The following is a 115,343-nucleotide window of genomic DNA, read 5'->3' as shown; positions in this document are numbered from 1 at the left end:
TCCGGAGCCCTTCGCTGACGGCCGAGCGTCGGAACTCCTCCTGCTTGAGCACCAGCTGCACCCATGGCAACGCCCGATAGGTCGCCTGACCGTACCACCCCTTGTCATCCAGCGCCCCTCCGTCGCGGTGCTGCCCGATGTACTCGCCTTTGAGCGCGGCTCCCTCGTATTCCACCCCGGCATCGACCCCATAGCGGGTGCTGTCCGACCCGTACCGCGCCAGGTTGGCGCCGATCGTCACATAGGCCACCGGCCGCGCGGCCGCTCGCCCGACCCAGAGCAGGGTCGAATCGGCATTGGCGGTGACGTTCTGCCCCTCACCGTTGAACACGCCGAGCAGGCGGCCTGGGGAGTCGCATGGTGGCACTTTCGATGGAGGTTAGGGACGAAATCGGCAGGTTAGGGACGAAAGCGGGTTGAATTTCACGGAGACGCAAGTATCATAAGGATTACTATGGGACTTTTAAATGCCGATCAGGCCGCTTCGTACCTCCACCTCAACGTCAAGCGCATCCAGGCCCTCGCCCGGGCCGGCAAGCTGCCGGGCCGCCGGGTGGGACGGAAATGGCTGTTCGATGAGCGGGATCTCGACTCCGCCCTCGGGACCGAGCCCCGGTCCGAGGCGGGCGGGCTCGATCTGAGCGCCAGAAATCAACTGCGCGGCCGGGTGGCGGGACTCAACATCGAAGGCCTGATGGCCGAGGTCCGGATCCAGATGGCGGACCAGGAGCTGGTTGCCGTGATCACCCGAAGCTCCGCCGAGCGACTGCGGCTCAAGGTCGGCGAGGTAGTGTTCGCCGTCATCAAGTCCACCGAAGTGATGATCGCGAAGGGCAGCACATCATGAGCGCTCTACTCCGGGCCGCGCTGGCCGCCTTGGGCCTGGCGATCCCCATCACGGGCCCCGCGACGGGTGCGCCCGCCGCACTCACGGTGTATGCCGCCGCCTCGCTCACCGAGCCGTTCCGTGAGCTGGGCCGGTCTCTGGAGCAGCGCCACCCCGGCATTACCGTGCAGTTCAACTTTGCCGGGTCGCAGCAACTCGCCGCCCAGCTGGAGCAGGGCGCCCCGGCGGATCTGTTCGCCTCCGCCGACCAGCGCTGGATGGACTACGTCAAGGACAAGGGGCTGACCGAGGGCGAGACTTCGGTCTTCACGCGCAACCGGCTGGTCGTGATCGTGCCGCGCACCAATCCGGCCCGGATCGGGAGCCTGCAGGACCTGGCCCGGCGCGGGACCAAGCTGGTGCTGGCCGCCGAAGCGGTGCCGGCCGGCAGGTACAGCCGGGAGGCGCTCCAGAAGCTGGCCGCCGCGCCGGGCTTCCCGCCGGGATACGATCGCGGGGTACTCGCCAACGTGGTGTCACAGGAAGAGAACGTGAAGAGCGTGGTGGCCAAGGTGCAGCTCGGCGAGGCCGATGGGGGGATGGTCTACCGTTCGGACGTGACCCGGGCGGTCTCCCGCTACGTGCGGGTGTTCGAGATCCCCGACGTCTACAACGTCATTGCGAGCTATCCGATCGCCCTGCTCAAGTCGGCCCGGAACCCCGACGCGGCGCGGCAGTTCCTGGAGCTGGTCGCGAGCGACGAAGGACAACGCGTTTTCCAGCACGACGGTTTCCTGCCCGCCGCCGCCGCCGCACCGGCCGCGGCCCAGCCCTGACCCGAAACCTGGTGCTGCGCGTCGCCGGCGTGGCACTGGGCGGCGGGCTGATCCTGCTGCTCGGCCTCCCGATTCTCAGCCTGGTGCTGCGGGTTCCCCCGGGTACCCTGCTCGCCAGGCTGGGGGAGCCGCTCATCCTCCAGGCGCTCCGGCTCAGCCTGCTCACCAGTCTCGCCTCGACCGTCATGGTCGTCCTCCTCGGTCTTCCGGTCGCCTTCCTGCTGGCCACCTCCGAGTTTCGCGGCAAACGCGTGCTCGAGGCGTTCATCGATCTGCCGATGGTGCTTCCGCCAACCGTGGCCGGCGTAGCCCTGCTCACCGCATTCGGCCGGGCCGGCCTGGCCGGGCGAGCGCTCGGCGCGGTGGGGATCAGCCTGCCCTTCACCACGCTCGGGGTGGTGGTGGCGCAGTCGTTCGTGGCGGCGCCGTTCTTTGTCGCCGCGGCGCGCGCGGGATTCGCCGAGGTGGACCGGAAATACCTCGACGCCGCCGCCACGCTCCGCGCCCCGCCGGGCTACGCCTTCCTGTCGGTCATGGCCCCACTCGCCGCCCCTGCCCTGCTGGCGGGCGCGGCCATGAGCTGGGCCCGGGCGCTGGGCGAGTTCGGCGCGACCATCACCTTTGCCGGGAACATGCCCGGTATCACCCAGACCATGCCGCTGGCGGTCTACCTCGCGTTGCAAACCGACCTGGAGGCGGCCATCGCACTGTCGGTCCTCCTGCTGGTGGTGTCCCTCGCCGTGCTGCTGTCCATCCGGCTCAGCCCCTGGCGGCTGGCTGCGCTGGCCGCTCGTGCTCGACGCCCGACTGGTTAAGCGGCGCCACCCGTTCCTCCTGGACCTCGCCTTCCAGGCGCCGGCCGGGAGCACGACCGTTCTGGTCGGCGAGAGTGGCGCGGGGAAAACCACCGCGCTCCGCCTCCTGGCCGGTCTCGACCGGCTGGACCAGGGCTTCGTGACGCTGGGCGATCAGCGCTATGACGACCCGGCCGCGGGCCTGCACCTGCCGGCGTGGCGCCGGGACCTCGGCTACGTGGCACAGGACTACGCCCTGTTCCCCCACCTCACGGTCTACCAGAACGTCGCCTTTGGACTCCGGGCATCGGGCGTGGACCGACGGCGCATCCGGCCCATGGTGGAGGAGGCGCTCGGTCTGGTCAGGATCCCGGAGCTCATCGGCCGGCCATCGGGACAGCTGTCCGGGGGACAGCAGCAGCGGGTCACGCTGGCCCGCGCGCTGGTGCTCAGTCCCCGCCTGCTGCTGCTGGACGAGCCGCTGTCCTCCCTGGACCTGCAGACCCGCCGGGTGGTCCGCGGGGAGCTGCGGGCCCTGTTGCAGCGCCTGAGCTGCGCGACGGTCTACGTCACCCACAGTCCGGTGGAAGCCCTGCTGTTCGGGGATCGCATCGTGGTGCTGGAGGGGGGACGGGTAGCGCAGGCGGGGTCGCGCGAGGAGCTGCTCCGCTATCCGCGCTCGCCCTTCGTGGCTGAGCTGGTGGGCACCAATCTGTTCGTGGGCCGGCTGGGGGATTCGATCCCGGGGTCCAGGGTGGCCATCCGGACGGCGGAGGGGATGGTTACGATCGAGGAGTCAACCGGACCGGGGAGCGTCTATCTCACGGTGAGCCCCCGCGAGATCACCCTGTTCGGGGCCACTCCCGGGGGCAGCGCGCAGAACGTGTTCTCCGGCGCGGTGCGCGAGATCATCCCTGAGCCACCCGGGGGTGAGCGGGTGCGGGTGGTGCTGGACACCCGGCCGGCGCTGGTGGCCGAGGTGACGCCGGAAGCGGTCGCGGCGCTCGGGCTCCACGAGGGAATGCAGGTCCACGCGGCATTCAAGGCGACCGGGGTGCGGGTCTACAGCTAGCCTGAAGACCCGAGTCGCTCCGGGTGGGTATACACGGTGTGCCGGCCACCGCGGGCGAATCCTACCAGGGTGAGACCGGCCTGCTGCGCGATGCGAACCGCGAGACCGGTGGGGCCGGACACCGCCGCCATCAGGGGGGCGCCGAGCACCGTCGTCTTCTGGACCATCTCGAAGCTGGCCCGGCTGGTGACGACCACGAAGCCACTCTTGGGGTCGATGCCCCGCTTGAGCAGGGCGCCGATCAGCTTGTCGAGTGCGTTGTGCCGACCAACGTCCTCCCGGACCACCTGGATCGCGCCATCCAAGCCGGCCCAACCCGCGGCGTGTACCGCCCCGGCGGCCGCATTGAGGGTCTGCCACGAGACCAGGGATTCGAGCGCCACGGAGATGGCGCTGGGCGGGATCGAGGCGGCGTCCCCCACCGGATGGAGCTGCTTGAGCACGGCCGCGACGCTGTCGGCGCCGCAGATCCCGCACCCGGTGCGCCCGGTGAGCCGCCGGGTTCGGCCGGCGATGATCTCTTCGGATCTGGGCGTGACGGTCGCCTGGATCTCGTGGCCCTGACTGTAGCGAACGCACTCGACCTTCAGGAGATCGTCCGGCGTGGCGATGAGCTCCTCGGTGATGCTGAAGCCGAGCGCGAAATCCTCCAGGTCCTGGGGGGTGGCCATCATCACGACATGCGGGATGCCGTTGTACACGATGGCCACCGGAGTCTCTTCGGCGATGACTTCGAGCTGCTCGGAGGAGCGGCCATCCTGCCAGCGCCGGGCGTGAAGCTCGAGGAGTGGCCCGCTATACCCGAGGCGCATGAGGCCGAGCGGGTCCTCCATCTGCGATAAGTCAGCGTTCATCGGCACACCGGCTCCTCGGGGGCGCACTGGTGCGGATCGGCCCCACCCTGAATAATACCCCAAAACCCCTTGGAGGAAGAACTTACGCGCCTTCGACAGGGAGATCAAAGCGGGTGGCCAGGCCTTCCCTTGTCTCCTTTCACGCTCAAATTACGATCTCCTTAACACAATCCGGTTCCCGAACACGATTTTTGACGTGATCGGTCCCAAACAAGCTGATCGCCCTTCTCGTCAGGAGTGTATCCATGCGCGCACGTATCCCAGTCACACTTGGCCTCGTCACCATGCTTCTCGCCTGCGAGGATCATTCGGGCACGCTCGCACCCGAAGGGGTGTCGGCGGTCGATGCGCCGGCCACCTTCAGCGCCTCGACCGCGAGCCAGATCGCGCAACTGCGCCGGCTGCTGGCACCTTTCCATGACTTCCAGACCGCTTCGGACGCGGGCTGGTCCACCCAGATCACTCCCTGCCTCAAGTCGGGTGACCTGCCGAGCACGCCGGGGACCGGGGCGATGGGATTCCACTACGGGAACCTGGCGTTCATTCAGGACGGGGGCGTCGTCGACCTGCTCCAGCCCGAGCTGCTGCTGTACGAGCCGGAGAAGAACGGCAAGCTGCGCTTGGTGGGCGTGGAGTACATCGTGCCGTTCGCCGATCACCCGGCCACCGACGCCCCGCCGACGCTGCTGGGGCAGGAGTTCGCACAGGTGCCGGAGTTCGGGGTCTGGGGCCTCCACATCTATGCGGGGCGGCACAACCCGAGCGGGACCTTCGCGCCGTGGAATCCCAAGGTGAGCTGCGCCAACGCCGGCGCCCAGGCGGCCGCAGGGCATCATCACGGAGGGTGAGATCGGGGGCGTTTGTCTCGCTGAGCGAAGCGAAGCGGTCAGGCGTTGGGTTTTGGCCCCTTCGCGTCGCTCAGGGAGACAAACGCGCTACGCGGCTGGGCGAACCGGCTGGCTGGCGGCGGGCGTGGCGCGGACCGCGGACTCGAGCTGGGCCCTGCGCATCAGCCAGGCACCCGCCAGGCACACGACCCCACCGACCACCGACAGCCCGGCGACGCGCTCTCCCCGCACAAGCACACCGAGCAGCAACGCCACCGGCGGAATGAGGAAGGCCGTGGCCGAGGCCTTGGTCGCGCCCACGCGACCGGCCGCCATCACGGTCAGCACGTAGGCGACGGCGGTGCCGAGCGCGCCCAGCGCGAGCATTGAGAAGAGCGGCCCGGCCGACCACCGCGCCTGGAGCAGCTCCGGCAGGCCGAGGGGCGCGGTCAGCACCAGTGCCACCGCCTGCGCCCGCCAGATCACCGGCAGCGCACCGTTCCGCTGCTGGACCGGCCGGGCGATGTTGAGCGCGAACCCGTAGGACACGAGCGCCGCCAGGATGAGCAGGACGCCGAGCGCGGTGCTCCTGCCCTCGCCGAGCGCCGGCAGCCCCATCAGCAGCGCCCCGGCCAGGCCGACCGCGAGCCCCAGGGCGATGCCCTGCGACGGCCACCGGCGCGCCATGCCCGCGGCGACGGTCGCGATGAACAGCGGCACCGCGCCGTTCAACATGCCCGTGAGTGCCGAGGAGACATGCCGCTCGGCGTAGGGAAACATGCTCAACGGGAATGCCATCCACAGCACGCCGACGAGCGCAGTGCCGAGCCAGTCCTCGCGGCGTATCGCGCGACGTGAGCCCGGGAAGAGGGCGAGGGTGAGGAAGCCCACCAGGATGCGGGTGAAGGTGACGCCATTGGGGCCCATGGCTTCCAGGCCCTCGGCGATGAAGAGGAATGACGCGCCCCAGATGGCGCCGGGGACGATCAGGAGGATCCAGTCCATCAAGGACTCCGTTCTTGGCACTCCAAGCAACATCAGTACAGGCCGAGGACGCCGATGGCCACGCGGCACTCGCGCTGGAGCCGCGGCAGCGAGAGCCAGAGCCGCTCGAGCTGTGCTCGAATCGTCGTCACCGCCCGAAGCTCCTCGTGTACTTGACCAACAAGCCGGATCGCGCGGTGCCCGGAATGCGGGTGTCGGGCCACCAACGATTGCGGTCGAGGTTCTGGTCGTGGTTGTAAACCAGCCATAGGTCGTGCCCCTCTCTCACGGAGTAGCGTAGCCGCAGGTTGGCGGTCGCGAGGTCGGCCGTGCCGTTGGCCTGGAACACGGCGCTGAACGAGAGCCTTGGGCTTGCCGACGCGAGCACGCGGAGGCGTGCCAGCGGCGACCAGACCCGCTCGTCACGCACAGGGAAGTCCAGACGATCGAGCTCCAGATCGGCGGAAAGCCGCAGGTGTGCCGACGCGCGCCACTCAGGGGAGAGGATCAGTGAGTAGAGCGTGCCGTCGTAATACTCCCCAGCGCGCACGGTCCCGCCGACCACCGCGCGCGGTCCGGTCGACGCCTTGAGCTTGAGCTCGGCGTACCCGGCCACGTATCGCCCCGCGGGTACCGAGGCGTCCGGCACCGGCGTGAACGGCACCACCAAGTCGTCCTCCTGGCGCGTGACCGTGAGGGTCCAGAGCGTGCCGCTCGGCCGCTCGTATTCCAGGACGGCGGACGCGGTCGATCCGTCGAACGCGCCCGCCGCGTTGCGATAGGCGAACGCCGACGCCACGCTCGCGCGCACCTGGTGTCCTGCCGGGGATACCACCCACCCATAGCCGAGCTCCGCAAGGGGCTGGATCGCATCGCCTCGCTCGACGTAGCCCAACGCCGGCGTGTACCGGGCGCCGGTGGTGGCGACGCCGGCGCGATACCACATCCCCCGGTTGCGGCGGCGCTCCGCGAGCAGTCGGAGCGCCCCGCGGGGCAGCACGCCGTCGTCGAGACCTGGACCTGCGTCTCCCGCGAGCGCCGTCAGCGCGAAGCCGACGTAGTCGTCGCCGCCCAGGTAGAGCTCGCCGTCGGCGCCGAGGGCCACCTGGCCCGAGTCCGGCGTCACCCGCGAGGTGAGCATGAGGCCGGCCCAGGAGCGCTGGTTCCAGAGTGGGTGCCGCGCGCGCAGCACGCCCAGATTCTCCCGCGCTCCCGCGGGTGTGCGGCCGGTGTGCGCGTCGAAGAAGCCGAGGTCCCAGCCGCCGACCCGCCCCACCAGCCGCGCGCCGCCGAGCAGGCGGACGGGCTCGCCGTAGGCCGTGAGGCCGACGCGGCGGCTGTTGAACAGGAGATCCGTCTCGCCGGTCTTCACCTCGAAGGTGCCGGCGCGCTCCACGAAGAAGGCCCGCCGCTCGGGATAGAACAGCGGGAACCGGGTGAGATTCACCCGCTGGTCGTCCACCTCGGCCTCGGCGAAGTCGGTGTTGACGGTGAGGTCGAGGGTGAGGTTGGGGGAGAGCGCGGTCTTGAGGTCGCCGCCCGCCTCGAACCGCTCATCGCGGTGCCAGGGCGAGAGCACCGGATCGGGCACGCGACTCCCCTCGGAGCCGGCTATGACGTACGGCATCACCCGGAGGCTTCGGGCGATGCTGATGTTCTCGATGCTGACCCGCTGCCAGCGCGACGGCTTCCACAGCGCGTTGGCCGCCGAGGGCTTGATGGCCGGGAAGGTGACCCGCTCGTTGGAGTGCGCCGTGAGGCGGTTGAGGCTCAACCCCAGCTCGGCGCGGCCGTTCCGGGTGGTGAACCGGAGTGTGGTGAACGGGATCCGATACTCGGCGTGCCAGCCGTCCGGCCCGCGCCGCACCGCCAGGTCCCAGACGCCGTTCCAGGCCGGGCTCAGCGAGCCGTCTTCCCGCGCGTCGTTGCTGATGCTCCAGTCGTTCCGCTGCCCGCCCGGCGTGGTGCTGAAGCTGAGCGCGGTCTGCCGGTCGCCGAAGGTGTCGAGCAGGACGTTGACGAAGTCGCCCGGCGAGTCGTCGTCGCGGATCATGGAGCTGGCGCGCACGCCGCCCGGGTGCGCCTCCCAGGCGTCCACCATCACGTAGATGGCATCGGAGTCGTAGCCGACCCGGGCATCGGTGCGCTCGGTGGGCGCGGCGCCGTAGGTCGGGAGGTACACCGACATAGGCACCGGGGCGACGGCCCGCCAAGCGGGGTCGTCGCTCCGGCCGTCTACCCGGATCTCACCCTGGAGCCGGGGGAGCGGCCAGACGGCGTCGGGGCGTTGCGCGGCGGCCGGGGCCGGGGTCGCGAGCAACAGGAGGATGACGGTTGTCACGCCGAGCGGAGCGAAGCGGCCATGACGCAGGTCGGGCCCCTTCCCCCTCGCTGCGCTCGGGGTCAGGGAGACGGACGCGCTTGACATGCACCGAAATTAGGAGCAGACTGGTCAGGACAGAAGATCCAGTTAAGGAGCAAGAAACTTGACCAGTCGGCCGCTCGACCTGCTCGTAGCTGTCAACCGCGAGAGCCCCCGGACCTTCGGCCGCCAGATCGAGGACCAGCTCCGCCAGGCGATCCGGGACGCGACCCTCCGCCCCGGCGTCCGGCTACCTTCCACCCGCGACCTGGCCCGCGAGCTCGGCATCTCGCGGCCTATCGTGGTCGACGCGTACTCACAGCTTGCCGGCGAGGGCTACCTGGAGCTCCGCCCGGGCGCCCGGCCGCGCGTCACCGGCTGCGCGGGACCCTGCCAGCCGCCCACCACTCAGCGTCCCGAACCGGTCGCCGAGCCGCGCTACGACTTCCGGCCCGGCTCGCCCGACCTGTCCACCTTCCCCCGCTCCGCCTGGCTCCGCTCCGTCCGCGAAGCGCTCGCCGGGATGCGGAACGCCGATTTCGGGTACACCGATCCGCACGGCAGCGAGGTGCTGCGGCTGGCGCTCCGCGACTACCTGGGCCGAGTGCGGGGCGTGGTGACCGACGCGGGCCGAGTGTTCGTCACCAGTGGCTGGTGCCAGGGTCGAACACTCCTGTGTCACGCACTGGTGGCGACCGGCGCGAAGCGGGTCGCGGTGGAGGATCCCTCCCACGAGGAGGTTCGGGTGTCCTGCGCCAGCGCCGGGCTCGAGCTGGTGCCGGTACCGGTGGACGGCGAAGGGCTCCGGGTGGACGCGCTGGACCAGACGGATGTCGACGCAGTGCTGGTGACGCCGGCGCACCAGTACCCCACCGGCGCGGTGATGTCCGGCGCTCGGCGCGGGGCGCTGCTCGACTGGCTTCGCCGGCGCCAAGCCGTCGCCATCGAGGACGATTACGACGCCGAGTTCCGGTACGACCGGGCCCCGGTGGGGGCGCTGCAGGGAATGGATCCGGAGCGCATCGTGTACGCGGGCACCGCGAGCAAAACGCTCGCGCCGGCGATGCGGCTGGGCTGGCTGGTGGTGCCGCCCCGATTGCTGGGGCCGATGCAGTGGCAGCAGCGGCAAGTGGACTTCGGGGTGTCGCGGATCGAGCAGCACGCCTTCGCCGACTTTCTCACTCGGGGCGAGCTGGACCGGCACTTGAGGCGGATGCGGGCGCGGTACCGGGCCCGGCGGGATGTGTTGGTGGAGGCGCTGACCGAAGCGCTCCCCGAGGTGCGGGTGCATGGGATCCGGGCGGGACTCCACGTCACGGTCCAGCTGCAGCCTGGCGATCAGGGGCGGGTGATCCGAGCCGAGGCCGGGCGGCGCGGAGTCGCGCTGACGGCGCTCAGCGACTACTACCTCGACGGGGCCGAAGATTCGTCCTTGCTGCTGCTGGGGTACGGGCGGATCTCCGAGGCGTTGATCCGTGCGGGTGTTGGGGAGCTGGCCGCTGCAGTGCGGGGTGCGCGGGCGGGCGCCGGCGGCGAGGGACCCGCCGGCGTTGGTTGACGCTGCTCAGAATAGGTGCTTGCTGCCAGTGCCCATTATCGCACACCTTAGTCGGCTTAATGGCTGACCTAATAGACACAGGCGAAAGGCCCATCTCGGGCGTTACACGGAGGCCCTGCCCTGGTACAGAGCTTTCTCCTGCTGGACTGGTCAGTAGATGATCGTTCCGCTCATCTCGAAGCCTCCGCTCACCGTCACCACCGAAACCGCACCCTCGAACCGGCCCGTGCCCCCGATCACCACCTGGGCGCCACTGAGATGAACGACGGACGGGCAAGCTCTCCCTAGCCTCTCCGCCCAGGAGCGCTCCAGGGTGCGCGGGCAAACCCCGCTCTCGCCTCCGCCACGAACCCCAGCAGCTTGGTCCGGTCCTTCCGCCCGCTCGCGTCTTCGACGCCGGTGTGCACGTCCACGCCGGCCGGGCGCACCGCCGCGATCGCCTCCCGCACGTTGGCCGGCGTGAGTCCGCCGGCGAGGATCACCGGCCGCGGGGACAGCTCCACCAGCCGGCGGCTCACCGCCCAGTCGTGCGTACGCCCGGTGGCGCCCGACGCGCCGGTCTCGGGCGCGTAGGTGTCGGTGAGGAATCCGTCCACCAGCGGCGCGAGCTCCAGGGCGAGTCGCTCGAGCACCGTGACGGGATGGCGCCCGACCACCAGGCTCTTGACGATCGTGAGTTCCGAGTCCAGCTCGCGCAGGCGCGCCAGCTCCGGCGCCGGGACGTCGCCGTGTAGCTGCACCACCCTCGCGCCCATGCTACGGCAGAAGTCGGCGATCGCCTCCGCCCGGTCGAGGTAAGTGATGAGGACCCCACGCGCGGGCGGCCGGATCGAGCAGATGATCGCTGCGGCCTCCGCCTCGGTGAGGTCCTCCCGGTTCACCGGCAGCCGGAGCGGAAAGCCGAGATAGTGGATGCCGCACTCCTGGAGCAGGGCGGCCTCGGCGCGGTCGCGGACGCCGGCGACTTGAATCACCGGGATCTCGAGGGGAACGCTCAGGCGGTGGCCTCTTCGGATGTGCGAGATTGGTGGCTTCGAGTACGCTTCCGCGGCGGAGGGCACAGGCTCGCGGTCAGTCCTCGGTCTCGAATCCTTGGAGCCCAGGCGCGGTGGTGAGGAACGAGACGGTGCCTGGGGTATGGCCGCTCGCTGCGCTCAGCGGGACTCCCGGGCGCGGTCCAGCAGGCTCCGGATGCTGCGGCTGAGGTCCTCAGGCGTGAACGGCTTCTGCAGAAACGGCGCGTCGGGGCTGAGCAGGCCCCGGCGCACGACGTCGTCGCCCGGGTATCCCGACATGTACAGGACCTGCATCGTGGGCTGCAGGCGGACAACCTGCTCGACCATCGCCTTGGCACCCAGCCCCGGCATCACCACGTCGGAGAGGATCAGATCCACCGGCGGGGAGGCCTGCTCGACGATCGCCAGCGCTTCCCTGGCCGACTCCGCATCCAGCACGCGATAGCCGAGTGCCTGCAGACTCCGCCGGGCGAAGTGGCGGACCATGGGCTCGTCTTCCACCACCAGAATGGTCTCGTGCCCGCCTCGCGCCGGGTGAGGGTCCCGAGCCGGCGGCGCGCGCTCGCCCGGGCTCTTGAGCGGGAAGTAGACCTCGACCGTGGTGCCCCGCCCCAACTCGCTGTCCAGCCAGATGTAGCCCCCGGATTGCTTGATGATGCCGTACACCATCGCGAGGCCGAGCCCGGTACCCTCGCCCACCGGTTTGGTGGTATAAAACGGCTCGAATGCACGGCTTTGGGTGCTCGGGTCCATGCCGGCCCCGGTGTCGGTGACCAGGACGACCGCATACCTGCCCGGCGGCATCGTCGCCTCCGGGTGCGCGGCGGCGGAGCTCTGGTCCAGCAGCCTCTCGCGGGTCTCGATGGTGACCTGCCCCTCGGCACCCATCGCGTCCCGTGCGTTGGCCACCAGGTTGATCAGGACCTGCTCCAGCTGGCTGGGGTCGGCCAGGACGTGCAGCGGCTCCGGCGAGAGCCGGAGCTCGAGCCGCTTGTCGGCGCCGACGAGCTGCCGGAGCAGCGGCGCGAGCTGCTCGACCAGCTGCTCCAGCGAGATCACTGACGGCCGGAGCACCTGCTGCCGGCTGAACGCGAGGAGCTGCTTCGTCATCCCCGCGGCCCGGCTGGCGGCCCGGACCATCTGCTCGACGTCGTTCCGCCGGGGATGCTCCGGCGCGAGCTTCTGCAGGACGTACCGGCCGAACCCGATCACCACGGTCATCATGTTGTTCACTTCGTGGGCGACGCCACCGGTCAGCTTGCCCACCGCCTGCAACCGCTGGACCTGCGCCAGTTGCTGCTGCATCCGCTTGTGCGCGCTGATCTCGCGCCAGGCCATGATGCCGCCGGTGATGGTCCCCGCCTGGTCGCGGATCGGGCCCGCGTCGCACAGGAGCGGCACGCGAGAGTTGTCGGGACGGCAGAGGAGCCATTCCTCCCCCCGCACCACCCCTCCCCGGATGGCGCGTACCAGCGGAAGCTCCTCGGCCGGAGCCGGGTGGGCCGCGTCGGGGCGGCACATGGGCACCAGGGACGCCTGCTGCTCAGCGGAGAGGCCGTGGACCTCGTGCCAGGGCCGCCCCAGCAAGTCCAGGCCGAAGCGGCTCACCAGCCGGATCCGGGCATCCGGGGCGTCGGCGATGGTAATGCCCTCGGGGATGTATTCCAGCAACGCCTGCAGCACGTCCCGCCCTTCGTCCGCCGCCTGCCTGGCCACGCGCTCCGCATCCTGCAAGCGGGCATTCTCGAGCAGAAGCTGCGCCTGCCGCACCTCCTCGGCCATCCGCGCGTTCTCCAGCGGCGCCGCCATCTGATCGGCCAGCGCCGTCAGGATGACCTCGGCCGGTGCGGACGACTCCACCCGCGGGTCGAGCACAGTGGCGATGAGCCCCGTCACCCGGCCGCGAACGACGAGGGGCACCGCCAGCACGGTCTCCGGGGAGGGCTCGCCCAGCACCGGGGCCAGTTGCGCGATCAGCGTCTCGTTGAGTGGCCCCGGTAGCGACGCCGGCTCGGCGCGCTCCAGCCCGTACCATGCCCGGAGACGAAGCCCCCCAGCGTCATCGGTGAGCAGGAGCACGGATCGGTCGGCGCCGAGCAGGACGGCGGCCTGCTCGGCCGCGAGCTGCATGATCGGCTCCAGCGAGACCGCGTTACTCACCGCGTGGCTGATCTGGGTCAGGGCCCGGAGGAGGTCGGCGGGCTCGCCCTGCAGCAGGGGCAGTGAAGGCTGGGCCATGCTCAAGCGATCCGAATTCCGTCCGGGGTGATGTCCATCTCCCGGATCGTCAGGTCGTGGGCGGTGCCGCGCGCCTTGAGCACGCACACCGTCCGGTGCAGGCGGTCCGTGGCCTCGACGTCCAACAGCACGATGCAGTCGGTGAGGGCACTGAAGTGGAACTGCTCCGTCAGGCTACCGGCGCGGCCGCGCACGCCCATGCCGGTCTCCATGGTGAGGAGCGACGTCACTTCGCTCCGCGCGAGGTGCTGGGTGAACGCGTAGATGTAGTCGTGCACCCGTTGTGAATCGCCCGAGGCGCCGAGAAGGTCAGCGATCCCGTCCACCACCACGCGGCGTATGCCCGCCTCCTGGATCTGCACGAACGCGTGCCCGATCAGGCTGTCGATCTGGAGCTCGACCGGAGAGGCGTACATCGCGTGCCACAGCCCCGCGGCGCTCGCGGCGAAGCCGCCGAGCGATTGGATGAGCCGCGCCAGTTGGGTCGGGTTCTCCTGGAAGTTCAGGTAGAGAATGGGCTCGCCCCGGCGGACGCCCTCGAGGCAGAACTGGATGGCGGTCGTGGTCTTCCCCGCGCCAGTCGGCCCCGCCACCAGCATGCAGCTTCCCCGCCAGGGGCCTCCGCCGAGCATCGTATCCAGGCCCGCGATCCCGGTCGAGATCCGCTCGGCGGAGAGGCTGTAGCTTCGGTGAAATTCCGGTGACACCAGGCGGGGAAAGAACTCCAGCCCACCCCTGCTGATCCGGAATCCGTGGAGGCCCTCACTGTAGGAGGCGCCACGAAGCTTGGAGACCCGCACATAGCGCTCATCGCTGCTGCTCCGCTTGCGCCGGGCGAACTCGACGATCCCGTCCGCCACGGCGAACTCCGGGTAGCGGACGACCTCCTCCTCGGTGTACTCGCCCAGGAGAAACGTGGTGGTATCGTAGGCGGTCAGGAGCCCGGAGACGTCGGACAGGGACCGCCTGAGCTCGCCGGGCGAGGTCGAGAGATCGTGGACCACCTTGAACGAGTCGACGATGATGATGCTGGGGGAGAGCTGCTTGATCGCGTCGCGCAGGCGCGAGACCATCGCGCTGACACCATGCTCCGCCAGGGCCTCGCCCAGGTCCTCGTAGCGGACCGCCGTGCCGATCTTGCGCTCGTCGTAGAAGCCGAGCTGCTGCAGGTAGGTCACCACTTTGGGCAGCGGCTCCGACAGCGTCGTGAGGTACAGGACCGGCCGCTCCGGGTCCGCATTGTGCATCGCGAGCTGCTGGGCGAACAGGGTCTTGCCCGTGCCGGGCGCGCCCATGATGATGTTCACCGAATTGGCGATGAACCCGCCGCCCAGAATCGAGTCCGCCCCCGCGTTGCCGGTGCTCACCCGGCGCATGCCGTCGCCGGTCATGCCGATCCCGAAGCTGCCGCGGGCTTCGAGCGGCCGAGGAGGTCCTTGGTCACCTGCACCAGCCGGTGCTCGGCGAGCGGCTTCCTGAGAAAGGCCTCCGCGCCTGCCTCGCGGGCTCGGGCTTCGGCCGCCAGGAGGCTGAAGATGACGACGGGGATATTCCTGGTCTCAGGGGTGGTCTTGAGCCGCTGGCAGAGCGCGAGCCCGTCCAGCCCAGGGACCAGGATTTCGGTGATGACGATGGCCGGTTTGAGCGATCGGGCGAGCTCCAGGGCCTGTGCGCCGTCCTCGGCGAAATGAACGACGAACCCCGCCTGATCGAGGAAGTAGGTCTCCAGCTCGCGAATATGGGGGTCCCGCTCGACGCACAGGATGAGCACGCGCGGACTGGGAACGATGTTGGAACAGCCGGAGGGCGCGGAATCGGGGTCTCGGCTCACTCCCGAATGTATCGCCAGACTATCGGCGGGCAAGGCCGAAAGGCGTTCCTCGCCCGACCCTGGCTGCCTCGCCGGGTGCGAGCCGGGCGCGCAGCCGCGCCAGGGCAGACTCCGCCTCCTGTCGCATTGGCAGGACCGCAGGATCACAGTCGCGCCAGAGCTCGATGAACCTGGTGTAGTGGTCGATGGCCGTCTGACGTTCGCCCCGGATCTCCGCGATCTGGGCAGTTCGGAAGTGGGCGGGGCCGGTGGAGACGAAGTCATAGATAAACGTACGGTACCAGGTGAGCGCCTCGTCGTAGCGTTTGAGCTGGTACAGCAGCTCGGCGCGAGCCCAACGCTCGTGCATGCGGATAGTGACCGGCGAGTCTCCGGACTCATCGCTGGCAGAATGCCTGGTCCAGAAGCTGGCCTGTTCCAACGTGGCCAGGGCCTCCGGTACGCGGCCCCCCGCTCGGGCTATTTCGGAGCACCAGCGGCGCCAGATCATGGGTGAACACCCCCTCGGGCGCCGAGCTGTCCACCTGCTCGAGCATTCTGGCATAGCGCCGGGCCAGCCCCTCGTCCCCGACCCGCGCGCTCAGCAGTCCGAGCAGGTAGAGCCTCAGGTATGGGTGAACCGAACGATGCAGGTCGGCGAGTCCATCCCCACCGGCAGGCACCTTGCCCACAGGCCATCGTGCCAGGGAGTCGCGGAGCGCCAGCAGCTCGCGCCGAGGGGTGTCGAGATACGGTATCAAGGCATAGTAGACGCGGTGCTCGAATGCCGAGAGGGCATCCAGGGCCATCGCGCGTTCGAGCTCCGCTTTCGCTGCACGCTCCCGCCCGTTGGTCAGCTCGATCTTGGCCAGGATCACGTGTGCCAGCGCCCGGAACCCCGGCGAGCGGGACGGTGCGGCGATCAGGCTCCAGAGACGCCGCCCCACCGCCAGGTTCATCGTCGTATGCGTCACCAGGCCGGCACCCCGCTGCGCTCGGGGATCCGGGCGGCTCCTCAGGTCGGCCACGAACCGCTCCAGCCCGGCGCTGTCTCCCAACACAATGGCGCGCTGCCCGCGAAGATCGCCGGCGAACTCGGAGGCTGGCTCGAGCCGGAGAAGGCGCTCGGTCAAGGAGTCGAGGTCGACGCGTCTTCCCTCGCGTGCCGCGATGAACGCGAGCATGAAGAGCGCTCCGGCGCTCTGCGGGTCGAGCCGGAGTGTGCGCTCGTCTGGCTCCCGCGCGTCGATCCACGCGAGTCCGAGTAGTTGGCCCTTAGTGAAGATGATGCATCCGAGGATGTCCCAGGCCTCGATATCATCTGGGTGATCGGCCAGGATATGGCGGTAGAGCTGCTCCGCCAGCTTGTGCTGCCCACGAACGAACGCGAGCTTCGCTTCGATCAGCCTGCGCTGGTGCTCCCCCAACCGACCGCTGTGGCGCAGTGCCCGAGCCAGGAGATCGCGAGCCTGCGCCGAGGTCGGCGCGAGCATGGCCAGGCGATACCAGGCCAGGGCGAAGCTGCTGTCCAGCTCGGCGGCCCACTGAAAGGCTTCGCTCGCGGGCCCCCTCCGATTAGCTCTGAACTCGCGCTCCCCTTCGATGAAGGCCTCCAGGGCGGGTAGCGACGAGGTGATCTGGTCGGCGCCGAGCTGCTGTCGCAGAAAGTGCAGGGCCTTCCGCAAGGAGGTGCGGGCGTGCTCCTGATCGACCTCCGGCCAGAAGAGGGCGAGGAGGGAATCGCGCCGGGGCTTCCTCGTACGGAGACACTGCCGAGGAGTCGGAGCTCGATTGCGCCGCCGTCAGGCATGCGGCCAGCTCGCCACCAGAACGTGGGTGCGGAGCCCGATGCGGGCGATCGGATCCAACGTAACCCGCCGTTTCCGGAGCGGCAACGGAGATGATTCGCCCAAATCACACTCAGATCACGCCCATGGAACACCTGTGCCGTAGGCTGGCGGGAGGTCGCGGCAGAGAGGCCGCGCTCATTCGCGTACAGGCCCAGGAAGAGGAGGAACAGGTGAAAGCCTTCGGTGCGTTGGCGACGTGTCTATCGCTGGGATGCGCCCTTGCCCCCGGACACGTCGAGCCGGTCTCCACACCGGTGTGGGTTCGCAGCCACAATCGAAGCCCGGTCGACGTGTACCTGATGTGCGGTGACCGGGATGCCCGTTGGCTGGGCACCGTCGGAGTGACGGGGTCCGACGCCTTCGAGATTCCGGCGGGGCAATCGCCTTGCGTCCAGGGCCTCAATTTCTTTCTGGTCGTCCAGAACTTCGGCCGCGGCTACTGGGTGGGACCGTTCCGGCCGCTGCCCAGCCAGGCCATCAATCTGGTGATCGAGAAGTATGCCGGGCTATCCACTGCCCAGGTGTTGGAGCAGTGAGCGCATCCGAGGTTGCAGAGGCTGCGTTCAGCTCTCGGTGAACACGTACTCGTGCTGCGAGTCGCGGGTGATCAGGGTGCGCCTCGCGCCGGCCCCAACGACGAACTCGAACCCTTCGAGCCCAGGCGCGGTGGTGAGGAACGAGACCGTGCCGTCCGGGTTCCTGCGTGACGCCACCTCGCTCTGCCACTCGCCGAAGTCGAAGACGGTCTTCCCCCCGTCGCGGGTCACCACGATATCGCCCAGCGCCTCGTTGTGGTACCGGCCGGCGAGCTTGCCGGCGTCGGCCGCCTCCGCGGGGATGGTGAGCAGCTTCCGCTCGGCGGCGAGCTGCTCGTAGAACGTCTTGGCTCGCGCGGCGACCAGCTTGTCCGCCTCGGGCCGCCCGTCGAACAGGACCTCGAGCAGCTTGCGGCGGAACTGGTCCCGCACGATCCAGCCGGGATCGCCGTTGGTCAGCACTACCGCGCCGACGCCGTGCCCCGGCAGCCACATCATGTCGCTGTGGAAGCCGACCATGTCGCCGCCGTGGTGGACAACCTCGACCTCGTACTGCCGGTCCACCATCAGGCCCATGCCGTAGCTCGCGTCCTTCCCCAGCGGGACCTGTGGGGCGCGGCGGGCCAGCAGCGCATCGCGCGAGACGTAGCGCTTGCCGCCGGGCAGGGTGCCCGTGGCCAACTCCATGCCGACGTAGGCCAGCATATCGTGCACGTTGCTCCACGCGGCTCCGGCCGGACGGAGCGGGATGATGGCGTAGTTGACCTCCATCCCCGCCTCGGACTGGCGGCCGTCCACGTCAGGTGAATGGGGCATCGCGTGGTCGCCATGGAGCGCGGCGGCGTAATCGAACGTGGTGGCCCGCATCCCCAGCGGACCGAACACGCGGGTTCGCATGGCGCTGTCGTAGGCCGCGCCGAGCTCGAGATCGGGATAGAGCACGTGTCCCCCGATGAAGCCGGCCGCGCCGGCCAGGGGGTTCGAGTACTGGAACATCTCCCCGAAGCGGCTGGTCGGCTGCATGCCGGCGAGGGTGCCGAGCGCGCGTTCGGGGGTGAGGCCCTGGAACTGGAACAGCCACTCGAAGTCCTGCCGGGGGAGCCCGGTGCAGGCGCAGATCAGGTGCTTGACCCGGACCTGGCTGGTGGTGGCGGAATCGCCCAGGCGGAACGACGGCAGCAGAGTCGTGACCGGCGTGTCCCACGTCAGCTTCCGCTCGTCCACCAGCTTGGCCAGCATGAGCGTGGTCATCGCCTTGGTGTTGGACGCGATCATGAAGCGGGTGTTGCCGTCCACCTTCGCCGTCCCACCCAGCTCCCGCACGCCGTAGCCACCGGCGAAGATCACCTTCCCGTCCTCGATCAAGCCGAGTCCGACGCCGGGCACACCGGTCTCCTTCATCGCGGTCTCGATGAACCTGCCCAGCTCGGCCACTCGTGCCTGGGTCAGCCGCTGGGCCTTCTTTCCGGCGAACGACTCGCGGGTGTATCCCTTAGGCAGCAGATCGCCCATGATCAGGGAGACCTGGGCGAGACGCTTCTCGCCGACGTCCTGGCCCATATCGTAGATCGCGACCGACCAGACGCCGCCGGCGCGCTGGGCATTGACCCCCACGTCACGCTTCTCGTTGGGTGACGTCTGGTAGGTGTAGGCGCGGCGATCGGTCCATCCGTCCTTGTCGGCCATCCCGTTGACCACCTTGAGCGGCCATGCAGCATCCGGCTTGTAGGCGCGCCAGGCCAGGGCGACCGCCGAGTCGGCGCTCGGCGCGTGCACGTCCACCAGCGCGATCGCCGAGCCGTCTTCGGGCGTCTGGAGCACGGTGGCGCTCCCACGCACGACCACGGTCCAACCTGTGGGGGCGACGAAGGTGTTGCCCTCGGTGGTGGTCCTGGGAGTGTCGCGGGACATGCGCTCCGGGTTGGACGGTGCGCCGGCCGGCGAGCTCTGCGCGGCCGCGGTGGCTGCGAGCTGAAACAGCGCGGCCGCGATAGCAAAAGTTCGGATCATAACGACCTCAGGGGTGTGTTTACGGATCACTTGGGCGCCCGCGTCCTCAAGTCCTGCAGCCAATGCTCCGCAAACACCAGCTCGCCCTGCTGGGACGCGTCCCCTTCTCGCACCATGAGGAACCGGCGATCGTCCGGCGTGACGGCGTAGGAGGGATACGAGCCGAAGCGTACGAACGGCGCCATCGAGAAGAGCACGTGCTGCTCACCGACCGAGAAGGGAGCCGCCGGCCGGATCTCCGCCGCCACCAGCTCGCTCTTCCCGTTGATGTAGAACAGCTCGCGCCCGCTGTTGGCCCAGACCGGCTCGGCCCCGCCGGCGGTGGACACCTGCCACTTGGCTGTCGACGTCTCGGGGAACGGGCGGACGTAGATCTCCATCGTTCCCGATTCGTTCGAGGCGTACGCCAGCCAGTGTCCGTCAGGCGAGAGCGCCGGGTAGAACTCCACGGCGGGCGTCGCGACCAGGGGGGCCATGGTCGTGTCCCCGTTCTTGACTCCCAGGAGGTCACCTCCGGCCGACGTCGCCGAGGTTCGGAGAACCAGCCAGCGGCCATCCCGCGAGGGCACGACCTGGCCGATCTCGAGCTTGGTCCGAACCAGCGGACGCGCGGCTCCCGTCCCGTCCGCCCGGTGAGCGTAGGGCGCCCCGACGCCCGAGCCCGCGCGATCGCTGATGTAGAACACCTCGCGACCATCCGGCGACCAGACCGGACGCACTGCAGAGGTGTCGCCGAAAGTAATCCGGGAGAATGGACCGGTCGGGAGCTGCTTGACCCACACGTCCGTCCTGCCGCTCCGCACCAGCCCCACCGCCACAGTTTTTCCGTCGGGCGACAGTGCGATGCCGTCGATGATGCCCTGCGGGTCCCACGCCGCATCCACCGGGCTGGACACCCCGTCGCGGGTCACCCAGTAGCCGCGCCGCGAGACCAGGGCACCGCCGGTTGTGTAGACCAGGGTCCCGGTGGCCGAGAGGGCCAGGTCCACGTTGAAGCCGCCCACCCTCACGCCGATGCCTTCGATCAGCGCCACGGGAGAACCGGTCATGACCAGCTTCTTTGGGTCGAATGGAATGGCGATGAGCTTACCGTCGGAGGTGACCACCAGGAGGTGCCCGGTCGGGGCATAGCGGGCAAAGACGCCGTGGGTGAGCACGTGCGCCGGGCCGTGCGGCAGCGCCATGGCCATGATGTCCCAGTCGGCCGGACCCTGCCCCGCGTGCCGCATCCGGAAGAGCATGCCCTTCGCGTCTGGGAGGATGCAGGGCCACTCCGTCCCCACTTCGTTCCGCGCCGCGCTGAAGGTGAACACCGGCTCGATGGCTCCGCCGGTGGGCCGCATTCGGGCGAGGCCCGAGTCCACCTCGAAGTACACGTACCCGTCGCTGCCCCAGTCGCCGGCCGTGGTGTTGGCCTTGTCGGTCAACGTCACCGTGGGCGCGCCCTCCAGCGAGGCGATCCTCACCACGGTGCCGCCCTTGATGAACCCGAGCCGCCGGCCATCGGGAGAGAAGAAGGGACTCGACCCGCCCTCGGTGCCCGAGATCGGGGTGGCGCTGAGCTGGTCGATCCGCCGGAGCCAGAGCCGGCTCCCTCCCTCGCCCGGTCCGGAATACACCATCTGGCGGCCGTCCGGCGAGAGGGCGATTCGGCCTCCGCCCGAGTTGGCGGCCGGTTGGAGCGCCTCCGTCGTTCGCAGGGCGAGGCTGAACTGGCTCAGCGGCTCGGCCCGTGCGGGGCGGAGCCAGCCCCAGAGGGCCGCGACCGAAGCGGCGGCAGTAGCGGCGATCAATGCCAGGGTGGCGCGGTTCCATCGCCGGCGCTTGCCCGCGGCCGGGCCGGCCGGTCCGGCGGCTGCCTCGAGCGAGACGGTGGAAGTGTAGGTCCTGTCCTTCAGGGCCTCGGCGAATTCCGCGGCGGTGTTGAACCGGTCGGCCGGCAGCTTCTCCAGCGCGGTCAGCACCGCGGCCTCGACGTGGCGTGGGATGGTGTGGCGCTGAGTGGTGAGCGGCCGAGGATTCTCGGTCAGGACCCGGGCCACCACCGCCTGGGCCGTGTTGCCGGTAAACGGGGGCTCCCCGGTAAGCATCTCGTAGAGGATGGCGCCGAGCGCGTAGACGTCGGAGCGAGCGGTGATCTCCCGCTCGCCCATCGCCTGCTCCGGGCTCATGTAGTGCGGGGTACCCAGGCTCATGCCGGTCTCGGTCATCCGCGCCCCGCTGGCCTTGCTGGCCGCGAGCGCGATGCCGAAGTCGGCCACCAGCGCCTGGCCGTCGTGGATCAGGATGTTCTCCGGCTTGATGTCCCGATGCACCACCCCTTGCCGGTGCGCGTAGTCGAGCGCCGAGGCCACCTCGCCGGCGATCCGCACGGCATCGGCGACGGGGAGCTGCTTCTCCCGGGTGAGCCGGTCGCGCAGGGTCTCGCCCTGGATGAACGGCATCACATAGAAGAGGTAGGAGTCCGCCTCGCCCGAGTCGAACAAGGGCAGGATGTGGGGGTGCTGGAGATTGGCCGTGAGCTTGATCTCGGCCAGAAAGCGCTCGGCCCCGATCACGGCGGCGAGCTCGGGCCGGAGCACTTTGAGCGCCACGCGCCGGTCGTGGCGGACGTCCTCCGCCAGGTACACGGTGGCCATGCCGCCAGCGCCAATCTCACGCTCCAGGCGGTAGCGGTCCGTCAGGGCGGATTGGAGCCGGCCGAGCAGTTCGGGCATCAGGTGTCTTGGTTTGGGGTGCTTCAAGATGGGGCGGAGGGGACGGGACGGCTAGGTGGCGGGTGCCGGTTCCCGGTCAATCCTCGTCCTTCCCGCCGTGTCCGTGCCCGCCGCGTCCATCGCCGTCGCCTCCCCCGCCTCCCGCCGCGGTCGCACTCGCGGTGAAGGTGACGATGTCCACCCCCGACACCACGGCATTCGCCGTGTTCGCTCCGGGCGATAGACCAACCGTCAAGTGGGTAGAGGCCAGACCTGCCGAGTCGGTTTCGGCGGTGGCCGGCGAGACACTCCCTCCACCGTCGCCGATGACCCAGCTGACGGCGCCGCCGGGAACGGCGTTGCCCTGCTCATCTACCAGTCGCACCACCAGTGGGACCGGGACTTGGTCGCCCACGCGGGCGGACTGCGAGTCGCCTGAGACGGGAAGGAGATCCGCCGGAGGAGCCACCTTTCCTGGCAGGGTCAAATCGCCGGACCCGCACGCCCCTGCGGCGAGCAGAGCACCGGGGAGGACCAGGTGGCGGACAAGCTGGGAGCGGTACCTCATAGCGGCCCCGGGTGTGGGTGGTAATCAGAGATTAAGGAAGGATTTCGGGGCCCGATAGGGTGTGCATCACGCGAGGCGGCGGGCGCAAAGTCTTGCACCTGCTGCATCGACTCGTGGCGGCGGGGCACTCGAATCGCTTGTCCGAAGCGGTGTCACGGGGCCTGGCCGAAAGGCGCTGACCCTGGAGGCCTTGAAGCGCCTCGACCGTCCCGTGCTCCCAGCCGGGGTCAGCGCTGCTGCCGCCGTGGTGGCCGAGTCGGCGCTCGTGACGCTCGTCGTCCGAGAGCAGGCCACCGCCGCGATGTGGGGCACCCGAGTGGCATGTGCCTCGGCACTGGCTCGGCTCGAGCGTGAAGGTCACCTCGTGCCGCGGCAGGTCGCTGCGGCTGGAAAGGTCCTGACAGAATTCCGGGAGACGTGGCGCGATGTGCTGCCATCCGACAGCGTCCGAGAGGGTGCGGACCATGCGCTCCGCACCCACCCGCTCCGTGCTGCGGACGCCGCGCCGGGAGGGGTTCGCGAGCCCCGAGTGAGGCTACTCCGCCCGCAAGGTGATCGACGGATCCAGCCGCGCTGCCCGCCACGCCGGCATCCAGCACGCCACGCCCGAGACGCCGGCCAGCAACCCGATCACACCGACGTAGGTGACCGGATCGAGCGGTGAGACCCCGAAGAGCAGGGCCACGATCGCGCGGCTCGCGGCCGCCGCCCCCAGCAGCCCCAGCAGAATCCCGAGCGAGCTGAGCGTCATCCCCTGGCGAACCACCAGCCCCAGGATATCGCCCGGTGACGCACCCAGCGCCGAGCGCACGCCGATCTCACGGGTCCGCTCGGTCACGCTGCCCGACAGGATGCCGTAGATCCCGACCGCCGCCAGCAGCAACGCCGTCATCCCGAACGCCTCGAACAGGGTCAGGGCGAACCGCCGCTCGGCCGCCGATTGCGCAACGAGCTGGCGCATCGTGGCGACCCGCACGATCGGCTGGTCCTTGTCCACCGACCAGATGGCGCTCCAGACGGCCGGCGCCAACGACGACGGATCACCTTGGGTACGGACCACGAGGGACATCAGGCGGTCGACCCAGTGCCACTGGGCCGGCGTGACGTACACCGCGTTCGACTGGCTCGTGCCCAGAGCGGCCTGCCTCACGTCTCCCACGACGCCGACGATGGTGTACCAGTCCCCTTCCGGAGAGCCGGAACGAAGCCGCTGGCCGATCGGATCCTGGCCGGGGAACGCGTCCTTGGCGAACGACTCGTTAATGAGAACCGCGCGCGGGCTGCCGGCGCGATCGCGGTCATCCAGCAGGCGACCCGCCCGGAGCGGAATGCCCATCGTCCGGAAGTAGTTCGGAGTTACCGCGTAGCGAAGCGCCGCGCCGTCCCTGGCGGGATCATCGTCGCGCTCGAAGTGGACACCGTAGATGTCCAGGTCACCACTCAGCGGCAACTGGCTGGTGAATGCCGCGGCGGTAACCCCGGGGAGGCCGCGCACGGCCTCGAGGCTCTGCTCGAGGAACTGGTAGCGGACGCTGTCGGCGTCGTATCGGTGGCCGGACACCTGCACCTGCATGGTGAGCAGCCCGGACTGGTCGAACCCCACCGCCACGGCGAAGAGCCGCTGCAGGCTCCGGAACAGCAACCCCGCACTCACCAGCAGCACGAGCGCCAGCGCCACCTCGGCCACCACCAGCGTCCCGCGGGTCCGCCGGTACTCGCCCGCCGAGCGTCGGGAGCTCTGCTGAGCCCCGGCGCTCAAGCCGCCGCGAGATGCCTGCAACGCGGGCACCATTCCAACCGCGAGCCCCACGAGGGCGCTCAGGCCAAAAGCGAACCCGAAGACGACAGGGTCCACGCGAATGGCCCCGAGCCTCGGCAGGCCGGGCGGGCTGAGCGCTACCAGCGCCCGGACGCCGAGGTCCGCCACGATCAGTCCCAGCCCGCCGCCGACCACGGCGAGCAGCAGGCTCTCGGTGAGCAACTGTCGCACGAGCCGCCCGCGACCGGCGCCGAGGGCGGCGCGCATGGCGAACTCGCCGCGCCGCTGCGCGCCGCGCGCCAGCAGCAGATTGGTCACGTTCACGCAGGCGATCGCGAGCAGCAGCACGACCGCACCGAGGACGGCGAGCAAGGCCGGCCTGACCGCGTGGGTGACATCGTCGCGCAGCGAGCTCAAGAGGAGTCCGCCCTTGAGGTCGGCCCATGGGACCCGCGGCAGCTCCGGGATCGGGGACCGCGCGACGGCGGCGAGCTCCCGCGCGGCTTGATCGACGCTCACGCCCGGCCGGAGCCGGCCCACCATCCGGAGATGATGACCCCACTCCCGGCTGTCGGGCGAGAACGATTCGCCGTATTGCAGCGGAGACCAGAGCTGGGCCGAGGGAACCAGCACGTTCTCGAATTGCTGCGGCATCACGCCGATGACGGTGTACGGATTGTCATCGAGGGTGACGATGCGGCCCACGATGGAGGCGTCGCCGCCGAAGCGGCGCTGCCAGAGCGCGTGGCCGAGGATCACGACATTGGGTCCCTTGGGCCGGTCCTCGGCAGCGTCGAAGTCACGCCCGAACAGCGGCGACACGCCGAGCGTCCGAAGGTAGCCGGCGCTCACCCGCTGGCCCTCCAGGCGCTCGGGCTGGTCGGGGCCGGTGACGGTGGGCTGCCAGGCTTTCATGACGGCCAGCCCCTCGAAGGAGCGGCTCCGCTGGACCAGCTCGTGATAGGTCCCGAAGGTGACGTCGATGGGCGAGCGGTCGGTGGCGATGTCGGAGATCATGACCAGGCGGCGGGCATCCGGATACGGCAGCGGTTCGAACAGGATGGGATTCACCGCGCTGAAGATCGCCGTGGTTGCCCCGATGCCGAGCGCCAGGGTCAGTACGCTGACGGCTGTGAAGCCCGGATTGACGCGGAGCCGGCGCGCGGCGTACCTGAGGTCGGCGAGCACGGCGCCAACCACGCTCTCCCACCCGCCATCGCGCACCTGCTCCTGGGCCGAACCCACATCGCCCAGCTCCAGACGCACGGTCCGCCGGGCCTCCTCGGGCGAGAGCCCGCTTGCCACCAGCGCGGCGGTAGCCTCCTCGAAGTAGTGCCGCAGCTCGTCGTCCAGCTCCCGGTCGGCGGCACGGCGGTTCAGGAGGACGCGGAAGCCGCGGGTGACCTGGCGCCAGAGGGACATGGGCCTAGCCCTCCGCGCTCAGCAGCCGGGCCACCGCGGTGGCCCGGCGGGTCCAGTCCGCCGTCTCGGCCTCGAGCTGCTTCCTCCCTGCGCGGGTCAGCCGGTAGAACTTGGCGTTCCGCGAGTTCTCGGTCTGGCGCCATTCCGAGTCGAGCCAGCCGGCCCGCTCCAGCCGCTGGAGCGCGGTGAGGAGGGAGCCCGGATTCACCTTGAAGACGCCGCGGGAGATCTGCTCGATGCGCCGGGTGATGCCGTACCCGTGCATGGGCTCGAGGCTCAGGGTCTTGAGGATGAGCAGGTCGAGGGTGCCCTGGATGACGTCGGTAGTCGGCTGGTCCACGAGCGAGGCTCCGGCAAAGGTCGTGAGCCAACGTAGCGCTTGTTCATCTTGATTGTCAAGAGTTGAGGGGCAGGAGGAAGGTGGGCAGCGGTGAGGCAGGGTGGGGCAGAGTGAGGCAAGGGCAAGGTGGGGCAAGGTTCTGAGTGGCGCTCTCACCCTGCCTCACCCTGCCCCACCCTGCCTCACCCTCCCTCACCCTTCCCTCAGCGCCACCGTTGGATCCACCCGCGTGGCCCGGCGCGCGGGCAGATAGGTTGCAAGCAAAGCGACCAGCAGGAGTACCGCGGAGAGCGTGAGGTAGGTGACCGGCTCGGTGCCGCTCACACCGTAGAGCTGGCTCCGGAGCGCACGAGTCCCGATCAGCGCGAGCGTCACTCCTCCGGCCAGTCCTACCAGCGCGAGCCGCATCCCCTCGCCCAACACCAGCCACCGCACCGCGCCGGGCGCGGCGCCGAGGGCGAGGCGGATGCCCATCTCGCGGGTGCGTTGCGCCACACCGTAGGCCGTGACGCCGTAGATGCCGATCAGGGCCAGCGTGAGCGCCACCGCACCGAAGAGTCCCAGGAGCAGCATGGTGAACCGGCGCTCGCCGATGGATTCGGCCACGACCTGCTCCAGGGTGCGCACGTTGGCAACGGCGAGGTCGCGATCGAGTGCCGCGATCTGGCGCCGTGCCGGGCCGGCGAGGGCCAGCGGGTCGCCCGAGGTGCGCAGCACCAGGGTCATCGACCGGCGCACCATTTTGAGAGCGCCTGGGAGCTGGTCATAGGCGAGCGTGTATTCCGCCCGGGGCGCCGTGGCGAGCCCCCAGCTCCGGGTATCGTGCGCGACCCCGATGATCGTCATCCAGGCCAAGGAGTCGCCGATCACCCGGAAGCGGCGCCCGACCGGATCGGTGCCGGGCCAGAGCGTTCGGGCCATGGTCTGGTTGATGACGGCGACCGGAGGCGAACGCTCCTCGTCCGACGGGGCGAACCCGCGGCCCCGCACCATCGGGATCCTGAGCGTCCGGTAGTATCCCGGCGTCGCCATGTTGATGTTGGGCGACGGCGCCGGATCACCCGGCCGGATGGGACGTCCCTCGACCTCGATGTCCCAGTTCCCCACCGCGCCGGTGAGGGGGAGGTGAGAGACCGCGCCCACATCGACTACGCCGGGCAATCCCGCGAGGCGCTCCTGCAGGGCGGAGTAGAACCCGACGACGCTCGCGGTGTCCGCGTAGCGGGTCTCCGGCAGCGCGAGATCCAGCACGAGCACATGATCGGGTCGGAAGCCGACTTCAACCTGCCGCAGGCGCCAGAAGCTCTGCAGCAGCAGGCTCGCACCCACCACCAGCACCACTGCGAGCGCAACCTCGACCGCGACAAACGCTCGTCGAAGACCCCCGCGCGCCCGGGTACCGCCGCGGTCACCGCCCTCCTGCAGCACCGACCCCATCCCAGATCCGGTGGCCTGGAGGGCGGGAGCGAGGCCGAAGACCAGACCGGTGGCCATCGCAAGGAGCAATGTCGCCGCGCAGACGACTCGGTCGATGGCGATGTCCTGGTGTCGCGGGAGGGATTCGGGACTCATCGCCAGGAGCGCGGGCACGCCGAGAGTGGCGAGCAGCAGGCCGACCGCTCCGCCGGAGAGCGCCAGCACGAGGCCTTCGGCCAGGAGTTGGCGGACCAGGCGCCCGCGGCCGGCACCCAGCGCGCTCCGCACCGCCAGCTCCCGCCGCCGCGACTCCGCTCGAACCAGGAGCAGGCTGGCGACATTGGCGCAGGCCACGAGCAACAGCATCGTGACCGCGGCCAGGAGAATGAGAAGCGCCGGCCGCACCGATCCCACGACGGTATCCGTGGTCGACTCCACTCCGAGGGCGAAGTCCACGTTGCGGGAGTACGCGTCCGGATTGTCGCGGGTGAGCCGGAGCGCCAGGGTCCGGAGCTGGGTGCGGGCATCGGTGAGAGTGGCGCCGTCCCGGAGACGCCCGACCGCCTCGAGATAATGGGCGGTTCGCGGCTGTGGCGCCGCGCGGTCGATGGCCGCGGGCAGGAACAGCTCCGCTTGCTCGAAGGCGAACCCGCGCGGCATGACGCCCAGAATCGTATGGGAGACGCCGTCGAGCATGAGCGGCCGGCCAACCACCCCGGGATCGCCGCCGAAGCGACGGCGCCACAACGCGTCGCTCAGCACGACCACCGCCGGCGCGCCGGGACGGTCTTCGTCCGGCGCGATGAACCGGCCCAGAGCCGGAGGTGTGCCCAGGACCCGGGTGAAATTGTGAGTCACCAGGAGCGAAGGCGTCCGCTCCGGCTCCCCGGCCCCGGTGATGGTGCGCTTCGTCTGCCGGTAGCCCGCCACGGCCGCGAGCGCAGGCACGCGCTCCAGGTCGATCAGCTCCGGCTCCGAGAGACTCGAGTGCAGAAGATCGAGGCCGGGGAAGACGTCGTAGATGGTGACCAGGCGATCCGGCTGGGCAAACGGCAACGGCCGGAGCAACACACCGTTCACCACGGTAAAGATCGCGGTGTTGGCGCCGATGCCGAGGGCCAGGGTAAGGAGGATGGCGAGCGTGAGGCCGGGCGTGCGGACCAGCGTGCGTACAGCGTAGCGGAGGTCATGCCCCAGCTCCGAGTACCACTCGCGCCGGCGAAGGTGGAGCCCGCGGCGCCCCGCGATCCGCCGGCACTCCGCTTCGGTACTCGCGAGGTCTCCGAAGCGCCGCTCCGCCTCTACCCGCGCTTGGGCGGGGCTCATGCCGGCCGCGACATACTCCTCGGTTCGCATGTCGAGGTGGAACTCGAGCTCGTCGTCCACCTCTTCCGCGTCGCGGCGCCAGAACCGCGCGTACCGCCGCCACTCCCTCATGCCGGGTGCTCGGCGGCGCGCAGCACCTTGGCGATTGCTTCGGCGTAGCGGGTCCAGCTCGAGGTCTCCGCCCGCAAGTGCTGCCGGCCCTTGGGAGTCAACCGGTAGAACTTGGCGCGGCGATTGTTTTCCGACACGCCCCACTCGGCACTCACCAGCTCCCGCTCCTCCAGCCGGTGGAGCGCCGGATAGAGCGAGCCTTCCTCGACCTGGAGCGCGTCGTCGGTGACCTGCTGGATCCAGGCGGCCACGCCGTAGCCGTGCCTGGATCCCCAGGTCAGGGCCTTGAGGATGAGGATGTCGAGGGTGCCTTGCAGCAGGTCGGCGGGTCGAGGTGGCACGAGGGCTCTCCCTAGAAGGTCTAGGGGAAAGATATGGTGCTCCCCTAGAACGTCAAGGGGAGGGTAAACCCCGCGTGAGATCTTGTCCGCAGCTCTGGTCAATCGCGTCAGTCCGGAAACGCATCAGCCAGATCCCCCACCCTGCCCCACCTTGCCTCACCTTGCCTCACCTTGCCTCACCCTGCCTCACCCTGCCTCACCTTGCCCCACCCTGCCCCCCTCGTATGTTCCCCACATCCTCACTCGGTTACGGTCCCCACTGTCCAGCCCCCACGCCGGGCTCCAGGCCGCGCTCGGCGATCGCTACGTCCTGGAACGCGAGATCGGCGCCGGAGGCATGGCGCGGATCTTCGTGGCCAACGACGTCAAGCACCGCCGCCGGGTGGCGATCAAGATGTTGCGCCCCGAGAGCGCGGCATGGATGGGGGAGGAACGGTTCCACCGCGAGATCGACATCGCCGCGCGGCTACAGCATCCCAACATCCTGCCGATCTACGACTCGGGCGGCGCCGACTCCCTCCTCTATTACGTCATGCCGTTCGTCACCGGCGAGACCCTGCGCGAGCGGTTGGCGCGGGTGGGACGGTTGCCGGTGGACGAGGCGACCCGGCTCGCCTCGGAAGTGGCCGACGCGCTCCACTATGCCCATGACCAGAACGTGGTGCATCGGGACATCAAGCCGGCCAATATCCTGCTCTCCGGCGGCCACGCGATGGTGGCGGACTTCGGGATCGCCCGGGCGATCTCCGAGGCCGACGACATCAAGCTGACCCAGACCGGCGGGAACGTCGGCACTCCCGCCTACATGAGCCCCGAGCAGAGCTTCGGCGGGCCGGCCATCGACGGGCGCACCGACCAGTACAGCCTGGCCTGCGTGCTCTTCGAGATGCTCACCGGCGAGATCCCGTTCGCCGGACCGACGGCCCTGGCCGTGCTCAGCCGCAAGTCCACCGAGCCGGCCCGGAGTGTCGCCACGCTCAGGAGCGAGGTCCCCCGCTCGGTCGACTACGCGCTCCTGCGTGCGCTCGACCGCGATCCGGACCGGCGATTCCCAACCTTGGCCGAGTTCACAGCCGCGCTGCGGGGCACCTCGGACACCACCGTAGTAAGCCGCGTGCCCGGTGCCCCGCCGCCGTCCGGCTGGTCGATCGCCGTGCTGCCCTTCGCCAACAGCAGCCCCGGCTCGGAGAACGAATATCTCAGCGACGGCATCACCGACGACCTGATTCACGCCCTGGCGAAGCTGGGCGGGCTCCGAGTCCTCGCCCGCACGTCGACCTTCGCCTTCAAGTCCCGGCACGAAGACGTGCGGACCATCGGCCGGGAGTTGCAGGTCAACGCCGTGCTGGAGGGCAGCGTCCGACGGAGCGGGGACCGGCTGCGGGTCACCACCCAACTGGTGGACGTGGCGAACGGGTTCGAGCTCTGGTCCGAGCGGTACGATCGCCGGTTCAGCGACATCTTCGACGTGCAGGACGACATCTCGCGCTCGATCGTCGAGGCGCTCCGGATCGGCGTGCTCCGTAAGGAAGCCCGGCTGGTCGAGGCGCCCACCACCAGCGTCACGGCCTACGAATCGTACCTCAAGGGCCGCTTCCACTGGAACCAGCGGACCGAATCCGGCCTGCTCAAGAGCCTGGAGCTCCTCGGCGCGGCGGCCGCGGCTGACCCGAGCTTCCTCCAGGCGTTTGCGGGGCTGGCGGACGCCCACCTCACGCTGGGCATTTACGGCGTGCTGTCTCCCGAGGAAACCATGCCCCAGGCGATGGAGGCGGCGGAGCGGGTGCTCGCTGAGGACAGCCGGTCGGCCGAGGCTCTCGCGGCACGGGCGTCGGCGCTGGCGCTGTACCGCCACGACTGGGCGGGGTCCGAGCGGGATTTCCTGGCGGCCACGGAGAGCAGCCCGCAGTATCCGACGGCCCACCAGTGGTACGCCATGCACTGCCTGGTGCCGCTCCGCCGGTTCGCCGAAGGGCGGAGCCAGCTGCGCCTCGCCCGCGAGCTGGACCCGCTCTCTCCGGCGGTCGCGGCAAGCCTCGGGATTCTGGCGTACTACGAGGGAGGGGAGGAGGAAGCCGCCGCCATCTTCTCCGCCGTGCTGGGGAGAGATCCGAGCTTCGGGCTGGCCACCTATTTCCTGGGACAAGTGGAGACCGTGATGCGCCGCTATCCGGAGGCGATCGACAACTTGAACCGGGCGAAGGTGCTCACCGGAGAGAGTCCCGAGGTGGAGTCGGCACTGGGTGTGGCGCATGCCTGTGCGGGAGACGCGAGCGCGGCGGGCAGGTCGCTGGCGCTGCTGACGGAGCGGGCCCGGACGCGCTACGTCTCCCCGGTGCTCATGGCGCAGGTGCACACGGCGGTCGGTGACCCGGAACGTGCACTCGACCTCCTGGAGGAAGGCCACCGGATCCACGCCACCGAGATGGCGCTGGTGGACGTCAAGCCGGTGTTCGAGGCGCTCCGGCCGCATCCCCGGTTCGCCGGCCTGGTGCAACGAATCCGAGGTGAGCCGTGAGTCCCCCGTGGATCATGTTCCAGGGCTGGCGCAACCTCCTCTTCTACAGCTGGCCGGTGGCGCCGGCCACGCTGGCGCGGCTGCTGCCGCCGGGGCTCCCGGTGGACCAGTTCGAAGGCAGCGGATGGGTAAGCCTGGTGCCGTTCCTGATGAAGGACCTGCACCTTCGATGCCTCCCATCGATCCCCGGGACCGGCACCTTTCCCGAGGTGAATCTCCGCACCTATGTCCGACTGCGTGGTGAGCCCGGCGTCTTCTTCTTCAGCATCGACGCCGCATCCTGGCTCGGCGCGGTGGTCGCCCACGCGGTGTTCCACCTGCCGTACTTCCGCGCCCGGATTCAGATGACGGAGGAGGGGGGTGGCTTTCGGATCGCGAGCCAGCGAACGCTGCGGGCGGGGTCACCCCCAGCCGACCTGGTCGCCTCGTGGCGTCCGCGGGGGGCGTTGCAGGCTCCGTCGGTCGGCTCGCTGGAGCACTTCCTTCTCGAGCGATACGCCTCGTTCGCCCCGGGCCCGCGCGGCTACTTCTACCGCGGCCCCATGCTGCACTCCGACTGGCAGGTGCAGGACGCCGATGCCGAGCTCGATGGGAGCACGCTGATCACCGCGGCCGGCCTCGACGCCCCGCGCAACGCGGTCTGCCACTATTCGCCGGGCACCGATACCCGGGTCTGCCTGATCCAGCGCGTCCCCGTGGCAGGGTGAACCGAGCGATGTCACTCTGCGGCCGCCTCCCCTGGTTGGTATCCCAGACCGAGGCGGAGATGCTCTTTCTGAGCTGGCCGGTGGCACCAGCGTCGCTCGCCGGCCGAATCCCGGCCCCGCTCTCGTTGGACACCTTCGAGGGGCAGGCATGGATCACCCTGATCCCGTTCCGGATGGAGCGGTTGCGCCCGCGCGGCCTGCCGCCGGTTCCGCCGTTCTCGCGCTTCGACGAGGTGGACTGCCTCACGTACGTCGTGTACGGCGAGGAGCCAGGGATCTGGTTCTTTCGAATCGATGCCGGCACGCTGATGGGATCCGTGGTCGGGCGGAAGCTTTTCGGTCTGCCCTATCACGATTCCGCGGTGTCCCTCCATCGCGAGGGAGAGGATCGGGTCTTCCGAAGTGAAGGAAGAGTCGATGACGGCGATGAGCGGCCCGAGCTGCGACTGCGCTATCGTCCGCGCGGGCCGGCGTATGAGGCGGCGCCGGGAACACTGGCCCGATTCATCGTCGAGCGCTTCGTGATGTTCTCCAGCAGCGGGAGCGGAGCGCTCCTGAGGGGCAGTGAGGCCCGGGCCCCGCGCTTGATTCAGGAGTGCGACGTTACCGTGAGCCGCAACACGCTGCCGCAGGCGGCGGGGATCCCCGGGCCAACCGGGGAGCCAACGGCCTGGTACTGCGCCCGGTCCGAGATCCGGACCTGGATTCCGGAGAGGGTGAGGCAGGGTGGGGCAAGGTGAGGCAAGGTGGGGCAAGGTTGTGGGTCACCAGTGGAGGCCGATGATGTCGTTGCGGCTGGGATAGCCGGAGAGGGCATTGCCGGCCAGCAGCCCTGACATGGTGGCCGCCTCGATACAACCCATATTGAGTCCGCAATCGGTCCAGTCGCCGGCGAGGTAGAGATTGGTGAACTCGCCGTCGTCGTGAGCGGGCAGGCGATACTTGTCGCTGCCGGGGACCGAGAGCACGTAGCGCTCCGACGGCTCGACGTTGGCGCGGAAGTACTGCGCGCCGAGGCGCTCGGGACCGACGGCACCGGTGCCGCGCTGATCGACCAGCCACTCCCACCGGAAAGTGCCCGGCGCCGGGTTCGCCTCAGGAAAGAGTGCGCCGACCTTCTGGAGGAGAAAGTCTCGCACGATCCCTTCCACCTTTGCGTCCTCCGCGGCCTGATCGGGGTAGGCCGCCTGTGGTCCGCACGGCGTTTCGGGCAGGGGCGAATCATCCGCCATCATGCCGCAGTAGTACGCGGCATTCAGTGGATATTGTTCCCGCCCTGGGCGGCCGCCGGACTGCCAGCCTTCGCAGGGGATGAGGTGCGACATGTCGGCCCAGGTATCGAAGGGGCCGGTGTCGTAGCCGGAGACCACCGGCTGCTGCATCGAGGTCCAGCCGAGCTCGTAGGCCGTCCGGCGGTACCAGACCTGACTGGCGAGGGTGCGTGTGGTCTTGACGTGGGTGATCATGTCGCGCCACTTGGCGCTCTTCTTCACCAGATCGCAGGCGATGTAGGGAAGGGCGCCGATCGAGATGGCGAGGACGACCTGATCGAAGTCGCGGCCGCGTTCCAGGGTCAGGGGCCGATCGCCCGCCCAGTTGGCGCCGTAGGACTCGAGATTCACGCCCGACTCGCGGAGCGCGTCTCCGTCCACCAGCTGGCGGTAGAGCGGCCGGTCGGGCCAGCAGGGCAACCCCTTCACATCGACGAACGGCTGGTAGCCACCCAGCTCCTGCACCCGGGGCACCAGCTCGGCCTGCCGGGTGAGATCGATCCGATCGATCGTTGCGGCATCGGCGCTGGCCTGCACCCGGTCCACGCGATGGAAGAAGGCGAAGCGCACGCCGCGCCGGCGCAGAATCTCGTAGACCGGGCCGAAGACCGTGTCGCCCATACCGGCCTGCATCTTCCAGATGCCGGAGCCGCGATAGGTGAGCGCCTGGCGGAGACAGCACTTGAGGGCCTCCCCGGCCTCCATCTTCGCATGGGGCGGCCAGTCGGCGCCGGGCGGCTTGGTGTTGTCGCCGTTCTCGTAGGCGAACATCCCGTCGTACAGTCCCACCATGAACGCCGAGTTGAGCATCAACCCGCCATCGTCGAGCGCGTGGCGCGCCATCCAGTCCCGAAAATCTTGCCCGTTGAGCGGCTTGAAGCCGTACAGCAGCACCCGGTTCGCGACCATCCCGGCGAAGGTGGCAAACATGAAATGCAGCACGATCCAGCGCTCGCGCTGCATGGGATCGGTGGCGATCGCCTTCTGGTTCCGCTTCCAGTACCGGCGGAGCAGCATACGGTTGGCGGCCACGAACGCCACGTTCAACAGGTGGAACGGGGTCTCGAGGAACCAGAGGTGCCGGAGCACCCCGGCGAGCCACAGGACGAAGCGTCCCTCGCGCACGCCTTCACGCCGCTGGGCTTTCTGGCGCGGTTTCGAGGGAAAGGCGACCCACTGATCGCCGGTCGGCGACGGCGCCTGTCCCTGGGTCCGCCCGAGGAAGTTGGCGTAGTACATCTTCACGCCCGTCGCGACGTAACTCCAGAGCGGGAGCAGCCCGCCGTGGCCGGGCACGGCGTCGTTGACGGGGAAGGTCCCGATCCACTGGCGCCACTGGTGCCCCACGTGCATCTCGACGCCGGAGACGCTGTGGGGATGAAACGCATCCAGCCAGCTCGCCAGCGGCGCGTCGGGTGACCGACCCAGCTCCGCGTACGCCTTGCGCATGATCCGAAAGGCGTTGTCGTAGCAGCCAAACCAGATGTGAAGCCCGTGCTCCTGGATGCGGTGGTGGTACTCCGGATCGAGGTTCCGGCCGCTGGCACCCTTCCCTCCCAGGCGCCAGCCCATCTGGTAGACGGTCACCTCGTAATCCGCGCGGCGAGGGTTCTCCGGATCGGTGAGCGCCAGCGCCGCGGTCAGTCCGGACATCCCCCCGCCCAGGATGGCCACCCGGGTCTTCGGACGCGACGTCGAATCGGTCATGGAGTCCTCGCCAGTGAGTCGAGGCGGCGGAGGCGCCCCGCGGCGCCCATGGAGGTGTACAGGTCGTGCGCACGGGCGGCGTGGCGGTCCCGCTCGGCGGAGGCCGGATGGAATCGCGCGAGGGCGAGGGCGGCCTCGGCCTCGTCCCAGCGCTGGCCATCGGAAGCGGCGAGCGCGAGAGAGCGGCGCCACTTGCGGAGGGCCGGGCGATCCTGCCCGCGCGCCATGGCAAAGGCGCCCGCGAGGCGCTCCGCGGGGGGAGTGTAGAGCGACGCCATGTAGCGCGCGGTCCGGATGAGGGGGCGGTGCATCAGCGCACCGAGGTGAAGGAGCCGCTCCCGACTGGCAACGTCTCCCGCGGAGCGGGCATTCAGCAGGAGTGCCGCGGCTTCTCCCCCGGCGACGTATCCCTCGGCAGCGATCCCGCTCATCCCCACCTCGGCCGCCAGCACGGCGATCTCCTCCAGCAGCGGAAGCACGTCCTGCTCGGCGCCCTGGAGCGCCCGAGCCCACGCCAGCACGCCGCCCGCGTAGATCCGCTCGGCGGGATAGCGCTCGCGACTGCGGATCGCCCGGCTCTCGGTGGCGGCCTGCTCGGCCTCGCTCAGGCGTCCGAGCCGGAGGAGGACCAAAGCGAGCTGCGCCAGTCCGAGCACGCAGGAATGGGCGGAGTCGCGGCGGCGGCCGGACGCCACAACGCCTTCCATCAGCGCGAGGGCTCCGAGCAAGTCGCCACTGGCCAGCGCACGAGTCGCGTTGGAATAGCAGACCTCCTCCCAGCCGCGCGCGTCTCCCAGCTCGACGTGCAGCGCGGCGGAGCGCTCGAACGGCTCGGTGGCCTCAGCGAGCCGGCGGGTCATCATGTAGATCATGCCTCTCACTTTTTCCAGGTTGGCGATGGCGTGGAGGTTCCCCGCCGCGGTGGCCGCCGCGCGGGCCCGCTCGTAGTACCCAGCGGCGATCCGATGAAGACCGAAGGCGTTGTCGAAGGTGGCGCCGACGTTGGTGTAGGCGGTGGCGAGCTGGCCGGCGACTTCGGCACCTTCGCCGGCCCGCTCCGCCAGATTGAGCGCCTCGAAATTCGCGGTGACCGCGCCGAGCAGGTTGCCGATCGGGAAATACGCCCGGATCAGGATACCGAGCGCACCGGCCATCTCGGTCCGCTCGGCCGCTTGCCGCGCAGACGGAACCGGGGTCGAACGGGGGAGAAGACGATGGACGGCCTGCCGCAACACCCCGCCGCAGAGCAGGCCCACCAGCCGGGGGCGGGTCCGGGGCCACGGACGGCCCAGCGCGGCGAGCGCATCCTCCAGTCGCGACGATGCTTCGGCCGTATCACCGAGGGAGTACGCGGCCGTACCGAGTCCGCGGAGCGCGCGGGCGCGGCGAAGCGCGCGGGTGGGCGCGGGCTCGGCCGGCAGCCGGTCGAGTCGGGAAAGAACCTTGGTGAAGAACGCGGCGGCCTCACGGTTGGCGAAGCTTCGGAGGGCCTGTTCTCCGGCCAGCTCCCCATAGCGAACCGCCTCCGCCGGTGCCTCGGCGGACTCCCAGTGATGCGCCAGCACCGGATAGAGCGGAGCCAGATCGCTGCCCTGCCCCTCGTACCACTCGGCGACGGCGCGATGGAGCTCCTGGCGATGAGCGAAGAGCAGCGTGCCGTACACCGCGTCGTGGGTGATGGCGTGCTTGAAGGTGTAGCTCGGCTCCGGCTCGGAGACGGGCCGGGCGATCTCGAGCCGCGCCAGCTCCTCCAGCGCGGCCGGAATGGCGGATCGCTCACCCGCCACGGGATACACCGCCTCCAACAGGCGGACCGGAAAGACCCGGCCGATGACACTGGCCACCTTCGCGGCCCGCTGCGACACGGGCGTGAGCCGGTCGAGGCGGCTGGTCACCAGCCCCTCGAGGGTATCGGGCAGGAGTGCCGCGGGATCTCCGGCGCTCTCGTCCAGCACGCAGCGGCGCTCCTCGACCCGGATCACCCCAGCCTCGAGCAGCGCATGCACCAGCTCCTCGAGATAGAGCGGATTCCCCTCGGCCCGCTGGTCGATCAGCGCCGCGATCCGCGGCGGCAGCGCGTCGACGCCGAGCCGGCTGCAGGCAAGGCTCACGGCCGATGCCGCGGGCAGTGGCTCCAGGAGGAGACTCACGGTCCCAGGATCGCCGCGAAGCTCCTCGACCGCCGGTGGAAGCGGCGCGCCGGCAGCGAGCTCGTCGAGCGGACGGGAGACCACCGCGATGAGGAGCGGCGCCGCCCGGTGGCGCAGCGTGGCGAGCAGGGCCCAGGAGGTGGAATCGAGCCAGTGCGCATCCTCGAGCAGCAGGAGTGTCGGGCCGCCGGCGAGGCTCTCCACCAGCCCGGCGAGCAGCTCGAGGGTGTTCGCGGCCCGAACCTCCGCCTCCATCTGCGTAGTGACGGGAGTCTCCTCGATATCGAGCGGGAGAACCGCCTTGAGCAGGGGAGCCTGGCGCTCGAACGCCGGGCCGAGGGCACGGAGCCGCTGGAGCACGGCGTCGCGCACGCTCGGATCTCCTGCCCTCCCTCGCTCCACGCCAAGCAGGGCGGCGAAGACCGGCTGCCAGGCGTGATAGGCGCGCTGGCGCTCCACCGGATCGCCCACACCGCGCAGCACTCGAACTCCGATTTGCTGTGCTCTCGCCATCAGCTCCGCCGAGAGCCGGCTCTTTCCGATGCCGGCGGCTCCCTGGAGCACCAGCGCGCCCCGATCGCCCCGGGCAGTGGCGAGGAGGAGCGGCTCCAAGAGGGCGAGCTCGGTCTCGCGGCCCACGAGCGGTGCGGCTACTGGTCCGCCGACATCCATCGTCATGCTCCGGCCGATGAGCGTGGCCGCCAGAACGGGCTCGGGTCTGCCCTTGACCTGCAGCGGGCTCAGGGCGGAGAAACGGTGACGCCCGGCGGCGCGGGCGGCGCGCTGGTCTACCAACGTCTCGCCCGTCGGCGCGTGGGACATGAGCCGCGCGGCAAGGTTGACCGGCTCGCCCATTACGCCATAGCAGCGGCGCTCGGCGCTGCCGCAGGCACCGGTCCACACCGGTCCCTGGCTGATGCCGATGCGAGTCCGCGGCACGAAACCGAGCGTGTCGGGAGGGGCCTGGAGCACGACCGCCGCCGCGGCGGCGCGATCGGCGGCGTCTTCATGGGCCACTGGCGCTCCGAAGGCGGCGTAGAGGTTGGTGCCCTTGTCGCCGATGGTGAGCTGAATGACGGCGCCGCCCAGCCCGGCGATGGTGGCCTGGGCCCATCGCACCCAGGCATCGAGACGCGCGGGAGCCTCACGATCTGTTTCCCAATCGATGCCGTCCAGACTCGCGAACAGCGGCACGACCTGACGCAGCTCCCCCAGAAATCTGCCGCCCGCGGCCATTCGCTCGGCCACGGCGGGGAGGACCCAGCGCCGCGTCACGTCCTCGCTGAGCTGCGCCGGAAACGCGGGCCAGGGTGAGGGAGGGGCACAGGCCGCGACGGCCAGCACCGGGTGAGCCCGGCCGTGGCTCCCACCGAGCGGACGCGGGATCCCGGCCACCAGGTTTGCCTCGAGCAACTCATGGCTCGCGTCGTCCACCAGGATCTCGCCCGCCGCCGCCGCTTGCTCGGCCGCCGCCATCCGATCGAGTGTGGCTCCCGCCATGGCGTCGAGGAGGCAGTAGTCGGGGTCTCCAACCGCCAGCCGGCGGGCGGCACCCGCCGCAACCGCCACCTTGATCCCCAGCGCCACCTTGCCCTCGCCCGGTGCGGGCGCAAACGCTCTCATGGCCGTCTGCATCCGCTCCGCGGCTGTCACCGCGCGGAGCGCGGCGGAAGGATAGCCGGGCAGCCCGGCCGGCATCGCGTCGAACCAGCAGGTGATTGAATCCCCGGCAAAGCCCACCACCGCGCCCGCCTGCTGGTGAATGATGGCAATCAGCGGATCGTAGAGGCGATTGAGCCGGGAGAGCAGCTCCTCGGCACCACGCTTCCCTCCCTGCTCCGCGGCCAGGGCGCCGGAGAGCGCGGTAAATCCGGATACGTCCGCGAAGAGGGCCGCGCCGGCCGCATGCTCGGGCAGTTCCCGGCCGGCTGCGAGGGCGTGACAGCGGTCTATCGGAAGGAAGGGCCGCAGCAGATCCATCCGGCTAACCTCTCCGTCGGAGCCCTCGGGTCCAGCCCGCCAGCCGGCGGAGCAACGGCCTGGCCGACGCGAGAGACGGATACACCGGCTCGCCCCGGAGCACCCAGCGCTCGAGAAAGGACGCCGTGTTCCATCGGGCGGCCTCGCGATAGAGGCGTGCGAGTTGGGGATGGATCAGGACCTGATCCAGGCAGATCGTCGTCGCCTCTTCCAGCGTGTGACCCCGATGCATCACCTCACGGATCTCCGGACGCGTCAGGGGGTACTTGTCGGGATAGAAGTCGGGCAGGTGCACCATCGCGTCCACCGAGGGGAAGCGAGGATTGCACATGAAGCGCCCGAGCGCGCCAAAGGCTGCCCCCTCGGCCAGCGCCTGAGCGAAGAGCAGCCGATAGAGCACCATGTTTACGAAGATCTGTTCCGAGCGAGGCTCCGACCCTGCCGCCGTGAGGTGCCTCTCGTAGCCGGCCGCGATGCTCGAGTTGTGGGCTCGGTACCAGGTTCGCTCGCCTGGCGCCAGCATGTACGACATCCAGGAACCGACCGGTGCGTCGGCGGTGGCGGGGTCGAGGCCGGCCTCGCGGCCCAGCGCGGCGAGCTCACCATCATAAAGGAAAGAAAGGTTTACCTCGCGCCACCAGAGACTGCCGGCTGGTCCGCGGGATCCGTCCACGGGATTGAGGACGCCGCGGCCGATCTCCCAGCGCAGAAAGTCGAGCTCGGAGCGGCCGTAGCCGAACTCGGAGTCGGGATCGCTCGAGTCGAGTGCACCCCGCGCCATGAGCTCCTGGCCGAAGCCGAAGCGGCGGTAGAAGGCCATACGGAGCTCGAGCCGGCGGTCGGGATCGTCTGCGACCGCGTCAGTAACTCGTCGCGCCCGGGCCGCCAGTTCGCTCCAGCTCAGAAGGAGATCTCAATGCGCGAGCTCACCAGCCTTCCGATCTCGGGCGTGCCGACGAACTCGGCATGCCGATGGTCCAGCACATTCAACGCGTCGAGCGAAAGCCAGGTGTCCCTGGCCCACGGGAGCCGCAGGCCGGCGCCGAGGTCGAAGACGGCGTAGGACGACACCCGGCCCACGTAGGCGGGCGAGCTCACCGAGAATGGCGAGGCGGCGCGACCACGCAGATAGGCCCAGTGGCCCCCCGGATCGTCCCGCCAGTCGATGGCCAGGCTGCCGTGATGGCGCGGGATCTGGAACAGCAGGTACCCCGCACTGCCGCCGAGGTCGGTCGAGTCCTTGCTGGAATAGGAGTAGCCCCCGGTCACGGTCACCTGTGAGGTGGCGTGCCAGCCGAGGCTTACGTCCGCACCCCAGTAATCGTAGCGCCCACCCTGGGTCGCGGGCTGGAAGATCAGCAGGTCAGCCCCGGGGACCTCGCGCGGCTCGATCGTCCCCACGGGTATCGTGGCGACCGCCGCGGCCGCGGCCTGAGCCTCCGCGGGCGAGACGTACTGGGAGAGGTACTGGGTCAAGCTGACCGGGTCGAAGAACACGTTGGGCGTGTTGACGCTCGAGGTGGTGGCGAAGACGTGGCTCGCGCGGACGTAGTAGAGGTCGACGGTGGTGAAGAAGCGATCGGTCAGGTACCCCTTGTAGCCACCCTCGAGCGAGCTCTCCACCGTTCTCTGCACCGGGGCGACATCCAGGATCTGCGCCGGGGTCACTTGCGTGAACGTCTGGAGCGCCGGATTCAGCAGCGCGAGCTGGCTGCCCACCTGCGCGCCGGTCGGTGCGGGGATACCGGAGAGGTCGAGCCCGCGTGCCTGCAGCAGGGCCACCATCACCGGCCAGGTCAGCGTCGCATCGGCGGGAGCGCTCACCACCTGGCCCCCGGCGAACGCGGCCGGGATACGCATGCACAGCCCGCCGCAGGATCGATCGAAGGTGAAGCCCTGCCCTGCCGATCCCTCCAGCCGAAGCGAGAACGGCAGCGGCCCGAGCGGGCCCAGGCTCACGTCGGGAAAGAGGGCGCGAGCCGAGGGCTGCGCAAACGAGCGGCTCCAGCTGGCACGAAGCGCGTGGTTGGGCGCCGGCTTGAACACCAGTGCGGCCCGCGGCGACAGGAAATAGGCATCGGCGAGCCGGTTGTGATGATCGAGGCGGAGCGCCCCACTCAACTCCAGGCGCGGGCCGGCCGCCGCGCTCAGGTGCACGTAGGCGCCGGTCTCGCGGAGATCGTCGTCGTTCTCGAATCGGCCGTTGAGGGTTCCCCCGGTGCGAGGGACGCCCAGGCGGAAGTCGCCTCCAGTCAGGAGCCGAAATGGTCCCCGTTCGGCGCGATACTGAAGCTGCGCGGCGAACCGGCGGGAGTTCTCCTCAAGCCGGGTGCCGCTCCGGAGATTGTAGACCTCGCCCGCGTCGCTCAGATCGAGCGTGACATTGGCAAAGAGGTGCGGGTGCTCCAGCCGGGTCTGCACGAAGGTGGAGCGCCAGCCGTTGGACTGCGCGGCGCCGGCTTCCGCTCCGGTCTCGATTCCCACCCCGCGGCTCACCCCGACGCTGCTGACCAGAATGGCGTTACGCGCCACGACCCAGTCGGCCCGGGCCTCCGAGTGGAACACGTCGGCGGTCGGGCGGCGTCGCCCGATGAGGAGCGTATCGGCCAAGGCCCCCGCGGCCAGCGCCTGCGATCTCAAGCTCTGCTCGACCGGGTCGTTGAAGTGCCACTCGTCGGCCCGCGCGTACCGCGCCGACAGCTTGACGCCGAGCCGGGTGCCGACACGCCGGGAGATCCGGGCAGAGCCGTCGGCGTAGGCCCGCTGCCCGCCGGTGAAGCTGAGCTTCGTCTCCGGCTCCCCCAGGGGCGACCGGCTGATGAAATGGACGACGCCGCGCCGGCTGTTGGGGCCATAGATCACCGCGCCGGGTCCGCGCACCACCTCGATCCGATCCAGGTCCTCCGTGGTCGTCGGAATCAGGCCGGGATTGTTGTATTCCAGCACCGGCAGCGCGGCGTAGCGGTAGTCGGACAGCATCAGCAGGTCCGACGACGTCACGTTGCGGGGGCCGCGGGCGCTGAAGGTCTGGCTGAAGAATCCCTTGGTGGCGTAGTCGATGCCGGGGACGTCGCGCAGGTGATCGGCGAGGGTGGTGGCGACGGTGGTCCGCAGCCTCTCTCGGGGCACCACGGTGACTGCGCTGGGGCTGCGGAGTGCCGTCTCGAGGGCGAGATTGGCGGTCACTACCAGGGGCTCGAGCTGGAGGGGCAGCTCGGGAAGCCGGACGTCGAGCGCCAGGTCCGTCTCCCCTACGTCGATCGAGCCGCTCGCACGGGCGGCGTATCCGATCCGGGCGACCCGGACCTCGTAGCTGCCCGGCGCGATGCGGGTCAAGCGAAACCGTCCGCGGCCGTCACTCTCCGCGGCACCCACGGTCTGCCCGTCGCGCCGGAGGATGACCCGGGCTCCCTCCAGCCGCGCGCCGGTAGCGGAGTCCGTGACCAGCCCGGTGACCTTCACCGCTTGCCCCGCCGCCACCTGGGCGAGCAGGACCAGCGGGAGCACGCCGACACCAGCGCGAAGCCCGATTGCACCGACAGGGCGGCCGCAGGGGGCCATTCCGGCCTCGTCGTCAGGAGTGCGAATCTAGGTTGTGATCGGGAGAACGAGCAGTAGGATACGGAAGGGGGCAAGGTGGGGCAAGGTGGGGCAGGGTGAGGTAGGGTTGGCCCCCGCCCTGCCTCACCCTGCGACCTTTCCTACACCCACCTGTCGTTCTGCGCCGTCCGCTCGCCGCCCGCATGGCCGGTGTTGAGGATTCCGCGCGGCTCGATCAGCAGCAGCTTCACCTCCGCCGCGGCGAACGGCTTGTGCTCGGTGCCCTTGGGGACAACGAACAGCTCGCCGGGACGGAGGAGGACGGCGCCGTCGCGGAAATCGATGCGGAGCTCGCCCTCGAGCACGAGGAAGGCCTCGTCGGTCTCCGGGTGATCGTGCCAGACGAAATCGCCCTCGATGCGGACGACCTTGAGCTGGTAGTCATTGAGCTCCGCGACAACGCGCGGGCTCCACTGGTCGGGAATCAGGCCGATCTTCTGGATGAGATTGATGGCCTGATAGGAGGTGGTGGCGGGGACCATGGTGTACTCCCTGGGCGAGGGCATCGACGCTTTGGTGCGCGGTAGGATCGGAATGTGACTCGGAGATCGGAAGGTCGCCAGCGGAGCGCAGGGACCGGCTCGGGCGGGTCGCCCCGAGCCTAGTGAAAGCTCGCGCCACCTTCCCGGACCAACGGGCGCAGGCGGACCCCGACGTTCCCCCGGCCGCGGACCCCAACCCACGCGGGTCCGCGGCTCCCTACGCTCAGTCGGCCGCCCCCATCGTCGCGATACGCGCCTCGAGTCCCTTGGGATTCACCGCGTACGCATCCCCATACTCGGCCGCGAACGGATCGGGATAGATCTCCTCCAGCCCCTGCTCCAGCCCGTCCAAGATCGAATGCGCGACCGCCGACGGCGATACCTTCGGGAAGGTGAGCTCGGCTGCCATGTCCGTGTCCACCGGCCCGGGGTACACCCCCGCCACGTAGGTTCGCTGTCCGCGCAGGAGCTGCCGGGTGCTCTGGGTGAGCGAATGGAGCGCGGCCTTGGACGAGCTGTAGGTGAGCACCAGCGGCATGCCCACCAACCCGGCCACCGAGCTCACGTTGACCAGCGTACCGCCGCCCTGCCGCGCCAGCACCGGGGCGAACGCCTGGGAGACCTGCAGCACGCCGACCACGTTGGTCTCGTACTCCCGCCGGGCCGCGTCGAGCCACACAGGATCCTCGAAGCCGCCTGCCATATGGCCCAGGATCGCGGCATTGTTCACCAGCAGATCGATGTCGCCGGCCTGCGCGACCGCCTGCCGCACCTCCTCGGAGCTGGTGATGTCGAGCCGAAGCGGTACGACCCGTCCTGCGTTCTCCGCTACGAGATCGGCCACCGCCTCCGGCTTCCGAGCGGCCGCATAGACCTTCCGCGCGCCCCGCTCCAGCAGCGCCTCGACGATAGCCCGCCCGATTCCCCGATTCGCCCCGGTCACCAGGGCCACCCGTCCCTCGATCCGCAATCCGTCCGACATGTGGAGTCTCCTTAATTTGTGACTGATCGGTCAAAAACAAGACACCAAAACACTACTCCAGGCCCGCCAGCAGGACCTCTACGGCGGCGTGCAGATCTGCCGCAGGTGCGCCGGTTTTCGCAAGGATATTGAGCCCGTAATTCTGAATGACCAGGAGGGTCGCGGTGGCCTCGACGTCGAGGCTCCTGGACACCTCCCCGCGGGACTTGGCCTGTGCCAGCGCGCGACGGAGCAGCCGCTCCAGCCCGGCCCGCGCGTGATTGCAGCGCAGCAGGGCATCGGGATCCTCCGCGCCCCGCTCCAGAATGGTACTGGCCACCAGGCAGGCCCGTCTGGGCCCGGGGGCAGTCATGGCCTCGACTGATGTCCGGAAGAAGGCGCGAATCGCTTCCAGGCCGGCATCCGGGGCGTCGAGCTGGCCCAGCATCAGCTCGGAGATATTCTGCCGGTAGCGCTCCAGCGCCTTGAGGAAGAGCGCCTGCTTGTCACCGAAGCTGTTGTAGATGCTCTGCCGGCCGAGGCCGAGGTGGGCCTCGAGATCGGCCAGGGAGGTGCCTTCGTAGCCGCGCTCCTGGAAGAGCTGCACGGCTTGGTCGAGGACGGCGTCCTCGTCGAAGGACTTGGGGCGTGGCATGGGATCTATCTTAGTCTAAATTGACCGACCAGTCAAGTACCACTACCTGATCGCCTGCACCGCGCCGCGGGTGAGCCCGCCGCCCACCGAGGGGGCCACCACCTCACCTACCTCGGCTTCTTTCCTCAGCACGGTGCCGGTGAACGGAGCGCGGATGTAGGTGTTCTCCAGCGTGGCCTGGGCATAGCGGAGCGCGGCCTCGGCAGCCTCGACGTCCTGCGCCGAGATCAGCTCGGGATGCTCGCCGTGAATCCGCGCCAGCCGGTGGGCCTCGCGGGCCGACTGGTCCCGCTCGGTGGCGGCCTCGGAGAGCTGCGCGCGGGCGCTGGTGACGTTGGCTCGGGCCTCGGCAGCGGCGGCGGCGTAGTCGTCGTTCTCCAGTCTGGCGATCACCTCGCCGCGGCGCACGTTGGAGCCGCCGTCCACCGTGAGCGAGGCGATGCGGCCGGGGATCTTGGCCGAGACGGCGGCGCGGGTGCGGGCCACCACGTAGCCGTTGGCTGTGACCGAGGTTGTGCCACCGCCACCGGTCCCGCCGCCGCCACTCGCCATCGGCGCAGCGATGATGGTCTCGACCGTGACGGCGGAGCGGCTTCGAGCCCAGAGCACGGCAGCGGCGACCAGAACAACCGCGGCGCCGACGAACCACAGCGTACGGCCGAAGGCGCGCCGGATCTCGGGTGGAGGGTCGCGGTCGATGCGGAGCTTGGAGAGGTCGTGGTTGGGGGCGGTCGAATATACGCCGAACCCGGGGGAGTGTCGACCGGCGGTGCAACCTGGAAGATCAATCCCCTGTGAGAGTCCGGGCGTACACGTAGCCGAGCACCCGCCCCTCGAGGGCCACGCGCCACCAACCGCCCCGAAGCGAGTCGGCCAGGACGGTGTCACCCGGGAGCAGGATGGAGACCACGTCGGCCTTGACGCTGCGGCGAGCGTGAACCTTGGTCCAGGTTCGAGCGAGTCGTGGGACGGCCGCGACGCTGGGGGAGGAATCAGGTGCGGCCGGCGGCGCCGTGTCCACGTCGTTCTCGAGCGCGCTGGGCGCTTCCGGCCGCACTGCGGCGGTGGTTCGAGACTCCGACTCCCCTATCCCTCCCCGCCGGAGCACGGTGGCCAGCCCGCTCGCGCCCAGCAGGACGACGGCAACCACCACCAGCACCCTCAACGGCCTGGGGTCGCGAGATTCCGGTCGCTGAACCGGCTGGTTGGAAAGCTCATGCCCGCACTGGGGACAGCGGGTCGCGATGCTGAGCGCGTGCTTGCCGCACGCGGGACACTCACGGTAGGGCCTTGCCATCACTCCAATCCGGTCTACCTATGCTGGTTTATGCGGGCAGTCCAAGCGGCCGCACCAGCTCCTGGAACCGCGGGTGGGATGCGAGCCACCTGACATAGGGATCGATGCCGAACCACGACCGCGTCCCAGCCCGGCCCTCGATCATCCGCTCGATCTGGCGCAAGGAGCCGGCCTCGTCCCTCAGCCCGTAGTATACCAACGCGACGTGATAGGGAGGGACATAGTATTGGCGCGCCTTGTCCTCGAGCTCCCGCAAGATGCATTATCCTCCCGGATGATCGTGCACCTGCTGGACGGCACCTACGAGCTGTTCCGCCAGTTCTACGGCCAGCGCCGCTTCAATAAAGGGAAGGACAAGCCGTTCGGCGCCGTCGTCGGAGTGCTGCACTCGGTCCTGGAGATGATCGAGACGGGTGCCACCCATCTCGGGGTCGCCACCGACCATGTGATCGAGTCTTTCCGCAACGATCTCTGGGCCGAGTACAAGACTGGTGAAGGGATCGATCCCGCGCTCCTCGCCCAGTTCCACCCACTGGAAAAGGCCCTGGCGGCCATGGGCGTCGTGGTCTGGCCCATGGTCGAGCTGGAGGCGGACGATGGGCTGGCCTCGGCCGCGCACCTCGCCGCGGAAGAGGTGCGGGTCGAGAAGGTCTGCATCTGGGCCAACGACAAGGACCTGGCGCAGTGTGTCCGAGGCGACCGGGTGGTGCAGGTGGATCGTCGGGCGAAGGAGATCCGGGACGCCGAAGGCGTGCGCAAGAAGTTCGGCGTGGAGCCCGCGCTCATCCCCGACCTGCTCGCACTGGTGGGGGATGCTCAGGATGGATATCCGGGCATCTCAGGCATCGGCCGCACCACGGCGGCCCGGCTGCTCAATCGATACGGGCCGATCGAAGGGTTTCCGAGCACGGTGCTGGGGGAGGAGCGGGAACGGGCGCTGCTGTTCAAGACCCTCGCGACGCTGAGGACGGATGCGCCGGTGTTCCGGGACGTCGACGAGCTCGAGTGGCGGGGGGCGACGAGCGGGTTTGCGGGGTGGGCCGAGGGAATCGGGGAGGCGCGACTGGTGGAGCGAGCCGTAAAGGCTCGGGGGTGAGGAAGGCTGGGTTCGCGGCTCCGGCGTGTCGGGGTCCGCGGCCGGGGAACGTCGAACCACCCGGACCGCGTCAGCTGGCCTGTCGCCCAGCCTGTGATACAGACGGACTGCTGAACCGGAACCGCTGCTCGACGAGTTGGCGGACCCGCTTGCCGGCCCGCTTGGCCGCACGGAAGCGCATCTCGGCCAACGCGGTACGCACCGACTCGCTGAAGCGGGGATTGTTACTGATCACGATGCGGATCGTGCTGGTGTCGACCCGCCCGGTGGTATCGACCACGTACTTGGCCTGCACCAGCCCCTCCACCCTGGCTGCGGCCAGCTCGGGCGGGTAGACCGGCGCAGCGCTCCCCTCGTACCGCTCGACCATCTCGTCCACCTGCAGCGCGGTGAACGCGATCTGCTGCAGAGAAGGCGCTGGACCGAAAGGCAGCTCACCCAGGGCGCCGCTCCGCTTGCCGGGCCGGTTGGGGGCCTTGCCGGGCACCCGAGGCCGTGCGCCGTCGCCTGGGCTGGCGAGCTGGGGTCCGTCCGCGAAGCTGCCCCCGATCTTCCCCACCCGGGCAATCTCGGCCTGGCGTGGGTGGGTCTCGACCCGGTCGGGCGGGAGGAGAAAGAACGCCTTGGCTTCGCGCTCGTCGCTGGGGAGCTGCCTCCCGCCGACGCTCATGGAGACGACGAGCCACACCACCCCGGCGTGTGCCAGGATGCTGAGAAAGGAGTATTCGGGGGAGCCCAGGAGGCTCCGGTCGGATTCGAGGAGGGTGAGGTGCATGCTCGGGGCCAGTCAACGGGACACGCCGCGATCCTATTATATGACGACGGCCGCCCTCCACAAGACACCGATTGAGTCCGGCAAAGGGTGGCCGGACAGTGCGAGAGTCCCCAGATTAGGCGAGTCCGTCCACGTCAGACCCGGAGCACGCATGCCTGCCCTGAACGCAGCCGCCGCCGCGACCCTCGCGTCCCGTAAGCCCCGCGAGGACGAGATCGACGCCCACGGCGTGACCCATCCCGGCAAGATCCGGAAAGACAACCAGGACCACTTCATCCTCTGCTCGCTCCGCAAGCAGCTCGTACTTCGGCTCTCCAGTATCCCCGAGGCCGACGGCCTCCTGTCGGAGAGTGAGCGGCTCGCGTCGCTCGCGATGGTCGCCGATGGGGTGGGCGGCGCCGCCCGGGGTGAGACGGCCAGCCGGCTGGCGCTCCAGGCAGTCACCCGATACGTCTCCCATGCCACCCGTTGTTACTTCGGCGCCGTGGAGGACAACGATCAGGCCCTCTATCACGCGCTCGAGGAAGCCGCCCGCCAATGCCACGCGGATCTGGTGCGCCTGGGCGAAGAGGACATGGACTTCCGCGGGATGGCCACGACACTCACCCTGTACCTCGGCGTCTGGCCCCGTGCCTACCTGCTCCAAGTGGGCGACAGCCGCTGCTACCTGCTCCGGAACGGCGAGCTGACCCAGATCACCCGCGACCAGACCATGGCGCAGGAGATGGTCGACCTCGGCGTCATGAAGGCGGAGGAGGCGGCCGGGACCCGGCTGGCCCACACGCTCACCAGCTCGATCGGCGGGCGCGAGACCCATCCCACGATCACCCGCTTCGAGATGAATTGGGGCCACATCCTGCTGCTCTGCAGCGACGGGCTCACCCGGCATGTGAGCGACGAGCGGATCCGGGACGTGCTTCGCTCGATGACCTCGGCACGACAGGCGTGCGAGACGCTGCTGCAGGAGGCGCTCGACGGCGGCGGCAGTGACAACATCACGGTGGTGGTGGGCCGCGCGGTGCGGAAGGAGGTGTGAAGGGCAGCCCTGGACCCAGCCAGAGAGAACGCGGGGCTTCCTACGCCCTGGCGACTTTGATGACGGTGTCCCAGGTACGGGTCGTCAGCTCCTTGCCGAGCGTCTTCTCGATGAGCCCCATGAAGACGGGGCCCCTCGGGGTTGGCAGGTACGCGCTGAAGACTTCCCTGCCCTGCTGAGCGAGAATGCGCGCCCCGTGCAGCTCGACCGGCAGGGCGAGCTCCGAGGTGGGCTCGTCTCGCAGGAAGGTGACGATGCGCTTGGCGGCGGGGCTGAGGCCGAAGGACCGGTAGGGATCGGAGGCGAGCAGCTCGCGGAGGATCTCGACCGGTCGCACGATGGTGAGAAATGCCTGGCCGAGGCGCCGGCTCATGGCCGCCTCCGCCTTGCGCTGGAGGGACCGCTCCGAAGCGCCGCGCGCGTTGAACACGACATTGCCGCTGGAGAGGACCGTCTTTACCTCGGTGAATCCGGCGGACTCGAACGCCTGCTTCAGCTCCGGCATCTTGGCGTTCATCGGACTCACGCCCCGGAGAAACGCGGCGTACCTCGTCATACTCAGAGCTGCCCCCGACCCACGCCGGCCACCCACCCTTCGACCCGCTCCCACAGCGGCCGGCGCCGCCATTCCTCCAGCGTGATCCGCTTCGAGCGCTGCCGATCCTCGCGGAATACCCGCACCTGCTCCTCCGCGAACCCGGGATCCAGCACGTTGAGGTTCGCTTCCTGATTCAGCCGGAACGAGCGCTCGTCGAAGTTGGTCGAGCCCACGGAGACCCAGAGATCATCCACCACCATGACCTTGGTGTGATACATGGTGGGCTGGTATTCGTAGATCCGCACCCCGGACCGGAGCAGCGGTCCCCACAGCTCGCGCGAGGCCCGCCGGACCACTTGGGCGTCCAGAATCGGTCCCGGCACGATGATCTCGACCTCCACGCCTCGCCGGCGGGCCTCGACCAGCATGGCGACGGTGACCCGATCGGGAACGAAATAGGCGTTCGCGATGAGGATGCTCCTGGCCGCGGCCGCGATGGCGAGGAGGTACATGAGCCGGACGCTCTCGCTCCCACCCGAAGGAGAGCTTCGGAAAGCCTGTGCCCACTCCGGGCCCACCGGGTCCAGGTCGGGGAAGTAGCCCGGGCCGTCCAGCAGCGTGCCCCTGGTGGCGAACCAATCGTCCATGAAGACCGACTGGAGCTGGGCCACCACCGGGCCCTCCGCCTGGAAGTGGGAGTCCCGCCAGTGATCCCGATCCTGGGCGTGGCCCAGCCACTTGTCCGCGATGCCTACCCCGCCGGTGAATCCTACCCGGCCGTCCACGACCAGGATCTTCCGGTGGTCCCGGTGATTGAGCCGGTCGAGGTTGTACCAGCGGAGCGGCCGATACTCGACCACCTCCACCCCGGCCTTGCGCATTTGCTCGATGGAGTTGCGGTCCTTCTTGTCCGAGCCCACCCAGTCGAGCAGCAGGTGCACCCGGACGCCGGCGCGCGCCCGCTCCGCCAGTGCCTGGGAGAACTGCTGCTCCACCTGGGAGGACCAGTAGATGTAGTTCTCGAAGGTGATCGTCCGTCGGGCGGAGCGGATCGCCTGGAGCATCGCGGGGAAGACCTGATCGCCGTTGAGCAGGGTGGTGACTCGATTCCCCGGCAGGAATCCGGGACCCAGCAGGCTCCCCATGGTCCGGACGAACTGGGAATCGGCCGTGGCGTATCGGTGGGGCAGCGGGTTCTCGACCTTCCGTTCGGAGCTGGCGAGGTTCACGTAGAGCAGAATCACCGCGAGGAGGAGGCCCACCAGCACGGCCACGGCAGCCCGCGCCGTCCGGAGCTGCCGCCATCCATCCGACCAGGGCCGCGACCGCTTCGTTGCCGAGCGCTTCGGACTCATGGCGGGCAACTCCGGGCGAGTGTTTGCGCTACCGCATTGATTTACCACCCATCCGTCGGGCCGGCCAGCCCAAGCGCGTCCCGACTGCGCCGGCGCCAGTACGTCATTGCGCCTCGTTCACCGCCCGGCTCAGCGGCGATGTAGGCGCACCTCCGGCGAAGAGACCTTCAGCCAGGTACCCGGACGGGTCGATGCCCCGGCGGTGTTCGGACTGGCTCTTGGCCCGCTCAGCGCGCGGGGCGCGGTCTTCTTCCGCGTGATGAGCGGCGTCCGGCCAGCGCCGGGCAGATATGCCATCTCCTGCCAAGGAGATGCCTCCGACGTCATCCGCGCCTCCGTGATGCTCGGTCCGTCCGAACGGCCGTTCGGGGAATTCCAGGCGCAGTCGGGAACCCTGAGGATCATCTCGGTCACGGACGCATGGGTGGTCGGCACCTTTTCCCTGGAGACCACCGGCCTGCAGCGGAGCCGGGAGGTCTCCTGCTGTCGGTCTCCGGTTCCTTCACTGCCAGAAGCGTCTGAACGTCGCCTTCGGCCTGCTCTAGCCTCAAACAGGGGGGATGAGATATTTACCTGGGCGTGACGGCCTGGAAGCCGCAGGAGGAGGAGCACATGACCCCGGAGCAGCAGGCGATCGTGCGGGAGAGCTGGCGACGCTTCGAGCCCACGGTGCAATCGGATGCGTCGTTTTACGAGCGTCTCTTCGCGCTCGATCCCGCGGTCCGGCATCTCTTTGCCAGTGTCGATCTCGAGAGGTTGCAACGGAAGCTCATGGCGATGCTCGCGGAGATCGTGCGGGTGCTCGACCAGCCCGACGTGCTGGTCAGCGAGGTAGCGGCGCTGGGGAGCCGCCATCTGCACTATGGCGTCAGGGATGCGGACTACCAGTCGGTCGGGGCGGCGCTGCTCTGGACCCTGGAGCAGAATCTGGGCGAGGAGTTCACGCCCGAGGTGCGCGCCGCGTGGACCGAGGCCTACCTGCTCGTGTCGACGGTCATGCGCCGAGCCGCGGCGCGGGCGGCGAGCTCCAGTTAGGTCCGGGGGGGCTTAATCCACGACGACGGCCCACACCGGGTGATGGTCGCTCGCGCCGTGCACCTGCCGCACCACGCCAGCGCTGGCTGGCCGGGCGGGCGAGAGGCCACGGGCGAAGATGTGATCCCAGGAGAAAAACGAGATGCTCGGGCCCACTCGCGCCGTGAGCCAGTGGTATCCCTGCCGTACCAGCAGCGGGCCGACGCCGTAGCTATTGAAGTCGCCCGCGATCACCACCGGGCCGGCGAAGCCGGCTGCGTCGGACAGGACCGCACGTACCTGGTCGGCCCGTCCCTTGTCCGAGAGTCGGATGGGGGTCTCCAGATGCACCGCATACGCGAGCACAGGCCGGCCGGCCACCCTCAGAATGGCGGCGGTGGCGGTCCGCCGCTGGTGGCGGACCCGCCCCTCGTGCGGCAGCAGCAGCTTCCAGCTCCGCTCGATCGGCCAGCGGGAGAGGACGGCCGGACCGAAGTACTTGTGGTCGATCGGGTGGATGGAGCCGGGATAGTAGACGTAGTTGAGCTGGAGCGCCCGCGCGATCCGCTCGACGCCGGCGTCGTCCATCTCCTCCAGGGCGATGACGTCGGCGGCGTGGAGGCTGTCGCTCCGGAGGACCTCGATGGCGCGGTCGATCCGGCGGGCCAGCTTGACATTGAAGGTGACGATGCGGAGCCGTGGGAGGGCGCCGGCGTCGGCGATGGGCGCCGCATACTCGCCCGCGAATCGTGGGGTGTTGGGATTGAGCAGATTGATGGTCGGCGCGCAGCCGAGCCACAGCACTGCCGCCAGCAGCCCGAGAACCGAGGTGCGGGGGGTACGTCTATCGATACATCTGACGCGAGAGCCCACGCTCCGAAATCTAAACCGGCGGCGCTGCTGTGGTGCCCCGGTGAGAGCAGTGGCTCAGCGGCGCCGAATCGCCGGGATGATCACTTCGGGGACGAGCTCATCGCGAAACTTTCGCCAGACGCCGTAGTTGTTGTAGTTCCCGGCCGTGAAGACGACCGCGAGGTCGAGCTCGGGGACGACGATCAGGAGCTGGCCGCCGTTACCGTTCGCCTCGTACTCACGATACTGGCGGGTACCTACCTGCAGGTGGAACAGGTGCCAGCCGAATCCGTCATCGTTGTCCGGGCTCGCCCTCACCTGTCGCGTCGTGGACTGGCGCACCCACTGGTCCGGCACGATCCGTTGCCCCCGCCAGAGTCCATGATCGAGAAACAGTTGTCCGAACTTGAGAAAGTCGCGGGGACGCATCTGGACTCCCCCACCCGAGTATGCCTCACCAGTGGGTGTCAGGTTGACATGGTAATCCATGATGTCGAGAGGCCGGGCGATCCACCGCTCGAACAGCTCCGGCAGCCAGAGTCCGCTGGCCACGGCCACCGTTCCGCCCACCAGGTTCATTCCGCCGGAGCAATAGGCGTAGGCGGCCCCGGGATCGTGCGCCATGCCAAGATCCAGAGTGTACTTGATCCAATCGGGCTGCTCCGTCTGCGTCTGCATCGTGCCTTCGTTGCCCGGTGAGCCCGGGTCCGAATCGTCGCAGGCGAGCCCTGAGGTGTGAGTGAGCAGGTGACCGAGGGTAATCTGCTGCTTTCGTGGATCCGGCCTGGAGAATCGATCGTACCGGTGAAAGAGCCGATACACCCGGCTCTCGGGTCCGAGGGACACTCCGTGCTGCATCGCCGCCCCGAGCATGATCGAGGTGAACGTCTTCGAAGCCGATCGCAGGTCGTGGGTGCGCGTGCGGTCGTAGCCGAAGAAGTATTCCTCGAGCACCAGCTTTCCCTGCCGGGCGATCAAGACGGAATGGATCAGCGGGGCCGCTCGCGCGAGCGGGTCGGTGCTGATGACCTGCGAGACGAAACGCGTGAGCACGCTCTCGTCGAATCCGGCCGTGCCGGCGCGGCCGACGGTCCATCCGTCCCCCTGATCGAGGGGTACGCGATACTGGTACCCGGACGGCGCTGGAGTTCGAGGGAACAGGCCGACGGAGTTCTCGCGCGACCGCGGGGTCAGCGTGAGCACGGCACCAAGGGGCGGCCACGACAGGGTCAGGCGCGGCCCGGCCGAGTCATAGGTGGCGACAATGGCGCTGGTGCCAGACGCAGAGTCGCTGAAGCGGACGAGGTCGCCGGTACGAACCACCTGAAACTCCGGGGCTCCGCCTCGCGAGTTTCGCTCAGGATTCCGGAAGGTCGCGACGGTGCGACCGCTCGAGTCGGATCGCACGGAGAGGTAGAGGGCATAGCGATCCTCGGCGGGAACGATGCGACCCTGCCAGGAGCCCATTCCGCTACGGTGCAAAGCCACGGGCGTCGCGTACGGCACACCTGCCACCAGCCCGGCAGGTTGGACCCAGAACCCCTCGACTCGATCCGGGCGGGTGTGCCGCGCGCCACGGAAGTCGCCGAGTCCGTCCGGCAGCCGCACCAGGACCGAATCGCTGGTGACCTGGGCAGGCACCTCGAAGCCCGCGATCATGGCGGTCCACCCTGCTCCATCGCGAGCCACGGTGAGCAGTCCGCTCGCCTGTGGGCCGAAGCTGACCTCGGAAGCCCAGAGACCGATCAGGGCTTGAGCGCCTGCCGATGTCGGGCCATCGGGCGCTTGCGCGGCCGCCTGATGGGGCGGGGCGCATCCGCCGATTACGGCGAGTGCAAGGGCTGGGAGTCTGCGGGAAGCGCGCATGCATCAGAACCGTTGACCGGGGGGACATGCGGGCACACCCATCTGGCGTGCCCTTCCGGTGTCGGAGCCCTGCGTCAACGTTGCCCCGAGCACCGAGCCAGGGACGATCGCGGCATGACCACTGACCACAGTCTCGACCTTCCAACCCTGGCCCAGCACGTACCGCGCGAGCGCGCGCTCCGCCTCGTAGGAGCCACCCGGTCCGCCGGGTTCGGGAAAGATCCCGAACAGATCGGCGGTGAAGAGCAGGTGCTGGCGGGGAAGCCAGGCGATCACCATCTCGTCGGCGTGAGCTCCGCCGACCTCGTGCAGGTCGACCGGCGCGGCACTGTCGGCGATCGAGTGCGTCCCGGTGAAGGTCTCGATGCGAGACGCGGCGTCCGATGCCGCCCCTGGGCCCGGCGAGTCCAACGGATGGGAGGCCGTAGCGACCCGCTCGATGAACCTCCGGTTCCCGGGCGTCGTGATGAACCTGGTCTTGCCCCCCAGATACGCGCGCAGCCCGCCGAAGTGGTCCGAGTGATAGTGGGTGAAGGCTATGAGCGCGATGGGCTTGGCCGGGAACCGACGGTGCACCGAGTCGATCACCGCCTGCTGGACGGTGGCTGACCACGGTGCGTCGACCAGGAGAAGCCGGTCGGTGAGCTCCACGAGCAGCTGGGCATATGCGAACGGCGGATTGTAGCCGAAGTTGGGACCAGCCGTCTGCCCGAAGCGGACAGCAAAGACGTGCGGTGCGACGGAATCGATGCTGATATGCAATGCCCCACCGATCGGCACCGCGTGGGCCGAGTCGCTTGGGGGCTGGAAGGCCTCCGGAGGAGGTGCCGCGGTCCGCGCGACTCCGGCGAAGACCACATCGGTGAGCACGCCCTGCTGCCACGAGGTTCTGACGCGCGCCGCAAGTCGGACCGGGCCGACGCGCTGATAGTCGAGGAACTCGACCCGCAGCGTCCCTAACCCCACCGCCCAATTGTCGTATAGTGCTTCGGCGCTGACGACCAGATGGGTTCGCGGATCGATCTCGAGCGTAGTCACCGTCGCACGATCGACAAACAGCACGGCGTTCGGGCTCCGGCTCCCCGCTGGATGAACGATCCTGATGGACGTGGCATTCCGGCGCGCGCGGTCCAGCAGCACGAGCGGAGCGTAGGGGGAGTTGTCTTCGACGCGCCGCAGGCTGGCCGCAAGTCCGCTGGGAGCGACCGTGAATGGGACGCCGCCGCGACGATCGAGGGAGTACGCGGCGCTGTCGGTCACCACCTCGTGAAGCGCGAGTGGGATGCCACCGCGGAACTCGGTGGACCACTCCTGAGCATAGCGCCGCCCCGCCAGATCATAGATTCGGCGGCCGGCCGCGCGTATGGTGTCGTACGGAGCGTCTGGGCGGGCGCTCTGACCGAGTTCCACGGCCCTGGCGCAGAAGGTGGCCGTGAGGGTCCCAAGGGCTGCGAGCGCCGCCGAGTCACCGGTGGCCCGAATTGCCGCGTCGACCAGCCGTCGGCCGGCCACATAATCTTGCTCCGACGCCCCGGCGCGCGTGGGCGACTGCGCCTCCGCCGGAGAGGCGGCGGCGAGCAGCGCTGGGAGAAGGAGGCGCACGGATCGCATCTCAATGTGCCACGGGACTGGCGACCGGAGAGCTGAGCTCATGCCCTAGCTCGAGAACGGCCTCCACCAGCATCCGGAAGTCCTCGCGCCGGCTCCGGTGATTGGTATTCGCGACCCGCAGGCCAAACCGAGGTCCGGCCGGTCCCGTGATGGTGGTGCCCGACGGCACCGCGATGCCCCGAACCTGCAGCTCCACCAGAATCGCCTCGTTCACGACCCGCCGCCGCTCTTCGTCGAGGTCGCCGGCGTATCGGAAGCACACGACGTTCAGCGGGACCGGTGCGAGCAGCTCGAGCTCGTCGCTCGCCTCGATCAGCCCGGCGAGGTAGCTGGCCTGATCCACGTTCTGCTGGATGACACGTCCCCACGCGCGAGCGCCCTGCGCCTGGAGTGTCATCCAGACCTTCAGTGCGCGAAAGCTGCGCGAGAGCTGGGTTCCCAGGTCGGCAAAGTGGGTAGGGTCGATCGAGATCCCTCCGGCCGTCGGCCGCAGATAGTCGGGCGTCAGGGCGAAGGTCGCTCTATGCACTGCCGCGTCCCTGACCAGGATGCAGCCGGCCTCGTACTGTACGTAGCCCCACTTGTGCAGATCGAACGCGAGCGAGTCGGCCTCCTGCATTCCGGCGACGATGGGCTGTAGCGCCGGCGCCAGGGCAGCGAGTGCCCCGAACGCGCCATCCACGTGGAACCAGAGATCCTCCTGGCGGCAGAACGCCGCCAGGGACCTGAGATCGTCCGTGGCCCCCGTGTTCACGGTTCCCGCATTCCCGATCACGCAGATCGGGCGCTGGCCATCGCGCCGATCCCGGTCCACCATTTCCCGCAACGTGCCGAGCTCGATGCGGAACTCGGCATCAACCGGGACCAGGCGAATGGCCGCTCTGCCGAGGCCGAGAAGCTCGCACGATTTGGTGAGCCAGCTGTGTGTCTCGGTCGAGGCATAGATCAGCAATCGTGGCCTCTCGAGGGCACCCAGTCCGGAGGCCCGCACGTCGAAGCCCGCCTTCGCGTTCCGTGCGACCGTCAGGCCGATCAGGTTGGCCGCTGTCGCACCGGACACCAGCAACCCACTCGCGGCGGGAGGGTAGCCCAGCAGCTCGATGAGCCAGCGCACCACTTGGCGCTCGACGTGAGTGGCGGCTTGATCGTATCCTCCCACGTGGGCGTTCATCGCAGCGGTGAGCAGCTCCGCCAGCATGCCCACCGGCGTACCCGTACCCATGACCCAGCCCCAGAAGCGTGGATGAATGTTTCCGGTGGGATATGGGAGCACGTCCCGGGTGAACTGGTCGTACACGGCCTCCAGCGGCACGGGGTCCAGCGGGAGCGGACCTGTGAGGCGGCCCGCCACCTCGCCCGGCACCGGCTGCCAAGCGGGGCGCTCGCGAACGGTCCGGAGATAGTTCATCATGTCATCGAGCATGCGACTCCCCAGCCGCTGGAGCCCCTCCCACTCCTCCTCGGTGACAGGATCCAAGGACTCTTCCACTGGGTGCCTCCGTCCTGCCGGCAGACATGTTCCTACGGCTGGTGAAGGAGGATATGTTGTCGGGGTGGAGTCTGTCTTGAACGAGGTGGCGCATGAATGGAACGCACGAAACTCGCCGGGTGCCAGAGCCGCTCGCGCTACCCGAGGTGCGCCCGGTGCCGGCGAACCCAGGCGACCTCGTGCGTGCCCTCCGCGCGGGTGATCTGGTCTTCAGCGAATCGCGTCATCGCGCGCCCATCGCGGTCCACATCCATGAACAGGCGACGCTGACCATCCTTCTCGAGGGGACCTTCGAGGAGAGTTATCCCGGCCGGATCCCGCAGCAACGCTGCCTGGCATCGAGCGTGCTGTTCCGCCCACCGGGCGAGCCGCACGCAGATCGCTTCGGCCGGGAAGGAGCGCTGAATCTCGTCGTCGAGATCACCCCTGCCCGCCTCGAGACGCTGATCGGCCGTACGGACATGTTCGCGCGGATTACGGAGCGGCGTGACGCGACGGTTCAGCTGATCGCGCGCAAGATGCATCACGAGCTTGGCCTGGCCGACAGCGCGACGCCGCTGGCGCTCGAGGGGCTCACCTTCGAGCTGCTCGCCCACGTCGGGCGCGCGACCGGAGGGCCCGGCCGTCTGAGCCCGACCGCGGCACCGTGGCTTGGACGAGCGCGAGAGCTTTTGCAGGAACGTTTCAGGTGTCGCGACCTCCGGATTGTGGACCTGGCAGGCGAGCTCGATGTGCATCCCGTCTACCTTTCCCGTGCGTTTCGTGCCTGGCTCGGGAGTACGCCGGGAGAATACCTGAGGCAGCTTCGGCTCGCCTGGTCAGTCACCGCCCTGACGGAGGGTGGACGATCCATCGCCGAGATCGCGGTGGAAGCGGGTTTCGCTGATCAGAGTCATTTCACCAGAGCGTTCCGGCGTGCCTTCGGGGAGACGCCTGGAGGGTTCCGACGAAGCGTGGGCATGCCGGGGGAGCCTCGGAATGTCCGCGCGCGTCGGTGCCGTGAAGCGGCACAGTAACACAGACTGACTCGGACAGCTCGGGCCCAGGAAGGCAGCTCATGCTTTATCTGTTCGCGTCAGCGATCGGTTTCGTCGCCGGCCTCCGGTCGATGACCGCACCGGCGGCCATTGCCTGGGCCGCGCACCTCGACTGGCTGCACCTTGACGACACCCCGCTGGCTTTCCTAAGCTCCGCGCCAGCGGCGTACCTGCTCACCGTTCTGATGCTCGGCGAGCTGGTGGCGGACCAGCTGCCGAAGACCCCGAGCCGCACTCGGCCGGGGCCGTTCGTCGCACGGATCGTGACGGGCGGGCTCTCGGGCGCCGCGCTCGTGGCCGGCACCGGCGGCTCTCTCGCCCTTGGCGCCGTGCTCGGCGCGCTCGGCGCGGTGGCCGGGACGCTCGGCGGTTACAGGGCCCGGACCCGCCTCGTCCCGGCGCTCGGCGTGCCGGACTACGTGGTGGCCCTGGGAGAGGACGTCGTGGCGGTCGGGGGCGCGTTCCTGACCCTTCTCGCCGCAAGCTCCTGACTCGGCCTCGCCGCGCCGAGCTGCACCAGGCTGATCTGCATGATGGATGGGTTCAAGAGCGCCACGCTCGAGACGGGTGAGACCAGCATCTTCGTGCGCTCGTCCGGTTCCGGTCCGCCGCTCCTTCTGCTCCACGGCTTTCCCGAGACCCACCTCATGTGGCGCGGCGTCGCGCCGCTGCTCGCTCGCGACTTCACCGTCGTCTGCGCCGATCTGCGCGGCTACGGGAGCAGCGGCTGCCCGGCTTCCGCCCCCGACCATGGGCCCTACGCCAAGCGCGCGATGGCGCGAGACCTGGTGGCCGTCATGGAGCGGCTGGGGTTCTCCCGCTTCTCCGTAGCGGGACACGACCGGGGCGGCCGAGTGGCCTATCGGATGGCGCTGGACCATCCCTCCCGGGTGGACCGGCTCGCCGTGCTCGACGTCCTGCCGACCGAGACCGTCTGGGAGCGCGCCGACGCGCGCTTGGCGCTCGGCTTCTGGCCCTGGTCGCTCCTGGCTCAGCCCGAACCACTCCCCGAGCGGATCCTGACGGCAGCCGCCGAGGCCATCGTGGACGATGCACTCGGGGGATGGGGCTCGCCGCCGGCGGTGTTCCCTCCGGTGGTCCGTGCCGCCTACGTCGAGGCCCTCCGAGATCCCGGCCACGCCCACGCCATCTGCGAGGAATACCGAGCTGCCGCGACCATCGACCGCGAGCATGACCGGGCGGATCGTGCGGCTGGCCGCCGGATCGGCTGCCCGCTGCTTGTCCTGTGGAGCGGCCCTGGACCGCTGGGAACCTGGTACGTGGAGGAGTCCGGGCCACTCGCCGTCTGGCGGGCGTGGAGCGACGATGTGCGGGGACAGCCGTTCGACGCGGGGCACTTCTTTCCCGAAGAAGCGCCCCAACAGACGGCCGAGGCGCTGGGACGATTCTTCACTGCGAAATAGCCCGTTTCAGCCTGGGACTCCACCCCCCCTCTTGCCGCCACGCGCACCTTCGCCATATATGTGATAGCGCGACGTTTCGCGGCTCGAATCGTCTGACGGCTTTGGCATGCACCCCACCCTTCTCGAATCCGATCGCAGCTTCTTCCAAAGCGCGGAGTGTGCGCTGGTGAGCATCCTGGCGCACCTCGGAGTCGTCTGGCTAGCCCTGGGCGCCACTCAGGGAGGCAGGCAGATCCCCACCGACGAGCGCGAGGCCAGGGTGTTCTTCCTCCTGCCGCCCGACCGGATGGACATCCGCGCGCGGCAGACTGACATCCTCGAGTTGGGGAAGCTCGGTGGGGATCTCGACAACGGGAAGAATCTCGCGGTCCCGACCGTAGGACGGCTCATGCGGCCCCCGACCCACGGCGCCCGGAAGGGACCCGATGGGAGCGGCGCCCGGGGCCAGCTCCCGTTCGGTCCGATGGCACCGTTCATCCCCGATTCCGCCTTCAGCGTGCTCGAGGTGGATCAGGCGGTGGAGCGGTATCCGTCGAGCGCGGCACCGGTCTATCCGCCGGACCTGCTCGCCATCGGCGCCGAAGGGCTGGTCGACGCCATCTACGTGGTCGACACGACCGGCCAGGTGGATACCACCACAATCCAGGTGGTACGCAGTGACGATCCCCGCTTCACCGCGTCGGTGCTGACGGCGCTGGGGCAGATGCGCTTCCGGCCGGCGAGTCGCGGCCCCGCGAAGGTCCGCCAACTGGTGCAGCAGCAGTTCCGCTTCCGCGTCATTCCACCATCGCAGACGGCCAAGCGGCTCAGCTGAGCGGCTCCCTCAGTCGATTCCCACCCTGCCCTGCACCGACGCGATCAGCTTCGCGGGGTCATACCCTATGCCGTCCTTGAAGACGGTCGTGGGATTCCGGATCACCGTGGGATCCGCGGTGAGGTCTCCCTTGAGCACCACCAGGTCGGCCAGCTTCCCCTTCTCCACCGTGCCCAGCTTCTGCTGCACACCGAGGATCCGGGCGCCGTTCGCGCTCATGATCCGCACCACCTGCACCGGCGTAAACCCCGCCTCGATCAGCAGCTCGTAGTTCCGCTGGTCGCCATATCCGGCCAGTGCGCCGCCGATCCCGGTCGGGTCGACTCCCGCGGCGAGCACGCCACCGGCCTCGACGAAGCGCTTCTCGAATGCCATCGAAGCCTTGAGCCCCTCCACCGGAATGATGCCCTTGCCGGTGGAGTCGATCTCGTTCCGCATCTTGAGGTAGTCGTCCCGCACCGCCGGGGCCATGGCATTCAGCACCCGCGGCTCCTTGGTGGGGCGGTTGGGGACGAACGGCTCCATCACCGCCAGGGTCGACGTCATCGGCACGCCGGCCTTCACCATCGTGCGGATCACCGAGTCGGCCGTGGCCCCGCCTGCGTCGGCCTTGCTGTTGTCCTCGAACATGTTCACCGGGCAGATGTCAGGCTCTTTGGCGGACTCGAAATCCGAGGCGGTCAACATGCCGTGCTCCAGGTTGTCGATGCCGAGCGCGACGGCCTCGCGGAAGGAGACGGAGCAGAGATGGCCGGTGACCTTGATCCCTCGCTTGTGCGCCTCCTTGATGGCCGCGCCCAGTGCGGCCCGGTTGATGTCGGTATACGCCTTGATCCAGGTGGCGCCCTCGGAGGCCCAGTAGGCCACGAAGCGGCGCGCCTCCTCCGGCGACTTCACCACCGCCATGCTCCCGCCACCCTCCGGCCCCGTGATGTAGGGTGCCGTCAGGTGGATGCGGGGACCCGGCGTCAGTCCGCGGGTGATCGCGTCCTTGAGGTTGATCTCGGCGTAGGGGGCGCGTCCACCGGTGGTGCGGATGGTGGTGACTCCCGAGGCCAGGTACAGCCGAGGGCCGGTGTACGACATCTGCACCGCTCGCCCGCCGGCAGCGGTGTAGAACAGATGGTCGTGCATGCCGACCAGGCCGGGGATAGCGGTGTGGCCGTTGAGATCCATGGTCACGGCGCCGTCCGGTACCCGCACCGATGCCGCCGGGCCAACTTCGGCGAATTGGCCGTTGCGGATGATGACCGTCTGGTCCGGCTTGGGAGCCGCGCCGGTGCCGTCGATCAGCAGCACGTGGGTGAGCGCGATGATGCTGCTGTCGACCGCGACATACTTGCGGACGTTTTCCGAGAGCGAGTCGGGCCGCTGGGCGGGGAGGGCACGGGGCAGAACGGCGAGCAGGACGGCGAGGACCGGAAGTGGACGCATTGGCATGTCCTTGGTGTGGTGTCGCGAGCTGCCGTTCGAGCCGGCATCCGGCACAACCTGCGCCGGTGGGTGCATCCGGTCAAGTTCGGAATCCCGCTACTCCACCGTAAACCCCGCCATCATTCCCGCCGAGAGATGCTCCGCGATGTGACAGTGCAGCATCCATCGGCCCGGATTCGCCGGATCCAGCAGGATCTCCACCGTGGCCCCCGCCGGAACCATCACGGTGTCCTTCCAGACCAGGTTCTCGTTCGGCACGCCGTTCACGGCCAGCACCAGAAACCGCTGACCATGCAGGTGGATGGGGTGCTGCATCGCGTGGAAGCTCTCCCGCCGGTTGACCAGCCGGATCCTGACCGGCTCGCCCCGGCGGAAGCGCCAGTCGATATCCATGTTCTCCCGGCCAGTGGCGGGGTCGCGGAGGATCCAGCGCACCTGCCGGCCGGTCGATGCCCAGTTCATCATCGGCATCGTCCCGCTCCACTCCACCGGGGCGAAATAGATGGAGTCGAGCTGCATCAGTCGCCGGGTGACGGATGGCAGGTCGTGGGTCTCGAGGGTGAGGATCAGGATCTTCTCGGGAGCGCCCGCCGCCGCGCGCCGATAGCGCTCCATCTCCGAGGCCCTGACGGTATCGCGTCGCAAAGCGGCAAAGCTGCGCTCCAGATCGCGGCCGACCCGGCCAGGTGAGACCTGCACCACGCCGAGGGTGTCGGCCTCGCGGAAGAAGCGGCCGTAGAGATGGTCGAGCCCCCGTACCCGGTTCACCAGCGCCACTCTTCCAGTGCGCTCGAACCGCACCTGGACCACGTAGCGCTCCGCCGGCCCGATCACCACGCTCTCGACCCACGCTTCGCGCTCGTAGGGGCCGGCGTCCGATGCCACCACCTTCATCCGGGCGCCGGGGAAGGAGATGTTGAATGCCCGTGTGCTCGCCGCGTTGGTGAAGAAGAATCGGACCACTTCGCCGCGCTTCACCGCGAGGTGATAGTGCGGCTCCCCGTTCACCAGCAGCGTGTTGCCGAACCTTCCCATCAGGGCGTGGGTGGGCGACTCCGCGCCGAGCGGCACCAGCCCGTCGTCGCCGATCAGCAGGTCGTCGAGCATCAGCACGGCTTCGCGATTGGCCGGCCCGTATTCTCCGTCCCCGGGTGACCGCACCCGCAGGTTGCCGTAGAGGCCGAGCTCCTGCTGGACATCCTCCCGAACGTGCGGGTGATACCAGTACATCCCCGCGTCGGGAAAGCGGAGCCGGTAGCTGAACTGGCCGCCGGGAGGAACCGCCGGCTGGGTCATGCCGGGCACACCGTCGTTCCGGCTGTCCAGGCGGATGCCGTGCCAGTGCACCGTCGTCGGTTGCGGGAGATGGTTGGTGAACGCCACGGTGATCTCGGATCCGCGGCGCACCTCGATCAACGGGCCCGGCTGCTGTCCGTTGAAGGCATACATCGTGGTGCTTCGTCCCAGGAGAGTCCGGCGTACCAGCGCAGCCTCGAGCCGGAGGGTGTCGCCAGGTTCGAGGTGGACGACCTCACTCGGGCGCGCGAGGGGCGCTTCCGCCTCCGGAAGGTACGCCCTCGCATCCGGGCGGAGCGTCATCTCGGCGGGAAGCATCGTGAGACCGGGAGGCATCGGGATCGAGCTCCAGCGGACCCCGCCGGAATCGCCCGGCATCTCGTGATGGCCGTGGTGATCGGCGCCCGGCTGGACCGGCGCAGAGCCGATGGAGAAGGTCAGCAGGTCGGGCGGGAAGAGACGGGTGCTGGGTGATTGCCCCCGGAGCACCATTGGGCCGCTCGGCTGCTTCACCCGGGTACTCGATTCGGCGGTGACGAGGACGACGAACTTCTCCAGCTCCACCGGGGGAAGGACGCTGCTGCCGTTCCGCACCGCTCCGAGCTTGATGGCCGGGTACATGGTGGGTGGCGAGACCCAGGCGACATAGGTCCGGTAGCTGCCGAGCGACGCGGGTGCCGGGAGTCCGGCCAGGTAGATGATCGGGCGGTAGCGGAGCTGGCCGGTGGAGCTCACCGCTATCGTGAAGGGGCCCGGCAGATAGCCGAGCTCGACCCGGCCGGAGACACCGTCCATCCCGGGCACCGGCACCAGCTCCATGCAGTAGAGATCGCGACTCGGCCCCAATGAATCGGGAGTGTCGCAGGGGCGGTGCTGGGCGGCAGCCCGCGCCGGTACGAGACCAATCGCGAAAGCCAGCAGAGCGCGGTAGCAGAGGGGAGGCATCACGAGAGAATCTAATCCCGGCTTGAGCCTCGCCCCCGGGCCGGCGCGTCAGTAAACGAACGGGATCAGCGCCGCCGTGTCCTGCCGATACCGCTCGTACTCCGGGAACGTCTCCCGCATCCGGTCTTCCTCCGCCCGGCTCTTCCGCGCGAAGGCGAGCAGCGCGAACGCGAAGGCCAGGATGGCCCTCAATTCCCCGATAGTCACCACCATGCCCAGAAAGGCCAGCAGGAGGCCGGTGTAGATCGGGTGGCGCAGGTACCGGTACGGACCGCTGCGGACCAGCGCATGGTCCTCCTTCACCACCACCTGCGCGCTCCAGTTGCGGCCGAGGTGCCGGCGGGCCCAGACCGAGAACCCTAAGCCGGCCGCCAGCATGATCGTGCCCAGAATGGGGAAGACGGGACCCGCGGGGAGAAATCGCCTGGTGAGCACCCCGGGCACCCAGCGTGGTGCGGCCAGGAGAAAGGCGGCGAGCATGAGCGGAACGCGATGCTGCAGCTGCGAGTGCAGCGGCTCCCGCACGCGGGTTGGCTTCACATTCCGGGCACTGTACCACCAGTACACGAGCCAGGCGATCCAGAGCGTCGGGATGATGATGCCGATGATGAGCTCGAGCGTCATGCCGGAAATCTGCACGGTCGAGCCGCCGCCGGTAGGCTTACCGCTCAGGAAAAAGCCGTTCCAGCGCTGCCTGCGCCCGCTGCTTGAACTGCCGCACCGGTGCTTCGTCTCCCGAGTAGGTCGAGATCCACGCCCACACGCCGGTGCTCCCGGAGGCCTCCCTCCAGGTGAGCAGCCGGAACCAGCCGCCCTCCAGCTCGCGGACCGTGCCCGCCAGGGTCTGGCCCGGCAGATGGAGCTCGACGGTGCCGCTGAACCGCTGCCCGCCGGGCGCCACCACCTCGTATGGCTCGCCCTCCCTCGGCTCGGCCGGCATCACCGGGAATCCGCCGGGGCCGAGCAGCCTGACCCACGCGGCCTCCCGGGGCGTCGATGTGGTGAGCCATGCGCGCCCCGCGTGGCGGCCCTTCCCCCGGTGATGCGCCAGGTAATGCCGGAGGCCCCGGAGCTCGGCCTGCCAGCCTTCGGTGATTCCTTCCAGCTCGTTCTCCCACGCGGACCCGTGGCCGAACCCCGAGTGCACCAGCCTGAGCCGGGTGTTCCCCTGATGCGTCTCCAAGGTGAACTCCATCGCGATTCGCGCCGGCTCGGCCTCGCCTGGCGGCAGCGGGCGGCCCTGCGAGTCGTACGGCCGCGCATCCTCCTGTACCAGGCGCAAGAGCCGCCCCGGCTCCCAGGCGTCGATCCGCGTCTCCCACTCCCAACCTTCTCCCCATGACCACATCATGGAGCCGCCCTCGCCCGGCGTGACACGAGCCTCGAGCGGGAACCATCGCACCAGCTCCTCCGCCTCGGTCAGCGCCCGCCACACGTCCTCTCGCGACGCATCGATGTCGAGCGACATCTCGAACGCGCGCCGCTGCTCCGCTTCAGTCGCGGTCTTCTCCATGGTCGTCTCCTTCATGGTCGATCTTTGGGCGTCGGATGAACGGTCGCGAGCAGCCGGAATTCCCGGCCCCCGGTGGCCCGATCGTCGTGGTACTTGGCCGCGAGGCGGGCCAGCGTGTCCGCCAACTCCTCGGCAAAGGCGGCCCGGGAGGCCGCGCTGGCGAAGCGCACATCCGTTTCGAGGGTGAGGGTGGCGATCCGCCTACCTTCTTTCCGCGCGCGTGCGTCGAGCGAGGCGACATCCCGGATGGTCCGCCCGGCGGCGGACATGAGGTACGCCGCGCTGAGACGATCGCTCGCCGTTTCCGCGGTGGGTCCGAGGGCCCCGAGGGCCTCCGGGCTGATCATGAACGACCGCGCGGTGGCGCGGACCACTCGCTCGATGCAGTTCCCCTTGCGGCGCTCCTCGACCAGCTCGACCACGCCGGCGGCCTCGAGGGCCCGGAGGTGGTAGTTGATCTTCTGGCGGGGGAGCCGCAGCCGGCGGGCGAGTCCGGCGGCCGAATCGGGCTGGCTCAGTGCGCCGAGCAGCCGCTGCCGGATGGGGTCGAGCACCACGGCGGCGGAGTCGGCTCGGTGGATGACATGGAGGGAGGGCGTCGGCATCATGGAGCGAACATGTCACGGACAACAATTCTTGTCAAGACTGTATTATGTGTCCGCTCACGTGCCCCGCTTCACCAGCGCCTGGAACTCCGGATGCCCACGGATGGCATCCCACGTCGGGTCAGCCCGGAGCCAGGGAACCGAGATCCAGGAGGGCACCGCGAGCAGCACTCGGAGCTGCTTCACTGCCGGCTCGGCCTCGCCCAGGATGGCGTACACCACCGCCAGGTTGTGCAGCATGTCCACCCCATACCAGCTGTCCTTCGAGGGTGGCCGAAGCTCCACGGCCTGCAGGCCCTCCCGAACGGCTTCTCCCCGGCGCCCTCCGCCCGCGTAGGCGAGGGCGAGCGCCGCGTGAAGCGAGGGATCGTCCGGTCGAACCCGGCTCCTGCCCTCCAGGACCGCCGCCGCGGAATCGAAGTAGATCCGCCCGGTCGCGAGATCGCCCCGGTACCGGTGCGCCCTGGCCTTGACGAGATAGTAGCCCCCGGAATCGGTGCCGAAGCGGTCGATGGAGAGACGCTCGACGGCCGCCTGGGCCGTGCTGTCCAGGCTCCGCCAGAGCATTGCGCCGGCGTCGGACTGCGGAGCCCAGTAGACCACTGCGTCCATTCCGACCCGACGGATCCCCTCCTTCAAGACCCCGGCGGCCGCGTCGAGATTTCCGTCCCGCGCGAGGACCAGAATGGCCTTGTAGAAATAGACCGGCGAGTCCGGCTCCAGCTCGAGGGCTCGGTCGATGTAGCGCCCCGCCTGCCGATACTCCCGCCGGCGCAGGTACACCTCGAACAGGTCGAGGTTCTTGACCAGTGATCTCGGGTCGAGGTCGACGGCACGCCGCAGGTCCGCGATCGCCTGGTCCCACTGGCCCAGGCGCCGCTCGACCAGTCCTCGCGCCCAGGCGAGGTCGCCGTTCCCAGGGTCGCCCGCCTGGGCGATCCGGAATTCCCGGAGCGCCTGCTGATAATCGAGCTCGCCCCAGTAGTGGATCTGTCCCAGCGCGAGGTGCGCCTCCGGCAAACGGGGCGCGAGCCCGAGCGCGGAATCGACGGCGCTCCGAGCCTTGGCCAGACGCTCAGGGGTCCGGTCCGCGAGGAGCTGGAATTGCCAGATGTGGGTCCGGGCCAGCCGGGCGAAGGCCAGCGCGAAGCGGGGATCCAGCTCGGTGGCCCTGGTGTACATCTGCTCGGCCGTGCGAAGCCCTTCGGGATCGGCGGCACGGGTGAAATAATCGTTTCCCCGAAGGTACAGGTCGTAGGCCTGGAGATTCGCGGTGGGTCGCGAGGCGATGGCCTGGCGGTCCGGCTCACGCAGTGCCAGGTCCAGGGCGGTCGCGACCTGCTCCGCGATCCTGGACTGCACGTCGAAGACCTCCTCGAGCGTCTCGTCGTAGCGCCCGGCCCAGAGGTGCCGGTCGTCCGATACCCGGATGAGCTGCGGGGTGACCCGCACCCGGCTGGTCCCTCCGGGGGACTTCTCCCATCGCACACTGCCCTCGAGGACGTACTCGGCGCCGAGCTCCCGCCCGATCTTTTTCACCGGCTTTGGACTGGCCCGATACTGCTCGGCGCTGGTCCGGGAGATGACGCCGAGGCTGGGGAGCATGGCCAGCCGGCTGGTGATCTCCTCGGTGATGCCATCGGTGAAGTAGCGGTCTTCCGCCGCGCCCAGGTTCTGGAATGGCAGCACGACGATGGACGGTGTCTCGTCTGGTTTCTCACCCCGGTTCGCCAGGCCGAGGGCGAGCATGAGGGCCGCCCCGGTGACTGCCCCGGCTGTCAGGAGTGCGGCCCGGTGGCGTGACCGGCCAGCGGCTGGCCGAGTGGTCGACAGAGCGCTTTCCAGCGCGGCGCTGAACTCCGCCGCCGTGGCGAAGCGATCCCGTGGCTCCTTGGCCAGCGCCCGGGCCAGTACCTGAGCTACCGATTCCGGCACTTCCGGTCGGCGGGACCGGAGCGGCGGCAGCGGCGCCATCACCTGCTGGGCCATGACCGCCTGTGCCGTAGCACCGGTGAACGGTGGCTGGCCTCCAAGCATCTCGTAGAGCACGCATCCCAGGCTATAGATGTCGCTTCTGCCGTCCTGGGCATCCTCGCCCCCCGCCTGTTCCGGGCTCATGTAGGCCGGCGTCCCGATGGCCCGCCCGGACTCGGTGAGCCGATCTCCCCCGGCGACTTCCACCGCCGTGGCGATGCCGAAGTCGGCGACGACCGCCTGATCGTCCTCGAACAAGATGTTCTCCGGCTTGATGTCGCGGTGGATCACCCCCTGGCGATGGGCATGATCCAGGGCCATCGCGACCTCGCGGGTAATCCGTATGGCCACCTGGAGGGGAAGCGGTCCCTCGCGCAGCCGCCGGCGCAGGGACTCGCCCTGGAGGTAAGGCATGACGTAGTACAACAGGCCGTCGGCCTCACCGGAATCGAAGAGCGGCAGGATATGTGGATGGGAGAGCCGGGCGACGAAGCGGATCTCCCGGAGGAACCGCTCCGCTCCGACCGAGACGGCGAGCTCCGGATGCACGACCTTGAGCGCCACGTGACGGTCGTGCCGGAGGTCGTGCGCGAGGTACACCGTGGCGGTGCCGCCCCGACCCAACAGGGACAGCTCACCGTCCGGCCCCCGTTCGAGCCGGTATCGATCGGCGAGAGCCGCAGCGAGACGTTCTTGGACGGACGCCATTCGAGGGTATGTGGTCGAGTCTACGGAAGGATATCGAGAACAGGATGGAAAGGCGACCAGCCTAGCGTTTCGATTTGGCTGCTTCCTTTCCCAGGCGCTCGAGCAGCTCGCCCAGCCGGCGGAACTCCTCGCCGTAGCGAGCCCAGTCGATCTCCCGCTGTGCCTCCACTGCCGCCTCGTACCGGCGCCGGGCCTCGGCCACCAGTGACTGGAGCCCGGAATCGGCCGGCTCGGCGCCCGGCGTCACGACTGGTCCCGGCTGCGCCGGTGGCGGCCCCGATCCGCCGAAGAGCTCGGCCAGCGCGCCGTCCAGCGTCTCCTGCATCACCACCCGATTCTGGTAGGCGACGACCACCCGCTTGAGCTCGGGGATCCGCCCGCCTTCCGCCTGAAGGTAGAGTGGCTGGACGTAGAGCAGTGACGCTTCGATCGGGATCACCAGCAGGTCTCCCCGGATCACCTTGGAGCCGCGCTGGTCCCAGAGCGAGATCTGGCGGGAGATCTCGGTGTCCTGGTTGATCCGGTTCTCGATCTGCTGCGGGCCGTACACCAGGCTCTGCCGGGAGAGCCGGTACACCCGGAGCCGCCCGTAGGCGGCGCCGTCGTTCCTCGCGACCATCCAGGCGGCCAGGTTGTCCTTCCCCCGCGGCGTGAACGGCACCATGTAGATGAACTCGGCCTCCTTCTCGTCGGGCAGGCGCATGATGATGTGCCGCATGAACGGCACCGACTCCTGCGCCTCGGCGACGACCGGGATCTGCCACTGGTCCTCCCGGTGATAGAAGTCCTCCGGCTGGTCCATGTGGTAGGTGGTATAGAGGCTGGTCTGGATCCGGTAGATCTCGTCGGGGTAGCGGAGGTGCGCCCGAAGGTCGGCGGGCATGCTGGCGAGCGGCGAGAAGATGCCGGGAAAGATGCGCGCCCAGGTCCGGATCAACGGGTCGGTCGGGGCGCTGACATACGCGGTGAGCGACCCATTGTACGCGTCGATCACGAGCTTGACGCTGTTCCGCATGTAGGTCGTGCCATCGCGCAGCGGCTGCGCGTAGGGATAGCCGTCGGTGACGGTATAGGCGTCCATGATCCACTTGAGGGTGCCGTCGGCCGCGATCACCAGATAGGGATCCCGATCGAACCGAAGGAACGGCAGCGCCTTCCGGGCGCGCTCCATGATGGTTCGGTAGTAGAGCACCCGGCTGTCGCTGGTGATGTCGCCTGAGAAGAGGATCTTGGAGGAGCCGAATCGGGCGGCGAGGAGCAGCCGGCGGACGAGGTTGCCGATGCGGACGCCGCCGGTCCCGCGATACACCGCGTAGACGTTTGCTTCGCCAGACGGGTGATCGAACTCGCGCTGCCGCGTGTTCACGAAGACGAAGTCGTTGGCGAGCTCGCCGTAATAGATCTGGGGGCGGCTGACCTTGAGCGACACGGTGGAGACCGGGGGCAGGTCTTTCACGAACAGCACCGGCAGGCCCTCGCTGGTCACCTGGTTGACCGGACCGAGGGTAAGTCCCATCCCATGAGTGAACGTGAGATGCTCGTTGATGAACGTCCGGGTCGGCAGCGAGGCGGGATTGAGCTCCCGGGGCGAGAGCAACACCTGGCGGTACTTCCCGTCGATCCAGTAGCGGTCGTCGTCCACCGAGATGAAATCGTAATAGGTGCGGATCTCCTGAAGCTGGCCGAAGGTCAGCAGCAGCGGTTCCCGGTCCCAGAGCCGCACATTCTGGATGGTGGGGGCGTTGGCCCGGATGTCGGCCGGCGTGAGGCTGGCTTCGCCGTTCAGCTCGCGGGCATCCACGCTGTCGAGACCCCACGCCCGCCGGGTGGCGACGATGTGATGCCCGAGGTACGGCGTCTCGCGGGTGAGCTCGGTCGGAGCCACCACGAGCTTCTGTATCACCTGGGGAATGAGTCCCCGACCGACAATGCCCACCAGGAGATAGCCACCGATGGCCAGCAGTGCGTAGCGGGGCAGCTGCCGCCGCATGCCTCCGATCAGCACGGCCGCGGCCGCGAGAAGCGCCACGACGGCGGAGAGCCGGAGCGCCGGCAGGCTCGCGTGCAGATCGGTGTAGCTGGCGCCGACCAGCGGGCCGGTGGTCGAATAGAGCAGGCCGGGGATCGTCACCAGCCAGAGGCGGAGCGCCGTCAGGAGGAACAGAACCGCCAGGACGATCGCCAGATGCAGCCCCGCCGTGGGCTCGATCCGGAGCCACCCCGGGCCGGGCACCACGTCGCCGCGCAGCCAATAGAGGGGAGCGAGCAGGAGCAGACAGATGACGGCGAGCGTGGTCAACCAGCCGAGGACGATGGCCAGGGCGGGCAGCGTGAACACGTAGAAGCCGATGTCGCGGGAGAAGATCGGATCGGCGGTCCCGAAGCTGGTGCCATAGATCAGCCCGAGTGCGGCCTCCCAGGCGGAGGTGAGCGTCAGCCCAGCCAGGAGGCCCAGGGCGAGCGAGACCGGAAGGCTCAGGCGGCCAAGCGCCGCGGTGATGTCCAGCCGGGGGACCGATTGTCCGAACTTGAGCACGATCGGATCGGGCACCAGGCCACGCTGCGCGGCGCGCAGGTTCAGGTAGAGCACGCCCGCCGTCAGCCCGCCACCGGCCAGGAAGAGCAGCCATTTGGTGCTCAGCTGCCGGGTGAAGACGATCTGGTATCCGATCTCGCGGAACCACCACCAGTCGGTGAGCAGGAGGTTGAGAGCAGGGAACAGGAAGAATCCCGCGACCAGCGCGGCGAACAGCGTCGGCAGCAGGCGGAAGCGTAATCGAGGGCGCGGAGGCGGAAAGCGGCGGCTCATCGTGCGCGAAAGTGTACGTCCGACGCCGGCAGAGGGGAATAGGCGGTGGTCCACCCGCGTCGACACAGTGTGACGCGTCTCACCCGCCGACCGGCGCGAGCCTGCGAACTTCCTGGCTCACACCCGCGGGAGCGGTTCGATGCGAGCGGACCACGTCACACGACAAGTCGAGATCCGGCCCGGCGAGCGCTACGCCTGGCAAGGCCCCGCGCTGCTCATCACCGACCACCGGGGAGAGTGCGGCGGAGGTGAGGAGCCGGTGCTGTCCGGATTCTACTTTCGCGAGACACGGTACCTGAGCCGCCTCCGTCTCGAGCTGAACGGAGAGGCGCCCTGGTTATGCGCGGTGGGGGCCGGGAGGCAGAACGAGCTGGCATTCACCTATGCATACCCTGAGCTCGCCGGCGGCAGCGGCGGCGGGAGCGGGACCGCGGGGGACGAGCTTCCCCGTGACGCCCGGGGCCTGCCCCGGCGGGCGATCGACCTGATCACGCTCTACCGGGTGGGCTTCTACGCTCTGGAGGTGGAGCTCACGATCACCAATCGCTGGGCCGAGCGCGCGGCGCTGGAGCTCGCGTGGTGTCTCGACGCCGACTACGCGGACCTGCTCGAGGCGGACGCGGGAGCTCGGCAGCAGCAAGCGGGCGTCGAGCGCCTGGCCGAAGCAGAGCGGCTCCGGTTTCGCTACCAGCAGCCCGGTCTGCCGCTGGAGACGAGCGCCGAAGCCGATGGGGCGAGCTGGCGGGCCGAGAGCGATCGGCTGGTGACCTCGTTGGTTCTCCAGCGCGGCGAGGGCAGGACCGTACGCCTCCGGGTGACCGCTCTGGGAGATGAAGACCTGCCGGATGTGGCGGGGCTCGCCGCGCGAGAGCGGGTGATGACCGAATGGCGCTCCCGGGTGACGCGGGTGCACACCAACGGCCGGCTCCCCTTCGGCGACATGGTACAGCGGGCGATGGACGACCTGGGCTCCTTCGCACTGCTGGAGGGAACCACGGAGGGCTGGCTCGCACCCGCGGCCGGTGCTCCACTGTATCCGGCGCTGTTCGGACGGGATTCTCTCACCTCCACCTGGCAGGCGACCGTGCTGGACCGCGGCGAGCTGCTCGCGGCGACCCTGGTCCGTCTGGCCGAGCTCCAGGGCACCGCGGTGGTGCCCGAGCGCGACGAGGAGCCGGGCCGGATCATTCACTCGGTGCGCCGGGGGCCGCTGGCCAGGCTGGGGATGAACTCGTTCGCCCGATACTACGCGGACTTCGCCAGTCCGTTCATGTTCGTCATCTCGCTGGCGCAGCTCTATGCCTGGACCGGGGACGTGCGACCGGTCCGTCGTCACTGGGACGCCGCTCGGCGGATCCTCGACTGGGCGCGGGAGTACGGCGATCGTGACGGCGACGGCTATCTCGAGTACCAGACGCACGCGAAGGACGGGCCCAAGAACCAGGGATGGAAGGACAGCGGCAACGGAATCGTCTACGAGGATGGACGCCAGGTACCGGCGCCGATCGCGACCTGCGAGATCCAGGGGTACTGGTTCGCGGCTCAACAGCTCACCGCGGTACTGGCCGCGGCGCTCGGGCAGGTGGGCGAGGCGAAGGCCCACTGGGCGTCGGCCCAGTCCCTCAAGGAGCGATTCAACCGCGACTGGTGGATGCCGGACGAACGGTTCTTCGCGCTCGCGCTCGACCCCGAGAAGCGTCCCGCACGAAGCATCACCTCCAACGTGGGTCACTGCCTGGCCGCGGGGATCATCGCCGACGAGCACGTTCCCCCCGTCGTGGGCAGGCTCTTCGCCCCGGATATGTTCAGCGGCTGGGGCATCCGCACGCTCTCGAGCGAGCATCCCTCCTACAACCCGATCAGCTACCATCTGGGCAGCATCTGGACGGTCGAGAACGGGACGATGGCGTTCGGGCTCAGACGGTACGGACTGGACGCGAGAACGCTGGACCTGTTCGAGGCGATGGTGGACCTGGCCATGCTGTACGAGGGCTATCGCGTGCCGGAGTGCGTGGGCGGCTACGCGCGATCCGAGTTCCCCCATCCCGGGGCCTACCCCAGGGCCAACGCTCCCCAGGCGTGGAATCAGAGCGCGCTCCCGCTGCTGCTGCAGACGATCCTCGGTCTCCAGCCGGTGGCGCCCCTGCATCTGCTGGCGATCGACCCGATGCTCCCGGACTGGCTGCCCGAGGTGACCCTCGAAGGTCTCCGCTTAGGCGAGACCCGTGCGACGTTGCGCTTTTGGCGGCGGGAAGATGGCTATACCGATGCCGAAGTGGTCCGCAAACGAGGGCCGCTGCGCCTGGTCCGCCAACCGCCACCCGAATCGCTGTCGGCGGGCCTCGGGGATCGATTCCGGGCCCTGGTCGACAGCGTGCTCCCCTGAGGAAAAAGGGCTGGCGGAGAGCCAGCCCTCGGAGTACTCGACATCGCGGCCTGCGCTCTTGTATGGGGCCGCCCTGTATGTGGGCTCCGCCGCTATCGCCCGAGCCACTCCTGCGGCAGGCGCTCGCCCGACGGGTCGAGAAGCTTGGGCCAGGCGACCGCCGTACCGCGAGGGCACAACGGACACTCGGCCTGTGCTTAATGGCGCTCGGAAGGCACCCCGAGGCGGAAAAACTCCTGGTCGAGAGCTACCGGACCCTCGCTGCCGCCACCAACTGGTATCACCGGACCCTGAGGGAACACACGCTCCACGACCTCGTGGCCTTGTATCGAGGCTGGGGCAAGCAGGCGGAGGCGGCGAACTATCAGGCGAGGCTCACGGGCGAAATCGAGCGCGCGGCTTCCGCCAGCAGGACGCCGTAGTCCTGAAGCACCGCCGCGGTTGACGGTCGAGAGACCCCGGGCTATGCTATCCGGGCCTTCCCCCCGCCTGCGCTCGCGTTCCGCTTGATCGACCATGAGGTGCCAATGACGCCCGCCCGCCGGCGAGTCGCGATTCGGGCGCTCGCCGCCGCTCTCGCCACCGCACTCCTCGTTCCGCTGACGTTCGCCGCCGGCCAACAGCCGGCGCCGCTGCACTATCCCCCGACCCGCACCGTCGACACCGTCGCCGACTTCCACGGCACCCGCATCGCCGATCCGTACCGATGGCTGGAGTCGATCGACAGCGCCGACGTTGCCGCCTGGATCAAAGCGCAGAACGCGGTGACCATGCCGTACCTGGCCGCCCTGCCGGGCCGCGATGCGCTGAAGCAGCGGCTCACCGCGCTCTTCAACTTTCCCCGGACCGGCGTGCCGTTCTGGCAAGGCGGCCGCTGGTTCTACACCAGGAACTCGGGACTCCAGCGGCAGAACGTGTGGTACTCCCGTTCGACGCTCCAAGGGGCGGCGCGGGTGGTGATCGATCCCAATGAGCTGTCGCCCGATGGCTCGGTGCAGCTCTCCGCGTTCGCCCCGTCGCCCAAAGGCCGGTTCGTGACCTACGGTCTGAGCGAAGGCGGTGCCGACTGGATGACCTTCCACGTGCGCGATCTCGCGACCGGGAAGAACACGGCCGACACCATTCGCTGGGCGAGGTTCACCGACGTGTCCTGGACCCAGGACGACCAGGGCTTCTTCTATTCCCGATATCCCGCCCCGCCACCCGGTGAGGAGCTGAAGGCCAAACTCGAGCATCAGACCCTCTATTACCATCGGCTCGGGAGCTCGCAGTCGCGGGATCTCAGGATCTACGAGCGTCCCGACCAGCCGACCTGGTTCGTGGGCGGCGGAACGGACGAGACCGGCCGATTCCTTATCGTTTACACGTCCAAGGGCACAGACAAGAACGAGCTCTACCTCGCCGACCTCGGCAATCCGGCCAGGCCGAACCTCCGCGCGGCGATCCGGCCGGTGGTCACCGGGCAGGACGCCAACTACCTGCCCCTTGGCGTCGTGCGCGGGCGGCTGTACCTCCAGACGGACAAGGACACACCCAACCGCAGGATTGTCTCGCTCCCGGCAGCCCCCCTCGACCCGAAGAGCTGGACCACGGTGCTGGCCGCCGGCGAGATGCCGATCGAGAGCGCCTCGCTCGTGGCAGGGAAACTGGCGGTGCTCTCCCTGCGGGACGTGGCCGCGGTCGTCCGGCTCTACTCCCTCCAGGGGTCGCTCGAGCGAGACGTACCGATGCCGGGACTCGGCAGTGCGAGCGGGCTGGTCGGGCGCTTCGATCGTCCCGAGCTCTTCTACAGCTATACCGCGCCGCTCGCGCCGAGCACGGCGTTTCTCTACAACGCGAAGACCGGTACGAGCCGCCCGTTCGAGCCACCCCCGCTCACCTTCGACCCCGGCCGATTCGAGACCGAGCGCGTCTTCTATACCAGCAACGATGGCACCCGGGTCCCGATGTTCGTCACCCACCGGCGCGACCTGGTGAAGAACGGCGAGAATCCGACGATGCTCTCTGCCTACGGCGGCTTCTCGATCAGCATTACTCCCTCCTTCAGCCCGGCAGTGATCGCGTGGGTGGAGCAGGGCGGTGTCTACGCGGTGCCGAACATCCGGGGCGGCGGCGAGTACGGGGAGCGCTGGCACCAAGCGGGAATGTTCCAGCGGAAGCAGAACGTGTTCGATGACTTCATCGCGGCGGCGGAGTATCTGGTCCGTGAGAAGTACACCTCGCCCGAGAGGCTGGCCATCAACGGTGGGTCGAACGGCGGGCTGCTGGTGGGTGCGGCAATGACTCAGCGCCCCGAGCTGTTCGCGGCGGCGGTGCCGCAGGTGGGTGTCATGGATATGCTGCGGTTCAACCAATTCACCGGCGGGAATGCGTGGACCGCCGAGTACGGCACCCCGAACGACTCGGCCAGCTTCGAGTATCTGCGCAGATACTCTCCACTGCACAACATCAAACCAGGCATCTGTTATCCCGCGACCCTGGTCACCACGGCCGATCACGACGACCGGGTGGTGCCCAGCCATTCCTACAAGTTCACGGCTACGCTCCAGGCCGCGCAGACAGCGGCGGCGGGCTGCGCGAATCCCGTGCTCCTCCGGGTCGAGGCGCAGGGCAGCCACGGTTACCGGCCGCTGGACCGCCGGATCGACGAGTGGGCGGACATCTGGACGTTCGTGGCCCAGCATACCGGGATGGGGCCGACGCCGGTGAAGACGGTGACGCCGTAAACGACGAAACGGCCGGCTCGCCCGAGGCGAGCCGGCCGTCAACCGCGACATCGCGGTTCCGAGTTACGTCAGCTTGACGACATTCTCCGCGGCGGGGCCCTTCTGACCCTGCACGACGTCGAACTCGACCCGCTCGCCCTCGGCCAGGCTCTTGAAGCCCTGAGCCTGGATCGCGGAATGGTGGACGAAGCAGTCCTTCTGACCGCCCTCGGGCGTGATGAAGCCGAAGCCCTTGGCGTCGTTGAACCACTTGACCGTTCCGGTAGTGCGTGCCATGTCCTACTCCTTGTTCCTTATGTAATCGGAGTGGGGACAGGCCGCACGACCGACTACGGTTCACGTGGATTCCGCCTCCACGCGGGGCTTGGCTGCCGCGGCGCAGCATTGCGCCTGGAACGACAACCACTTTTGACATGAAAAAGGGCCGGCGGTGACGCCAGCCCCTGCCTGATCACGTCCGATATCGGCGGCGCACTCGCGCCGATGAGACAATGTAAGTCGATGCGAGCCAAAGAGCAAGGGACGACTCAGCGGGTCGGGGACCGCACGTCTCGCATCGCCGCCAGCAGACGTCGACGTTGCCCCGGCGACAGCATGTCCTCCGCGATCACCAGCCGCGTGAGCCGGGCCGCAAACGAATAGCCCCGCGCCTCGAGCCGGCGCCCCGTCGACCAGGACCTCGACTGCGCCGAGCGTGCGGCAGGTAATCATGCCAGACGTATCGCCGGTGAAGCCCGAGTAACCGATTGACAGGCGCGCGTCACCCGTGATGGCATCGAGCGTGACGCCTGGTTGAGGATGTAGGCACATGCTCCTCGCTCCAGCCCGCGCTCGCCTGGGCGCTGAGGGAGTCCGCCGCCAAGGCCGCCGGCGACCCGCTCCGCTGCTTCCCTCACGGCCTCAGGATCGAGCCGGGCCGCCGCGGACCTCGGGAGAACTCGACCCAGGCTTGGGAACCCCCGACTATCGCATCACGTCAGGGCCCGGGACGCCAGCCGATCCTCCCGGCTCGCCCGGATCACCCGCTGGATTGCCCAGATGCCCGGGATCATCGGCAGGACCGCCGTATAGAGTCCCGGGAAGTAGTACACCCCGGTGGTGTGCAGGTAGTAGTTGCGCATGCCCGCCACGAATCCGCCGTTCGACACTACCTGGGAAATCGTGCCCGGCAACTCGGGCTGTATCGCCGGCCGGAGTATCGGAAAGATGAAGTGGGTAAACTCCGCCACCCCGGGGCCGATGAAGATGAACCACGCGAGAAAGCCAGCCAGGGGCACGCGATAGAAGAGGCCCAGCGCCGTCAGCGCATAGAGCGCCGGCCCGATGAAGGCGAACACCATCAGGAATGACCGCTCCGTCCAGCTGATATCGAAAAGCCGGCTCATGGCCGGCCCGAAGCCGGTCAGGTACTCCTCCGCCATATGGACCTCCAGCGCCGCCACCGTCAGCAGGAAGAGCGGGAGGATGACCGCGGGGTCGAGTGGCTTTCTCAGGTACGTCCGGCTCCACATCACCAGGGCAATCACGCTCGATCCGCCGACGATCACGACCGGGGGCAGACCGATGTTCACGTACCCCGCGAGCATCGTGGTGACGGCGAAGACGATGGCTGCAATGATGGAGAGGATGCGTGTCGCTTGGGCGCTGCCTCCCTTCACAAGAGAACGCCCAGGGGGTTTCAGGCCCCCCCTGGGCGTTCCCATCCCAACTACGACGGCTGCAGCTACCGGTTCTTCGACACGTTCCGAGAACGGCCGGTCTCGGCCTTCACCTGATCGCCGATCCGCCGGGCCTGCGCCAGATTCTGCTGCAGCGCCGGGAGCTCGTCCGCCACCAGGCTTCGGACCTGATTTGAATTGGCAGACCTGCCCTCATTCTGGAAGTACGGCACCATCGATTCGAGATGCTCGATCACGGTCGTCATATAGGTCCGATCGAACTCGGCGCCCGACCGCTTCTGCACCCGATCCAACTTCTCCTGATGCTGAGATCCCATACCCCGCTGGAGCGACATGCCGTTTCTCGAGGCCACGCCGGCCCAGCGATCCTGCCACTTGCTGAAGTCGTCCACCATGTGGTCCGCGAACCGCTTCACCGCGGAGTTGCTGGCCTTCTGCTGCGCCGCCCGGCCAAGGCGGATCTCCAGGGTGTTATCCGCACCCATCTCCTCTACGAATTTCCGGTCCGCCTTGAGCTCATCCGCGCGGCCGGTGACTCGTTGCGGATGCACCTGAGCATTCTGACTGGTGACCCGCGTATTCTGAGGATTCTGCGGTGCGACCGCGACGTTGGTGCTCGCGCCCACCTGGGCTCCGACCTGCTGGGCCATGCTCAGGTGTTGTTGAATCGTCGCCAGGTCGCTGGACGCAAGCTGCCGCACATCGGCGGAACGCGCTGACAGCCCCTGACTCTGGAAGGCCTGGGCATCCTGCTGGTGGTCCTGAATCATGGAGTTCATGTAGTTCCGATCGAAGTCCGCGCCGGACAGTCGCTCCAGCCGACTGGCCTGTTGCTCCTGGGCCGGGTCCAGCGCCACCTTGACGGGCAGCCGGTTCCTGCTGATAAGCGCGCTCCACTGATTGCCCATGGTGGTGTGATCTCTGAACATCTGCTGGCCAAATTGCTTGACGGCGGGACTCGAGGCTCGTTGCATCGCCGCCCGGCCTAGCCGCACCTCCAGGAGATTGCCCGCGATGGCTTCACGCACGAAGGCGGTGTCCGCCAACGAATCGAGCGTCACCTGCGCTGGTGCGGTGGTCGGCGCGCCCTTCCCAAAGATGATCCGGGCGGATGTGTCCCGGGCTGGCGTCGTCTGCGAATGCAGCGTGCTCGCAGGCGCGGCCGCGAAGGCCAGAGTGAGTCCCGCGGCGGTGGTGATGAGTCTTGCTACGGACATGGCTTTCCTCTCCTGCGCTCAGGCGCGAAGCTCCAGTAAGTGGCGCCCGGACGGGCGCCCTCAACCAGACGATAGCCCCCGGCGCCGGACCGAGATGTGACCCCACGCACGGGGACAGTTTGACCACCTGGGCCACTTCGGCCCCCGCCTGATAGCCATCCCTCAGTACCCACGTAACTTATTGCAATAGAACTCATTGCGCCGTCAGCAGGCGCTGGCTCGGGGGCACCGCCGTGCACCTCGGAGACGTTGACGGATGCATGCCGTGGGGAGACGTTGTGTAGACACCCCGGCCAACCGGGCATAGCCGCCCCTCGAGGGCGGATCTCCAGTGGGAAGGGTCCTATGAGAAAAGGATTCACGCCGGTCCTGCTCGCAGCGGGGCTCCTGGCCGCCCGCCCGGCCGGGGCACAAACCGGCATCGCCGTCGGAGACAAAGCACCCGTGGTCACGGTGCAGGACCTCGATGGGAACCGAGTTGATTTGGGGCGGTGGATCGGAAAGAAGCCGGTCTTCCTGGAGTTCTGGGCGACCTGGTGCACCAACTGCGCGGAGCTGCTCCCTACGGTGAAAGCGGCGGCCGCGCGCTATGGCGCCAAGGTCGAATTCCTGGGGATGAACGTCACCACCAACCAGACCCTCGCACGGGTGCGCCGGTACCGCGACACCGAGAAACCCCCGTACCGGCCGCTCTGGGACGAGGGCAAGACCAGCCTCAAGGCCTACCAGGTGCCCGGGACCTCGTACGTCGTGATCATCGACGCCAAGGGCAAGGTCATTTACACCGGTTTCGGCGGCAAGCAGGATTTCGCGGACGCGCTGAAGCGTGTCGCGGGGTGAGCTGATGCCGAACCTCGAACTACCCCGCGCAGGGAGGCCGCCATGGAGCTCGAGCGTGCAGTAGGCCTCCGCCCCGACGGGTCGGTCTGGCTCCCGGACCGCCACGCTGCCGTCAGCTCCATCCTGCTCAAGCTCGCGGCCATGGGCGTCCAGATCCCGGCGGATACCGGTGACGAGAACGTGCTCCAGCTTGCGGGCGATCTCTTCGCCCGCTATCGGGAGCAGACCCGGCTGCTCTCCGAGCACCTGTGCCCGGCCGACCGGCGGATCCAGGACTACATCGACGCGCTGTTGGCGGCCGCCGGTTTTGCCGAGCCGGTACGGCTGCCCGCCGAGACCCTCATCCTCGATCATTACGGACTCGCCCGAGAGCTGTCCTTGCCGATCGACGGGAACGCGTGGCACAACGAGCTGGTCTCGAGTTACCGGCTGGACAACGGCGTGCTGCACAATCCGGTCAACGATCGCCGCACCACCCAGGGCGTGTTCCACGTGGCCGAGGGTGGACTTCCCATTCCCGCGGACAAGACCCGGGTGCCGCTCGGCGCATTCGTTCGCCTGCTGCAGGAGGCCCTGCGGCCTCCGGCCCAGTTGACTCGCCTCCCCTTCACCATCAACTGGTCCGATCCGGTCGAGACCGTGGTCTCGCTCCTGCTGCGGCCGCTGGTGTGTCCGGCGGTCCCCAGGGTGGCCCCGGAAAAGCGGATGGAGGTGCGCTTCTTCGCGCCCGGCGGGCTGGTCTCGAACCTGGATTTCGTGGAGAGCATCTTCGGCAACGCCGGCGATCCGTACCTGCCGGCCAACGACGCCGCGCTCGACGTGGACGGCTGGACCGGCCACAGCGGCTGCGTGATCCTGGCGCCCCACCTCACCCGGCTTCGGAAGACGGACCTGGGCCTGCCGCACGTGAGCCGCGCCACCGAGGCCGAGCGCGCGGCGGGCATGTGCTGGGCCGACGAGGGCGAGCTCTACAACGAGGGCAGGCCATTCAAGGTCACCTCGCGCGGAACCCAGGGCGTGATGGTCACCATCCTCGCCGACAACTATTTCGGGTACTGCAAGAAGGAGATCAAGACCCAGATCGGCTACAGCGCCAACCTCTTCGGCCTGGCGGAGGAGGAGCACGCGGGCGGGGTGCTGGCCTTTCCGACCTTCAACCTGGGCGACCGGTTCGTCCCGGATCTCGTGAGGATCGTGAGCGCCAGTCACCGCTTCGCCGAAGTGCGCGGGCTCCTGGGGCAGCGCGCCAGGTTCCACGACTCGGGGTACGCGACCGACGTGCAGTATCCCGAGATCCACTACATGCCGGAAGACATGGTGATCGACGTCCCCCGCCAGGACATCACCTGGATGAGCCAGGGGAAGGAGCAGCACCTCAAGCTTCTGCCCGGGCGGATTTACATCCACCCGAGCGGCTACAAGGTCCGCATGGCCAAGCATCGCGCGGCGCCGAGCTGGCGGCTGATCGGAACCGTGCCGGAGGGCGCATTCTGCCACAAGCCGTGCACCGTATCGGGTGGGGGCAAGTCGGAGATCAGCAAGAGCCTGGTCGACGCGGTGCTGCCGGGCTCCTTCTACGTACGAAGTTTCGACGACGACATGGCGCAGGTCCAGGCGATCTTCGAGCGGGACTACGAGGAGGTACGCCTGTCCGAGCTTCGCGCGGCGGACGGGCGCGGAGCTTCACGGCCGATCCTCTCCCCCGACCGCTCGCTCGGCTCGGTGGTCAAGCTGCTCACCCCCAATCCGGCCGAGTTCACGCCGGAGTACAACGCGTGGCTCGAGAGCATTCCCAATCATGTGCGCGCGCTGGTCTTCGTCATCAAGCGCTTTCACCGGCCCGAGTGGGGGGATGATTGGCAGCGTTACTTCAGCGTCGACATCATCAACGGCGCGCCGGGGCACGAGCTCAAGTACGAGGGCCGGCGACTGGTGGCCAACTATCTCCGGATCGGCCGCGAGGAGCACGGGGCCTGGCGCACCTACAAGCTGCGGCAGGACTTCGTCGCGGCCGACAAGGTGCAGATGGAGGACGATATCACCGCCGCGGTGGTGGTCCCGGCACGCCGCCTGATCGGGCTCCCGGGCGAGTACGACGGCCATCCCAGCCTCAAGCTGGCGGAGAACTGCGAGGTGCGGCTGTTCCAGCGCCCGGACGACGCCATCCATCCCGGCCTGGACCGGCAGACCGAGGAGGACATGGCGGGGCCGGGCCTCTTCTGCTCGAACTTCCAGCCGCTCACCCGAGCGGACGCGCAGCGGATCGTAGAGGACGTGGCGGTGCATGACGCCTTCACCCCACCGATGCGCGAGCATGTCGCCGCGAACGCGGCGCTCGCCGACGACGGTTTCTCCATCTGCTCGGCCCAGCCCCGGCTGATCGGCGGCAAGCCCACCAAGAATCCGCGCTACCTGCAGCTCAGGCCCGACCTCGCCCGTCCGCGCGATCGCTACGTGGCGGAAATGGGCGCGCGGCTCAATCGGCGGCTCCCGCTCCACGCGCCCGTGCTGTTCCCGGTGATCAGCGTACTGTCCGGGCGGCGGAACAATCGGCCGGAAGACGGCGTCCGTCCGCTTTGCGTGTACGGACCCATCCACTACCAGGAATTGCCGGAGCTGTTCATGGACTACGTGTGCTCGCTGACAGGAACGTCGCCGAGCACCACGGGGGCGGGGTCGGAGGGGGCCCTCACCAAGGGCCCATTCAACGCGCTCGCAGCCACCGCCGATCTCAACAACGCGCTGGTCGCGATGCTGCTCACCGGCTACGCCGGCTTCAGCTCGGCGGCGGGATTCATCGGGCCGCGCTACCGGGTGGACCACGACATCAGCCTGCTCATTCCCGAGATCTGGTGCCGGCTGTTCCCCCACGAGCGTGACCCGAAGCGGCTGATCGAGGCCGGACACCTGGAGAAGCTCGAGGACTACGAATCCGCTGGCCGGAAGGTGCTCGCCAGCCGCCTCGGCTACCGCATCACGGCCAAGTTCGTGCACACCTACTTCGGGCGGGTGTTCGACAATCCCAGCACGGTATTCACCGAGGAGATCCTGCAGCCCGAGCTGCAGGACCGGGCGGTCTTCACCGACGGGATCGACAACATCGTGGAGGCCCAGCAGCGGGTGGCCGCGGCGTATTTCAAGGATGGTACGATCGAGGACGCCTGCCCTCCGCTCAGAGCGTTGCTCCACATCATGGCCCACGGGCACTACCAAGGGAAAGACGCGGGACATCCCGATATCCGGAGGCTGTTCACCCGCGAAGCGCTGCTCGCCAGCGACTGGTACCACGAGCGTCTGGCCATCAAGCAGCAGCGGGATGTGGCGCTCTGGGAGCGTCACGCGCGGAGCTTGACCCAATTCCTGGCGCGCGCGGGCCATCGCGACGAGGCGGTGCGCCTCGGCATCGCCAAGCGTCTCGAGCACGCGCGCGCGGAGCTCGAGCGGATGAGCGCTCCCGAGTATGTGACCTCGCTGGTCGGCACCATCGGTGCCGATCCGCTCCACCGGCCGGCGCACGGCCGGTGGAGTGGGGATCAGGACTCGCCAGCGGAATCGCGCGAGCTCCAGGGCAAGGCCTTGGTCTCGTCCAGGGAGTGACGGCTACGGCGTGTACAGGTGGGAGCCTGCGCCGTCCACCCCGACCAGGTAGTTGCGTCCATCCAGTGCCACCCGGCCGAGCGCCAGAGGCAGCCCTGCCGAAGGATAGGGAGCTCTGGCCTTCCAGGTGTTCGTGCCGGGATCGTAAGCGTAGGTATGGCTATCGCTTGCCGTGATCACGTAGAGCTTCTGGCCGAGGATCGTCCCGATGGCCCGCCCGGCGGTGGGGACCGGGGCGAGAGGACTCCAACTGTCGGTCGCAGGGTCGAAGACGTCGAGCGCTGCGGTGCCAAGGCCGCCTGCGACATAGAACTTCCCGTTGATGACCCCGCCCGCTCCGAAGGGATGATAGTGGGGGCATGACCGCAGGGCGCCCCACTTGTTGTTCACCGGATCGTAGCGGAACAACTGGCGGATCGCCGAGTGGTCACAGTAGCCCGGGAAGGGCCAGCCCGTACCATCACAGAAGCCAGGAAGCACGTACATCTTGCCGTCGATGACCCCGGTGACGCCCTCGGAGGTGGCCTTCGGCATGTCGGCTTTCCGGGTCAGGCGGTCGTTGGTGTAGTCGTAGGCCCACGTGGTGGGCACGCTCGGTGTGTCCCCGGTGCCGTCGTGTGAGCGGCCACCGGAGAAATACAGCTTGCTCCCGATCTTGGCGACGCCGTTCAAGTCGTACATGTAAACCTCCGACGTCTTCGTCGACCAGCTGTTCGTCGCCGCGTTGTAGGCCTGGATGGGAAACCCGCTGCCCCCTTCGTCATTGACACCGCCGAAGGTGTAGAGGATCGATTGCCCGGCCGAGTTGGGAGCCACTCCACCGACAAACCCATAAAGGGACTCTCCGGGACGGGCAGCCTTGTCGGTCCAGCTGTTCGACGCGGTCGATGCCGTGGCGGCGGAGATCTGATCGTCCGTCGATCCGGGCTGGGTCGGCGTCGTGTCCTCACCGCAGGAGAGGACGGCGAACAGGCTGAGTAGGAGCGGGAGAATGAGCGGCGGGCGGGGTGACATGCGTCCTCCTCGTACGAGGGATCACGGAAGGATGACCGTCTCGACGCCTCTACTCGCGGGATCGCGATCCCCTTCACTGGTCCGGCTAACAGCTTGCAGAGGAGAAAGTACGGGCGACGGTCAAGGGAAGCTCAAGAGACAGTCACGCACCGACTTGCGACGTGGACTGAAGATCTACCCGCCATCTTGGCTAGATCGAGGCGCGAAGCGCCACACGAGGTGAGCTGGCCGGCAATCCGGCGGGCGGAGAGTGGGTGGCTGCGGAACAATTGAGGCTCGGGCGGTCGCCCCGGCTCAGCGGGTGAACCAGTACGACACCTTCACCAGGAACGTATCGCGTGCCCGCCGGCCGAACAGGTCGCCGAGGTCGCCGCGGAAGGACTCGGCGCCCTCGACCGGCGAATCCGCCTGCCGTCCCTGGCTCCAGACCAGGAACAGCGTCGACCCCGGGCGATACTCCCAGCGGAACACCACGTTGGAGCGGAACTGCTGGAAGTTGAACCCGCTGTCATCCTCGGCGACGGCGGGGTCAGTATAGGGCCGGTAGCGCCCCGAGTACTCGCTCGCCCGCGCGTCCGCCACTTCACGGATGTCGGTGTAGGTGCCCTTGGAGACGAACGGCGAAGCGTAGACCTGGAGCGAGGTGGTGGGCGTGAAGGTGTAGCCCAGCCGCCAGGTGAAGCTCAGGGTCCTCTGCTGCAGATGCGCGAAGGTGTAGTGCTGCCCGCCGGCCGGGTCGGTGAACGTGTCGAAGTACTGCAGGTCGTTCCGGTTGTGGTTGTACTCCGCGCTGAGCGAGGTGGTAAAGCGAGTGGACACCTTGAGATCGAGCGTCGGCGAGAGGTCGATCGTCTCGGAGCGGCCCTGATCGCCCCTGGTGTAGTTGGCCGACACGGAGGGCACCAGCGGCCGGCGGTCATCGCCCTGGATGGTGATCCAGGGCGAGAGATACGGGTCCTGCCGGACCGCCGGACCACCCCGCGCGCAACGGTCGCAATAGGTAGCACCGAGCTGGCCGATGGTGCCCCCCACGTGCAGCCACCAACGGTTGGTGAACTGGACATGGACATTGGTGTTGAACGCCCGCTCGGTCGGCAGTCCCTCGGCGGTCCAGTGCTCCCAGTTGTTGAAATTCCAGCGGAGCTGCTGAAAAATCCGGTTGGGATGATTGAACGCCAGGTTCGCCCAGCTGGTCCACTCCTGCTGGTCGGCCTGGCGGAGGAACCCGAGGTCGTTGACCTCGAACCCCGGCGTCCGCCGCTGGTAGGCCGTCTCGAAGTGCAGCCGCTTGCCGCCCACCTTGGCGAAACGGATCTCCTGATTGATGCCGCTCAACGAGGTCCGGGTCGAATCGAAGGTCAGCGGGCCGTCCGGACGCTGGTACAGATGGACCGGGTCCTGCTGGGTGCGAGCGATCGCCGCCGCATCGCCCGCGACCCGGCTCAGGTCCAGCGAGCCGGAGATCTCGAACCGGCCGTGGAACCGCCACCGCCCATCGATTCCTCCGGCGTACGCGCTCCGATGGAGATAGGGCGCACTGGTGGCATCGAGCGACCGGTTCACTCCCGTTACGATGAACCCGAGGCTGGCATCGCCGCCGTGGAAGTCCTGATTGGCGCGGATCACGCCGTAATTGGTCGCGGGCTCGAGCGTGGTGCCTCCCGGCCCCGCCACATGATCGGTCACCGCGTCGAGGGCCCCCAGTGAGAAACCGTTCGGCAGGCGTCCGGTGACCTTACCGGCCCCCAGGATCTTGGTCGAGGTGGCGGACGCCTCGTCTCCATAGGTGTCGGCCAACTGCGGCGAGCGCCCGATCCGGCGGGAATAGAACAACCCTTCCCCGGTATTGCAGTCGACCACCACGACGCAATTGACGGTGAAGGTGAAGAGGCCCTTTCCCTCCACGAAGAACGGCCGTCGCTCGCTGAAGAAGGTCTCGAAGGCGCTGAGGTTGAGCTCCGACGGATCGGCCTCGACCTGGCCGAAATCGGGATTGACGGTGGCGTTGAGCAGCAGATTCGAGGCGAGCCGGTATTTCAGATCGCCGCCGAGAGAGACCTCCTGATTCTGCTCCGGGTCGGCCGCGCCGGCGTCCGGCTGGCTCTTGGTGATGACGTACGGCGTGATCTCCGCGTGTCCCGGGCTGCCCAGTCCGTCCAGCCCGGTCAGCTCGCCGAACTGGGAGGTGAGGCCCGAGCGCGAGGTGCGATAGAGTGGCCAGGTGACGGTCGCGGTATGGCGCTGGATGACCCGCCAGAGGAGCAGGCCGAACGTGCCGCTTCCCTTGGACGAGTAGTGCAGCTGGGAGAGCGGGATCCGATACTCCGCGGTCCAGCCAAGCGAATCGATCCGGGTCGCGGCGTCCCATACCGCGTCCCAGGCGACGTCCTCGTCGCCATCGTTATAGATCGCGTAGTCCGCCTTGACCCCGGCGGGGTTCACCGAGAACTCGTACCCGGTCCGCCGGTCGTGGTAGGGGTCGAGCATCACGCTGATGTAATCGGAGGCGGGCAGGTCATCCCGGCGGGCGAGCAGGCTGACGATGCTGTCAGGGTGGGGATCGAATGCGCGGACGAACACGTAAAGGTTGTGCTCGTCGTACGCCACCCGCGCCTCCGTCCGCAGTCGCGGTGCCACGCCTTCGCTGGGCTTGGCCTCGAGGAACTGGTCGACGGGCGGGGCGGTCCGCCACACGACGTCGTCATCCCGGCCGTCGAGCACGGGGGCCACCGCCGTGCGCGTGGCCCGGACGACGGTGGTTGCCGGGCGCGGCCGTGGGATCGTCATCACCTGCGCCTGAAGACCCAACAGAACGCCGAGCAGTGCAGTCATGTGAGACACCCGCGGGAAGGTTCACGGGTTGGACACGGGTTGTGCCGAAAAGGTTGGACGAAATCGCCCCGCCAGATTCGCTCAGGGGAACGGGCGGGGCCGAGGCTCGGGCCAGGGCCACGGATCGGACTCCCCGTGTCCCGCAATGCCCCGGATCGCCGCCTCACGCACCTCGGGATCCTTCGACTGCAGGAGCTCGGTCAACTGCTCGGAGCGTTCGCCCGAATGGATCAGCGCCCGGACCTCGGCTTTCCGCGCATCGGCATCCTGCTCCCGTGACAACGAGGCCCGGAGCGCGGGGACGGCTGCGCCATCCGCGATCTCGGAGAGCGCCCACGCTGCCTTGACCCGCAGCTCGGCATCGGCGTCGCTCAGGGCGCCGATCAGCGCCTTCGGCGCGGTGTGGACGTCGAGCTGACCCAGGGCCCACGCCGCGGTTCTCCGCACTTCCGCGTTCCGCTCCTTCGTGAGGAGTTGACCCAGGCCTTCGGCCGCCGACGCATCGCCCAGCTCGCCGAGGGCCCAAACCGCCGTCTCCCGTACGGCGGCGTCGCTGTCCGCCTGTGCCGCCCGCAGCAGGACCGGTGTGGCGGATCGCGCCTCGATGCTGGCCAAGGCCCAGGCGCTCATCTCGCGTACGCCGGCATCCCGATCGCCCCGCAGCGCCAGGGCGAGCCCGTCGGCGCCCGATTTGGCCTCGAGCTGACCCAGCGCCCAGGCCGCGGTGCGCCGGACGGAGGCCACCGCGTCGTCGTGGAGGAGGCGCACCAGCGCCGGGACCGCGCTCGTGGAATCGAGCTGGCCTAACGCCTCCGCCGCCGCTTCTCGCACCACGGGCGCGCCGTCACCCAGGGCGGCGGTCGCCGGACGCACGGCGCGCCCATCGCCGATCCGCCCAAGCGCCCAGAGCGCATCCGCCCTCGCGCCGGTAGATGGGTCATGGGCGGCTCGCACCAGCGGCTCAACCGCGCCCTTCGGCTGCAGCAATCCCAGCCCCAGCGCGGCGAGGGTACGCATTACCGAATCGGCCGACCCGAGCCGCTGCAGCAGACCGGGCGCCGCCAGATCGCTCGCCTGATTGGCGAGCAGCCGCACCGCGAGCTCGCGGACGCAGGGGTCATCAGTCGAGAGACTCTCCAGCAGGAACCGCACGTCCTCCGGCGTGCCCTGCGTCTCGCGGGTACCGCGGGAGTCTGGTGTCTTCGGGCGGGCGAGCGGCGTCGCCGGCGCGTCGCGCTCGCCCCAGCGGTTGTTGCCGACCGCGGTTGCGGCAAGCGCGCACAGGGCGCGCGGCGCGCCCAGGGCGCCCGCGAGCAGCTCGCGAATCTCTGGTGAACTCTTCCGCAGGCTGGGCGCGGGTGCACCCGTCGATCCGCCGAGTGACATCGCGGTCGCGGCGAGGACGAGGCTGGTCATCCGTATCATGGTCTGCTCCACAGAGGAGGATGATCGATGTGATGTTGAAATTTCAGCACTCATGGGCCGAAGCAACGGGCGAAGCGCGACACCCTGCGTCACGCCGCGCCCGTTCGCGTCAGCCGCGCCCGATCACGGAAACGGCCGAGGCTCCGGGCGGGGCCAGGGCCAGGGACCGGAGGCGTCTCCGCCGGCCAGCGCGGCCACGGCCATCCCTCGCACTTCGGCGTCCGGGGATGATACGAGTCGCTGGAAGGCCTCCACCGAGCCCTCCCCCACGGCACCGAGCGCCCGGATGAGGCCGTGCTGCACCTCGGGGTCCTGCTCGCGCCGAAGCGCGGAATCGATGGCGCCGGCCGTCCGGGGATCCCCGATCGTGTAGAGCGCCCAGGCCACCGATTCGCGCACGTTGCGATCTCGGTCCGACAGCGCGCTCGACAGCGCGGCCGGCGCCCGGCTCGGCTCGCAGGAGCCGATCGACCAGGCCGCGACCTCCCGTAGCGTGGGATCGGGGCTCCTGAGGACGCCCGTCAAGGTCTCCACGGCGTTTTCGTCGCCGATCGAGCCCAGTGCCCACACTGCCGTCGCGCGAACCTTCGGGTCCCGGTCCAGCCGGACGGCCTTGGCCAGGGCCGCCAGCACGACGGTCGAGCCCGGTCGTGCATCGGCCAGGGCCCACACCGCCATCTCACGCACCTCCGCGTCGGCATCGGTCCCGGCCGCGGAGGCGAGGGCCTCGATCGCGACATCGACCTCGACGTACCGCTGGAGTCCCCACGCGGCCACCCGCCGAACCGGGGCGCTCGTATCGGTGCGGAGTGTCCTGGCGAGCAGCGCCGCCCTGTCGTCGCCGGGCTCCTCGCGGGCGGTGACGGCTGGCGAGGCTCGGGTCGGGATCGCGATTGCCGCGGGTTGGGGGGCAGCGTCCGGCGGTGGCTGGACCGGTTGAACCGGCGCGCTGCGTGGCGCTTCAGCATGCGAGGGGAGCGAGTGAGACGCGGTGCGTGGCACCGGCGTCGCTGCACCGACGAAAGAGGCGAGGATGGCGAGCGCACCGACGATCACGGCGGTCTGCCTCCGATTCGGCCCCTTGCGACGGAGCGCGGGGTCGAGAATAGCCAGCATGCGTCCCTCGAACTCCTTTCGGTGCGCCATCGCAAGGGCGAGCGACGGCGTGTAGTGATCGCGCACGCCCGTCACCAGGTCCAGCAGATGCTCGGCGTAGTCGCTGGGCCGGGCACCGAGGACCAGCGCCAGGTCGTCGCAGGCCCGCTCGCTCTCGGTGCGGAGCCGCCGGGCGGCCGTCCACACCAGCGGGTGAAACCAATAGAGGGCGCAGGCGATCCGGCCGATCGTGTGACCGGCCAGGTCGCGCCGACGGACGTGCCCCAGCTCGTGCACCAGCACGGCGCTCCGCCGCTCGGCGCTCCACTGCTCGCATTCGGCGGGAAGCACGACGGCGGGAGCAATAAGGCCGCTCGCAAAGGGCATCTTCACATCCTCGCTGCGGACCAGCCGCGGAATGACGGGCACGCCCAGGCGATCGGCGACCTGGTACAACGGCGTCTGCCAGTCCGGGTGCTCCAGCGGCTCGGCCCGGCGGAGGATGCGCCGCACAGCGTACGCGCCGTGGGCGAGCCTCAGGATCAGCGCGAGAGCGCCCAGCACCCAGCCGAGCAACAGTACGGTCCCGAGCCCGAACGACGGCCCGATCGCGGCGCGAGACCGCGATGCGGACGAGGCGGCGGGGCCCGCGGCTTCAGGAGCAGCGCTGCTCTGCTGCCGCAGCGAACGGGTGATTTCGGGGCCGACAAGCGCTCCTGCCATGCTCGATGCAATTGTCGGTGATACGGACTGGGGAAGCATCCGGACCGGGAGGGGGGCCCACATGGCGAGTGCGGGGAGGACAAGGAGCGCGCCAAGCACCACGACCCAGACCAGATGCCGGGCGCCCGCCGAGGCGCGCGACATTGCGAGCGAGGCGCCGATCGCGGCCAGAAGCAGACAGGTGACCTTCAGAAGCACCAGCAGAATCGACAGGCCCAATGGTGCTGCCGTGACCCAGGAGAGCAGGTCTGGAATGGATGTCGACATCATGACCTCCCGCTCTCGTTCCGCCGCGCGCGGCGGATCTTCTCCCGGAGCCGGCCGATCTCGGCCTCGTCCAGGTCGGCGTCGGAAAGCCGCAGCAGCGCCGTGACCGCCTGCTCGGTCGAGCCGGCAAAATAGGTGCGCACGACGTGCGCGAGGACGTCATCCCGGGCCTTGTCGGTCGGACGGGCCGTCAGGTAGACGTACCGGGGCCCGTCCTCCCTGTGGGAGATCAGCTTCTTCTCCCCCAGGATCCGCAGGATGGAGCGGACCGCGGAATAGCTGGGCGGGTCGGGAAGGCTCTGCATGATCTCGGTGACGGTGGACTCGCCCCGCCGATGCAGGATCTCCATCACCTGCCGCTCGCGGCGGCTGAGGTCTTCGACAGGGGGGCGCTGGGGCATGGCGGTGGCCTTGGACCTGAGAGTATGAACGGTGACGCTGTGCTGATATTTCAGCAGAGGCCAGGAAAAGTCAAGGGCTCCGCCTGACTTGGCTACCTTGAGGAGCTGCCACGCAGCGCAACTGGGATCCAGGCGGCCACCGACCAGCTCATCCAAAGAATGCATGACACTCCTGCAGATGCTTCGACGATTCTCTAACCCGGCCGCGATCGCGCTGACGGTGATTGCGCCTGCGCTCAGCGCGAACCTTCCCCGGCCGGGCCACCGAGCGTGCGCCGAGCCATACCGCGTCTCCCGGCAGGAGATCCTGGAGGCGATGCGGACCCACGGGGCCTACAGTCTCACCAGCACCACCACGTCGATGCGGTTCGGAGCCGAGGCGCTCCTCGCGCTCGTCCGGCGGCGGCAGCGGGAGTCGCCGGGGAGCACCCAATTGATCGTCAAGCAGGACGATTGGTTCAGCGCTCACCTCGAGACGGCGGGGGTGACCTATGGGGATATGTCGGAGTCGGCCAGGGCGGGATTCGAGCACCATCAGGATGCGCTGATCGACTACGGCCCCCAGGTGGTGGCACAGGTGCTGGAAGGCCCTGCCCCGCTCCTCGCGCTGGACGTGACCATCTTCTGGCCCGACTCGGCGGGCGCGCCTTCCCATTTCAGCTATAAGGACACCCTGTCCGTGCCCAAAATGGATGTGTACGACAGCCGGGTCATCCGATTCAAGCTGCTGGAGTACGAGGACATGCTCGTGTTCGATCAGGTGAAGGGCATTTCCGTGCGGCCGGTCGGCTTCCTTTCGGCGGTGTTCGCGGTCTTGGGCAAGCCGGACCTCAAGCAGACCCGCCTCGCGGTCTCCAGCGATCAATGGCAGGTGGTGCGGGGGCAGGTCAAGGTGTTCCCGGGAATCTCGAAGACGGGGACGGCCACGATCGAGCCGAATGGACGGGGGCACGAAAACATCCCCCGCGAGCGGCCCGATCTGCGGGCGCTGGCCGACGGATTGAGTCGGCCCATGGGGATCCGGTATGGGGAGCCGTCCTGCCAGTCCCGCCAGCTGCGATGAGCGGCCTCACGTCGGCGACGTGCCTCGATGCTCAGGGGGCCGCCCCGTTCTCCCGCAGCGCATACTGCCGTCCCAGGAGAAGATCGTACTGAAGGAGCCGGTAGTCCTCCAGCAGGGTCCGCTCTTCCCGGGGCAGGGACTCCCAGTCCCAGACCTCTCCATCGGTTCCCCGCATGTAGCGCCCCAGCACGGGGATCCTGCGGCGGACCCGATCGCCCACCCCGAGGAAGCCTGGCGGGGGTATGCGCATCGTCTGGAGGAGATAGGCGGGAAGCGCGTTGACGCTCAGCTCGGTTTCCTCGCGCGGGAGCTGGAAATTTGCCCACACGACGAGGGGCCCCCGGCGGGTTCTGCGGGCCTGTTCGGCCTCGGACCGCCCGGCCAACTGCGCGAACAGGGGGCGAAGCGCGTTACCCGAAAGCGGGGCCATGTGATCGCCGAGGATCGCGATGATGGTGGAGTCCCGCTGGCCGCGGAAGTACTCGACCAGAGTCCCGATCGCCCGGTCCGCCTCCCGAATCGCGTTGATGTACTCCTTCACCTCGCCCATCGGGTCGTCCGACTTCGCCCCGAGCACGCCCAGATCGGAGCTGCGGTACGTCCCGGAGTTGTAGGGAGAGTGGGTCGAGGAGGGGAAGGCGAACACGAAAAATGGACGAGGGCCACGACTGGCTTGAATGACGGATTGGACCACCGCGTTGTCGGAGGGCCAGCCTGGCCGGGCCGCGCGCTCCACCCCCGGCATGTCGTTGAGCCACACGACATGATGAAAGCCCAGCAGGTCGTACACCCGCTCCCGATTGTAGTAGTACTTGGCGTCGGCCTGGATCGCGGTGGTCGCGTAGCCCAGATCGGCGAGGGCGCGCGGAAGCGACGGCATCGGATGCCGAATGTGCTGCTTGAACGGGAGGCTTCCGATCGGCAGGAAGCTCATCGTCATCCCCGTGAGGAGCTCGAACTCGGTATTGGCCGAGCCGCCGAAGCGCTCGGGGACGATCCCGTGTCCGTAGATGTGGGTCTTGCCGAGGGCCCGGACATTGGGAATGGGATCGCTGGTGTAGTGCAGGCCGAGATCATCCGGGTCCATGAAGGATTCGACCAGATAGAGAATCAGGTTCACGTGCCCAGGGGGGCGCTGCACCGAAGATCCGGTGCCCCAGGTCCGGCCCATCGCCGTGGCAACCGATTCGGGTGAGTAACCCACCGGGCTCGGCACCAGCAGCGCTGGGATCTCGGAGACGAACGACAACAACAACCCGTTCGCTCGCGCTTTCTCGCGGTGGAGATCGCCGGGGGCTCCGACCAGCAGGAGCAGGCGGCCGGCCAGCGGCTGAGTGGGCGCCAGGTAGAAGACCAGCGGAAGTGTGATGAGGGCGACCAGCGACGCGACGCCGAGCAGCAGGCGACGCGGCAGCGACAATCGCCATGGCTCGGTTCGGTGCGCTGCCACGAGTGCCACGACCCAGAGTCCGGCAGCGACAACGATCATGAGGAGGACCGTCGTGCCGAAGAATCGGCGGAAGAGCGGCACGAACTCGGCCACCCTGAGCACGTCGAGCGGCTGCACCGCCGAATGCATGTACTCGATCTTGGCGATCGTCGCGAGGTCCAGCAGGAGGAACGACGGCGCCACCAGCAGGAGTGCGATGGCCACTCTCCGGGTGACCGCGAACACCAGCACCAGCGCGCTGAACAGCAGCAGGGTATTGGTGACCCAGGCATCCACCATCACGACCTCGCGCCTCAGGCGGGCGTCGACTCCTCCCCATTCGAATGTCAGATCCGCGGCGGCCGTGAGGACACCCGCGGAGACGAGGAGCACGAGGAGCGCGAGCAGCGAGGCTGCCCTGGGGCTGCCGCGGGCGGCGCGGTAAATGGCCCTGGTCTCCCGAGGCATCAGGGCCGCGCATGCGAGGGCGGCGCACGCTGGAGGCACCAGCCACTCCAGGTAGAAGAACCTCTGCCACACCCCGCGACCGATGAACGCACCGAGCAGCAGCCTCGAGAGGTGAGTCGCCAGGAGGGCGAGCAGCAGACAGGCACCAACCCTCGGAAGCACGCGGCGCAGAGCGCCCCCCTGATCGGGAGCCACTGCGCCATAGGCCAGCGCCAGCCCCGCACAGAGCCCCGCCCAGAACAACCCCTGGACCAGCGGACCGTAGATGGGGACCGACCGACCCGGAAGCGTTCCCGTCCACGACGCCAGGACCGCGGCGGCCGCGATGACCGTGAGTATCGGCACACTCGGCGTCAGCTCGCGGCACGAGGTCCGGTCAGCCATCCGGGGACCCTCATCGAGTTCATGGTGGCTCCTTAGTGCGCTCTGGCGTGCCAGGCTTCAGCGATATCCGCGGCTGTACTCCTTGACCAGAATCACCTTCACCCGCGGCTCCCGCGTGAGATACGCCAGCGCCGCCCGGGCGCGCAGGCTCCCGCGCGGCTCCAGATACCAGAGCAGGACGTCGCTGTCGGGGAAGTACGCCTCGATGAAAGGAAGCGAGCGATAGCTCGAGGACAGGGCGTTCACGTCGCTGGCGGCCAGGTTGGCCCTCACACCCTCGTAGTACTTCCTCAATGCGTCCGGTGCCATCGTGTGCGGATCGAGATCGGGGAAGAGGTAGTACGAGGTATAGAACCCGTTCGCGGTGAAGCAGGCGAGCGCTCTCGGATTGGTCGACTCCACGACGGTGTGGCTCACGACGCCGCGTCTCCGAGCGATGGCGAGCAGCACTCCGCACGCGGCCGCTGCGTTGCCGTCGGTCAGATTCTTGAAGTCGAGCCAGAAGTAGTGATCGGTGATATCGGGAACGGCCGCCAACAGGCTGTCGAGGGACAAACCCACCGATGGAACCGGAGGGTGCCCCACATCGAAATACCCGGCCGCGGAGTCGAACATCACGTCGATTTCCAGGCCGCCGTATTTCCTGGCCATCCGCGCGGCGCGCTGGACGCTGTTGACTCGGTGGAGCCACAGCTTCACGGGAAAGGGGGGCTCGCGCCGACGGGTTGCGGCATGCACCGGGGGAAGGCTCGGCAGCCGCTCGGACAGCCCGGCGAACTCGCGGTACGCCACGGCCAGCTGGTAGGCATTCCAGCCGAGCACACCGATCAACCCGGCGAGCAGCAACCCAGCCGCGACGCGTCCGGGCCTGCGCGGGAGCTCCTGTTCAGCCGGCATGCCCCCGCGCCGCCTCTCCCAGCAATCCGACCGCATCGCGCAGCTGCCGGTCCGACAGATATGGCGCCGGGCCGAGCCGTAGGACATCCCCTCGGGCATCGGTCCACACGCCTCGCGCCCGGAGCTCACGCACCAGAGCGGCCGCCACCGGGCTTCGGAGAGCGAGGAAACCACCGATCTCGCCGAGCGGGCACTCGCGGTCGCGGCGCACGATCGCGGGATCGAGATCGAGGGCGTCGAAGGTGGAGGCGAGCAGCCCGACCTGGTGCTGACTCACCGCCCTGAGGAGCTGAGGCGTGAGCCCGCGCTCCCGGAAAAACTCGAAGACGGAAACGGCGCGATAATGACTGGTCGGATCGTAGGTCGCGCCGGCGAATCGGTCGCCGCCCTGCCCATAGGCCACTCGCTCCACGCGCTGCCGGTCCGTCAGCACGGTGAACTCGCTGAACCACCCGGTCACTACGGGGCGAAGCTCGCAGTCCGCCGGGATCCTCAGAAAGCAGTTGCCCTCCCCGAGCTGACAGTACTTGTATCCGCCGCCAACGATGAACGCGTCGCCGAGTCCCTCGTCCGTGACCGAGAACGGCACGACGTCGAGCGCATGATACGCGTCCACCAGCAGACTGCTGCCGTGCCGCCGGCAGCTCGCGGCCACGTCGGCGAGCCCGTGGGCCATGCGCCCGGTATCGAAGAAGACGGCAGAGACCAGCACCAGGGCCGTCCGATCATCTACCGCGCCGCTCAGCCGGGCAGCCAGTGATTGGTGGGGGGCCTGGGGGATGCGGACAACGGTGAGACCTGCCTCCTCCAGGCGATCCAGCTGACGGCGGATGCTGTGGAACTCACCGTCGGTGGTCACCAGCCGGGGTCGCGTGCCCAGCGGCAAAGCGGAGAGCAGACGGACCACCAGCTCGTGGGTGTTCGCTCCCAGCGCTATCCCTCCGCCCGCGTCTCCCAGGAGCCGGGCGAATCCCTCGCGCACCCGCTCGGCTCGAGCCAGCGCGTGTTCCCACTTCTCGTCGACGTAGCGCGCCGCGTCTTCCCAGGCCTTCACCTGGCCTTCCAAGGCGCAGTCCGGCCAGGCCTGGTGGGAGTGCCCGGTGAGCAGCAGTCGCTGTGCGACCCCGAAGCGGGAATAGTGTGGCGCGAGAGCGTTGGGAGAGGCGAAGAGGGAGGCGGGGTCCATGGCCCTGGCGAGGCTCAGAGCTCGGTCCTGATGGCCCACAGATCCGGAAACAGTGGCTGATTGAGTGTGGCCAGCAGGTAGTCCGCGCCCGCGCTTCCCCCGGTGCCACGGCGGGTGCCGATGGTCCGCTGCACCATCTTCACGTGCCGGTAGCGCCACTCCATGATGCCTTCATCGAGATCCACCAGCCGTTCGCACAGCTCTGCCTCCGCCGATTGGCTGCGGTACACGGCAATCAACGCATCGCGGAGACCGGGGGAGGGCTCCACTCGCCGGGTCACGTCCCGCTCCAGGTCGCTCCGGGGCACCGGGACGCCGCCGGCAGCCAGATGGCGCAGGAAGCCATCCCAGAGCGAGGGTGAGTGCAGCCGTCGCTCCAACCGCCGGCGGACCTCGCTCCCCGCCGGGTGGCGCTCCACCGCCTTCTGATCCTTCCATCCCAGCGCGAACTCCAGCTCGCGGAACTGGAACGATTGGAACCCGCTCCCCGACTCCAGCCGGTCACGGAACGACAGGAACTCGAGTGGCGTCATCGTTTCCAGGATGTCGAGCTGCGCCACCATCACCTTGAGGATGGTCAGAATGCGCTTGAGTGTGCCCCGGGCCCTGGCGCCGTCGTTGCGGGAGAGCAGATCCTGGAGGTGATCCAGCTCGTGGAGGATCTCCTTGAACCAGAGCTCGTACACCTGATGGATCACGATGAAGAGCATCTCGTCGTGCTCCGGGCCCTCCGACAGAGGACACTGGAGCGCGAGCAGCTCATTGACCTTCAGGTATTCGGCGTACGAGGGCATCCGGTGGTCTCTTCGCAAGGGGAGGCAACACAAGAGTAGCAACAGCCGCGGCGACGCGCACGCAACGCCGAGCCGGATCTACCGCAGTCGGGGAGTGTACCGGTTCAAGGTTGCGTACTCCGGCGGCCAGGGAAGCGTGTACCCCAGGTCGGCGGCCGCGTGCCGGGTCCAGTACGGGTCCCACAGGTGCGCTCGCGCCAGCACCACCAGATCCGCCCGGCCGGCGGCCAGGATGGTGTTGACGTCCGCGGGGGATGAGATGTTCCCCACCGTCATCGTCGGCACCCGCGCCTCATGCCGGACCCGGTCGCTGAACGGGGTCTGGAACTGCCGACCGTAGACCGGCTTCGCTTCGGGGACGGTCTGGCCCGCGGAGACGTCCACGATGTCGGCCCCCGCGGCAACCACCATCCGCGCTACCTCCACCGCATCGTGCGCCTCCGTGCCGCCGGGCGCCCAGTCGACGGCCGAGATCCTGACGGACAGCGGCTTGGCCTGAGGCCACTCGGCGCGGACCCGGGTCACGATCTCCAGCGGGTAGCGCATTCGGTTGGTGAGGGATCCGCCATACTCGTCGGTTCGCCGGTTGGTGAGAGGCGAGATGAACGAAGCCAGCAGGTACCCATGCGCGAGGTGGAGCTCCAGGAGGTCGAACCCGGCAGCGTCGGCCATGCCGGTGGCCCGGACGAAGTCGGCGGCGACCTGGTCCATGTCGGCCCGGGTCATCTCCCGGGGGATCTGGTTGTGGGAACGGTAGGGGATGGGAGACGGCGCGATCAGCGGCCAGTTCCCGTCGGGCAGCGGCTCATCCTCGCCCTCCCACAGCCGGCAGGTCGATCCCTTCCTCCCCGCGTGCGAGAGCTGCAGGCCGAGCTTGGCCTCGCTCCCTTGATGCACGAACTCCACGATCCGCCGCCATGCGGCAACATGACCCGGGAGATACATCCCGGCGCAGCCGGGGGAGATCCGGCCTTCCCGGCTCACGTCGGTCATCTCCGTCATCACCAGCCCGGCGCCGCCGATGGCCCGGCTGCCCAGGTGGACCAGGTGCCAGTCGTTCGGAAGCCCGTCCTCCGCCCGGTACTGGCACATCGAGGAGACCACGATCCGGTTGGGCAGCACCAGCTCGCGAAGCCGGTAGGGGGTGAACAAGGGTGGAGGACACGGCTCGAGCGTCACCGGACGCCCGCTCTGCCTGGCAGCCTGCTCGGCGAACCAGCGGTCGACCTGGCTCACCAGGGCGGGATCGCGAACCTTCAGGTTCTCATGGGTGATGCGGAGGCTGCGGGTGAGCAGATTGAAGGCGAACTGCAGCGGCTCGGTATCGTGGTAACGTTCCACCGATTCGAACCACTCGAGGCTCGCCTGGGCCGCGCGCTGGAGGCTTTCCACCTGCGGCCGCCGGCTCGCCTCGTAGCTGGCGAGCGCGCCGGGAATCGATCGCTCGGCTCGGAGCGCCGCCGCCAGCGCGATGGCGTCTTCCATCGCGAGCTTGGTGCCGGAGCCGACCGAGAAGTGCGCCGTGTGGGCGGCGTCGCCCAGCAGCACCACGTTCCCCGAGTGCCAGCGCGCGTTCCGGACCGTGGGAAACCGGCGCCAGATGGAGCGGTTGGCCACCAGCGGATGGCCCTGCAGCTCGTCCTGGAAGAGCCGCTCCAGGTACGCGACGGTGCCCCGCTCGTCGTTCGCGTCGAGTCCACTCGCCTGCCAGGTGTCTTCCCTGGCCTCCACGATGAAGGTCGAGCGTCCGGGAGCATACTGATAGGCATGGGTGCGCCAGAGCCCGGCCGGCGAAGGCTTGAAGTAGAAGGTGAACGCGGGAAACGCTCGGGCGCTGCCGAGCCAGACGAAGCGGTTGTAGCGCCAGTCGAGCTGAGGTTGGAATGTGTCAGACAGCTGGTCGCGGATCAGGCTGGCCACGCCGTCCGCCGCGACGATCAGATCGGCGGCGGGAAGGCCGCAGTCGGTGAGATCTCGAATCTCGCGCTGCCACTGAACCTCGACGCCCAGCGATTGCGCCCGCCGGGCCAGCAGGTCCAGCAGGGTCTTCCGTTCCACGCCCGAGAAGCGATGCCCGGTGGAGCGCATGACCGTGCCGCGGTAGTGGATCTCGATCTCCTCCCAGCGCGCGGCAGCGGCGGCCATTGCGTCGTTGGTGTCGGGATCGGCCTCGCCGACGTTCTCCAGCGTCTCGTCCGAGAACACCACCCCGAAGCCGAACGTGTCCTCCACCCGGTTCCGCTCATAGACCGTCACCTGGTGGCTGGGGTCGTCGCGCTTGAGCAGGATGGCGAGATAGAGGCCGGCGGGCCCCGCCCCTACGATGGCGACTCTCACCTGGCGGCCGGCTCCCACGGCGGGGCCACCAACCGGCGGCGGCCGATGGCGGGGCGCGGCGGATCGTCGCCGTCGAGTTCGAGGTGATCCCAGAGCTTGCAGGTCACGGGCTTGTGCACCTGGTCGAGGCCCTCACAGTAGTTGGTGAAGACACAGCGCCGCACTTCGCCGCCCAGGCCGAGCCTGAGCTTCCGGAACCAGTCGGGATCCGCCAGGCTCTGTCGTGCCGAGGCGATGATGTCGGCGGCGCCGTCCCGCAGCAGCTCCTCCGCCTGCTCGAACGTCGAGATGCCACCCGACAAGACGACCGGCGTCCGGCACCCCGCGGCGAGTACCGCGTCCCGCACCGCGCGGGTGGCCTCCCGGTTCCGGCCGAACGGTCCCCGTTCATCCGATCGGACGGTCGGCATGCACTCGTACCCGCTGGGTCCGGTGTAGGGATACCGGGCCCAGCCCACCCGCGGCTGCTTGGCGTCCTCGAACTTGCCCCCTCGAGAGAGCGAGAGGTAGTCCATTCCCGCCCGCGCGAACTGGGCGCCGAACCAGGCGGCATCCTCGGACGTGTAACCGCCCGGGATACATTCCTCGGCCAGGAACCGGCACCCGACCACGAATCGCTGGCTTACGTTCTGCCGCACCGCGTGGAAGACCTCGAGCGGCAACTTCACCCGCTCCGCGCGCGACCCGCCGTAGCCATCGTCGCGCTGGTTGAGGGTGGAGAGAAACGACGCCATGGTGTAGGCGTGGGCGCAGTGCAGCTCCACCCCGTCGAACCCCGCCTCCTCCGCGCGGGCCGCCGCTCGAGCGAACAGCCCCGGCAAGACGCGCGGCAGCTCCCGGATGTGGGGCAGCCCGGTATCCGTAACTCGTTCCCGCTCGCCGAATCGCAGGCTCTCCAGCTCGCGCTCAGTGAGGAACCGGGGCCACTCCGCCTCCGGCATTCGCGCCAGGGTCTCCCGGATGGCGTCGTCGCTGCCCGGCACTAGAGTGCGGTGCCGCTCAGTGAGGACCAGGAACTCCCGGAAGTATCGCTCCGGCTCGGGGCGGCGGCGGATCCGGAGGAAGTCGATGATCTGGATGAACAGCCGAGTCCGGCCACCGCTCGCCTGCCGGACGGTGCGCACCAGCTCCCCCAGGCCGGGAATGAACCGGTCGTCTCCGATCCGGAGGAGCGGTCCGCTGGGAATGTCGCGGATCCCGGTGGCCTCGACCACCAGAGCCCCGGGCTGCCCTCGCGCGAACCGCTCGTACCACGCGAGCACCTCGGGTGTCACCACTCCGTCAGCGGTCGCCCGCCACGGCACCATGGCGGGAACCCAGGTGCGCTCCCGCAGCTCGAGCCGGCCGCACTCGAGTGGGCTGAACCAGAGCGATCGCGCCGCGTCCGCCAGCGTGGGTGGATGCGTCTCCGGGATCGGATACTTGACGAAGGGATCGGGATGCCACATGGCTCAAGGCTAAAGCTAACGGCCGCCGTCAGCCGGGCCAGCAGCTACCGGGGAGCCACGTCAGCCTTCCTTCAGGAGCTCCCCTGCGATGATCAATTGCTGAATCTCCGTCGTGCCCTCGTAGATCCGGAGCGCCCGCACGGCGCGGTACAGTCGCTCCACTGGATGATCGGCCAGCACGCCGCGTCCTCCGATGAGCTGCACCGCGTCGTCAACAGCCCGCTGGGCCATCTCGGTCGCGAAGGATTTGGCCATGGCGGCCTCGCGGGTGATTCGCTCCTGTCCCTGGTCCTTCTCATAGGCCGCCTGATAGGTGAGGAGCCGCGCGGCCGTGAGATCGGTGGCCATCCGGGCGAGCTTCTGCTGGACCAGCTGGAATTGGGCCAGGGCGGTGCCGAATTGCTTCCGCTGCTTCACGTGAGCGAGTGATTCGGCGAGCGCGCGAGCCGCCATGCCGCAGGCCGCGGCCGCCACGGTCGGCCGCAACCGGTCCAGTGCCGCGAGGCCGAGCCCGTACCCGCGTCCCTCGTCGCCGAGCAGCGCATCGGCAGGAACCCGGCAGTCCTCGAAGGCGATCTGACCCAACGGATGCGGCGCGCTCAGCACCTGAGGGCGGAACCGGAGTCCGAACGTGTTGGCCGGCACCAGGAAGCAGCTGATCCCTTTGGCACCCTTAGGCCGGTCGGTGGAGGCGAACACGATGTAGAGATCGGCGATGCCGGCGTTGGAGATCAGAGTCTTGGCTCCGGTGATGACGTATCCTGATCCCTCGTGCCGCGCGTTGCTGGCAATGGCGGCCACGTCCGACCCCGCCTCGGCCTCGGTCATCGCGAAGGCGGTCATGACCTTGCCCTCGGCAATCGGTCCAAGCCATCGGTCCTTCTGCGCCTGCGTTCCGCCCAACAGAATCGGCGTGGTGCCAAGCCCCTGCAGCGCAAACACCGCGTCGGCGAGCGGGGACACTTCGGCGAGTGCTTCTCGCATGAGGCAGCAGCCACGGAGGTCGAGATCGAGAATCGGCTTGAGCCACCCGCCCACGCCGAGTATGCCAAGCAGCTCGCGCGCCTCCTTCCGAGCCGCGGCATCGTCGGCCGGCTCCGGGCGCGGAGCGATCTCAGCCGTCGCGAAGCTCCTGGCTTGGTCCGCGAAGACCGGATGATGCGGCTCGAGAAAGGTCCGGATCAGCTTCGCGTCGGGCATGACCTACTCGAACCTCGGTTCGCGCTTGGCGCGGAACGCCTCGTAGGCTTCACGGAAGTTCGGGTTCTGCATGCACTCGGCTTGGGCCTTCGCCTCCCATTCGAGGGCGGAGACCAGGGTCATCGCGGCCTCCTCATTGAGCGCCTGCTTGGTGACGCCGAGCGCCACCGACGGTCCCCGCGCCAGCCGGCTGGCGACCTCGGTGGCTTCGGCCATCAGCCGCTCCGCGGGGACCACCCGGTTGTAGAGCCCGATCTGGACTGCGCGCTCGGCGCTGAGAAAGTCACCCAGCATGAGGATCTCGCTCGCGTGCGCCATGCCGACGATGCGAGGAAGCAGCCAGGCAGCGCCCATGTCGGCGCCCGTGAGGCCCACCCGGGAGAAGAGAAAGGCGATCTTGGCGCTCTCCGCCGCGATCCGGATGTCGCTGGCCGCCGCGATCACCGCTCCTGCGCCGGCCACGGTTCCGTTGAGCGCCGCCACCACCGGGCGGCGACACTGGCGGATGGAGAGGATGAGATCGCCCGTGAGCCGGGTGAAGTCGAGCAATCCGGCGGCATCCCTGGTGAACAGCGCGCCGATGATGTCCTCGACATCTCCGCCGGTGCAGAAGGCTCGCCCGGTGCCGGTGATGATGATGGCGCGAATGCCGGGCTCAGCGTCGAGTGCGCGGAAGGTGTCCCTGAGCTCGGTGTAGACCTCGAAGGTGAGTGCATTGAGTCGCTCGGGCCGGTTGAGCGTGATCGTGGCGACGGCGGTCGCCGGGTCGACGGTGTAGAGAAATGACCTGGGATGCAGGGGCGTCACAGATTTCCCTTGTGCTGCCCGCCATCGACCGAGAGATTGGCCCCAAGCACCGCGGTTGCTTCGATCTCCACCACCGCCTGCGGATCCACCAGCGACGTCACCTCCACCAGCGCCATCGCCGGGTAGTGTGTCCCCATCCGGCGTCGGTACACTTCGCCCAGGGACTTGAGGCTCGCGCGGTACTGGGCCATGTCGGTGACATAGATGGTGAATCGCCCGATGTCACCCGGCTCGCCGCCGGCATGGCGGAGGACGGCGAGCAGGTTGTCCAACGCCCGATCGAACTGAGAGACGAAGTCGGTGGCCGGCACTCGCCCCGAGCTGTCCCGCGCGGTCTGGCCCGCGATGAAGAGCATCCTTCCCCCCGCGTGCGCCAGCATCCCGTTGTTCCAGCCGCGGGGCGCACCGAGCTCCTCGGGGTTGATGATCGCGAAGCGGCCGGCCATCTGATCTCTCCCGTCCAGGACCACGATCTCTCCGTTGGGAGCATGGGGAACCGCAGTGGCGGCGAGCGAGACCACCGCCGCCGCCACCTCTTCGGGCGCGATCAAGCGGACCTGACCCTCGGAGTCGAGGGCGGCCGCCAGCGCTTCCTCGCGGGTGCGGCCGGTCTTGGCCATGATCCTGGCCACGGTCTCGGATGTCATCTCGGTATCGACGAAGCCGGGGCAGACGGCGTTCACCGTCACCCCGCTGCCGGCAACCTCGGCGGCCGCCGACCGGGTGAGACCCAGCAGCGCGTGCTTGGCAGCGGCGTAGGCCGCGAGATACTTCCCCCCGCGGAGACCCGCCGTCGACGACACGTTGATCACTCGGCCCTGCTGCCGCTCGAGCATCCCCGGGAGAAACGCCCGGGTGCATAGGAAGGCCCCGGTGGCGTTGATGGCCAGGAGCCGATTCCAATCCTCGAGCGAGGTCCGGACCACAGGCATCGACCCGGCGGCGCCCGCGTTGTTGACCAGAACCGCCACCGGTCCCAGCTCGGACGCCGCGCGGGAGAGGGCCTCCACGCTGGCTTCGCTGGTCACGTCACAGACCACCGCCCTCGCCCGGCGGCCCATGGCCACCAGCGCGGCGGCCTGGCGCTCGATCTGCTCGCCCGTGCGGGCGGCGACGACCACATCGAGACCGGCGTCCGACAGCGCGCGGGCGGTGGCCGCTCCGATCCCGCGGCCGCCGCCGGTCACCACAGCCACTCCACGGCTCAGGGAGCTCATCTCGTCTGCTCGGCCCTGGCGGTGAGCTCGGCTTGCACCGCTTCGTCGAGAATCTGACCGAGCACCTCGATCGTGGCCCGGCCCTCCTCGGCGCTCGCCTGGGCCGGAAAGCCGAAGTACGCCTGGGCGCCGCCCGCCTCCTCGAAGCTCCGCTTGCCATCGCGGATGGCACGGGACAGGGAGACGGGGTTCGCCGGCAGCGAGGCCATCAGTGCCCCGCGGACCAGCTCCGGCCGTTCGGCCAGCACGACCGACGTCTCGAACTGCCCTGCGTGGCACGCGCCGCTGCGGAATTCGTCCCCCAGCCGGAGGGCCCACGGCTTGGCCGCGAGGTTGGGACATGCTACCGCGAGCTCGAGATCGCGTCGGATCAGGGCGGCGGCGGCATCGAGCGAGCCGAGGTGTTCCGGATCGAGATGCGCGTTGGCGATGGCCAGCACTCCGAACTCATGCCGTACCAGGCACGCGGCGATGTCCCGCACCGTCGCCGTGACCGTCTCCGGGCGAAGCGAGAGCGTCCCCGCAAAGTTCTGCGCAAATGCCGCGGCGGTGTAGGTCAGCGGCGGGAGAACGACCACCCGGAGTCCCCGCGCGCTCAGCCGGGCGGCACCGGCGCGCGCCATCGCCTGGGCGATGATCACGTCCGTCTCGAGCGGCAGGTGCGGACCGTGCGCCTCGATGGCGCCCACCGGCAGAATGGCGGCGGACCCCGGGCCCGCGGCCTCGCGTGCGTCTTCCCAGGTCATTCCGGCGAGCGGCTGCAAATATCGCCGAGTTCTTTCTCGATGTTCGGACGGTTCGACTGCCGGAGGTATTACATAGGGGCCCTGCCTCGCATTCTGAAGATCGGCGCACCCGTTGTGATGGTCAACCCGGACCTCGATTCCCGCTCATCCAGTGCAGCGCGCCGGGCTTACCCATGGCGGCTTCTATGCGCATTTTGATTCGCGGGACGACCTGATGGCGGAGGCCCCCGACGCTTTCTCGACCGGGTCCCGCCCGACGGGTCCCAGCCCGGCCTCTCGCGGCTCGCTCCTCGGACGTCAATGGTGAGGCCGGTGGCCGCCTCGCAAGGTGTACGTGCTATGACGACCGACGATCCCGCCCGTCTCAACATCGCCGACTTCTTCCTCGATGCCCGGGTACGCGAGGGCCGGGGCGACCGGACCGCGCTGGTGACCGATGCCGGACGGTGGACCTATCGTGAGGTCCAGGCGTTGGCCAACCGCTATGCCAACCTGCTGAACTCGGCGGGAGTGGCGCCGGAACAGCGGGTGATCATCGCCCTGCCCGATGGGCCCGACTACGTGGGGGCGCTGTTCGGCATCCTCAAGATCGGCGCCGTGGTCGTCATGGTGAACCCGGAGCTCAAGCCCGAGGCCATCGAGTATTTCTTCGAGTACAGCCGCGCCGCAGTGGCGCTGGTGGGCGCGGTGCACGCGGACGCGTTTGGCGCCGCGGGCCGCCACGCTGCCCATGCACCCGCGCTGCTGGTCGTGGGCGGCAGCGACTGGAGATCGCGGCTCGACGCGGCACCGGCGACCCTGAGGAACTACCCCACCCACCCGGATGATGCAGCCATCTGGCTCTTCTCCGGCGGCACCACCGGTCGGCCCAAGGCAGCGGTGCAGCCGCATCGCTCGTTCGTCAACACGGCACAGTGCTACGCCCGGCAGGTCCTCAGGTATACCGAGGATGATGTGACGCTCTCGGTGCCCAAGCTCTACTTCGGCTACGCTACCGGCTCCAATCTCCTGTTTCCCTTCGCGGCCGGCGCCGCCAGCGTGCTGTTCGACGAGCGTTGCACCGCGGACGCGATCTTCAGCCGGATTGCCCGAAACCGGCCCACCATCCTGATCACCGTGCCCACCATGGTGAACCAGATGGTGAGTCATCCCGAGGCCGGCCGTCAGGACCTCTCCTCCCTGCGCCTGGCCACCTCGGCCGGAGAGGGCTTGCCCGAGGAGTTACACGCCCGCTGGGACGAGCGGTTCGGGGTTCCCCTGCTCGATGGCCTGGGTACCGCCGAGATGTGGCACATCTTCCTGTCCAATCGCCTGGGCCGGGTGCGCCGTGGCACGCTGGGCGAGGCGGTGCCTGGGTTCGAGATCAAGGTGGCGGACGAGGAGGGCCGGGAAGTACCCGACGGGACCATCGGGCACCTCTGGGTGCGGGGCGGCTCGCGGGCGCTGGGATACTGGCAGCAGCTGGAGAAGAGCCAGGCCTGCTTCCGAGGGGATTGGGTGGTGACCGGAGACCTGGTCCGGCGCGACGCCGACGGCTACTACACCTATGGTGGCCGAGCCGACGAGCTGCTCAAGGTATCGGGCAAATGGCTGTCGGCCACCGAGGTGGAGGGCTGTCTGCTGCAGCATCCCGCGGTGTCGCAGGCGGCGGTCGTGGGCGTGGCCGATGCCAATGGGTTGATGAAGCCGCACGCGTACGTCGTTCCGCGCGAGTCCTTCGCTGGCGCTCAGGAGCAGGGCCTAGTGGAAGAGCTTAAGGCATTCGTGCGCGACCGCCTGGAGCCGTACAAATGTCCGCGCGAGGTGATCTTCCTGGCTTCACTCCCGATGACGCACCTCGGGAAGGTGGATCGGGGCAAGCTCAGGGCGCCGCCGAGTGGGTGAGATCGACTACCGGGTCGACCGCGGCGTCGCGGTCATTACCTTCGCCAACCCACCCGTCAACGGCCTGTCGCACGCGGTTCGTGCCGGCATCTCAGCGGCGCTGGAGCGTGCCCGCACCGACCCGTCCGTCCGGGCCGTCGTCCTCACCGGGGCCGGTGGTCTCTTCTCCGGTGGCGCCGACATCCGCGAGTTCGGCACGCCGGCGAGCACGGCGGATCCCACCCTGCGCCGGCTCGTCGAGCTGGTGGAAACGAGTGCCAAGCCGGTGGTCGCCGCGATTGCCGGAACCTGCCTCGGCGGCGGCCTCGAGCTGGCGATGGCCGCGCACTATCGCGTCGCGCGTGCGGACGCAAAGCTCGGCTTGCCGGAGGTAAAGCTTGGGCTTCTGCCGGGGGCGGGTGGCACCCAGCGCCTGCCGCGGCTGGTGGGTGTCGCTAGGGCGATCGAAATGATCGTGAGTGGCGAGGCGGTGCCGGCCACCGCGGTCGCACACACCGCCCTGCTCGATCAGGTGACCGACGGCGATCCGCTCACTCAAGCAGTGGACCTCGCGGCCTCCACCGCCGTCGCGACTGGGCCTCCTCCCAGAGTTCGCGATATCCCGCTCGACGAACCGAACCTCGCGACGCTGTGCCAGGCCGCGCGGGCCACGCTCGAGACGGCGCGGCCCCTGCTGCCGGCGCCGGTCCGCGCGGTGGACGCGATCGCGGCGGCGGGCGGACCGTTCGATGAAGGCCTGGCCACCGAGCGGCAGACCTTTCTCGAGCTCATGGAGTCGCCGGAGTCGAAGGGGCTCAGGCACGCGTTCTTTGCGGAGCGCGCGGCAGGCAAGGTGGACGGCATCACGCCATCGACTGCCATCCGCCGGCTCGAGCGGGCCGCGGTGATCGGCGCAGGCACCATGGGCGCCGGGATTGCCGTCGCGCTGCTCGACGCCGGCATTCCGCTCTGGCTCGTCGAGACCGATCAAGCGGCGCTGGACCGCGGGCTAGCGCGGATCGCGGGGATCTACGACGCGCAGGTTCGAAAGGGCAAGCTCGCCGAGCCCGAGCGCGAGCGCCGCCTGGCCCTGCTCCGGCCGACGCTTTCCTATGAAGCCATCGGCCAGGCCGACCTGGTAATCGAAGCGGTGTTTGAATCGCTCGAGGTCAAGCGCCAGGTCTTCCTTGCGCTCGACCGGGTGATGCAGCCGGGCGCCATCCTCGCGACCAACACCTCGACACTCGATGTCGACGCCATCGCGGACTTCACCCGCCGGCCCGCCGACGTGCTGGGCCTCCACTTCATCAGTCCGGCGAACGTGATGCGGCTGCTGGAGATCGTGCGCGGACGCACCACATCGCCCGAGGTGCTCGCGACGGCGCTCACCCTCGCCAAGACACTCCGAAAGGTGGGGGTGGTCTCTGGAGTCTGCGACGGATTCATCGGCAACCGGATGCTGGACGGCTATATCAGGCAGGTCTGGTACCTGCTCGAGGAAGGTGCCACGCCGCAGCAGATCGACCGGGCCATGGAGACCTTCGGGTTCGCCATGGGCCCGCTTCGGGTCGGCGATCCGGGGGGCCACGATGTCAGCCCCCCCGCGCCATCGGTCGTCGTGGAGGAGCTCATCAGCTCGCACCGGGCGGAGATCGGGATCTCTCCCCGCCGGATCGACGACAGCGAGATCGTCGATCGCCTGGTCTATGCCCTGGTGAACGAAGGCGCGAGGATCCTCGAGGAAGGGATCGCGGCCCGGGCGAGTGACATCGACGTGGTGTATCTCACCGGCTACGGTTTTCCGCGGTCACGCGGTGGCCCGATGTTCCATGCCGATAACGTGGGGTTGGATCGGGTCTTACGGAGGGTACGTGAGTTCGGGAGTAATTCGCACGGCGATCCCGGCTTCTGGACGCCGGCACCGCTGCTGGTGCGCCTGGCGGCGTCGGCGGGGACGTTCAGCGGAGGGTCATAGTCCACCTCCTAACATCGAAGCATCCCTAGGCCCCCCCCCCCCTTGACATTGTATGTTATAACATGTAATATCAGCCTATGGTCAGTCGCCTGCTCGCCGAGATCAAACAGACCAAGCCGTTCGCCCGGCCGGGGGAGGAGGCACTGGTGAGCATCCTGCGCACCGCCGCCGTGGTAGAGCACGAGATCAACGATGTGCTCAAGCCGTTCGACCTCACCAGCACCCAGTACAACGTGCTCCGGATCCTTCGCGGCGCCGGATCGACCGGTCTCTGCGGCCGCGAGGTCGGTGAGCGGCTGATCACCCAGGTGCCCGACGTCCCACGGCTGCTGGACCGGATGACCGACGCCGGCCTGATTGCCCGCGAGCGCGATCCCGCCGACCGGCGGCACGTCACCGCGCGCATCACGCCGAAGGGACTGCGCCTGCTGGACGACGCGGAGCCGGCCCTCAGTGCCATTGAGCGGAGGCGAATGGGTTCCCTCCGCCCGGACGATATCCAGGCGCTGCTTCGCCATCTGGAGGCCGTGCGGTCGGGAACCTAATGGTGTTTTGTTGGTACAATGGGTGTTATAACACATACTAGGGAGGATCCAATGTTCACCACTACCTCGACGGTCCCGCTGGACGTGGCAACGGTAAGCGGGGGTCTGCTGATCGCCCGGCTGGTGCTGGGGCTCGCCATGGCGGCACACGGTACTCAGAAGCTCTTCGGCTGGTTTGGCGGCTACGGTCTTGCGGGAACCGGCGGCTACTTCGAGGGCCTGGGATTCCGGCCGGGCCGGCTCTTCGCGGCCGCGGCGGCCCTCGGCGAGATCACCGGCGGCCTGCTGGTGACGCTGGGCCTGTTCGGCCCGATCGGCCCGGCCCTGATGATCTCGACGATGCTGGTGGCGATCGCCACCGTCCACTGGAGTAACGGCTTCTTTGCGAGCGGAAACGGCGTCGAGCTGCCGTTCCTCTATGCCGCGGGCGCACTGGCGCTGGCCTTTACCGGCTTTGGCGGCTTCTCGCTCGACGCGCTCGCAGGGTTGGCGGGACTCTACTCGCCGGGGTTCGTGACGCTCGCGGTGATCGCGGGGGTGCTGGGCGGACTCGGCACGCTCGCGCTGCGGCAGTCGGCGGGCAAGCCGGTCGAGGCTCACAGTTGAAGCATGTCCAGGTGGGCTACCCAGCCGCTGGCCGTTCGCGAATCGAACGTCGCGGCTGGGACACCCTGGAACAGTGTCAGTCTCTCGTCACCCGAGTGAGGCCGTTCCGCGCCTCGGTCACGTACGACTGCAGTTGGGGATCGGCCTGGCGCCAGACATCGATGACGAACTGGTATGAGTCTTTTGCTTTCTGACGCTCGCCTAGACCCTCGGCGATGCGGCCTCGCTCCAGCACACCGAACACCAGAAGCGCGTTCCCGCCACTCCAGACCCAGCGATCCAGCACCGCTCCTGCACGCCGGGCCTGGCCGAGCCGATTGAGCAATCTGGCCTCGGTCAGCTTCTCGTAATAGCAGTCGTTCTCCAAACACAGAGTGTCCGGGATGGCCTGAAAAAGGCCCAGGGCACGGACCGAATCAGCTCGAGCCAGGGCGAGATAGGCGGTCGCCGCAGCATGGAGGTATCGGCCTTGGAACTGACCGCGGACGGTTTTCTGTCTCGAAACCTCCTGCCTGGCGCGAGACGCGAAGCGCGCCAGGGACGCCGTGTCTCCTCGCGCCAGCCACCAGGGGAGACCACGCAGCTGCCGCGCGACGTTGAAGGGAGGCATTGGCCAGGGTGTTCGGGAGTCGAGCGCGTGCCCAAAGGTTGTGGCGGCCAGTGATTCCGGGATCACCCCCAGGAGGCTGAGACTGAGGAACGGATCCAGGAATTCGCTGAACGGTGAGGCGCTCGCGTCGAGGAGCAAACGACGGTCGGCCGCATACGCCTCCTGTAGGTGGCCTCGGTAGGCAAGCTCGAGCGCCAGGTACTGATCGTACATGAGTGTGTCCGACGTGGGATCGACACCACTGCCACTCCGCATGGTCAGCGCTCGGGCGAGTCGGATTTCGGTTTCGCCCGAGTCGGCCCACCAGCCGAGCTGGATGAGCCCGGCGCCGAAGAGCACCCGTGCAGACACGCTGTCGATCACCCGCGCAGCCTCCGGTGCGTGCGACCGCTTGGGATCGAGCATCAAGGCGGCGAGACGAATCGTACGCGCATTGACATCGGTTGGGTCGAGACGCAGGTAGGCGTCCGCATACCTCCGGGCCAGGTCGGGGCGGTTCAACCGAATCGCCAGGTGCACCGTGTGCTCGTACGCCGGTGCGAACCCCGGGTCGAGGGCGATTGCGTGGTCGAAGGCCTCAAGTGCTGGGCCGGGGACACCGCCCAGCGGAGGATGGTCGTGAAATCGTGCCTCACCGAGCTCGAGCCACAACTCGGGATCATCCGGGTAGCGTCGGACCGCTTCCTCCAAGCTGGAAAGCTGACGATAACTGAAGCGAACCAAAACGGCCGGGTCAGTCGCCTCCTTGATCGCAATGGCAAAGGAGTCGGCGGCGATCAGCACGCTATCACGGGGGGAAAGCTCGCGACCCAGCGCCACCGCCCGTCGCCTGTAATCCTCCCCGGGCCGGTACGCGTCGGCGGTCGCGGGGTCCCAGCTGAGTGCCAAATCCATACGGCGAAAGGCGATCGCGAACGTGCTGTCCTGGGCGATCGCTTGGTCGTAATAAACCAGGGCAGAGTCCCAGAGCCCACGCCGATAGAACTGCTCTCCATACAGGAAGGCCTTCAATGCGGGGAGCGATCTGGAGCCGATCGAGACCCTTCGCACCGCCCCGATCGGGCGATTCCGTCCCAGTACCTGGAGGATCCTGACGCCGAGTGAGTCGGCCAGGTCACCCATGACCGCCGTATCACCTCGGACCTCGAGATCGGCCACCGCACGCTGCCGGGCCACGTCCAGCACAGTCGCTCTGAGGCTGACGGTGTCCCTCGCCTTGCCTATACTCCCAAAGACCACCAGCCCGGCGCCAGTCAGCTGGCCGAAACTCGCGGCAGACACCCGATCGGCACGGCCGTGCCACCGCTTGATCCCGACCGTCTGCGGGACCGTGCGCAGTGGTCCGGCCCCATCGAGGTCCCGGGAGAGGATGTCCACCAACCCCTCATGCCAGATGTCCAGCGACGGGTCGAGCACGTCGAACGGGGCGATGGCCAGAAGATTGGGGTCGGTCCGCGAAGCCGGCAGAGTCCGCAGCAGCAGGACCCCGGCCGCGACCAAACCGGCCAGCCCGGCGGCCACGTGCCAACCGCGGAGCGCGACAAGCGAGCGGCGCGACGGTGCGGCGCCCGGATGGCTCGGCGGTTCGGCGAGCTCTCCCGCCGGCGCGAATCGGCCGGCAGGGATTACTTCGTTGCCAGCGACACCGTGGCCAGCCGTTCCGTGGCCAGCTGTTCCGTTGCCGGCTATCCCGTTGCCGGCTATCCCGTTGCCGGCCACATGGCGGTGCCGTTCGATCCACTCCGACAATTCCGGTGGCGGATCGGCGCCGAGTTCAGACCGCAACAGCCGGCCGTATGCCTCTCCCGAGCGCAGCGCCTCGGCCCGCTCCCCGGCACTCTCCAAGGCTTTCATCAAGCCGAGTGCCGCATGCGAGCTGAGCGGATCGAGCTCGAGGAGGCGTCGCCACCGGTCCGCCGCCACACGGTGCTCGCCGCGTTTGGTGGCGTCAGCCGACAACACCTCCAGCGCCGCCCGGCATCGGCTCGCCAGCCGTGCCCGCTCGGTCTCCGCCCAGGTCTCGAACTCCCCGCCCCCATTCAGGTAGAAGCCGTCCAGAAATGGTGCGGTGTAGAACGAGACCGCCCGCGTTGGATCGTTCTCCTCCAGCGCGGAGGAGAACAACTCTACGTCACTCGAGATCACGAGGGGATTGAGCCGCAGCTGGATCGAGCCGAGGAAGAGCTCGGGCGCGTGCAGGTCACGGCGGAGCGCGTAGCAGGCCTGCTTGAGGAGTCCCCGCCCGCGCTCGGCGTCCGTCTCGGGCCACAGGGAGGCGATCAGCTTGTCACGGCTGAGGCCGCGGCTGCCGGAGGCGGCAAGCAGAGCGAGCAGCCCCAGCGTTTTCCGTTGCTGGGCCGCGCCAGTGCCAGGGATGCCGTCGAGGTCGACTGAGAGCCCGCCGAACGTCTTGAGGTGGAGCATTTTGCCCCGTCTGACCGGTCTTTGACCGGCCTCTCACCGAGTGCCTCTAACTTAGCCCCCGTTCCGCGAAG

At 68.7% G+C, this 115,343-nt stretch carries 87 protein-coding genes (1 of these 87 running past the window's edge); 27 read left to right on the top strand and 60 right to left on the bottom strand.

Features of this window, described 5'->3' with window-relative positions; translation table 11 throughout:
• A protein-coding gene (locus VHR41_17555) for a hypothetical protein (GenBank protein HEX3236005.1) crosses the window boundary here: on the bottom strand, positions 1-367 show its 5' portion. 140 nt of this gene lie to the left of the window's left edge; 367 of the gene's 507 nt are visible here — the first part of the coding sequence; its start codon is at positions 365-367; its stop codon lies off the left edge, out of view.
• An 87-nt stretch (positions 368-454) separates the two neighbouring features.
• Between VHR41_17555 and VHR41_17550 the strand changes: the two genes are divergently transcribed.
• Genes VHR41_17550 through VHR41_17535 form a run of 4 tightly spaced genes read left to right on the top strand, consistent with a single transcriptional unit; the run spans position 455 to position 3,528 of the window.
• On the top strand, positions 455-847 hold the full coding sequence (locus VHR41_17550) for a TOBE domain-containing protein (protein HEX3236004.1): 393 nt from the start codon (positions 455-457) through the stop codon (positions 845-847).
• Positions 844-1,662, top strand: a complete 819-nt coding sequence (modA, locus tag VHR41_17545) for a molybdate ABC transporter substrate-binding protein (GenBank protein ID HEX3236003.1) — start codon at positions 844-846, stop codon at positions 1,660-1,662. The genes VHR41_17550 and modA overlap by 4 nt, the downstream gene beginning before the upstream one ends.
• An 11-nt stretch (positions 1,663-1,673) precedes the next feature.
• On the top strand, positions 1,674-2,477 hold the full coding sequence (locus VHR41_17540) for an ABC transporter permease (GenBank protein ID HEX3236002.1): 804 nt from the start codon (positions 1,674-1,676) through the stop codon (positions 2,475-2,477).
• Positions 2,455-3,528, top strand: coding sequence for an ABC transporter ATP-binding protein (locus VHR41_17535; protein HEX3236001.1), 1,074 nt, complete (start codon positions 2,455-2,457; stop codon positions 3,526-3,528). The genes VHR41_17540 and VHR41_17535 overlap by 23 nt, the downstream gene beginning before the upstream one ends.
• Here VHR41_17535 and fdhD read toward each other — a convergent pair.
• The gene (gene fdhD, locus VHR41_17530; GenBank protein HEX3236000.1) at positions 3,525-4,382 is read right to left on the bottom strand and encodes a formate dehydrogenase accessory sulfurtransferase FdhD; all 858 of its coding nucleotides are present in this window, start codon (positions 4,380-4,382) and stop codon (positions 3,525-3,527) included. The genes VHR41_17535 and fdhD overlap by 4 nt on opposite strands.
• A gap of 245 nt (positions 4,383-4,627) precedes the next feature.
• On the opposite strand from fdhD, the gene VHR41_17525 reads away from it, so the two are divergent.
• Positions 4,628-5,230, top strand: a complete 603-nt coding sequence (locus VHR41_17525) for a hypothetical protein (protein ID HEX3235999.1) — start codon at positions 4,628-4,630, stop codon at positions 5,228-5,230.
• Positions 5,231-5,317: 87 nt separating this feature from the next.
• Here the strand turns inward: VHR41_17525 and VHR41_17520 are convergent, their stop codons facing one another.
• A complete protein-coding gene (locus VHR41_17520) occupies positions 5,318-6,214 on the bottom strand; it encodes a DMT family transporter (protein ID HEX3235998.1) in 897 nt (298 codons plus the stop codon).
• A 127-nt stretch (positions 6,215-6,341) separates the two neighbouring features.
• Complete coding sequence (locus tag VHR41_17515) at positions 6,342-8,534, bottom strand: DUF5916 domain-containing protein (protein ID HEX3235997.1); 2,193 nt, start codon at positions 8,532-8,534, stop codon at positions 6,342-6,344.
• Positions 8,535-8,679: 145 nt separating this feature from the next.
• On the opposite strand from VHR41_17515, the gene VHR41_17510 reads away from it, so the two are divergent.
• Entirely contained in the window at positions 8,680-10,113 is a 1,434-nt protein-coding gene (locus VHR41_17510) for a PLP-dependent aminotransferase family protein (protein HEX3235996.1), read from the top strand.
• A gap of 284 nt (positions 10,114-10,397) precedes the next feature.
• Here the strand turns inward: VHR41_17510 and VHR41_17505 are convergent, their stop codons facing one another.
• The 6 genes from VHR41_17505 to VHR41_17480 form a co-directional block, all read right to left on the bottom strand.
• Entirely contained in the window at positions 10,398-11,087 is a 690-nt protein-coding gene (locus VHR41_17505; GenBank protein HEX3235995.1) for a phosphoribosylanthranilate isomerase, read from the bottom strand.
• A gap of 180 nt (positions 11,088-11,267) precedes the next feature.
• Positions 11,268-13,367, bottom strand: coding sequence for an ATP-binding protein (locus tag VHR41_17500; GenBank protein ID HEX3235994.1), 2,100 nt, complete (start codon positions 13,365-13,367; stop codon positions 11,268-11,270).
• A 2-nt stretch (positions 13,368-13,369) separates the two neighbouring features.
• A complete protein-coding gene (locus VHR41_17495; GenBank protein ID HEX3235993.1) occupies positions 13,370-14,758 on the bottom strand; it encodes an ATPase domain-containing protein in 1,389 nt (462 codons plus the stop codon).
• On the bottom strand, positions 14,755-15,198 hold the full coding sequence (locus tag VHR41_17490) for a response regulator (protein HEX3235992.1): 444 nt from the start codon (positions 15,196-15,198) through the stop codon (positions 14,755-14,757). The genes VHR41_17495 and VHR41_17490 overlap by 4 nt, the downstream gene beginning before the upstream one ends.
• Positions 15,199-15,217: 19 nt before the next feature.
• Positions 15,218-15,547, bottom strand: a complete 330-nt coding sequence (locus tag VHR41_17485) for a hypothetical protein (GenBank protein ID HEX3235991.1) — start codon at positions 15,545-15,547, stop codon at positions 15,218-15,220.
• A 28-nt stretch (positions 15,548-15,575) separates the two neighbouring features.
• Complete coding sequence (locus tag VHR41_17480; GenBank protein ID HEX3235990.1) at positions 15,576-16,862, bottom strand: hypothetical protein; 1,287 nt, start codon at positions 16,860-16,862, stop codon at positions 15,576-15,578.
• Between the two features lie 335 nt (positions 16,863-17,197).
• On the opposite strand from VHR41_17480, the gene VHR41_17475 reads away from it, so the two are divergent.
• Positions 17,198-17,563: a hypothetical protein gene (locus tag VHR41_17475; protein ID HEX3235989.1), complete on the top strand. Its 366-nt coding sequence runs from the start codon at positions 17,198-17,200 to the stop codon at positions 17,561-17,563.
• A gap of 27 nt (positions 17,564-17,590) precedes the next feature.
• On the opposite strand, the gene VHR41_17470 is transcribed toward VHR41_17475, so the two are convergent.
• From VHR41_17470 to VHR41_17440, 7 genes are all read right to left on the bottom strand, one after another.
• Entirely contained in the window at positions 17,591-19,573 is a 1,983-nt protein-coding gene (locus VHR41_17470; protein ID HEX3235988.1) for a serine hydrolase domain-containing protein, read from the bottom strand.
• A gap of 26 nt (positions 19,574-19,599) precedes the next feature.
• Complete coding sequence (locus VHR41_17465) at positions 19,600-22,290, bottom strand: protein kinase (GenBank protein ID HEX3235987.1); 2,691 nt, start codon at positions 22,288-22,290, stop codon at positions 19,600-19,602.
• Between the two features lie 76 nt (positions 22,291-22,366).
• On the bottom strand, positions 22,367-22,684 hold the full coding sequence (locus VHR41_17460; GenBank protein HEX3235986.1) for an Ig-like domain-containing protein: 318 nt from the start codon (positions 22,682-22,684) through the stop codon (positions 22,367-22,369).
• A 688-nt stretch (positions 22,685-23,372) separates the two neighbouring features.
• Positions 23,373-26,018 carry an ABC transporter permease gene (locus tag VHR41_17455; protein HEX3235985.1) on the bottom strand — a complete coding sequence of 882 codons (2,646 nt, stop codon included), beginning with the start codon at positions 26,016-26,018 and terminating at the stop codon, positions 23,373-23,375.
• 4 nt (positions 26,019-26,022) lie between these two features.
• Positions 26,023-26,358 carry a PadR family transcriptional regulator gene (locus tag VHR41_17450; protein HEX3235984.1) on the bottom strand — a complete coding sequence of 112 codons (336 nt, stop codon included), beginning with the start codon at positions 26,356-26,358 and terminating at the stop codon, positions 26,023-26,025.
• Positions 26,359-26,550: 192 nt separating this feature from the next.
• Positions 26,551-29,211: an ABC transporter permease gene (locus VHR41_17445; protein HEX3235983.1), complete on the bottom strand. Its 2,661-nt coding sequence runs from the start codon at positions 29,209-29,211 to the stop codon at positions 26,551-26,553.
• Positions 29,208-29,552: a PadR family transcriptional regulator gene (locus tag VHR41_17440; GenBank protein ID HEX3235982.1), complete on the bottom strand. Its 345-nt coding sequence runs from the start codon at positions 29,550-29,552 to the stop codon at positions 29,208-29,210. The genes VHR41_17445 and VHR41_17440 overlap by 4 nt, the downstream gene beginning before the upstream one ends.
• Before the next feature lie 82 nt (positions 29,553-29,634).
• Here VHR41_17440 and VHR41_17435 point away from each other — a divergent pair, with 82 nt between their 5' ends.
• The 3 genes from VHR41_17435 to VHR41_17425 are packed head-to-tail and all read left to right on the top strand — an operon-like array spanning position 29,635 to position 33,517.
• The gene (locus VHR41_17435) at positions 29,635-32,070 is read left to right on the top strand and encodes a protein kinase (GenBank protein HEX3235981.1); all 2,436 of its coding nucleotides are present in this window, start codon (positions 29,635-29,637) and stop codon (positions 32,068-32,070) included.
• The gene (locus VHR41_17430) at positions 32,067-32,777 is read left to right on the top strand and encodes a DUF2071 domain-containing protein (protein ID HEX3235980.1); all 711 of its coding nucleotides are present in this window, start codon (positions 32,067-32,069) and stop codon (positions 32,775-32,777) included. The genes VHR41_17435 and VHR41_17430 overlap by 4 nt, the downstream gene beginning before the upstream one ends.
• Positions 32,778-32,836: 59 nt before the next feature.
• Positions 32,837-33,517: a DUF2071 domain-containing protein gene (locus VHR41_17425; GenBank protein HEX3235979.1), complete on the top strand. Its 681-nt coding sequence runs from the start codon at positions 32,837-32,839 to the stop codon at positions 33,515-33,517.
• Between the two features lie 24 nt (positions 33,518-33,541).
• Here the strand turns inward: VHR41_17425 and VHR41_17420 are convergent, their stop codons facing one another.
• The 10 genes from VHR41_17420 to VHR41_17375 form a co-directional block, all read right to left on the bottom strand.
• The gene (locus VHR41_17420; GenBank protein HEX3235978.1) at positions 33,542-35,755 is read right to left on the bottom strand and encodes an NAD(P)-binding protein; all 2,214 of its coding nucleotides are present in this window, start codon (positions 35,753-35,755) and stop codon (positions 33,542-33,544) included.
• A complete protein-coding gene (locus VHR41_17415; protein ID HEX3235977.1) occupies positions 35,752-39,885 on the bottom strand; it encodes an AAA family ATPase in 4,134 nt (1,377 codons plus the stop codon). Before VHR41_17415 ends, VHR41_17420 begins: the two co-directional genes overlap by 4 nt.
• Before the next feature lie 4 nt (positions 39,886-39,889).
• Positions 39,890-40,705: a hypothetical protein gene (locus tag VHR41_17410; GenBank protein HEX3235976.1), complete on the bottom strand. Its 816-nt coding sequence runs from the start codon at positions 40,703-40,705 to the stop codon at positions 39,890-39,892.
• 80 nt (positions 40,706-40,785) lie between these two features.
• On the bottom strand, positions 40,786-43,392 hold the full coding sequence (locus tag VHR41_17405; GenBank protein HEX3235975.1) for a TonB-dependent receptor: 2,607 nt from the start codon (positions 43,390-43,392) through the stop codon (positions 40,786-40,788).
• Between the two features lie 194 nt (positions 43,393-43,586).
• Positions 43,587-43,967, bottom strand: a complete 381-nt coding sequence (locus VHR41_17400; GenBank protein HEX3235974.1) for a cupin domain-containing protein — start codon at positions 43,965-43,967, stop codon at positions 43,587-43,589.
• Between the two features lie 223 nt (positions 43,968-44,190).
• Complete coding sequence (locus tag VHR41_17395; protein ID HEX3235973.1) at positions 44,191-44,949, bottom strand: SDR family oxidoreductase; 759 nt, start codon at positions 44,947-44,949, stop codon at positions 44,191-44,193.
• 52 nt (positions 44,950-45,001) lie between these two features.
• Positions 45,002-45,583: a TetR/AcrR family transcriptional regulator gene (locus VHR41_17390; GenBank protein ID HEX3235972.1), complete on the bottom strand. Its 582-nt coding sequence runs from the start codon at positions 45,581-45,583 to the stop codon at positions 45,002-45,004.
• Positions 45,584-45,625: 42 nt separating this feature from the next.
• Positions 45,626-46,192 carry a biotin/lipoyl-binding protein gene (locus tag VHR41_17385; protein ID HEX3235971.1) on the bottom strand — a complete coding sequence of 189 codons (567 nt, stop codon included), beginning with the start codon at positions 46,190-46,192 and terminating at the stop codon, positions 45,626-45,628.
• 175 nt (positions 46,193-46,367) lie between these two features.
• Complete coding sequence (locus tag VHR41_17380; protein HEX3235970.1) at positions 46,368-46,880, bottom strand: hypothetical protein; 513 nt, start codon at positions 46,878-46,880, stop codon at positions 46,368-46,370.
• A gap of 28 nt (positions 46,881-46,908) precedes the next feature.
• Positions 46,909-47,136: a hypothetical protein gene (locus VHR41_17375; GenBank protein ID HEX3235969.1), complete on the bottom strand. Its 228-nt coding sequence runs from the start codon at positions 47,134-47,136 to the stop codon at positions 46,909-46,911.
• Between the two features lie 18 nt (positions 47,137-47,154).
• Between VHR41_17375 and VHR41_17370 the strand changes: the two genes are divergently transcribed.
• Positions 47,155-47,976: a 5'-3' exonuclease H3TH domain-containing protein gene (locus VHR41_17370; GenBank protein ID HEX3235968.1), complete on the top strand. Its 822-nt coding sequence runs from the start codon at positions 47,155-47,157 to the stop codon at positions 47,974-47,976.
• Positions 47,977-48,046: 70 nt separating this feature from the next.
• Here the strand turns inward: VHR41_17370 and VHR41_17365 are convergent, their stop codons facing one another.
• A complete protein-coding gene (locus VHR41_17365; protein HEX3235967.1) occupies positions 48,047-48,751 on the bottom strand; it encodes a TonB family protein in 705 nt (234 codons plus the stop codon).
• 151 nt (positions 48,752-48,902) lie between these two features.
• Here VHR41_17365 and VHR41_17360 point away from each other — a divergent pair, with 151 nt between their 5' ends.
• Entirely contained in the window at positions 48,903-49,787 is an 885-nt protein-coding gene (locus tag VHR41_17360; GenBank protein ID HEX3235966.1) for a protein phosphatase 2C domain-containing protein, read from the top strand.
• A 40-nt stretch (positions 49,788-49,827) separates the two neighbouring features.
• On the opposite strand, the gene VHR41_17355 is transcribed toward VHR41_17360, so the two are convergent.
• Together VHR41_17355 and VHR41_17350 are read right to left on the bottom strand one after the other, a co-directional pair.
• The gene (locus tag VHR41_17355; protein ID HEX3235965.1) at positions 49,828-50,343 is read right to left on the bottom strand and encodes a DUF1697 domain-containing protein; all 516 of its coding nucleotides are present in this window, start codon (positions 50,341-50,343) and stop codon (positions 49,828-49,830) included.
• Between the two features lie 2 nt (positions 50,344-50,345).
• Positions 50,346-51,680 carry a phospholipase D-like domain-containing protein gene (locus VHR41_17350; GenBank protein HEX3235964.1) on the bottom strand — a complete coding sequence of 445 codons (1,335 nt, stop codon included), beginning with the start codon at positions 51,678-51,680 and terminating at the stop codon, positions 50,346-50,348.
• A gap of 579 nt (positions 51,681-52,259) precedes the next feature.
• Here VHR41_17350 and VHR41_17345 point away from each other — a divergent pair.
• A complete protein-coding gene (locus VHR41_17345; protein HEX3235963.1) occupies positions 52,260-52,715 on the top strand; it encodes a globin family protein in 456 nt (151 codons plus the stop codon).
• Between the two features lie 12 nt (positions 52,716-52,727).
• On the opposite strand, the gene VHR41_17340 is transcribed toward VHR41_17345, so the two are convergent.
• The 4 genes from VHR41_17340 to VHR41_17325 form a co-directional block, all read right to left on the bottom strand.
• On the bottom strand, positions 52,728-53,498 hold the full coding sequence (locus tag VHR41_17340) for an endonuclease/exonuclease/phosphatase family protein (protein ID HEX3235962.1): 771 nt from the start codon (positions 53,496-53,498) through the stop codon (positions 52,728-52,730).
• A gap of 123 nt (positions 53,499-53,621) precedes the next feature.
• Positions 53,622-55,205, bottom strand: a complete 1,584-nt coding sequence (locus tag VHR41_17335; GenBank protein ID HEX3235961.1) for a serine hydrolase domain-containing protein — start codon at positions 55,203-55,205, stop codon at positions 53,622-53,624.
• Between the two features lie 210 nt (positions 55,206-55,415).
• Positions 55,416-57,014: an MBL fold metallo-hydrolase gene (locus VHR41_17330; GenBank protein HEX3235960.1), complete on the bottom strand. Its 1,599-nt coding sequence runs from the start codon at positions 57,012-57,014 to the stop codon at positions 55,416-55,418.
• Between the two features lie 10 nt (positions 57,015-57,024).
• Positions 57,025-58,512 carry a pyridoxal-dependent decarboxylase gene (locus VHR41_17325; GenBank protein HEX3235959.1) on the bottom strand — a complete coding sequence of 496 codons (1,488 nt, stop codon included), beginning with the start codon at positions 58,510-58,512 and terminating at the stop codon, positions 57,025-57,027.
• 92 nt (positions 58,513-58,604) lie between these two features.
• On the opposite strand from VHR41_17325, the gene VHR41_17320 reads away from it, so the two are divergent.
• The 4 genes from VHR41_17320 to VHR41_17305 all read left to right on the top strand — a co-directional run bounded on the left by VHR41_17320 (position 58,605) and on the right by VHR41_17305 (position 61,787).
• Entirely contained in the window at positions 58,605-59,528 is a 924-nt protein-coding gene (locus VHR41_17320; GenBank protein HEX3235958.1) for an AraC family transcriptional regulator, read from the top strand.
• A 41-nt stretch (positions 59,529-59,569) separates the two neighbouring features.
• Positions 59,570-60,040 carry a DUF4126 family protein gene (locus tag VHR41_17315; protein HEX3235957.1) on the top strand — a complete coding sequence of 157 codons (471 nt, stop codon included), beginning with the start codon at positions 59,570-59,572 and terminating at the stop codon, positions 60,038-60,040.
• 39 nt (positions 60,041-60,079) lie between these two features.
• A complete protein-coding gene (locus VHR41_17310; GenBank protein HEX3235956.1) occupies positions 60,080-60,973 on the top strand; it encodes an alpha/beta hydrolase in 894 nt (297 codons plus the stop codon).
• Positions 60,974-61,079: 106 nt separating this feature from the next.
• Complete coding sequence (locus VHR41_17305) at positions 61,080-61,787, top strand: energy transducer TonB (protein ID HEX3235955.1); 708 nt, start codon at positions 61,080-61,082, stop codon at positions 61,785-61,787.
• A gap of 9 nt (positions 61,788-61,796) precedes the next feature.
• On the opposite strand, the gene VHR41_17300 is transcribed toward VHR41_17305, so the two are convergent.
• The 7 genes from VHR41_17300 to VHR41_17270 all read right to left on the bottom strand — a co-directional run bounded on the left by VHR41_17300 (position 61,797) and on the right by VHR41_17270 (position 73,071).
• Positions 61,797-63,221: an amidohydrolase family protein gene (locus VHR41_17300; protein ID HEX3235954.1), complete on the bottom strand. Its 1,425-nt coding sequence runs from the start codon at positions 63,219-63,221 to the stop codon at positions 61,797-61,799.
• 96 nt (positions 63,222-63,317) lie between these two features.
• Positions 63,318-65,462, bottom strand: coding sequence for a multicopper oxidase family protein (locus VHR41_17295; protein HEX3235953.1), 2,145 nt, complete (start codon positions 65,460-65,462; stop codon positions 63,318-63,320).
• 48 nt (positions 65,463-65,510) lie between these two features.
• Entirely contained in the window at positions 65,511-66,086 is a 576-nt protein-coding gene (locus VHR41_17290; protein ID HEX3235952.1) for an isoprenylcysteine carboxylmethyltransferase family protein, read from the bottom strand.
• Between the two features lie 37 nt (positions 66,087-66,123).
• Complete coding sequence (locus VHR41_17285) at positions 66,124-66,990, bottom strand: SRPBCC domain-containing protein (GenBank protein ID HEX3235951.1); 867 nt, start codon at positions 66,988-66,990, stop codon at positions 66,124-66,126.
• The gene (locus VHR41_17280) at positions 66,987-67,583 is read right to left on the bottom strand and encodes a helix-turn-helix domain-containing protein (GenBank protein ID HEX3235950.1); all 597 of its coding nucleotides are present in this window, start codon (positions 67,581-67,583) and stop codon (positions 66,987-66,989) included. The genes VHR41_17285 and VHR41_17280 overlap by 4 nt, the downstream gene beginning before the upstream one ends.
• Before the next feature lie 54 nt (positions 67,584-67,637).
• On the bottom strand, positions 67,638-70,262 hold the full coding sequence (locus VHR41_17275) for a protein kinase (GenBank protein HEX3235949.1): 2,625 nt from the start codon (positions 70,260-70,262) through the stop codon (positions 67,638-67,640).
• 61 nt (positions 70,263-70,323) lie between these two features.
• The gene (locus VHR41_17270) at positions 70,324-73,071 is read right to left on the bottom strand and encodes a UPF0182 family protein (GenBank protein ID HEX3235948.1); all 2,748 of its coding nucleotides are present in this window, start codon (positions 73,069-73,071) and stop codon (positions 70,324-70,326) included.
• A 139-nt stretch (positions 73,072-73,210) separates the two neighbouring features.
• Here VHR41_17270 and VHR41_17265 point away from each other — a divergent pair, with 139 nt between their 5' ends.
• The 3 genes from VHR41_17265 to VHR41_17255 all read left to right on the top strand — a co-directional run bounded on the left by VHR41_17265 (position 73,211) and on the right by VHR41_17255 (position 78,183).
• On the top strand, positions 73,211-75,457 hold the full coding sequence (locus VHR41_17265) for a glycogen debranching N-terminal domain-containing protein (GenBank protein ID HEX3235947.1): 2,247 nt from the start codon (positions 73,211-73,213) through the stop codon (positions 75,455-75,457).
• Between the two features lie 200 nt (positions 75,458-75,657).
• On the top strand, positions 75,658-75,879 hold the full coding sequence (locus VHR41_17260; protein HEX3235946.1) for a hypothetical protein: 222 nt from the start codon (positions 75,658-75,660) through the stop codon (positions 75,877-75,879).
• A gap of 105 nt (positions 75,880-75,984) precedes the next feature.
• Positions 75,985-78,183: a prolyl oligopeptidase family serine peptidase gene (locus tag VHR41_17255; GenBank protein HEX3235945.1), complete on the top strand. Its 2,199-nt coding sequence runs from the start codon at positions 75,985-75,987 to the stop codon at positions 78,181-78,183.
• 63 nt (positions 78,184-78,246) lie between these two features.
• Here the strand turns inward: VHR41_17255 and VHR41_17250 are convergent, their stop codons facing one another.
• From VHR41_17250 to VHR41_17240, 3 genes are all read right to left on the bottom strand, one after another.
• The gene (locus VHR41_17250; GenBank protein HEX3235944.1) at positions 78,247-78,459 is read right to left on the bottom strand and encodes a cold-shock protein; all 213 of its coding nucleotides are present in this window, start codon (positions 78,457-78,459) and stop codon (positions 78,247-78,249) included.
• A 695-nt stretch (positions 78,460-79,154) separates the two neighbouring features.
• Positions 79,155-79,841, bottom strand: a complete 687-nt coding sequence (locus VHR41_17245; protein HEX3235943.1) for a hypothetical protein — start codon at positions 79,839-79,841, stop codon at positions 79,155-79,157.
• Positions 79,842-79,906: 65 nt separating this feature from the next.
• A complete protein-coding gene (locus VHR41_17240; protein HEX3235942.1) occupies positions 79,907-81,079 on the bottom strand; it encodes a DUF4142 domain-containing protein in 1,173 nt (390 codons plus the stop codon).
• A 345-nt stretch (positions 81,080-81,424) separates the two neighbouring features.
• Here VHR41_17240 and VHR41_17235 point away from each other — a divergent pair, with 345 nt between their 5' ends.
• Positions 81,425-81,919: a TlpA disulfide reductase family protein gene (locus tag VHR41_17235; protein HEX3235941.1), complete on the top strand. Its 495-nt coding sequence runs from the start codon at positions 81,425-81,427 to the stop codon at positions 81,917-81,919.
• Positions 81,920-81,961: 42 nt separating this feature from the next.
• Positions 81,962-85,516 carry a hypothetical protein gene (locus tag VHR41_17230; protein HEX3235940.1) on the top strand — a complete coding sequence of 1,185 codons (3,555 nt, stop codon included), beginning with the start codon at positions 81,962-81,964 and terminating at the stop codon, positions 85,514-85,516.
• Positions 85,517-85,519: 3 nt separating this feature from the next.
• Here VHR41_17230 and VHR41_17225 read toward each other — a convergent pair whose 3' ends face one another.
• The 5 genes from VHR41_17225 to VHR41_17205 form a co-directional block, all read right to left on the bottom strand.
• Positions 85,520-86,530, bottom strand: a complete 1,011-nt coding sequence (locus tag VHR41_17225) for a hypothetical protein (protein HEX3235939.1) — start codon at positions 86,528-86,530, stop codon at positions 85,520-85,522.
• Between the two features lie 294 nt (positions 86,531-86,824).
• Entirely contained in the window at positions 86,825-89,362 is a 2,538-nt protein-coding gene (locus VHR41_17220; GenBank protein HEX3235938.1) for a DUF5916 domain-containing protein, read from the bottom strand.
• Between the two features lie 81 nt (positions 89,363-89,443).
• Complete coding sequence (locus VHR41_17215; GenBank protein HEX3235937.1) at positions 89,444-90,778, bottom strand: HEAT repeat domain-containing protein; 1,335 nt, start codon at positions 90,776-90,778, stop codon at positions 89,444-89,446.
• Between the two features lie 132 nt (positions 90,779-90,910).
• Positions 90,911-92,875, bottom strand: coding sequence for a HEAT repeat domain-containing protein (locus VHR41_17210; protein HEX3235936.1), 1,965 nt, complete (start codon positions 92,873-92,875; stop codon positions 90,911-90,913).
• On the bottom strand, positions 92,872-93,273 hold the full coding sequence (locus VHR41_17205) for a BlaI/MecI/CopY family transcriptional regulator (GenBank protein HEX3235935.1): 402 nt from the start codon (positions 93,271-93,273) through the stop codon (positions 92,872-92,874). The genes VHR41_17210 and VHR41_17205 overlap by 4 nt, the downstream gene beginning before the upstream one ends.
• Before the next feature lie 178 nt (positions 93,274-93,451).
• Here VHR41_17205 and VHR41_17200 point away from each other — a divergent pair, with 178 nt between their 5' ends.
• Positions 93,452-94,336, top strand: coding sequence for a hypothetical protein (locus VHR41_17200; protein HEX3235934.1), 885 nt, complete (start codon positions 93,452-93,454; stop codon positions 94,334-94,336).
• Positions 94,337-94,367: 31 nt separating this feature from the next.
• Here VHR41_17200 and VHR41_17195 read toward each other — a convergent pair whose 3' ends face one another.
• From VHR41_17195 to VHR41_17150, 10 genes are all read right to left on the bottom strand, one after another.
• Positions 94,368-96,617: an LTA synthase family protein gene (locus tag VHR41_17195; GenBank protein ID HEX3235933.1), complete on the bottom strand. Its 2,250-nt coding sequence runs from the start codon at positions 96,615-96,617 to the stop codon at positions 94,368-94,370.
• Positions 96,618-96,674: 57 nt separating this feature from the next.
• On the bottom strand, positions 96,675-97,514 hold the full coding sequence (locus VHR41_17190; protein ID HEX3235932.1) for a hypothetical protein: 840 nt from the start codon (positions 97,512-97,514) through the stop codon (positions 96,675-96,677).
• A complete protein-coding gene (locus VHR41_17185) occupies positions 97,504-98,700 on the bottom strand; it encodes a hypothetical protein (protein HEX3235931.1) in 1,197 nt (398 codons plus the stop codon). Before VHR41_17185 ends, VHR41_17190 begins: the two co-directional genes overlap by 11 nt.
• A 14-nt stretch (positions 98,701-98,714) precedes the next feature.
• Positions 98,715-99,494, bottom strand: a complete 780-nt coding sequence (locus tag VHR41_17180; protein HEX3235930.1) for a tryptophan 2,3-dioxygenase family protein — start codon at positions 99,492-99,494, stop codon at positions 98,715-98,717.
• A 78-nt stretch (positions 99,495-99,572) separates the two neighbouring features.
• Positions 99,573-101,831 carry a bifunctional salicylyl-CoA 5-hydroxylase/oxidoreductase gene (locus VHR41_17175; protein HEX3235929.1) on the bottom strand — a complete coding sequence of 753 codons (2,259 nt, stop codon included), beginning with the start codon at positions 101,829-101,831 and terminating at the stop codon, positions 99,573-99,575.
• The gene (locus VHR41_17170; protein ID HEX3235928.1) at positions 101,828-103,279 is read right to left on the bottom strand and encodes a hypothetical protein; all 1,452 of its coding nucleotides are present in this window, start codon (positions 103,277-103,279) and stop codon (positions 101,828-101,830) included. The genes VHR41_17175 and VHR41_17170 overlap by 4 nt, the downstream gene beginning before the upstream one ends.
• Positions 103,280-103,339: 60 nt before the next feature.
• Positions 103,340-104,479: an acyl-CoA dehydrogenase family protein gene (locus VHR41_17165; GenBank protein HEX3235927.1), complete on the bottom strand. Its 1,140-nt coding sequence runs from the start codon at positions 104,477-104,479 to the stop codon at positions 103,340-103,342.
• Positions 104,480-104,482: 3 nt separating this feature from the next.
• A complete protein-coding gene (locus VHR41_17160) occupies positions 104,483-105,286 on the bottom strand; it encodes an enoyl-CoA hydratase family protein (GenBank protein HEX3235926.1) in 804 nt (267 codons plus the stop codon).
• Positions 105,283-106,503: an SDR family NAD(P)-dependent oxidoreductase gene (locus VHR41_17155; GenBank protein ID HEX3235925.1), complete on the bottom strand. Its 1,221-nt coding sequence runs from the start codon at positions 106,501-106,503 to the stop codon at positions 105,283-105,285. The genes VHR41_17160 and VHR41_17155 overlap by 4 nt, the downstream gene beginning before the upstream one ends.
• On the bottom strand, positions 106,500-107,249 hold the full coding sequence (locus VHR41_17150; protein ID HEX3235924.1) for a creatininase family protein: 750 nt from the start codon (positions 107,247-107,249) through the stop codon (positions 106,500-106,502). The genes VHR41_17155 and VHR41_17150 overlap by 4 nt, the downstream gene beginning before the upstream one ends.
• A gap of 339 nt (positions 107,250-107,588) precedes the next feature.
• Between VHR41_17150 and VHR41_17145 the strand changes: the two genes are divergently transcribed.
• From VHR41_17145 to VHR41_17130, 4 genes are all read left to right on the top strand, one after another.
• Positions 107,589-109,133: a benzoate-CoA ligase family protein gene (locus VHR41_17145; protein HEX3235923.1), complete on the top strand. Its 1,545-nt coding sequence runs from the start codon at positions 107,589-107,591 to the stop codon at positions 109,131-109,133.
• Positions 109,126-111,087, top strand: a complete 1,962-nt coding sequence (locus VHR41_17140) for a 3-hydroxyacyl-CoA dehydrogenase NAD-binding domain-containing protein (protein ID HEX3235922.1) — start codon at positions 109,126-109,128, stop codon at positions 111,085-111,087. Before VHR41_17145 ends, VHR41_17140 begins: the two co-directional genes overlap by 8 nt.
• A 77-nt stretch (positions 111,088-111,164) precedes the next feature.
• The gene (locus VHR41_17135; protein HEX3235921.1) at positions 111,165-111,632 is read left to right on the top strand and encodes a MarR family transcriptional regulator; all 468 of its coding nucleotides are present in this window, start codon (positions 111,165-111,167) and stop codon (positions 111,630-111,632) included.
• A 51-nt stretch (positions 111,633-111,683) separates the two neighbouring features.
• Positions 111,684-112,238, top strand: a complete 555-nt coding sequence (locus VHR41_17130) for a DoxX family protein (GenBank protein ID HEX3235920.1) — start codon at positions 111,684-111,686, stop codon at positions 112,236-112,238.
• 76 nt (positions 112,239-112,314) lie between these two features.
• Here the strand turns inward: VHR41_17130 and VHR41_17125 are convergent, their stop codons facing one another.
• A complete protein-coding gene (locus tag VHR41_17125; GenBank protein HEX3235919.1) occupies positions 112,315-115,272 on the bottom strand; it encodes a BTAD domain-containing putative transcriptional regulator in 2,958 nt (985 codons plus the stop codon).
• Positions 115,273-115,343: the final 71 nt, after the last annotated feature.

The organism is Gemmatimonadales bacterium (genome assembly GCA_036265815.1).
Lineage (GTDB): Bacteria > Gemmatimonadota > Gemmatimonadetes > Gemmatimonadales > GWC2-71-9 > CAVVWJ01.
This window is presented reverse-complemented; position numbering and strand designations above follow the sequence as displayed.

Bases quoted from the DNA above. Each gene is read 5' to 3' on its own strand.
- VHR41_17550 (HEX3236004.1), top strand. From the start codon at position 455: ATGGGACTTTTAAATGCCGATCAGGCCGCTTCGTACCTCCACCTCAAC.
- modA (HEX3236003.1), top strand. From the start codon at position 844: ATGAGCGCTCTACTCCGGGCCGCGCTGGCCGCCTTGGGCCTGGCGATC.
- fdhD (HEX3236000.1), bottom strand. From the start codon at position 4,382: ATGAACGCTGACTTATCGCAGATGGAGGACCCGCTCGGCCTCATGCGC.
- VHR41_17525 (HEX3235999.1), top strand. From the start codon at position 4,628: ATGCGCGCACGTATCCCAGTCACACTTGGCCTCGTCACCATGCTTCTC.
- VHR41_17520 (HEX3235998.1), bottom strand. From the start codon at position 6,214: ATGGACTGGATCCTCCTGATCGTCCCCGGCGCCATCTGGGGCGCGTCA.
- VHR41_17500 (HEX3235994.1), bottom strand. From the start codon at position 13,367: ATGGCCCAGCCTTCACTGCCCCTGCTGCAGGGCGAGCCCGCCGACCTC.
- VHR41_17495 (HEX3235993.1), bottom strand. From the start codon at position 14,758: ATGACCGGCGACGGCATGCGCCGGGTGAGCACCGGCAACGCGGGGGCG.
- VHR41_17485 (HEX3235991.1), bottom strand. From the start codon at position 15,547: ATGCACGAGCGTTGGGCTCGCGCCGAGCTGCTGTACCAGCTCAAACGC.
- VHR41_17470 (HEX3235988.1), bottom strand. From the start codon at position 19,573: ATGATCCGAACTTTTGCTATCGCGGCCGCGCTGTTTCAGCTCGCAGCC.
- VHR41_17465 (HEX3235987.1), bottom strand. From the start codon at position 22,290: ATGCCCGAACTGCTCGGCCGGCTCCAATCCGCCCTGACGGACCGCTAC.
- VHR41_17455 (HEX3235985.1), bottom strand. From the start codon at position 26,018: ATGTCCCTCTGGCGCCAGGTCACCCGCGGCTTCCGCGTCCTCCTGAAC.
- VHR41_17445 (HEX3235983.1), bottom strand. From the start codon at position 29,211: ATGAGGGAGTGGCGGCGGTACGCGCGGTTCTGGCGCCGCGACGCGGAA.
- VHR41_17425 (HEX3235979.1), top strand. From the start codon at position 32,837: ATGCTCTTTCTGAGCTGGCCGGTGGCACCAGCGTCGCTCGCCGGCCGA.
- VHR41_17420 (HEX3235978.1), bottom strand. From the start codon at position 35,755: ATGACCGATTCGACGTCGCGTCCGAAGACCCGGGTGGCCATCCTGGGC.
- VHR41_17415 (HEX3235977.1), bottom strand. From the start codon at position 39,885: ATGGATCTGCTGCGGCCCTTCCTTCCGATAGACCGCTGTCACGCCCTC.
- VHR41_17410 (HEX3235976.1), bottom strand. From the start codon at position 40,705: ATGGCCTTCTACCGCCGCTTCGGCTTCGGCCAGGAGCTCATGGCGCGG.
- VHR41_17400 (HEX3235974.1), bottom strand. From the start codon at position 43,967: ATGGTCCCCGCCACCACCTCCTATCAGGCCATCAATCTCATCCAGAAG.
- VHR41_17395 (HEX3235973.1), bottom strand. From the start codon at position 44,949: ATGTCGGACGGATTGCGGATCGAGGGACGGGTGGCCCTGGTGACCGGG.
- VHR41_17390 (HEX3235972.1), bottom strand. From the start codon at position 45,583: ATGCCACGCCCCAAGTCCTTCGACGAGGACGCCGTCCTCGACCAAGCC.
- VHR41_17380 (HEX3235970.1), bottom strand. From the start codon at position 46,880: ATGGCAAGGCCCTACCGTGAGTGTCCCGCGTGCGGCAAGCACGCGCTC.
- VHR41_17370 (HEX3235968.1), top strand. From the start codon at position 47,155: ATGATCGTGCACCTGCTGGACGGCACCTACGAGCTGTTCCGCCAGTTC.
- VHR41_17365 (HEX3235967.1), bottom strand. From the start codon at position 48,751: ATGCACCTCACCCTCCTCGAATCCGACCGGAGCCTCCTGGGCTCCCCC.
- VHR41_17360 (HEX3235966.1), top strand. From the start codon at position 48,903: ATGCCTGCCCTGAACGCAGCCGCCGCCGCGACCCTCGCGTCCCGTAAG.
- VHR41_17355 (HEX3235965.1), bottom strand. From the start codon at position 50,343: ATGACGAGGTACGCCGCGTTTCTCCGGGGCGTGAGTCCGATGAACGCC.
- VHR41_17350 (HEX3235964.1), bottom strand. From the start codon at position 51,680: ATGAGTCCGAAGCGCTCGGCAACGAAGCGGTCGCGGCCCTGGTCGGAT.
- VHR41_17335 (HEX3235961.1), bottom strand. From the start codon at position 55,205: ATGATCGCGGGCTTCGAGGTGCCTGCCCAGGTCACCAGCGATTCGGTC.
- VHR41_17320 (HEX3235958.1), top strand. From the start codon at position 58,605: ATGAATGGAACGCACGAAACTCGCCGGGTGCCAGAGCCGCTCGCGCTA.
- VHR41_17315 (HEX3235957.1), top strand. From the start codon at position 59,570: ATGCTTTATCTGTTCGCGTCAGCGATCGGTTTCGTCGCCGGCCTCCGG.
- VHR41_17310 (HEX3235956.1), top strand. From the start codon at position 60,080: ATGATGGATGGGTTCAAGAGCGCCACGCTCGAGACGGGTGAGACCAGC.
- VHR41_17305 (HEX3235955.1), top strand. From the start codon at position 61,080: ATGCACCCCACCCTTCTCGAATCCGATCGCAGCTTCTTCCAAAGCGCG.
- VHR41_17300 (HEX3235954.1), bottom strand. From the start codon at position 63,221: ATGCGTCCACTTCCGGTCCTCGCCGTCCTGCTCGCCGTTCTGCCCCGT.
- VHR41_17295 (HEX3235953.1), bottom strand. From the start codon at position 65,462: ATGCCTCCCCTCTGCTACCGCGCTCTGCTGGCTTTCGCGATTGGTCTC.
- VHR41_17290 (HEX3235952.1), bottom strand. From the start codon at position 66,086: ATGACGCTCGAGCTCATCATCGGCATCATCATCCCGACGCTCTGGATC.
- VHR41_17285 (HEX3235951.1), bottom strand. From the start codon at position 66,990: ATGAAGGAGACGACCATGGAGAAGACCGCGACTGAAGCGGAGCAGCGG.
- VHR41_17280 (HEX3235950.1), bottom strand. From the start codon at position 67,583: ATGATGCCGACGCCCTCCCTCCATGTCATCCACCGAGCCGACTCCGCC.
- VHR41_17275 (HEX3235949.1), bottom strand. From the start codon at position 70,262: ATGGCGTCCGTCCAAGAACGTCTCGCTGCGGCTCTCGCCGATCGATAC.
- VHR41_17270 (HEX3235948.1), bottom strand. From the start codon at position 73,071: ATGAGCCGCCGCTTTCCGCCTCCGCGCCCTCGATTACGCTTCCGCCTG.
- VHR41_17265 (HEX3235947.1), top strand. From the start codon at position 73,211: ATGCGAGCGGACCACGTCACACGACAAGTCGAGATCCGGCCCGGCGAG.
- VHR41_17260 (HEX3235946.1), top strand. From the start codon at position 75,658: ATGGCGCTCGGAAGGCACCCCGAGGCGGAAAAACTCCTGGTCGAGAGC.
- VHR41_17255 (HEX3235945.1), top strand. From the start codon at position 75,985: ATGACGCCCGCCCGCCGGCGAGTCGCGATTCGGGCGCTCGCCGCCGCT.
- VHR41_17250 (HEX3235944.1), bottom strand. From the start codon at position 78,459: ATGGCACGCACTACCGGAACGGTCAAGTGGTTCAACGACGCCAAGGGC.
- VHR41_17240 (HEX3235942.1), bottom strand. From the start codon at position 81,079: ATGTCCGTAGCAAGACTCATCACCACCGCCGCGGGACTCACTCTGGCC.
- VHR41_17235 (HEX3235941.1), top strand. From the start codon at position 81,425: ATGAGAAAAGGATTCACGCCGGTCCTGCTCGCAGCGGGGCTCCTGGCC.
- VHR41_17230 (HEX3235940.1), top strand. From the start codon at position 81,962: ATGGAGCTCGAGCGTGCAGTAGGCCTCCGCCCCGACGGGTCGGTCTGG.
- VHR41_17225 (HEX3235939.1), bottom strand. From the start codon at position 86,530: ATGTCACCCCGCCCGCCGCTCATTCTCCCGCTCCTACTCAGCCTGTTC.
- VHR41_17220 (HEX3235938.1), bottom strand. From the start codon at position 89,362: ATGACTGCACTGCTCGGCGTTCTGTTGGGTCTTCAGGCGCAGGTGATG.
- VHR41_17215 (HEX3235937.1), bottom strand. From the start codon at position 90,778: ATGACCAGCCTCGTCCTCGCCGCGACCGCGATGTCACTCGGCGGATCG.
- VHR41_17210 (HEX3235936.1), bottom strand. From the start codon at position 92,875: ATGATGTCGACATCCATTCCAGACCTGCTCTCCTGGGTCACGGCAGCA.
- VHR41_17205 (HEX3235935.1), bottom strand. From the start codon at position 93,273: ATGCCCCAGCGCCCCCCTGTCGAAGACCTCAGCCGCCGCGAGCGGCAG.
- VHR41_17200 (HEX3235934.1), top strand. From the start codon at position 93,452: ATGCTTCGACGATTCTCTAACCCGGCCGCGATCGCGCTGACGGTGATT.
- VHR41_17195 (HEX3235933.1), bottom strand. From the start codon at position 96,617: ATGGCTGACCGGACCTCGTGCCGCGAGCTGACGCCGAGTGTGCCGATA.
- VHR41_17190 (HEX3235932.1), bottom strand. From the start codon at position 97,514: ATGCCGGCTGAACAGGAGCTCCCGCGCAGGCCCGGACGCGTCGCGGCT.
- VHR41_17185 (HEX3235931.1), bottom strand. From the start codon at position 98,700: ATGGACCCCGCCTCCCTCTTCGCCTCTCCCAACGCTCTCGCGCCACAC.
- VHR41_17180 (HEX3235930.1), bottom strand. From the start codon at position 99,494: ATGCCCTCGTACGCCGAATACCTGAAGGTCAATGAGCTGCTCGCGCTC.
- VHR41_17170 (HEX3235928.1), bottom strand. From the start codon at position 103,279: ATGTGGCATCCCGATCCCTTCGTCAAGTATCCGATCCCGGAGACGCAT.
- VHR41_17165 (HEX3235927.1), bottom strand. From the start codon at position 104,479: ATGCCCGACGCGAAGCTGATCCGGACCTTTCTCGAGCCGCATCATCCG.
- VHR41_17155 (HEX3235925.1), bottom strand. From the start codon at position 106,503: ATGAGCTCCCTGAGCCGTGGAGTGGCTGTGGTGACCGGCGGCGGCCGC.
- VHR41_17150 (HEX3235924.1), bottom strand. From the start codon at position 107,249: ATGACCTGGGAAGACGCACGCGAGGCCGCGGGCCCGGGGTCCGCCGCC.
- VHR41_17145 (HEX3235923.1), top strand. From the start codon at position 107,589: ATGACGACCGACGATCCCGCCCGTCTCAACATCGCCGACTTCTTCCTC.
- VHR41_17135 (HEX3235921.1), top strand. From the start codon at position 111,165: ATGGTCAGTCGCCTGCTCGCCGAGATCAAACAGACCAAGCCGTTCGCC.
- VHR41_17130 (HEX3235920.1), top strand. From the start codon at position 111,684: ATGTTCACCACTACCTCGACGGTCCCGCTGGACGTGGCAACGGTAAGC.
- VHR41_17125 (HEX3235919.1), bottom strand. From the start codon at position 115,272: ATGCTCCACCTCAAGACGTTCGGCGGGCTCTCAGTCGACCTCGACGGC.